This is a genomic window from Streptomyces sp. NPDC029956, assembly GCF_055574655.1.
This window is the reverse complement of record NZ_JBVHZJ010000010.1, coordinates 1-110,342: the sequence shown is the minus strand read 5'-3', so window position 1 is coordinate 110,342 and position 110,342 is coordinate 1. Positions and strand designations below refer to the sequence as shown.

At 71.7% G+C, this 110,342-nt stretch carries 109 protein-coding genes, 1 tRNA gene and 1 pseudogene (1 of these 111 running past the window's edge); 56 read left to right on the top strand and 55 right to left on the bottom strand.

Features of this window, described 5'->3' with window-relative positions; all coding sequences use genetic code 11:
• The 3 genes from ACZ4XX_RS10835 to ACZ4XX_RS10825 form a co-directional block, all read right to left on the bottom strand.
• Positions 1 to 826 carry the 5' portion of a prenyltransferase/squalene oxidase repeat-containing protein gene (locus ACZ4XX_RS10835; protein ID WP_468507594.1) on the bottom strand. The gene continues 260 nt to the left of window position 1, outside the view, so 826 of the gene's 1,086 nt are visible here — the first part of the coding sequence; it begins with the start codon at positions 824 to 826; its stop codon lies beyond the left edge, outside the window.
• Entirely contained in the window at positions 823 to 1,557 is a 735-nt protein-coding gene (locus tag ACZ4XX_RS10830; protein ID WP_386475272.1) for a class I SAM-dependent methyltransferase, read from the bottom strand. The genes ACZ4XX_RS10835 and ACZ4XX_RS10830 overlap by 4 nt, the downstream gene beginning before the upstream one ends.
• A 73-nt stretch (positions 1,558 to 1,630) precedes the next feature.
• Complete coding sequence (locus ACZ4XX_RS10825) at positions 1,631 to 2,974, bottom strand: glycosyltransferase family 4 protein (RefSeq protein WP_468507593.1); 1,344 nt, start codon at positions 2,972 to 2,974, stop codon at positions 1,631 to 1,633.
• 227 nt (positions 2,975 to 3,201) lie between these two features.
• Here ACZ4XX_RS10825 and ACZ4XX_RS10820 point away from each other — a divergent pair, with 227 nt between their 5' ends.
• Positions 3,202 to 3,831: a TetR family transcriptional regulator gene (locus ACZ4XX_RS10820; RefSeq protein WP_037639037.1), complete on the top strand. Its 630-nt coding sequence runs from the start codon at positions 3,202 to 3,204 to the stop codon at positions 3,829 to 3,831.
• 226 nt (positions 3,832 to 4,057) lie between these two features.
• Here ACZ4XX_RS10820 and ACZ4XX_RS10815 read toward each other — a convergent pair whose 3' ends face one another.
• The 4 genes from ACZ4XX_RS10815 to ACZ4XX_RS10800 all read right to left on the bottom strand — a co-directional run bounded on the left by ACZ4XX_RS10815 (position 4,058) and on the right by ACZ4XX_RS10800 (position 7,112).
• The gene (locus tag ACZ4XX_RS10815) at positions 4,058 to 4,585 is read right to left on the bottom strand and encodes a hypothetical protein (RefSeq protein WP_468507592.1); all 528 of its coding nucleotides are present in this window, start codon (positions 4,583 to 4,585) and stop codon (positions 4,058 to 4,060) included.
• Between the two features lie 99 nt (positions 4,586 to 4,684).
• Entirely contained in the window at positions 4,685 to 5,272 is a 588-nt protein-coding gene (locus tag ACZ4XX_RS10810; RefSeq protein ID WP_468507591.1) for a hypothetical protein, read from the bottom strand.
• A 143-nt stretch (positions 5,273 to 5,415) separates the two neighbouring features.
• On the bottom strand, positions 5,416 to 5,649 hold the full coding sequence (locus ACZ4XX_RS10805) for a ferredoxin (RefSeq protein ID WP_468507679.1): 234 nt from the start codon (positions 5,647 to 5,649) through the stop codon (positions 5,416 to 5,418).
• The gene (locus tag ACZ4XX_RS10800; RefSeq protein WP_468507590.1) at positions 5,649 to 7,112 is read right to left on the bottom strand and encodes an aldehyde dehydrogenase; all 1,464 of its coding nucleotides are present in this window, start codon (positions 7,110 to 7,112) and stop codon (positions 5,649 to 5,651) included. Before ACZ4XX_RS10800 ends, ACZ4XX_RS10805 begins: the two co-directional genes overlap by 1 nt.
• Before the next feature lie 283 nt (positions 7,113 to 7,395).
• Between ACZ4XX_RS10800 and ACZ4XX_RS10795 the strand changes: the two genes are divergently transcribed.
• From ACZ4XX_RS10795 to ACZ4XX_RS10760, 8 genes are all read left to right on the top strand, one after another.
• Positions 7,396 to 8,259 (top strand): FG-GAP repeat domain-containing protein, encoded by an 864-nt coding sequence (locus tag ACZ4XX_RS10795; protein WP_468507589.1) that lies wholly within the window; start codon positions 7,396 to 7,398, stop codon positions 8,257 to 8,259.
• 290 nt (positions 8,260 to 8,549) lie between these two features.
• Entirely contained in the window at positions 8,550 to 9,587 is a 1,038-nt protein-coding gene (locus ACZ4XX_RS10790) for an MBL fold metallo-hydrolase (RefSeq protein ID WP_468507678.1), read from the top strand.
• A gap of 246 nt (positions 9,588 to 9,833) precedes the next feature.
• Positions 9,834 to 11,090: a prenyltransferase/squalene oxidase repeat-containing protein gene (locus ACZ4XX_RS10785; protein ID WP_468507588.1), complete on the top strand. Its 1,257-nt coding sequence runs from the start codon at positions 9,834 to 9,836 to the stop codon at positions 11,088 to 11,090.
• A 101-nt stretch (positions 11,091 to 11,191) separates the two neighbouring features.
• Positions 11,192 to 11,821, top strand: coding sequence for an SCO2322 family protein (locus ACZ4XX_RS10780; RefSeq protein WP_468507587.1), 630 nt, complete (start codon positions 11,192 to 11,194; stop codon positions 11,819 to 11,821).
• A 7-nt stretch (positions 11,822 to 11,828) separates the two neighbouring features.
• Positions 11,829 to 12,965, top strand: coding sequence for an energy-coupling factor transporter transmembrane component T (locus tag ACZ4XX_RS10775; protein ID WP_468507586.1), 1,137 nt, complete (start codon positions 11,829 to 11,831; stop codon positions 12,963 to 12,965).
• On the top strand, positions 12,962 to 14,743 hold the full coding sequence (locus ACZ4XX_RS10770; protein ID WP_468507585.1) for an ABC transporter ATP-binding protein: 1,782 nt from the start codon (positions 12,962 to 12,964) through the stop codon (positions 14,741 to 14,743). The genes ACZ4XX_RS10775 and ACZ4XX_RS10770 overlap by 4 nt, the downstream gene beginning before the upstream one ends.
• A complete protein-coding gene (locus tag ACZ4XX_RS10765; RefSeq protein WP_468507584.1) occupies positions 14,740 to 15,612 on the top strand; it encodes an ECF transporter S component in 873 nt (290 codons plus the stop codon). The genes ACZ4XX_RS10770 and ACZ4XX_RS10765 overlap by 4 nt, the downstream gene beginning before the upstream one ends.
• A 285-nt stretch (positions 15,613 to 15,897) precedes the next feature.
• Positions 15,898 to 16,299, top strand: coding sequence for an aggregation-promoting factor C-terminal-like domain-containing protein (locus ACZ4XX_RS10760; RefSeq protein ID WP_468507583.1), 402 nt, complete (start codon positions 15,898 to 15,900; stop codon positions 16,297 to 16,299).
• Between the two features lie 173 nt (positions 16,300 to 16,472).
• Here ACZ4XX_RS10760 and ACZ4XX_RS10755 read toward each other — a convergent pair whose 3' ends face one another.
• Positions 16,473 to 17,651, bottom strand: coding sequence for a steroid 3-ketoacyl-CoA thiolase (locus ACZ4XX_RS10755; protein ID WP_468507582.1), 1,179 nt, complete (start codon positions 17,649 to 17,651; stop codon positions 16,473 to 16,475).
• Between the two features lie 251 nt (positions 17,652 to 17,902).
• Between ACZ4XX_RS10755 and ACZ4XX_RS10750 the strand changes: the two genes are divergently transcribed.
• The 3 genes from ACZ4XX_RS10750 (at position 17,903) to ACZ4XX_RS10740 (ending at position 21,093) form a co-directional block, all read left to right on the top strand.
• Positions 17,903 to 19,150 (top strand): cytochrome P450, encoded by a 1,248-nt coding sequence (locus tag ACZ4XX_RS10750; protein ID WP_468507581.1) that lies wholly within the window; start codon positions 17,903 to 17,905, stop codon positions 19,148 to 19,150.
• Between the two features lie 183 nt (positions 19,151 to 19,333).
• A complete protein-coding gene (locus ACZ4XX_RS10745; RefSeq protein WP_468507580.1) occupies positions 19,334 to 20,428 on the top strand; it encodes a DUF2330 domain-containing protein in 1,095 nt (364 codons plus the stop codon).
• Positions 20,425 to 21,093, top strand: coding sequence for an O-methyltransferase (locus tag ACZ4XX_RS10740; protein WP_468507579.1), 669 nt, complete (start codon positions 20,425 to 20,427; stop codon positions 21,091 to 21,093). The genes ACZ4XX_RS10745 and ACZ4XX_RS10740 overlap by 4 nt, the downstream gene beginning before the upstream one ends.
• 79 nt (positions 21,094 to 21,172) lie before the next feature.
• Here the strand turns inward: ACZ4XX_RS10740 and ACZ4XX_RS10735 are convergent, their stop codons facing one another.
• Both ACZ4XX_RS10735 and ACZ4XX_RS10730 read right to left on the bottom strand, forming a co-directional pair.
• Entirely contained in the window at positions 21,173 to 22,045 is an 873-nt protein-coding gene (locus ACZ4XX_RS10735) for an alpha/beta hydrolase (protein ID WP_468507578.1), read from the bottom strand.
• Positions 22,046 to 22,219: 174 nt separating this feature from the next.
• Complete coding sequence (locus ACZ4XX_RS10730) at positions 22,220 to 23,401, bottom strand: serpin family protein (RefSeq protein ID WP_468507577.1); 1,182 nt, start codon at positions 23,399 to 23,401, stop codon at positions 22,220 to 22,222.
• 12 nt (positions 23,402 to 23,413) lie between these two features.
• On the opposite strand from ACZ4XX_RS10730, the gene ACZ4XX_RS10725 reads away from it, so the two are divergent.
• Entirely contained in the window at positions 23,414 to 23,746 is a 333-nt protein-coding gene (locus tag ACZ4XX_RS10725; protein ID WP_468507576.1) for an antibiotic biosynthesis monooxygenase family protein, read from the top strand.
• 60 nt (positions 23,747 to 23,806) lie between these two features.
• Entirely contained in the window at positions 23,807 to 24,292 is a 486-nt protein-coding gene (locus ACZ4XX_RS10720; RefSeq protein WP_468507575.1) for a GNAT family N-acetyltransferase, read from the top strand.
• Between the two features lie 32 nt (positions 24,293 to 24,324).
• On the opposite strand, the gene ACZ4XX_RS10715 is transcribed toward ACZ4XX_RS10720, so the two are convergent.
• Together ACZ4XX_RS10715 and ACZ4XX_RS10710 are read right to left on the bottom strand one after the other, a co-directional pair.
• On the bottom strand, positions 24,325 to 24,996 hold the full coding sequence (locus ACZ4XX_RS10715; protein ID WP_468507574.1) for a hypothetical protein: 672 nt from the start codon (positions 24,994 to 24,996) through the stop codon (positions 24,325 to 24,327).
• Between the two features lie 264 nt (positions 24,997 to 25,260).
• A complete protein-coding gene (locus ACZ4XX_RS10710) occupies positions 25,261 to 27,330 on the bottom strand; it encodes an MFS transporter (RefSeq protein WP_468507573.1) in 2,070 nt (689 codons plus the stop codon).
• Positions 27,331 to 28,179: 849 nt separating this feature from the next.
• On the opposite strand from ACZ4XX_RS10710, the gene ACZ4XX_RS10705 reads away from it, so the two are divergent.
• The 5 genes from ACZ4XX_RS10705 (at position 28,180) to ACZ4XX_RS10685 (ending at position 32,568) form a co-directional block, all read left to right on the top strand.
• Complete coding sequence (locus ACZ4XX_RS10705) at positions 28,180 to 28,914, top strand: peptidoglycan-binding domain-containing protein (RefSeq protein ID WP_468507572.1); 735 nt, start codon at positions 28,180 to 28,182, stop codon at positions 28,912 to 28,914.
• A 155-nt stretch (positions 28,915 to 29,069) separates the two neighbouring features.
• Positions 29,070 to 29,738 (top strand): HAD-IA family hydrolase, encoded by a 669-nt coding sequence (locus ACZ4XX_RS10700; RefSeq protein ID WP_468507571.1) that lies wholly within the window; start codon positions 29,070 to 29,072, stop codon positions 29,736 to 29,738.
• A gap of 479 nt (positions 29,739 to 30,217) precedes the next feature.
• Positions 30,218 to 30,868: an HNH endonuclease family protein gene (locus tag ACZ4XX_RS10695; protein WP_468507570.1), complete on the top strand. Its 651-nt coding sequence runs from the start codon at positions 30,218 to 30,220 to the stop codon at positions 30,866 to 30,868.
• A gap of 185 nt (positions 30,869 to 31,053) precedes the next feature.
• Positions 31,054 to 31,605 (top strand): DoxX family protein, encoded by a 552-nt coding sequence (locus tag ACZ4XX_RS10690; protein WP_468507569.1) that lies wholly within the window; start codon positions 31,054 to 31,056, stop codon positions 31,603 to 31,605.
• Between the two features lie 333 nt (positions 31,606 to 31,938).
• Positions 31,939 to 32,568 (top strand): DedA family protein, encoded by a 630-nt coding sequence (locus ACZ4XX_RS10685; protein ID WP_374115485.1) that lies wholly within the window; start codon positions 31,939 to 31,941, stop codon positions 32,566 to 32,568.
• On the opposite strand, the gene ACZ4XX_RS10680 is transcribed toward ACZ4XX_RS10685, so the two are convergent.
• Both ACZ4XX_RS10680 and ACZ4XX_RS10675 read right to left on the bottom strand, forming a co-directional pair.
• A complete protein-coding gene (locus ACZ4XX_RS10680; RefSeq protein WP_468507568.1) occupies positions 32,528 to 32,824 on the bottom strand; it encodes a DUF2277 domain-containing protein in 297 nt (98 codons plus the stop codon). The two genes, ACZ4XX_RS10685 and ACZ4XX_RS10680, sit on opposite strands and share 41 nt — an antisense overlap.
• 151 nt (positions 32,825 to 32,975) lie before the next feature.
• Complete coding sequence (locus tag ACZ4XX_RS10675; RefSeq protein WP_468507567.1) at positions 32,976 to 33,269, bottom strand: hypothetical protein; 294 nt, start codon at positions 33,267 to 33,269, stop codon at positions 32,976 to 32,978.
• 187 nt (positions 33,270 to 33,456) lie between these two features.
• Here ACZ4XX_RS10675 and ACZ4XX_RS10670 point away from each other — a divergent pair, with 187 nt between their 5' ends.
• Positions 33,457 to 34,215 (top strand): GntR family transcriptional regulator, encoded by a 759-nt coding sequence (locus ACZ4XX_RS10670; protein ID WP_468507566.1) that lies wholly within the window; start codon positions 33,457 to 33,459, stop codon positions 34,213 to 34,215.
• Here the strand turns inward: ACZ4XX_RS10670 and ACZ4XX_RS10665 are convergent.
• Complete coding sequence (locus tag ACZ4XX_RS10665) at positions 34,157 to 34,963, bottom strand: MBL fold metallo-hydrolase (protein ID WP_468507565.1); 807 nt, start codon at positions 34,961 to 34,963, stop codon at positions 34,157 to 34,159. The two genes, ACZ4XX_RS10670 and ACZ4XX_RS10665, sit on opposite strands and share 59 nt — an antisense overlap.
• A gap of 126 nt (positions 34,964 to 35,089) precedes the next feature.
• Here ACZ4XX_RS10665 and ACZ4XX_RS10660 point away from each other — a divergent pair, with 126 nt between their 5' ends.
• Positions 35,090 to 35,539 (top strand): lamin tail domain-containing protein, encoded by a 450-nt coding sequence (locus ACZ4XX_RS10660; protein WP_468507564.1) that lies wholly within the window; start codon positions 35,090 to 35,092, stop codon positions 35,537 to 35,539.
• A gap of 260 nt (positions 35,540 to 35,799) precedes the next feature.
• Here ACZ4XX_RS10660 and ACZ4XX_RS10655 read toward each other — a convergent pair whose 3' ends face one another.
• Positions 35,800 to 36,360 (bottom strand): DUF4231 domain-containing protein, encoded by a 561-nt coding sequence (locus tag ACZ4XX_RS10655; RefSeq protein WP_468507563.1) that lies wholly within the window; start codon positions 36,358 to 36,360, stop codon positions 35,800 to 35,802.
• A gap of 145 nt (positions 36,361 to 36,505) precedes the next feature.
• Here ACZ4XX_RS10655 and ACZ4XX_RS10650 point away from each other — a divergent pair, with 145 nt between their 5' ends.
• Complete coding sequence (locus ACZ4XX_RS10650) at positions 36,506 to 36,706, top strand: hypothetical protein (RefSeq protein ID WP_468507562.1); 201 nt, start codon at positions 36,506 to 36,508, stop codon at positions 36,704 to 36,706.
• 139 nt (positions 36,707 to 36,845) lie between these two features.
• On the opposite strand, the gene ACZ4XX_RS10645 is transcribed toward ACZ4XX_RS10650, so the two are convergent.
• A complete protein-coding gene (locus ACZ4XX_RS10645; protein ID WP_468507561.1) occupies positions 36,846 to 37,406 on the bottom strand; it encodes a flavoprotein in 561 nt (186 codons plus the stop codon).
• Between the two features lie 132 nt (positions 37,407 to 37,538).
• Between ACZ4XX_RS10645 and ACZ4XX_RS10640 the strand changes: the two genes are divergently transcribed.
• Entirely contained in the window at positions 37,539 to 37,844 is a 306-nt protein-coding gene (locus ACZ4XX_RS10640) for a hypothetical protein (RefSeq protein WP_468507560.1), read from the top strand.
• Here ACZ4XX_RS10640 and ACZ4XX_RS10635 read toward each other — a convergent pair.
• From ACZ4XX_RS10635 to ACZ4XX_RS10625, 3 genes are all read right to left on the bottom strand, one after another.
• Positions 37,798 to 38,316, bottom strand: coding sequence for a hypothetical protein (locus tag ACZ4XX_RS10635; RefSeq protein WP_468507559.1), 519 nt, complete (start codon positions 38,314 to 38,316; stop codon positions 37,798 to 37,800). The genes ACZ4XX_RS10640 and ACZ4XX_RS10635 overlap by 47 nt on opposite strands.
• Positions 38,317 to 38,676: 360 nt before the next feature.
• Positions 38,677 to 39,354, bottom strand: a complete 678-nt coding sequence (locus ACZ4XX_RS10630) for a PASTA domain-containing protein (RefSeq protein WP_468507558.1) — start codon at positions 39,352 to 39,354, stop codon at positions 38,677 to 38,679.
• A gap of 492 nt (positions 39,355 to 39,846) precedes the next feature.
• Positions 39,847 to 40,026, bottom strand: coding sequence for a hypothetical protein (locus ACZ4XX_RS10625; RefSeq protein ID WP_468507557.1), 180 nt, complete (start codon positions 40,024 to 40,026; stop codon positions 39,847 to 39,849).
• Positions 40,027 to 40,628: 602 nt separating this feature from the next.
• Here ACZ4XX_RS10625 and ACZ4XX_RS10620 point away from each other — a divergent pair.
• The 3 genes from ACZ4XX_RS10620 to ACZ4XX_RS10610 all read left to right on the top strand — a co-directional run bounded on the left by ACZ4XX_RS10620 (position 40,629) and on the right by ACZ4XX_RS10610 (position 43,537).
• Positions 40,629 to 40,808 carry a hypothetical protein gene (locus ACZ4XX_RS10620; protein ID WP_468507556.1) on the top strand — a complete coding sequence of 60 codons (180 nt, stop codon included), beginning with the start codon at positions 40,629 to 40,631 and terminating at the stop codon, positions 40,806 to 40,808.
• A 335-nt stretch (positions 40,809 to 41,143) separates the two neighbouring features.
• Positions 41,144 to 42,913, top strand: coding sequence for a phosphorothioated DNA-binding restriction endonuclease family protein (locus ACZ4XX_RS10615; RefSeq protein ID WP_468507555.1), 1,770 nt, complete (start codon positions 41,144 to 41,146; stop codon positions 42,911 to 42,913).
• Positions 42,914 to 43,069: 156 nt separating this feature from the next.
• Positions 43,070 to 43,537: a DUF4240 domain-containing protein gene (locus ACZ4XX_RS10610; protein ID WP_468507677.1), complete on the top strand. Its 468-nt coding sequence runs from the start codon at positions 43,070 to 43,072 to the stop codon at positions 43,535 to 43,537.
• Positions 43,538 to 43,543: 6 nt separating this feature from the next.
• Here the strand turns inward: ACZ4XX_RS10610 and ACZ4XX_RS10605 are convergent, their stop codons facing one another.
• The 5 genes from ACZ4XX_RS10605 to ACZ4XX_RS10585 all read right to left on the bottom strand — a co-directional run bounded on the left by ACZ4XX_RS10605 (position 43,544) and on the right by ACZ4XX_RS10585 (position 46,757).
• Positions 43,544 to 44,221 (bottom strand): GntR family transcriptional regulator, encoded by a 678-nt coding sequence (locus ACZ4XX_RS10605; protein WP_468507676.1) that lies wholly within the window; start codon positions 44,219 to 44,221, stop codon positions 43,544 to 43,546.
• Between the two features lie 62 nt (positions 44,222 to 44,283).
• Entirely contained in the window at positions 44,284 to 44,532 is a 249-nt protein-coding gene (locus ACZ4XX_RS10600; protein WP_468507554.1) for a DUF7660 family protein, read from the bottom strand.
• An 81-nt stretch (positions 44,533 to 44,613) separates the two neighbouring features.
• A complete protein-coding gene (locus ACZ4XX_RS10595; RefSeq protein ID WP_468507553.1) occupies positions 44,614 to 44,922 on the bottom strand; it encodes an Imm32 family immunity protein in 309 nt (102 codons plus the stop codon).
• Positions 44,923 to 45,096: 174 nt separating this feature from the next.
• Positions 45,097 to 45,621, bottom strand: coding sequence for a HEPN domain-containing protein (locus tag ACZ4XX_RS10590; protein ID WP_468507552.1), 525 nt, complete (start codon positions 45,619 to 45,621; stop codon positions 45,097 to 45,099).
• Complete coding sequence (locus tag ACZ4XX_RS10585; protein ID WP_468507551.1) at positions 45,618 to 46,757, bottom strand: GmrSD restriction endonuclease domain-containing protein; 1,140 nt, start codon at positions 46,755 to 46,757, stop codon at positions 45,618 to 45,620. The genes ACZ4XX_RS10590 and ACZ4XX_RS10585 overlap by 4 nt, the downstream gene beginning before the upstream one ends.
• 30 nt (positions 46,758 to 46,787) lie before the next feature.
• Here ACZ4XX_RS10585 and ACZ4XX_RS10580 point away from each other — a divergent pair, with 30 nt between their 5' ends.
• A complete protein-coding gene (locus ACZ4XX_RS10580; protein WP_468507675.1) occupies positions 46,788 to 47,930 on the top strand; it encodes a tyrosine-type recombinase/integrase in 1,143 nt (380 codons plus the stop codon).
• 62 nt (positions 47,931 to 47,992) lie between these two features.
• On the opposite strand, the gene ACZ4XX_RS10575 is transcribed toward ACZ4XX_RS10580, so the two are convergent.
• A tRNA-Val gene (locus ACZ4XX_RS10575) sits at positions 47,993 to 48,067 on the bottom strand.
• A 177-nt stretch (positions 48,068 to 48,244) separates the two neighbouring features.
• On the opposite strand from ACZ4XX_RS10575, the gene ACZ4XX_RS10570 reads away from it, so the two are divergent.
• The 3 genes from ACZ4XX_RS10570 to ACZ4XX_RS10560 all read left to right on the top strand — a co-directional run bounded on the left by ACZ4XX_RS10570 (position 48,245) and on the right by ACZ4XX_RS10560 (position 50,886).
• On the top strand, positions 48,245 to 49,015 hold the full coding sequence (locus ACZ4XX_RS10570) for a DUF4097 family beta strand repeat-containing protein (RefSeq protein WP_468507550.1): 771 nt from the start codon (positions 48,245 to 48,247) through the stop codon (positions 49,013 to 49,015).
• Positions 49,016 to 49,236: 221 nt separating this feature from the next.
• The gene (locus ACZ4XX_RS10565; protein ID WP_468507674.1) at positions 49,237 to 50,508 is read left to right on the top strand and encodes a hypothetical protein; all 1,272 of its coding nucleotides are present in this window, start codon (positions 49,237 to 49,239) and stop codon (positions 50,506 to 50,508) included.
• Between the two features lie 159 nt (positions 50,509 to 50,667).
• Positions 50,668 to 50,886: an FmdB family zinc ribbon protein gene (locus tag ACZ4XX_RS10560; protein ID WP_229314900.1), complete on the top strand. Its 219-nt coding sequence runs from the start codon at positions 50,668 to 50,670 to the stop codon at positions 50,884 to 50,886.
• A gap of 10 nt (positions 50,887 to 50,896) precedes the next feature.
• Here the strand turns inward: ACZ4XX_RS10560 and ACZ4XX_RS10555 are convergent, their stop codons facing one another.
• The 3 genes from ACZ4XX_RS10555 to ACZ4XX_RS10545 all read right to left on the bottom strand — a co-directional run bounded on the left by ACZ4XX_RS10555 (position 50,897) and on the right by ACZ4XX_RS10545 (position 55,905).
• On the bottom strand, positions 50,897 to 51,694 hold the full coding sequence (locus ACZ4XX_RS10555) for an HAD family hydrolase (RefSeq protein WP_468507673.1): 798 nt from the start codon (positions 51,692 to 51,694) through the stop codon (positions 50,897 to 50,899).
• 248 nt (positions 51,695 to 51,942) lie between these two features.
• Entirely contained in the window at positions 51,943 to 54,681 is a 2,739-nt protein-coding gene (locus tag ACZ4XX_RS10550; RefSeq protein WP_468507549.1) for a phosphoribosyltransferase, read from the bottom strand.
• 18 nt (positions 54,682 to 54,699) lie between these two features.
• Entirely contained in the window at positions 54,700 to 55,905 is a 1,206-nt protein-coding gene (locus ACZ4XX_RS10545) for an HpcH/HpaI aldolase/citrate lyase family protein (protein WP_468507548.1), read from the bottom strand.
• Between the two features lie 177 nt (positions 55,906 to 56,082).
• On the opposite strand from ACZ4XX_RS10545, the gene ACZ4XX_RS10540 reads away from it, so the two are divergent.
• A complete protein-coding gene (locus ACZ4XX_RS10540; RefSeq protein ID WP_468507672.1) occupies positions 56,083 to 57,027 on the top strand; it encodes a TerD family protein in 945 nt (314 codons plus the stop codon).
• A 93-nt stretch (positions 57,028 to 57,120) separates the two neighbouring features.
• Here ACZ4XX_RS10540 and ACZ4XX_RS10535 read toward each other — a convergent pair whose 3' ends face one another.
• From ACZ4XX_RS10535 to ACZ4XX_RS10510, 6 genes are all read right to left on the bottom strand, one after another.
• Positions 57,121 to 57,861, bottom strand: a complete 741-nt coding sequence (locus ACZ4XX_RS10535) for a TerD family protein (RefSeq protein WP_209494706.1) — start codon at positions 57,859 to 57,861, stop codon at positions 57,121 to 57,123.
• 133 nt (positions 57,862 to 57,994) lie between these two features.
• Positions 57,995 to 59,143, bottom strand: coding sequence for a DUF475 domain-containing protein (locus ACZ4XX_RS10530; protein WP_468507547.1), 1,149 nt, complete (start codon positions 59,141 to 59,143; stop codon positions 57,995 to 57,997).
• 28 nt (positions 59,144 to 59,171) lie between these two features.
• Positions 59,172 to 59,747, bottom strand: coding sequence for a TerD family protein (locus tag ACZ4XX_RS10525; protein ID WP_468507546.1), 576 nt, complete (start codon positions 59,745 to 59,747; stop codon positions 59,172 to 59,174).
• 82 nt (positions 59,748 to 59,829) lie between these two features.
• Positions 59,830 to 60,405: a TerD family protein gene (locus tag ACZ4XX_RS10520; protein WP_015033386.1), complete on the bottom strand. Its 576-nt coding sequence runs from the start codon at positions 60,403 to 60,405 to the stop codon at positions 59,830 to 59,832.
• 219 nt (positions 60,406 to 60,624) lie between these two features.
• Entirely contained in the window at positions 60,625 to 61,083 is a 459-nt protein-coding gene (locus tag ACZ4XX_RS10515; RefSeq protein ID WP_468507545.1) for a peroxiredoxin, read from the bottom strand.
• A gap of 163 nt (positions 61,084 to 61,246) precedes the next feature.
• Positions 61,247 to 61,669, bottom strand: a complete 423-nt coding sequence (locus ACZ4XX_RS10510) for a DUF3052 domain-containing protein (RefSeq protein ID WP_266891447.1) — start codon at positions 61,667 to 61,669, stop codon at positions 61,247 to 61,249.
• Positions 61,670 to 62,087: 418 nt separating this feature from the next.
• Here ACZ4XX_RS10510 and aceE point away from each other — a divergent pair, with 418 nt between their 5' ends.
• On the top strand, positions 62,088 to 64,820 hold the full coding sequence (aceE, locus tag ACZ4XX_RS10505; protein ID WP_468507544.1) for a pyruvate dehydrogenase (acetyl-transferring), homodimeric type: 2,733 nt from the start codon (positions 62,088 to 62,090) through the stop codon (positions 64,818 to 64,820).
• Between the two features lie 101 nt (positions 64,821 to 64,921).
• A complete protein-coding gene (locus tag ACZ4XX_RS10500) occupies positions 64,922 to 65,689 on the top strand; it encodes a potassium channel family protein (protein ID WP_468507543.1) in 768 nt (255 codons plus the stop codon).
• Here ACZ4XX_RS10500 and ACZ4XX_RS10495 read toward each other — a convergent pair.
• On the bottom strand, positions 65,670 to 66,044 hold the full coding sequence (locus ACZ4XX_RS10495) for a peptidase inhibitor family I36 protein (protein ID WP_468507542.1): 375 nt from the start codon (positions 66,042 to 66,044) through the stop codon (positions 65,670 to 65,672). The genes ACZ4XX_RS10500 and ACZ4XX_RS10495 overlap by 20 nt on opposite strands.
• 192 nt (positions 66,045 to 66,236) lie before the next feature.
• Positions 66,237 to 67,859 (bottom strand): MFS transporter, encoded by a 1,623-nt coding sequence (locus tag ACZ4XX_RS10490; RefSeq protein ID WP_468507541.1) that lies wholly within the window; start codon positions 67,857 to 67,859, stop codon positions 66,237 to 66,239.
• A 117-nt stretch (positions 67,860 to 67,976) separates the two neighbouring features.
• Here ACZ4XX_RS10490 and ACZ4XX_RS10485 point away from each other — a divergent pair, with 117 nt between their 5' ends.
• From ACZ4XX_RS10485 to ACZ4XX_RS10455, 7 genes are all read left to right on the top strand, one after another.
• Positions 67,977 to 68,612 (top strand): TetR/AcrR family transcriptional regulator, encoded by a 636-nt coding sequence (locus ACZ4XX_RS10485; RefSeq protein WP_468507540.1) that lies wholly within the window; start codon positions 67,977 to 67,979, stop codon positions 68,610 to 68,612.
• 57 nt (positions 68,613 to 68,669) lie between these two features.
• Complete coding sequence (locus ACZ4XX_RS10480) at positions 68,670 to 69,884, top strand: alpha/beta hydrolase (RefSeq protein ID WP_468507539.1); 1,215 nt, start codon at positions 68,670 to 68,672, stop codon at positions 69,882 to 69,884.
• Positions 69,885 to 69,958: 74 nt separating this feature from the next.
• The gene (locus tag ACZ4XX_RS10475) at positions 69,959 to 70,846 is read left to right on the top strand and encodes a DUF4429 domain-containing protein (protein ID WP_468507538.1); all 888 of its coding nucleotides are present in this window, start codon (positions 69,959 to 69,961) and stop codon (positions 70,844 to 70,846) included.
• Positions 70,847 to 71,053: 207 nt separating this feature from the next.
• Positions 71,054 to 72,493, top strand: a complete 1,440-nt coding sequence (locus ACZ4XX_RS10470; protein ID WP_468507537.1) for a sensor histidine kinase — start codon at positions 71,054 to 71,056, stop codon at positions 72,491 to 72,493.
• A complete protein-coding gene (locus ACZ4XX_RS10465) occupies positions 72,490 to 73,170 on the top strand; it encodes a response regulator (RefSeq protein ID WP_468507536.1) in 681 nt (226 codons plus the stop codon). The genes ACZ4XX_RS10470 and ACZ4XX_RS10465 overlap by 4 nt, the downstream gene beginning before the upstream one ends.
• A 181-nt stretch (positions 73,171 to 73,351) precedes the next feature.
• Positions 73,352 to 74,332: an alpha/beta hydrolase gene (locus ACZ4XX_RS10460; protein WP_468507535.1), complete on the top strand. Its 981-nt coding sequence runs from the start codon at positions 73,352 to 73,354 to the stop codon at positions 74,330 to 74,332.
• Positions 74,329 to 75,534: an acyltransferase family protein gene (locus ACZ4XX_RS10455; protein ID WP_468507534.1), complete on the top strand. Its 1,206-nt coding sequence runs from the start codon at positions 74,329 to 74,331 to the stop codon at positions 75,532 to 75,534. The genes ACZ4XX_RS10460 and ACZ4XX_RS10455 overlap by 4 nt, the downstream gene beginning before the upstream one ends.
• Positions 75,535 to 75,557: 23 nt before the next feature.
• Here ACZ4XX_RS10455 and ACZ4XX_RS10450 read toward each other — a convergent pair whose 3' ends face one another.
• On the bottom strand, positions 75,558 to 76,583 hold the full coding sequence (locus ACZ4XX_RS10450) for an aldo/keto reductase (RefSeq protein ID WP_468507533.1): 1,026 nt from the start codon (positions 76,581 to 76,583) through the stop codon (positions 75,558 to 75,560).
• Positions 76,580 to 77,029, bottom strand: coding sequence for a MerR family transcriptional regulator (locus tag ACZ4XX_RS10445; protein ID WP_468507532.1), 450 nt, complete (start codon positions 77,027 to 77,029; stop codon positions 76,580 to 76,582). Before ACZ4XX_RS10445 ends, ACZ4XX_RS10450 begins: the two co-directional genes overlap by 4 nt.
• 52 nt (positions 77,030 to 77,081) lie before the next feature.
• On the opposite strand from ACZ4XX_RS10445, the gene ACZ4XX_RS10440 reads away from it, so the two are divergent.
• Positions 77,082 to 77,912, top strand: coding sequence for a serine hydrolase domain-containing protein (locus ACZ4XX_RS10440; RefSeq protein WP_468507531.1), 831 nt, complete (start codon positions 77,082 to 77,084; stop codon positions 77,910 to 77,912).
• Between the two features lie 23 nt (positions 77,913 to 77,935).
• Here ACZ4XX_RS10440 and ACZ4XX_RS10435 read toward each other — a convergent pair whose 3' ends face one another.
• The 5 genes from ACZ4XX_RS10435 to ACZ4XX_RS10415 are packed head-to-tail and all read right to left on the bottom strand — an operon-like array spanning position 77,936 to position 83,753.
• Positions 77,936 to 78,625, bottom strand: coding sequence for a hypothetical protein (locus ACZ4XX_RS10435; RefSeq protein ID WP_468507530.1), 690 nt, complete (start codon positions 78,623 to 78,625; stop codon positions 77,936 to 77,938).
• Positions 78,622 to 80,172 (bottom strand): ATP-binding protein, encoded by a 1,551-nt coding sequence (locus tag ACZ4XX_RS10430; RefSeq protein ID WP_468507529.1) that lies wholly within the window; start codon positions 80,170 to 80,172, stop codon positions 78,622 to 78,624. The genes ACZ4XX_RS10435 and ACZ4XX_RS10430 overlap by 4 nt, the downstream gene beginning before the upstream one ends.
• A complete protein-coding gene (locus ACZ4XX_RS10425) occupies positions 80,169 to 80,861 on the bottom strand; it encodes a response regulator transcription factor (protein WP_030321847.1) in 693 nt (230 codons plus the stop codon). Before ACZ4XX_RS10425 ends, ACZ4XX_RS10430 begins: the two co-directional genes overlap by 4 nt.
• 46 nt (positions 80,862 to 80,907) lie before the next feature.
• Positions 80,908 to 82,581 (bottom strand): murein biosynthesis integral membrane protein MurJ, encoded by a 1,674-nt coding sequence (gene murJ, locus ACZ4XX_RS10420; protein WP_468507528.1) that lies wholly within the window; start codon positions 82,579 to 82,581, stop codon positions 80,908 to 80,910.
• Positions 82,578 to 83,753, bottom strand: a complete 1,176-nt coding sequence (locus tag ACZ4XX_RS10415) for a lipid II:glycine glycyltransferase FemX (protein ID WP_468507527.1) — start codon at positions 83,751 to 83,753, stop codon at positions 82,578 to 82,580. Before ACZ4XX_RS10415 ends, murJ begins: the two co-directional genes overlap by 4 nt.
• Before the next feature lie 207 nt (positions 83,754 to 83,960).
• Here ACZ4XX_RS10415 and ACZ4XX_RS10410 point away from each other — a divergent pair, with 207 nt between their 5' ends.
• Positions 83,961 to 85,136 (top strand): L,D-transpeptidase family protein, encoded by a 1,176-nt coding sequence (locus ACZ4XX_RS10410; RefSeq protein WP_468507526.1) that lies wholly within the window; start codon positions 83,961 to 83,963, stop codon positions 85,134 to 85,136.
• Between the two features lie 19 nt (positions 85,137 to 85,155).
• Here the strand turns inward: ACZ4XX_RS10410 and ACZ4XX_RS10405 are convergent, their stop codons facing one another.
• Complete coding sequence (locus ACZ4XX_RS10405; RefSeq protein WP_468507525.1) at positions 85,156 to 85,824, bottom strand: pirin family protein; 669 nt, start codon at positions 85,822 to 85,824, stop codon at positions 85,156 to 85,158.
• Between the two features lie 153 nt (positions 85,825 to 85,977).
• On the opposite strand from ACZ4XX_RS10405, the gene ACZ4XX_RS10400 reads away from it, so the two are divergent.
• The 5 genes from ACZ4XX_RS10400 to fabF all read left to right on the top strand — a co-directional run bounded on the left by ACZ4XX_RS10400 (position 85,978) and on the right by fabF (position 90,887).
• Positions 85,978 to 87,159: a PucR family transcriptional regulator gene (locus tag ACZ4XX_RS10400; protein WP_073917732.1), complete on the top strand. Its 1,182-nt coding sequence runs from the start codon at positions 85,978 to 85,980 to the stop codon at positions 87,157 to 87,159.
• An 89-nt stretch (positions 87,160 to 87,248) separates the two neighbouring features.
• Positions 87,249 to 88,190 carry an ACP S-malonyltransferase gene (locus tag ACZ4XX_RS10395; RefSeq protein ID WP_468507524.1) on the top strand — a complete coding sequence of 314 codons (942 nt, stop codon included), beginning with the start codon at positions 87,249 to 87,251 and terminating at the stop codon, positions 88,188 to 88,190.
• Between the two features lie 18 nt (positions 88,191 to 88,208).
• The gene (locus ACZ4XX_RS10390; RefSeq protein WP_468507523.1) at positions 88,209 to 89,240 is read left to right on the top strand and encodes a beta-ketoacyl-ACP synthase 3; all 1,032 of its coding nucleotides are present in this window, start codon (positions 88,209 to 88,211) and stop codon (positions 89,238 to 89,240) included.
• A gap of 56 nt (positions 89,241 to 89,296) precedes the next feature.
• A complete protein-coding gene (locus ACZ4XX_RS10385) occupies positions 89,297 to 89,545 on the top strand; it encodes an acyl carrier protein (RefSeq protein ID WP_015033413.1) in 249 nt (82 codons plus the stop codon).
• A 79-nt stretch (positions 89,546 to 89,624) separates the two neighbouring features.
• On the top strand, positions 89,625 to 90,887 hold the full coding sequence (fabF, locus tag ACZ4XX_RS10380) for a beta-ketoacyl-ACP synthase II (protein ID WP_468507522.1): 1,263 nt from the start codon (positions 89,625 to 89,627) through the stop codon (positions 90,885 to 90,887).
• A 219-nt stretch (positions 90,888 to 91,106) separates the two neighbouring features.
• On the opposite strand, the gene ACZ4XX_RS10375 is transcribed toward fabF, so the two are convergent.
• On the bottom strand, positions 91,107 to 91,601 hold the full coding sequence (locus ACZ4XX_RS10375; protein ID WP_030321864.1) for a DUF3145 domain-containing protein: 495 nt from the start codon (positions 91,599 to 91,601) through the stop codon (positions 91,107 to 91,109).
• Between the two features lie 259 nt (positions 91,602 to 91,860).
• On the opposite strand from ACZ4XX_RS10375, the gene ACZ4XX_RS10370 reads away from it, so the two are divergent.
• On the top strand, positions 91,861 to 92,766 hold the full coding sequence (locus ACZ4XX_RS10370) for an SGNH/GDSL hydrolase family protein (RefSeq protein WP_468507521.1): 906 nt from the start codon (positions 91,861 to 91,863) through the stop codon (positions 92,764 to 92,766).
• 57 nt (positions 92,767 to 92,823) lie between these two features.
• On the opposite strand, the gene ACZ4XX_RS10365 is transcribed toward ACZ4XX_RS10370, so the two are convergent.
• Positions 92,824 to 95,322 carry a glycoside hydrolase family 3 protein gene (locus ACZ4XX_RS10365; protein WP_468507520.1) on the bottom strand — a complete coding sequence of 833 codons (2,499 nt, stop codon included), beginning with the start codon at positions 95,320 to 95,322 and terminating at the stop codon, positions 92,824 to 92,826.
• Positions 95,323 to 95,471: 149 nt separating this feature from the next.
• Here ACZ4XX_RS10365 and ACZ4XX_RS10360 point away from each other — a divergent pair, with 149 nt between their 5' ends.
• Complete coding sequence (locus ACZ4XX_RS10360; RefSeq protein ID WP_468507519.1) at positions 95,472 to 96,068, top strand: TetR/AcrR family transcriptional regulator; 597 nt, start codon at positions 95,472 to 95,474, stop codon at positions 96,066 to 96,068.
• A gap of 170 nt (positions 96,069 to 96,238) precedes the next feature.
• Here the strand turns inward: ACZ4XX_RS10360 and ACZ4XX_RS10355 are convergent, their stop codons facing one another.
• The gene (locus ACZ4XX_RS10355; RefSeq protein WP_468507518.1) at positions 96,239 to 97,045 is read right to left on the bottom strand and encodes an NAD(P)-dependent oxidoreductase; all 807 of its coding nucleotides are present in this window, start codon (positions 97,043 to 97,045) and stop codon (positions 96,239 to 96,241) included.
• 58 nt (positions 97,046 to 97,103) lie between these two features.
• On the opposite strand from ACZ4XX_RS10355, the gene ACZ4XX_RS10350 reads away from it, so the two are divergent.
• Together ACZ4XX_RS10350 and ACZ4XX_RS10345 are read left to right on the top strand one after the other, a co-directional pair.
• Positions 97,104 to 98,033 carry a LysR family transcriptional regulator gene (locus tag ACZ4XX_RS10350; RefSeq protein WP_468507517.1) on the top strand — a complete coding sequence of 310 codons (930 nt, stop codon included), beginning with the start codon at positions 97,104 to 97,106 and terminating at the stop codon, positions 98,031 to 98,033.
• A 7-nt stretch (positions 98,034 to 98,040) separates the two neighbouring features.
• Entirely contained in the window at positions 98,041 to 98,754 is a 714-nt protein-coding gene (locus ACZ4XX_RS10345; protein WP_468507516.1) for a carbon-nitrogen hydrolase family protein, read from the top strand.
• Positions 98,755 to 98,864: 110 nt separating this feature from the next.
• Here ACZ4XX_RS10345 and ACZ4XX_RS10340 read toward each other — a convergent pair whose 3' ends face one another.
• On the bottom strand, positions 98,865 to 101,051 hold the full coding sequence (locus ACZ4XX_RS10340; RefSeq protein WP_468507515.1) for a M4 family metallopeptidase: 2,187 nt from the start codon (positions 101,049 to 101,051) through the stop codon (positions 98,865 to 98,867).
• A 146-nt stretch (positions 101,052 to 101,197) separates the two neighbouring features.
• Here ACZ4XX_RS10340 and ACZ4XX_RS10335 point away from each other — a divergent pair, with 146 nt between their 5' ends.
• Positions 101,198 to 102,160 (top strand): LysR family transcriptional regulator, encoded by a 963-nt coding sequence (locus ACZ4XX_RS10335; RefSeq protein WP_468507514.1) that lies wholly within the window; start codon positions 101,198 to 101,200, stop codon positions 102,158 to 102,160.
• 33 nt (positions 102,161 to 102,193) lie between these two features.
• On the opposite strand, the gene ACZ4XX_RS10330 is transcribed toward ACZ4XX_RS10335, so the two are convergent.
• The 4 genes from ACZ4XX_RS10330 to ACZ4XX_RS10315 all read right to left on the bottom strand — a co-directional run bounded on the left by ACZ4XX_RS10330 (position 102,194) and on the right by ACZ4XX_RS10315 (position 105,546).
• Positions 102,194 to 103,018 (bottom strand): pectate lyase, encoded by an 825-nt coding sequence (locus ACZ4XX_RS10330; RefSeq protein ID WP_468507513.1) that lies wholly within the window; start codon positions 103,016 to 103,018, stop codon positions 102,194 to 102,196.
• 13 nt (positions 103,019 to 103,031) lie between these two features.
• The gene (locus ACZ4XX_RS10325) at positions 103,032 to 103,871 is read right to left on the bottom strand and encodes an EI24 domain-containing protein (RefSeq protein ID WP_468507512.1); all 840 of its coding nucleotides are present in this window, start codon (positions 103,869 to 103,871) and stop codon (positions 103,032 to 103,034) included.
• A gap of 168 nt (positions 103,872 to 104,039) precedes the next feature.
• Positions 104,040 to 104,462 carry an organic hydroperoxide resistance protein gene (locus ACZ4XX_RS10320; protein WP_468507511.1) on the bottom strand — a complete coding sequence of 141 codons (423 nt, stop codon included), beginning with the start codon at positions 104,460 to 104,462 and terminating at the stop codon, positions 104,040 to 104,042.
• A 64-nt stretch (positions 104,463 to 104,526) separates the two neighbouring features.
• On the bottom strand, positions 104,527 to 105,546 hold the full coding sequence (locus tag ACZ4XX_RS10315) for an NADP-dependent oxidoreductase (protein ID WP_468507510.1): 1,020 nt from the start codon (positions 105,544 to 105,546) through the stop codon (positions 104,527 to 104,529).
• A gap of 115 nt (positions 105,547 to 105,661) precedes the next feature.
• Between ACZ4XX_RS10315 and ACZ4XX_RS10310 the strand changes: the two genes are divergently transcribed.
• Entirely contained in the window at positions 105,662 to 106,099 is a 438-nt protein-coding gene (locus ACZ4XX_RS10310; RefSeq protein ID WP_468507509.1) for a MarR family winged helix-turn-helix transcriptional regulator, read from the top strand.
• 38 nt (positions 106,100 to 106,137) lie between these two features.
• On the opposite strand, the gene ACZ4XX_RS10305 is transcribed toward ACZ4XX_RS10310, so the two are convergent.
• A complete protein-coding gene (locus tag ACZ4XX_RS10305) occupies positions 106,138 to 106,545 on the bottom strand; it encodes a MerR family transcriptional regulator (protein WP_468507508.1) in 408 nt (135 codons plus the stop codon).
• A 71-nt stretch (positions 106,546 to 106,616) separates the two neighbouring features.
• Here ACZ4XX_RS10305 and ACZ4XX_RS10300 point away from each other — a divergent pair, with 71 nt between their 5' ends.
• On the top strand, positions 106,617 to 107,525 hold the full coding sequence (locus tag ACZ4XX_RS10300; RefSeq protein WP_468507507.1) for an NAD(P)-dependent oxidoreductase: 909 nt from the start codon (positions 106,617 to 106,619) through the stop codon (positions 107,523 to 107,525).
• Between the two features lie 63 nt (positions 107,526 to 107,588).
• Here the strand turns inward: ACZ4XX_RS10300 and ACZ4XX_RS10295 are convergent, their stop codons facing one another.
• Positions 107,589 to 108,704 carry an SCO2400 family protein gene (locus ACZ4XX_RS10295; protein ID WP_468507506.1) on the bottom strand — a complete coding sequence of 372 codons (1,116 nt, stop codon included), beginning with the start codon at positions 108,702 to 108,704 and terminating at the stop codon, positions 107,589 to 107,591.
• A gap of 253 nt (positions 108,705 to 108,957) precedes the next feature.
• Between ACZ4XX_RS10295 and mreB the strand changes: the two genes are divergently transcribed.
• The gene (gene mreB, locus ACZ4XX_RS10290) at positions 108,958 to 110,019 is read left to right on the top strand and encodes a rod shape-determining protein MreB (protein ID WP_468507505.1); all 1,062 of its coding nucleotides are present in this window, start codon (positions 108,958 to 108,960) and stop codon (positions 110,017 to 110,019) included.
• Between the two features lie 53 nt (positions 110,020 to 110,072).
• Positions 110,073 to 110,342, top strand: a pseudogene (locus ACZ4XX_RS10285) (histidine kinase); the annotation flags it as partial.

The window sequence follows — 110,342 nt, the reverse complement described above, 5'->3', positions numbered from 1 at the left end:
AGAGGGCGAGGGCGAGTTCGCAGCTCTCGCCGCCGGTCACCCACGGGTTGGGGATCACACAGCGCACACCCAGGCCGGGCACGACGAACGTGTCCCAGTCGGCCTCGATCCGGGCCTTGGCCTGGGAGCCCGTGACCGCGCCGCCGAGGACCGGGTAGTACCAGTCCATCGAGTAGCGCGACTTGTCGAGGAAGCGCTCGGGGTGGCGGCGGATCGCATGACCGAGCGCCCCGGTCGCCAACTCCCAGTCCGGCTGGGGCTCTTCACGGGTCTCGGCGATCGCGAGGGCGCAGCGGAGCGCCTGGTGGATCGACGAACTTCCGGTGAGGAGGGCGTCGTTCACGGGTGTGCCGTCGGCCTCGCGCTTCCAGCCGATCTGCCCACCGGGCTGCTGGAGTCCGAGGACGAACTCGACGGCCGCGTAGACGGCGGGCCACATCCGGTCGAGGAAGGCGTCGTCGCCGGTCGCGAGGTAGTGGTGCCAGACGCCGACCGCTATGTAGGCGACGAAGTTGGACTCCCGGCTGCGGTCGGTGACCTGGTCGGGCTCGCCGTCGTGGTACGCCGCGAACCAGGAGCCGTCGCTGTTCTGGTGCCGGGCGAGCCACTCGTAGGCGCGGGCGGCGGCGACGTGCTCACCGGCCGCGTCCAGCGCCATGGCGGCCTCGGTGTGGTCCCACGGGTCGAGGTGGTGGCCCCGGAACCAGGGCAGGGCGCCGTCCTCGCGCTGCACGGCGAGTATCCCGGTGACGGTCTCGGCGGCCTGCTCGGCGGTGAGCACCCCGGGCAGGACGAGATGCTCCGCGATCCGCTCGGGTGAGGTCACTGGGAGTCGGCCTTGGGCAGGTGGGGCTTGGTCGCGTACGCCACGAAGCTCTTGCCGACGACCGGGTTGAGCAGCTGCTCGGCGACCCGGGTCAGGGCGGGCTTCTTCATGATGTCCCAGACCAGGAGCTTGTGGTACGCGCGGACCGGCAGCGCCTTGTCGTTGTCGACGCCGAAGGCGCACTTCAGCCACCAGTACGGCGAGTGGAGCGCGTGCGCGTGGTGGGTGCCGTACGGCTTGAGCCCGGCCTGCCGGATCTTGCCGAGGAGTTCGTCGGCCTTGTAGATGCGGATGTGGCCGCCCTCGACCTCGTGGTACGCGTCGGAGAGGGTCCAGCAGATCTTCTCGGGGCCGTACCGCGGGACGGTGATCGCGATCCGCCCGCCGGGCTTGAGGACGCGGACCATCTCGGCGAGCACGCCCTTGTCGTCGGGGATGTGCTCCATGACCTCGGAGATGATGACGACGTCGAAGGACTCGTCGGGGAACGGCAGGTTGAGCGCGTCCCCCTCCATCGCGGTGGCGGTCGCGCCCGCGGGGGCCTCGCCGGCCTCCTTCATGGCCGCGAACCACTTGGCGACCTCGCGGATCTCCTCGGCGTTCTGGTCGAGGGCCACGACCTGCGCACCGCGCCGGTAGCACTCGAAGGCGTGCCGGCCCGCACCGCAGCCCAGATCGAGCACACGGTCGCCGGGGGCGAGCGGGAAGCGGGTGAAGTCGACGGTCAGCACGAGGTCCTGCTTTCGCGGTTGAAGAGTCGTTGTGGGGCGGAACCGGGCTGCGCCCGGCGACGGCGGCGGGGTGTCACCGGCGGGCTCCGGCTCCCTGACGGGCGACCGCCTCGCGGTACAGCTCGGCGGTGCCCTGGGCAGCCTTCGCCCAGGTGAACCGGGACAGGACCCGTTCCCGCCCGGCCGCACCGAGCCGCATCCGCAGCTCCGCGTCCTCCAGCACCCGTCCGAGCGCAGCGGCCAGCGCCCCCGCGTCCCCCGGCGGCACCGCCAGACACGTCTCGCCGTCGGACCCGGCCACCTCGGGGATCGCACCGCCCGTCGTCGCGACCAGCGCCGTCCCCGTCGCCATCGCCTCGGCCGCGGGCAGCGAGAACCCCTCGTACAGCGACGGCACGCAGGAGACCTGCGCGGACCGCACCAGGTCGACGAGCTCCGCGTCGCTGATGCCCTTCACGAACTCGACGGCCCCGGCCAGCCCGTACCGCTCGATGGCCGCGGCGACCGGGCCGTCCTCGGCGCGCTTGCCGACGACGACGAGGTGCGCGTCCGGGTTCTCGGTGCGGAGCTTGGCGAGCGCTTCGATGAGGTGGACGAGGCCCTTGAGCGGGACGTCGGCGCTCGAGGTGGTGACGATCCGGCCGGGGACCTCGGCGACGGCCGGGTCGGGCGACCACAGGTCGGTGTCGGCGCCGATGTGGACGACCCGGATGCGGTCGTCGCGTACGCCGAGGTGCTGGACGATCTCCTGCCGGGACGTGCCGGAGACGGTGAGCACGGACGGCAGCCGGCGGGCGACGCGCTTCTGCATGCGGGTGAAGGCGTACCAGCGGCGGACGGAGGCGCGGCGCTTCCAGTCGGCCGCGGCGTCGAGTTCGAGCTGCCGGTCGACGGTGATGGGGTGGTGGATCGTGGTGACGAGCGGGGCGCCGATCGCGCGCGGGCCGCCGAGGAGCCCGTACCCGAGCGTCTGGTTGTCGTGGACGACGTCGAAGTCCCCGCGCCGGGCGGCGAGCATGCGCCGGGCCCGCAGGGAGAAGGTGAGCGGCTCGGGAAAGCCGCCCGTCCACATGGTGGCGACCTCGAGGCCGTCGATCCAGTCGCGGTACTCGTCGCGCTTCGGGGTGCGGAACGGGTCCGGCGAGCGGTACAGGTCCAGGCTGGCGAGCTCGGTGAGCGTGAGCCCCGCCAGGTCTGCGCCGTCGACGACCTCGTCGAGGACGGGGTACGGCTGCGAGCCGATGACCTCGACGCTGTGGCCGAGGCGGGCGAGCTCGCGGGAGAGGTGCCGGACGTAGACGCCCTGACCGCCGCAGAAGGGGTTTCCCTTGTACGTGAGGAGAGCGATCCGCAACGGTCTGTCACCGGCTGCGGTGACGCCCTGTCGGGGGCTTGCCTCTATGGCCTCAGCGGTCATGCGCGACCCCCTTCGAGCGTGGTTTCGCCGGAGCGTAACCGCTCGCGCTAATCTAGAACAAGTTACAGACTTGATCGTTCTTGATCTTCTGGCCTGATCTTCTTGATCCTTCAAGGAGGACAGAATCTACCGGCAGGTAGCTCTGTGGTGAGAGCCGGAACAGGTGATTCGCGCCACGGCGCCCGCACCGCCATACTGTCGCTCCCCACCGCACGGAACGGGACCTCATGACCGCAGACATCAGAGCGGACCACAGACCCGCGGCGCCACCCCTCACGGAGCGCCAGGAGGCACGCCGCCGCCGCATCCTGAACGCCAGCGCCCAACTCGCGGCGCGGGGCGGCTTCGACGCCGTGCAGATGCGGGAGGTCGCGGAGGCGGCCGGGGTGGCCCTGGGGACGCTGTACCGCTACTTCCCCTCCAAGATCCACCTGCTGGTCGCGACGATGCAGGACCAGCTCCAGCACATGCACACCACCCTGCGGAAGCGGCCGCCGGCGGGCGCCGATCCGGCGGAGCGGGTCGCGGAGACGCTGATGCGGGCCTTCCGCGCGCTCCAGCGCGAGCCGCAGCTCGCCGACGCGATGGTGCGCGCGCTGACCTTCGCGGACCGCGGGGTGAGCCCCGAGGTCGACACGGTCTCGCGGCTGACGACGGCGATCATCCTGGACGCGATGGGCACGGAACACCCGACCCCGGAGCAGCTCTCGGCGGTCCGGGTGATCGAGCACACCTGGCACTCGGCGCTGATCACCTGGCTGTCGGGGCGCGCCTCGATCGCACAGGTGAAGATCGACATCGAGACGGTCTGCCGACTGATCGACCTGACGGCGCCGGAGGCGGCGGCGCGCCGCTGACAGGACGCCCGCGCACGCGCCCCGGCGGCTGACGGGGCACACACGCCCGCGCCGGACGGCTGACGGGACGCCCGCGCACGCGCCGCCGGAACGCCTACGGGTCGCACGCACCCGCGCACCCGGCGGCTGACGTGCCGGAGGCGCGGGCGGTGTCGGTGTCGGCCTCAGCGTCGGCATCGGTGTCGGCGTCGGCGTCGGCGTCGGTCCCGGTCCCGGTCCCGGTGGATCAGGACGAAGGCGTGACCTTGTTGGCGTCCGCGAGCACCGGCGCGCACTCCGGGCTGCCGTCGACGGCCACGAACATCACCAGCTTCAGCGGGCCGGCGGAGTGGTTGCTGGCCTGGAGCTGCCAGCTGCTCTTCTTCAGGGACTTGATCACGGAACCGCCCTGCTCGGTCTTCCGCTCCTCGTTCCAGCCGCCCTTGGTCAGGGTCGCGACCGTGTCCGCGTAGGACTTCGCCGGGTCCTCGGCCTTCGCGCCGTCGGCCGTCCAGCTGACCATGCAGTCCTTGGCCTCGGCCGGAATCTGCTCGCCCGAGCCGTCCTGCGTGAAGCCGGCCGCCGTCGCCGCGTCGGTGAGCTCCTTGGTGACGGCGGCCCCGGTGAGCCGCTCGCCGCCCGAACCGCCGGAGCCGCCCGTCGAGGACGAACCGGCCGAGGACGAGCCGCCCTTGTCCGTCCCGCCCTCGCTTCCGCAACCGGCGACCAGCAGCACCACTCCGGCGGCCGCGGCCACCCACTTCGCCTTGCGCACAGCACTCCCAAATACGCACGTACGACGGCCTCTTGCCCCCGTTTCCAAGGGCATAGTTTTGCACGTGGGAACGGCCGGCGTACGCAAGGACGCCTTTCGTCAGCCCTGTTCGGAGTCCTCCCCGAACAGGGACTTCCTCTCCTGCTCGGTGAACCGGTTCATGCACGCGGTCTCCGTCGCCTGCAGCGAGATCATCTCCATCGTCAGCGACTGCTGCGCGCCGGTGTGCCGGGCGTACATCACCCAGCCCCGCTTCCTGAGCGTGATCTGGAGCATGGTGCCGCCCTTGTCGTCGAGCTTCTCCACCTGGCGCTCGCCCTGGACCCAGTCCTCGGCGACGAGAGCGGTGACCGCCTTCTCGAGGCCGGCCCGCGATCCGTCGACGGGCGGACCGACGTACTGCCACGCGGCGGTACAGGCGGCGGCGCGCTCCTGGAGCCGCTCCCGCTCCGTGGACGGCGTGGGGCGCGGCGTGGAGTCCGTGGGGGTCGCCCCGCCGACGCCCGGCAGGTCGGACTTCGGCAGCCCCGACTTCCCGACGGCGGCGACGATCTCGGCGTGCGCGGTCTCACGACCGAAGGCGGAGGCCCCTCCCCCGGCGCCCGTGCCGGTCCCGCATCCCGTCGCGAAGGCCACCACCGCCGTCGCTCCCGCGACCGCCGCCCACCATCTGCCCCGACCCTGCATGAGTGCCCCGCTCCCTGCGCGTACGTACATGTGCCGGGGGAGTCTCACACACGCGGTACGCGCAGGTCACGGCCGTTCCGGCGGTCGAGAGCCGGGCCCGGGGCCGGGGGCCGGGCGCCGGCCACCGGAGTCCTCCCGGCCCGCTACTCCTCCGGCGGGAAGACCGGCTCCCCGCCGTCCGCGAGAGTGATCATGATGGCCTCCACCGGGCACCCCTCGGCCGCCGCGAGCAGTCTCTCGCCCGCGTCCGACTCGGGCTCCCGTGCGTGCGACTGCCGGGCGGTGTCGAGGCGGAAGCCTTCCGGGGCGTGGTTCACGCACATGCCGGAGCCGATGCAGACGCTCCGGTCGACCTCGACGTGCCAGCGGTCTCCCATCACGCGCCGCCCGCGTACCCGGCCGGCAGGTGGATCATCTTGTGCTCCAGGTACTCGCCGAAGCCCTCGGGCCCGAACTCCCTTCCCAGACCGGAGTTCTTGTAGCCGCCGAAGGGGCCGAGCATGTCCAGACTGAAGGTGTTGACGTTGAAGGTGCCGGTGCGGACGCCGCGGGCGAAGTCGATGCCGTGCTCCACGTCCCCGGTCCAGACGCTGCCGCTGAGCCCGAAGTCGGAGTCGTTCGCGAGGCGCATGGCCTCGGCCTCGTCCCCGTACGGCAGGAGGCAGATGACGGGGCCGAAGATCTCCTCGCGGGCGATCCGCATGGAGTTGTCGACTCCGCCGAAGAGCGTCGGCTCGACGTACCAGCCGCGGTCGAGCCCGGCCGGGCGGCCGCCGCCGGAGAGGACCTTGGCGCCCTCCTCCTGGCCGATGCGGATGTAGTCGAGGGAGCGCTGCTGCTGCCGACGGGCGACCAGCGGGCCGACCTGGGTGGCCGGGTCGAGCGGGTCCCCGACGACGAGCGCGCCGGCCGCGGCGGCGAAGGCCTCGGCGATCTCCTCGTACCGGGAGCGGGGGACGAGGATCCGGGTCTGGGCCACGCACGCCTGGCCGTTGTTCATCCAGGCGGCCGGGACGATCCCGGCGACGGCGGTCGCGAGGTCGGCGTCGGGCAGGATCACGGCGGCCGACTTCCCGCCGAGTTCGAGGGTGACGCGGGTGAGGTTGCGGGCGGCGACCTCCATGACCCGCCTGCCGGCGGTGACCGAACCGGTGAAGGAGACCTTGTCGATGCCGGGGTGGCCGACGAGGTACTCGCTGACCTCGCGGTCGGCGGGCAGGATGCTGAGCACGCCCTCGGGAAGCCCGGCCTCGGTGGCGATGTCGGCGAGGATGTACGAGTCGAGCGGCGACTCGGGCGAGGGCTTGAGGACCACCGTGCAGCCGGCGAGCAGCGCGGGACCCAGCTTGGCCGCGGCGGTGAACTGCGGCACGTTCCACGGGACGACGGCCGCGACCACACCGACCGGCTCGCGGCGGACGAGCAGCGGGCCGAGGACGCCACCGCGCCGCTCCTCGTACGTGAAGTCGCGGGCGACGGTGATCGCCGCGTCCCAGACCATCATCGCGCCGAGCGCCTGGGCGAGGACGGACCAGGAGTACGGGGAGCCGTTCTGCGCGCTGATGGAGCGGGCGATCTCCTCGTGGCGTACCGCGATCGCGTCCTTGATGCGGCTGACGACGGCGATCCGCTCCTCCACCGTCATCCGGGGCCAGGGCCCTTCGTCGAAGGCCCGGCGGGCGGCCGCCACGGCCCGGTCGACATCGGCGGTGGAGGCGTGCGGGACGCGCCCGATGACCTCTTCGGTGTGCGGGGAGACGACCTCGATGACGTCCTCACCGAGCGGGTCGGTCAACTCCCCGCCGATGAACAGCTTTCCGTGCTCCACAAGCTCGGTCATGACCGCCGCCTTCATGAGGAGTTGACTTCCCTGACGATGCCTCAGAACTGATACCAGTTCTAGTTATAGGGAGCAATGGCCCGGACAGAACGGGGCCCCACCAGCCGTATTGCGGCCGTTGGGGCCCTGGTCATGCGACCCGGGCCGCCTCGGGGCCGTCAGCCGTTCCGGAGGATGACCTGACGGTCGGGATGAGAGAAAGAGCGCGTGGTTTCGGACAACCCTGGGGGGCTCTCGCCGGTCGGAAGGGTGACAACGAAACAGACGCAGGGGGAACCCGATCATGTTCGAACGACACAGGCCCTGGCTGAGGACGGCGCTCGCAGCCACCGCCGTCGCGATGGCCACCGCCACCGGCTCGGCCTCCGCCGTCGCCGCTCCGGAGGCGGGACCGGTGGCACCACCCTCCTTCCAGCTGTACGGCGTCGAGAAGCAGACCCACTGGCTGTGGAACTGGTACTACCGGGGCCCGCTCCTCTACACGGACGGGCCCGACGGGCTCGACCACTCGGACCTCGCCGACATCATCCCCGTCTCCAACCCCACCGAAGACGGGTACGGCTACGGCGAGTGGACCCTCTACAAGAACGGCCGGCTGGACTTCGACGGCTGGATCGACGGCGAGTACCGCTGGCCGGAGAACGTCGGCCGGGGCTGGGACATCTACCGCACGGTCCTCTCGCCCGGCACTCTCGGCGGGGCCAAGGAGGCCGACCTGCTCGGCGTCGACAAGGCCGGTGTGCTGTGGAGCTACCTGGGCTACCCGGACGGCCGCCTCACCACCCGCATGCGGGTCGGCGGCGGCTGGGGCCAGTACACCGAGCTGGCCGGCCAGGGCGATCTGACCGGCGACGGGAGGGCCGACATCACCGCCCGCGACAAGGCCGGCGTCCTCTGGCTCTACAAGGGCACGGGCGACTACAAGGCGCCGTTCGCGGGCCGAACGAAGATCGGCGGCGGGTGGAACGCCTACGACCGGCTGCTGGCCGTCGGCGACGACGACGTCGACGGCAAGGCGGACCTGCTGGCCCGGAAGACGACGGGCGAGCTGGTCCGATACCCGGGCACGGGCAACGCGGCGCGGCCGTTCACGGCGCCGGTGCGGATCCCGGGAGGGAGCCACATGAAGGACTTCATCCTCTTCTAGAAGTACGCCACTTCGCGCGAGGCGGCCCCGTTCCCGGCATCTCGGGTCCGGGGCCTCCCTCTGCCGGGGCCGCCCGCACTCACCGGCCGGAGACGACCGATCACGACAGCCCGATCACAGGTCGGCCGCACACCGAAGGCAACTCGATACAAGCCACCCTGACGGTTCGTCAGTTCTCGTTATAGTGGGCCATGGTCGAGCACGCTCCGTACCGTCGCGGCAAGCTTCAGCACCGCGCCGTGGAGAACTTCCGCACCACCGTGGAGAGATGAGGATCCATGCAGGAACCCATGCCCCAGGTGACCGAGCACGGCGGAGGCGTCTGGTCGCTCCGGGTGCCCATCCCCGACAATCCGCTCGGGCACACCCTGGTCCACGTGCTCGACACCGACCGCGGGCCCGTTCTCGTCGACACCGGCTGGGACGATCCGGCCTCCTGGACCGAACTCACCGGCGGACTCGCCGCCCTGGACATCGACGTGTCGGAGATCCACGGCGTCGTCATCACCCATCACCACCCCGACCACCACGGCCTCTCCGGCAAGGTCCGCGAGGCGTCCGGCGCCTGGATCGCCATGCACGCCGCCGACACCGACGTCGTACGCCGCACCCGGGCGGCCGAACCGGGCACCTGGCTCGACTACCTCGCCCGCAAACTCGCCGCCGTCGGCGCCCCCGAGGACCACCTCGTCCCGCTGCGGGCCGCCCGCACCTCCGGCCGGATGCGCACCCTGCCCGGTGGGCGCTCCGCCCTCCCCGACCGGGAGATCGTCCCCGGCGAACTCCTCGACCTCCCCGGACGGCGACTGCGCGCGATCTGGACCCCCGGCCACACCCCCGGCCACGTCTGCCTCCACCTGGAGGAGGAGCACCCCTCCCGGCTGCCCGGCCACGGCCGGCTCTTCTCCGGCGACCACCTGCTGCCCGGGATCACCCCGCACATCGGACTGTACGAGGACCCCGACGACGCCACCGCCACCGATCCCCTCGGCGACTACCTCGACTCCCTCGAACGCATCGGCCGCCTCGGCGTCGCCGAGGTCCTCCCCGCCCACCAGCACGCCTTCACCGACGCCGCCGGCCGGGTCCGCGAGCTCCTCGACCACCACGAGGAACGGCTCACCGGACTCCTCGGCCTGCTGGCCACCCCGCTCACCCCCTGGCAGCTCGCCGAGCAGATGGAGTGGAACCGCCCCTGGGACCAGATCCCCCACGGCTCCCGCAACATCGCCGTCAGCGAGGCCGAGGCGCACCTGCGCCGCCTGGTGAAACTCGGCCGCGCGGAGGCGGTGCAGGGGACGGAACCCGTGGAGTACGTCGCGGTGTGAGGCGCCTCGCACCCGCCGGGCCACAGGCATACGGGCCGGTAGAGTGGGCGGGTCGTCATCATGCCCGTACGGGGGGAAGCCGGTGGGACTCCGGCACTGACCCGCAACCGTGAGCGACTCCCCGTACCGGGAGTCTCGAGTCGGAATGCCCCGTCCGGGACGTGACCGCCGGCACCGTCGAGGAATACGGAGCCGGAGCCTGGTGCCCCTGAGGCGTGCCGGTGCCCGGCCGCAGGAGAGGGCCCCATGAACACCGTCCGCCGCGGCGCCACCGCGCTCGCAGCCGCCACCGTCCTGCTCGGCACCGGAGCGGCAGGGGTGGCGGGAGCCGTCACCGCCGCACCCTCCCCCACGCCCTCCGCCGTCACGGTCCCGGACGGCCTGTACGGCACGACCGACCCGACGTACGACGGTGTCTGGCGTCAGTCGCTCGCTTTCCTGGCCCAGCGCGCCACCGGCTTCCAGCCCTCCGACAAGGCCGTGGGGTGGCTGCTCGGCCAGCAGTGCGCGGACGGCTCGTTCGGCGCGTACCGGGCCGACGCCGGCACGCCCTGCGACGCGAAGACCATGCGGGACACCAACGCCACCGCGATCGCCGTGCAGGGGCTCCGCGCGGTCCGGAAGCAGTCGGCCTCCCCGGAGACGATCGACAAGGCGGTCAAGGCGGGCTCCGACTGGCTGCGCACCGTGCAGAACAAGGACGGCGGCTGGGGCTACAGCCCCGGCGGCGCCAGCGACGCCAACTCCACCTCGGTCGTCGTCGGCGCGCTCGCCTCGACGGGCGTGCGGCCCGGCTCGTTCACCTCCGCCGAGGGCCGTACGCCCTACGACGCGCTCCTCTCCCTCGCGCTGCCCTGCTCGGACAAGGAGGGCCCGGGGGCCTTCGCGTACCAGCCCGACAAGGCCGGCAAGCTCCTCGCGAACGCCGACGCCACCGCCGCGGCCACCCTCGCGGGCCTCGGCAAGAGCGTCGTCGCCACCAAGGCCTCGCCCGAGCAGCCGCCGGTCTGCAACGACCTGTCGAAGCCGACGGTCGAGCGCGCCGCGCTCAACGGTGCCTCCTACCTGGCGAAGGCCCTCGCGAAGACCGGTCACCTGACCCTGCCGCCGATGCCGGGCGCCACCGACACCACCGAGCAGCCCGACGTCGGCAACACCGCCGACGCCGTCGTCGCGCTCGCCGCGTCCGGCGCCTCGAAGGAGGCGAAGCCCGCCGTGGAGTGGCTGGAGAAGAACTCCGCCGCCTGGGCGAAGAAGGGCGGCCCGGCCGCGTACGCGCAGCTGATCCTGGCCGCGCGGGCGACGGAGACGGACCCGCGCGAGTTCGGTTCGGCGGACCTGGTGGAGCAGCTCAACGCCACCGGCCCGGCGCCGAAGACGCCGGACACCTCGGCCTCCTCCACGAGCGACGACGAGGGCGGCTTCGACATCTGGTGGATCATCGGCATCGGCATGGTCGTCGGCGTCGGCATCGGCTTCCTCGTGAGCGGCCGCAAGAAGTGACCGCCGCGCGAGGGAACGGTGCGCGAGGAGACGGTGCGCGAAGGCGTGGCACCCGCGCCGCGGGAGCCGCGGCCGGGGCGCTGCTGACGCTCACCGCGGTCGTGGCCGCGGCGGCTCCGGCGCAGGCAGCCGGCTACCGCTACTGGTCGTTCTGGGAGAGCGACGGCGGCAAGGCCTGGTCGTACGCCACGCAGGGTCCGGCGACCGCACGCCCCGCCGACGGCGACACGATCGGCTTCCGCTTCGCGATCAGCAACGGCACGAACGACACCTCCAAGCCCTCCGTCGCCCCCGACTTCGCGGGGATCTGCGGGGACGTGGAGAAGAAGGACGGCACGAAGCGGGTCGCGGTCGTCGTCGACTTCGGCGGCCCGGCGGACGCGCCGCCCGGCGAGGCCCCGCCGGAGAAGGCGGTCGAGGTGGGCTGTGCGCAGGTCCGCGAGGACGCGACGGGCGCGGAGGCGCTCGCCGTGGTGGCGAAGCCGCTGCGGTACGACGGCGCGGCCATGCTGTGCGGGATCGCCGGCTACCCGGCGCGGGGCTGCGGCGAGCCGGTCGCGGAGACCGGCGGGGCCGGGGAGGCCGGGAAGACCCCGGTGTCGGCCGCGCCGAGCGCGTCGGCGGCCGTCGGCGAGGACGGCGGGGGCCCGTCCTTCGGCGTGCTCGCCGGCGGGGCGGCGGTCCTGGCCCTGGGCGGGGCGGCGATCTGGAAGGCCCGCCGCCGCGGATGAGCCCGGTATGAAGGTCCCCGACGTCCTCCGTGCCCCGGAGGCGAGCCGGTCCAACGCCCTGCACGCCGGAGCGTGGTGGGTGTGGGCGCTCGGTCTGGCCGTCGCCGCCTCCCGCACGACGAACCCCTTCCTCCTCGGCCTCCTCGTAGGGGTCGCGGGCTACGTCGTGGCGGCCCGGCGTACGGACGCGCCCTGGGCGCGCTCGTACGGCGCGTTCGTGAAGCTCGGCCTGTTCGTCGTCTTCCTGCGGGTCGTCTTCTCGCTGCTGCTCGGCTCCCCGATCCCGGGGACGCACCTCATGTTCACGCTGCCCGAGGTACCGCTGCCCGAGTGGGCGCAGGGGGTACGGATCGGCGGGCGGGTGACGGCCGAGCAGCTGGTGTTCGCGCTGTACGACGGCGCGAAGCTGGCGACCCTGCTGATCTGCGTGGGTGCGGCGAACTCGCTCGCCAACCCGGCACGGCTGCTCAAGTCGCTGCCGGGCGCGCTGTACGAGGCCGGGGTCGCCGTCGTCGTGGCGATGACCTTCGCGCCGAACATGGTCGCGGACGTGGTGCGGCTGCGTACCGCCCGACGGCTGCGCGGCCGCCCCACGGGCGGGGTGCGGGCGGTGCTCCAGATCGGGCTGCCGGTCCTGGAGGGAGCCCTGGAACGGTCGGTCGCGGTCGCGGCGTCGATGGACGCGCGCGGGTACGGCAGGACGGCGCAGGTCCCGGCCTCGGTACGCCGCACCACGAACGTCCTGACCCTGGGCGGACTGCTCGGAATCTGCGCCGGTTCGTACGGGCTCCTCGCGGCGGAGGGCGCGGGATACGGGCTGCCGCTGCTCGGCGGCGGCCTGGTCGCGGCCATGGCGGGGCTGCGGCTCGGCGGACGCCGGACGGTCCGCACCCGGTACCGGCCGGACCGCTGGGGGGTGCGGTCCTGGCTGGTCGCGGGGTCCGGGGTGGCGGTGGCGGTCCTGATGATCTGGGCGAACACGTACGCGCCGGAGGCGCTGCACCCCGGGGTCGTTCCGCTGGAGGCCCCGGAGCTGCCGCTCTGGCCTGCGCTGTCGGTCCTGGTGGGCCTGGTGCCGGCGTTCGTGGCCCCCGTACCCGCAACCGCCCCCGCAACAGCTCCCGCTTCGAAGGAGAAGGCGTGATCCGCTTCGAGAACGTCTCGGTGACCTACGAGAAGGATGCCGAGCCGACCCTGCGGGACGTGAACCTGACCGTCCCCGAGGGCGAGCTCGTCCTGCTCGTCGGGCCCTCGGGCGTCGGCAAGTCGACCCTCCTCGGCGCGGTCTCCGGCCTCGTCCCCCACTTCACCGGCGGCACCCTGACCGGCCGGGTCACGGTCGACGGCCGGGACACCCGCACGCATCCGCCGCGTGAGCTGGCGGACCTGGTGGGCGCGGTCGGCCAGGACCCGTCCGCGCACTTCGTCACCGACACGGTCGAGGACGAGCTGGCGTACGGCATGGAATCGCTGGGTCTCGCGCCGGGCGTCATGCGGCGCCGGGTCGAGGAGACCCTGGACCTGCTCGGCCTCGCGGAACTCCGCGACCGCCCGATCGCGACGCTCTCCGGGGGCCAGCGCCAGCGGGTCGCGATCGGCTCGGTCCTGACCCCGCACCCGAAGGTCCTGGTCCTGGACGAGCCGACGTCGGCGCTGGACCCGTCGGCGGCGGAGGACGTCCTGGCGGTGCTGCAACGGCTGGTGCACGACCTGGGCACGACGGTGCTGCTCGCGGAGCACCGTCTGGAGCGGGTGGTGCAGTACGCGGACCAGGTGCTGATGCTGCCGGAGGGTGTGATGGGCGCCCCCGCCGAGATCATGGCCGTCTCACCGGTGCATCCGCCGGTGGTGGGGCTGGGGAGGCTGGCGGGCTGGGATCCGTTGCCGCTGACGGTGCGGGACGCGCGGCGCCGGGCCGGGGAGCTGAAGGCCCGGCTGGAGGGGCGGGTCCCTGCGGGGCTCGTTCCCCACGATCCGGCCCCGGCGGCGTTCGAGGCTCCGGCTTCGGCGGCGTTCGAGGCCCCGAATCCGGCGGCGTTCGAAGCTCCCGCCGCTTCGGTCTTCGAGACGCAGGGGCCCCAGGGCGGCGCCTCCGGTTCCGGGAAGGGACGGGGTGGGGGCATCCGCCTCTTCAGGCGGCGCCGCACCGAGCCCGCGGCAGCCCCGGCCCCCGGCCCCCTCGTCCGGACCGAAGGCCTCGGCGTCCGCCGCGGCCGCGTCGAGGCGCTCCGTCGCATCGACCTCCAGGTCCGGGCGGGCGAGACCCTCGCCCTGATGGGCCGCAACGGCGCCGGCAAGTCCACCCTCCTCGCCACTCTCGTCGGCATGATCGCCCCGACCTCCGGCACCGTCCGCGTCGCGGGCCGGGTCCCGCACACCACCGGCCCCCGCGAGCTGATCCGCCAGGTCGGCCTGGTGCCGCAGGAGCCGAGGGACCTGCTGTACGCGGACACCGTCGCCGCCGAGTGCGCGGCGGCCGACGGGGACGCGGGTACCGCGCCCGGGACCTGCCGGGCGCTGGTGTCCGAGCTGCTGCCTGGCGTCGCGGACGACACCCACCCCCGGGACCTGTCGGAGGGGCAGCGGCTGGCACTCGCGCTCGCCGTCGTCCTGACCGGGCGCCCGCCCCTGCTGCTCCTGGACGAGCCGACCCGCGGCCTGGACTACGCGGCGAAGGCCCGTCTGGTCGCCCATCTCCGTACCCTCGCCGCCGAGGGGCACGCGATCGTGCTCGCGACGCACGACGTGGAGCTGGCGGCCGAGCTGGCGCACCGGGTGGTGATCATCGCCGACGGCGAGGTGGTGGCGGACGGGCCGACGGCCGAGGTGGTCGTCTCCTCTCCCGCGTTCTCGCCGCAGGTGGCGAAGATCCTCGCCCCGCGGCCGTGGCTCACGGTCGAGCAGGTGGAGGCGGCCCTGTGAGCAGGCCCCCGGTCCGCGCGATCCGTCTGGGACCCCGCTCCGTCACCGCCCTCGCCCTCGTCTCCCTCATCGGGCTGTTCGCCTTCTGCTGGCCCCTCTTCGCGGACGCCGGCTCCGCCGTGACCTCGCACGCCGGGGACGCGCCGTGGCTGTTCGCGGCGCTGCTGCCGCTCCTCGTCGCGGTGGTCGTGGCGACGATCGCGGACTGCGGGATGGACGCGAAGGCGGTGGCGATGCTGGGCGTGCTGGCCGCCGTCGGCGCGGCCCTGCGGCCGCTGGGCGCGGGGACGGCCGGTCTGGAGCCGATGTTCTTCCTGATGGTGCTGAGCGGCCGGGTTCTCGGGCCGGGCTTCGGTTTCGTCCTCGGCGCGGTGACGATGTTCGCGTCGGCCCTGCTCACGGGGGGGGTGGGGCCCTGGATGCCGTTCCAGATGCTGTCGATGGGCTGGTTCACGATGGGCGCCGGTCTGCTGCCGGGGCCGGGCGGGCTGCGGGGCCGCGGTGAGCTGCTGATGCTCTCGGCGTACGGGTTCGTGGCGGCGTTCGCGTACGGCACGATCATGAATCTGCAGGGCTGGGTGCTGCTCCAGGGCCTGAGCAGCGGGATCTCGTTCCAGCCGGGCGCCCCGCTCGACGAGAACCTGGTCCGTTTCCTCGCCTATGTCACCGCCACCTCCCTCGGCTGGGACCTGGGGCGGGCCGTTCTCACCGTCGTCCTCACGCTCACCATCGGCGGCACGCTCCTGAAGGCGCTGCGGCGGGCGACCCGGCGGGCGAACTTCGAGGCCCAGGTCACATTCGAGGGCCCCGGGAAGCCCTCCCCGGGTGAGCCGCCCCACAGGACCTACGTCACGTACGAGCCGGAATAGTAGTCGGGCGGTACCCGCACAAACCACCCACAGCAGGGCATGACCTGCGGAAACGTCTCACACTCACACCCCGGGACCTTCCTCCGACGTCCGAACCTTCGTCGTACAGGGGGTCATTGCGTCGGCGTTCCAGCCCTGCTTGTCTGGTGGACGTCGCCAGGCAGCCGGTGCTCACCACAGCGCCTCGGACGGCCGGTTCCCCCAGTTCCCGGGTTCCCCGGGCCCTGGTTCCGGCTTGCCGAAATCGCCTGACGCAGCCCTTGTTCCCGAAGTTAGGCAGAAACCTTGATCCGCTCGATCGCCACTCGTGTCGTCGCCCGCAAGAAGACCTTCGCCGCCTCCGCAGCCGTGCTGCTGGGTGCGTCGGGTGCGGTGCTCGGCACGACGGGCTCGGCCTCGGCCGCCAGCCCGCAGGAGCTCGCCCGCGACATCGTCCCCGCCTCCCAGTACGCGTCGTTCAGCAAGATCGTCGAGCACGAGTCGCACTGGAACCACAAGGCGACCAACTCCTCCAGCGGCGCCTACGGCCTCGTCCAGGCCCTCCCGGCCTCGAAGATGTCCTCGGCCGGTTCCGACTGGAAGACGAACCCCGCCACCCAGATCAAGTGGGGTCTCAACTACATGAACGAGCGCTACGGCTCCCCGAACGCCGCTTGGGCGTTCTGGCAGGCCAACGGCTGGTACTAAGAGTCACCGCCGCACAGCGCCCACCCGCAAGGCCCCGCCTCCCGTCAGGGAGGGCGGGGCCTGCGGCGTTTCCGGCCGCGCCAGGGAGTGGCGGGGAGCGCCTGGGAGCGGCGGCGGGGCCTCGGTCGTCCCGCGTGCGTGTTCCCGCACCCGCCGCGGAGCCCTTCGGGCGCCTACAGCCGCTGGATGATCGTCCCGGTAGCCACCGCCCCGCCCGCACACATGGTGATCAGCGCAAACTCCTTGTCACTGCGCTCCAGCTCGTGCAGTGCGGTGGCGATCAGCCGCGCCCCGGTCGCCCCGACGGGGTGGCCGAGGGCGATGGCGCCGCCGTTGACGTTGACCTTGGCGAGACCGTCCAGGTCCCGGTCGAATTCCTGCGCCCAGCTCAGCACCACCGAGGCGAAGGCCTCGTTGATCTCGACGAGGTCGATGTCCCGGAGCGACATCCCGGCCTTGCCCAGGACGGCGCGCGTCGCGTCGATCGGACCGTCGAGGTGGAAGTGCGGGTCGGCGCCGACCAGGGCCTGGGCGACGATCCGGGCCCGGGGCTTCAGCTTGAGGGCGCGGGCCATCCGCTTGGAGGCCCACATGATCGCGGCGGCGCCGTCGGAGATCTGGGAGGAGTTCCCGGCGGTGTGGACGGCGGTCGGCATGACGGGCTTGAGGCGGGCGAGGCCCTCCATGGTGGTGTCGCGCAGGCCCTCGTCGCGGTCGACGAGCCGCCACATGCCCTGCCCGGCGGCCTGCTCCTCCTCGGTGGTGGGGACCTGGACGGCGAAGGTCTCCCGCTTGAAGCGCTCCTCCGCCCAGGCGTTCGCGGCGCGCTCCTGGGAGAGCAGGCCGAGGGAGTCGACGCGTTCGCGGGTGAGGCCGCGGTGGCGGGCGATGCGCTCGGCGGCCTCGAACTGGTTGGGCAGGTCGACGTTCCACTCGTCGGGGAAGGGCTTGCCGGGGCCGTGCTTGGACCCGGAGCCGAGCGGAACGCGGGACATGGCCTCGACACCACAGCTGATCCCGATGTCGATGACGCCGGCCGCGACCATGTTGGCGACCATGTGGCTCGCCTGCTGCGAGGAGCCGCACTGGCAGTCGACGGTGGTGGCGGCCGTCTCGTAGGGAAGGCCCATGGTGAGCCAGGCCGTGCGGGCCGGGTTCATGGACTGTTCGCCGGCGTGGGTGACCGTACCTCCGACGATCTGCTCGACGCAGTCGGCGTGGATGCCGGTGCGTCCGAGGAGTTCGCGGTAGGTCTCGCCCAGGAGGTAGGCGGGGTGGAGGTTGGCGAGCGCGCCTCCGCGCTTGCCGATGGGGGTGCGTACGGCTTCGACGATGACGGGTTCCGCGGCCATGGGCTCGTCCTCTCCTCGACCGGACGGGGCGTCCCGGCAGCCCGTCGGTCGGCGTCACGGGGGAACTAGTACGCGTTCTAGTTCTGAGTGCAGTCTTATGACTGCTACCGCGGGTACGCAAGGGTCCGGGAGGCAACACTTCCCGTTCTGGCCCTTGCTACTTGTAGAACTCGTTACTAACTTTCCCGGCAACTCCTGACGGCCCATCAGATCCCCTCATCAGAATCCCTCAGATGTGGAGTGTGTTGCCGATGCCCTGTCCCCACCTTCCCGAGGGGTTCGACGCCACCGACCCCGATCTGCTCCGCGACCGCGTCCCCTTCCCGGAGTTCGCCCGCATGCGGCAGACCGCACCCGTCTGGTGGTGCCCCCAGCCGCCCGGCATCACGGGCTTCGCGGACGGCGGGTACTGGGCCGTCACGCGCCACGCGGACGTCAAGTACGTCTCCACGCATCCCGAGCTGTTCTCCTCGAACGAGAACACGGCCGTCATCCGCTTCAACGAGCACATCACCCGGGACCAGATCGAGGTCCAGAAGCTGATCATGCTCAACATGGACCCGCCCGAGCACACCCGGGTCCGCCAGATCGTCCAGCGCGGCTTCACCCCACGGGCCATCCGGAACCTGGAGACCGCCCTGCGCGACCGCGCCCACGCCATCGTCGACGAGGCCAAGCGCGCCGCGGACGCCGACGGCACCTTCGACTTCGTCACCCGCGTCGCCGTCGAACTCCCCCTCCAGGCCATCGCCGAACTCATCGGAGTCCCCCAGGAGGACCGTTCCCGGATCTTCGACTGGTCGAACAAGATGGTCGCGTACGACGACCCCGAGTACGCCATCACCGAGGAGATCGGCGCCGAGGCCGCCATGGAACTCATCGGCTACTCGATGAACATGGCCGCCGCCCGCAAGGAATGCCCGGCCGCCGACATCGTCAGCCAGCTGGTCGCCGCCGAGGGCCAGGGCAACCTCTCCTCCGACGAGTTCGGCTTCTTCGTGCTCCTGCTCGCCGTCGCCGGCAACGAGACCACCCGCAACGCCATCAGCCACGGCATGCACGCCTTCCTCACCCACCCCGATCAGTGGGAACTCTTCAAACGGGAACGACCGGCGACCGCCGCCGAGGAGATCGTCCGCTGGGCGACCCCCGTCGTCTCCTTCCAGCGGACCGCCACCCAGGACACCGAGCTCGGCGGGCAGAAGATCGCCAAGGGCGACCGCGTCGGCCTCTTCTACTCCTCCGCCAACAACGACCCCGAGGTCTTCACCGACCCCGAGCGCTTCGACATCACCCGCGACCCGAACCCCCACCTCGGCTTCGGCGGCGGCGGGCCCCACTTCTGCCTGGGCAAGTCCCTCGCCATCAAGGAGATCGAGCTGATCTTCAACGCGGTCGCGGACGCCCTGCCCGACCTGACCCTCGCCGGCGAACCGCGCCGACTGCGGGCCGCCTGGCTGAACGGGGTGAAGGAACTCCGGGTCCGCGCCGGGGGCTGAACGTACGCGGCGGGGCGGGACGGAGCCGGAACGGCACCTCACGGGGACGGAGCCGGAACCAGACCTCGCGGACGGAGCCGGAACGGCACCTCACGGGCCGGGCCGGATCCGGACCCCGCGAACGAAACCGGAACCGGACCTCGTGGACGGAACCGGCGGGTCACCCGGCACGTCCCACCCCGCATGCGGGGGACACACCGAATTCTCACCACCATCGTCGCGCTGCTCGCGCTCCAGCTCGGCTCGCTCGTCGCACCGGCGTACGCCTGCGGCTGCGGCGCCATGATCCCGACCAAGGACCAGCGCATCGGCGTCGACCGCGAGGAGTCGGCCGTCCGCTGGGACGGCCGGACCGAGACCGTCGTCATGCGCTTCAACGTCCACGGCGACGCCGAACACTCCGCCTGGATCATGCCCGTGCCGAGCCGCGCCGGCGTCACCCTCGGCGACCCCGAGCTCTTCGACGCCCTCGACCGGCTCACCGAGCCCGAGCAGCGCGACCGCTTCCACTTCTGGCCGCGCGAGGGCGACTGGCCGTTCGACCTCGACCACGGGGACGGCGCCGGGGCTCCGGCACCCGGCGCGGGCGGTGTCGGCGTCGTCGGCCGCGAACGGCTCGGCCCCTTCGACGTCGCCCGGCTGACCGCCACCGACCCGGACGCCCTCGGCGACTGGCTGCGGACCAACGGCTTCGAGCTGCCCGAACGGCTGACCGGCGCCCTCCAGCCGTACGTGGAACGACGGTGGGAGTACGTCGCCGTCCGCCTCGCGCCGCAGCAGAAGGACGCCGTCCTCCAGGGCGAGCTGACCCCGCTGCGCATCACCTTCGCCTCACCCGAACTCGTCTACCCCATGCGCCTTTCGCGGCTCGCGAAGACCTCCCAGAGCCTCGGCCTCTACGTCCTCGCCGAGCACCGGATGGAACCCCGCTCCCCCATCGGCGGCGACACCCCCGAGGTGACCTTCGCCGGCCGGATCGAACCCGAGGGCCCCGTCGCCGCACTCGCCGGGGAGCGACCGGTCCGGCTCACCGTCCTGGAGCAGGAGTTCCCCCACCCGGAGCGGATCGACGACGACCACCACCTGCGGGCCGTCGCCGACACCCCGTACCGCCGGGTCGAGTACACCGACCGGCTCCTCACCGTGGGCGGCGGAATCCCCGTGTGGCTGCTGACGGCCGGCGGCGGTCTGCTCCTCGCCGCCCTCGCGACGCTCCTGGTCGTACGGGCGGCAAGGCGCCGCCCGGCGACCGGCCCCGGTGTACGTTCGGCCGCATGACGAACCCTCAGTGGAACGCAGTCGACGCCTACTTCACCGAGACGATCGCCCCCGCCGACGAGGCGCTGACCGCCGCGCTCAGCGCCTCCGCGGCAGCCGGGCTGCCCGAGATCGCCGTCGCCCCCAACCAGGGCAAGCTCCTCCACCTGCTCGCACAGATGCAGGGCGCCCGGAGCATCCTGGAGATCGGCACCCTCGGCGGCTACAGCACGATCTGGCTGGCCCGCGCCCTGCCCGCCGACGGCCGGCTCCTCACCCTCGAATACGACCCGGCCCACGCGGACGTCGCACGCGCCAACCTCGCCCACGCCGGCCTGGACAAGGTCGTCGAGGTCCGAACGGGCGCGGCCCTGGACAGCCTGCCGCAGCTGGAGGCGGAGGGCGCCGGCCCGTTCGACCTGGTCTTCATCGACGCCGACAAGGTCAACAACCCGCGCTACGTGGAGTGGGCCCTGAAGCTCTCCCGGCCCGGCACGGTGATCGTCGTCGACAACGTGGTACGGGGCGGCAGGATCACCACCCCCGACCCGGACGACCCGGCGATCACCGGCACCCGCGAGCTCTTCGACCTCGTCGCCGCCGAACCCCGCCTGGACGCGACGGCGATCCAGACGGTCGGCACCAAGGGCTACGACGGCCTGCTGCTCGCCCGCGTCGTCCGTTAGGCCCTGCCGTTTCCGGACCGGGCCCCGGCGGGTGTCCCCCTTCCCACGGCACGACAGGAAGGGGAACACCCGGAGCACGTCAGACGAGGCCCGCGAGCAGTTCCGCGAAGAGCGCGGGCCGACTGAAGTAGCCGACGTGCGAGGCGTCCAGGGTGCGCACGTCGAAGGGGTTGTCCGGAGTCAGCTCGTCGGCCTTGCGGATCATGTAATCCTGCACCGCCGGCGTGACGCTCGCGTCCTGGGAGAGCCGGACATAGGTGTGCGGGACCCGGCCCCAGCGCTCCGCCGTGACCAGCGCCCCGGGCTCCAGCACCCCGTGGTTCTCGTCCGGGTCCAGTGTGTCGAGCAGCGCTCCGAACGTGTGGTCGGTGGCGTCGGCCATGACGGCGGCCTTCAGCTCGGCGAACACGGCGGGATCGGCGTGCGCCGCCCGCCAGTTCAGCCGCACCACCCCCGGATCGGCGGACGCGCCCGTGAGCGGCACGGCGATCCGCGCCACCGCCGCGTCCAGCAGGTTCTCGTCGGTCACGTCCCAGGCCCCGGTGAGCATCGCCGGATCGGCGAGGCAGAACGCGGAGAGGTAGACCAGCCGGTCCACCAGCTCCGGCACGGCGTCGGCGACCGCACCGATCGTCAGACCGCCGAGACTGTTGCCGACCAGCACGACCGGCCCCAGCGGGGCCAGCCGCCGCAGGACGTCCGTCACGTGCCGCACGTTGTCCCGCAGCGTGACGCCGCTCATCGGGGACGGGGCCGCGGTCAGCGCCGTCAGGTCCTGGGGCTGCCGGTAGTAGGCGGCGGGGCCTTCTGCCCGGTCCCCGTGTCCGGGCAGATCGACGGCGTACGAACGGTGTCCGAGCAGCGCCAGCTCGTTCTGCAGCGGGCCCCAGGCCCGTGCGTTGCTGGAGCCGCCGTGGACGCATACGAAAGTGGGGCGCGAGTGTGCGCGCATGGTGGGATTCCTCGTCATCAGGAGGCGAACGGTGGACGCGGGTCCGAGCGCCGGGCATCGCCCGGCACCGCGGTCAGCACCCCGAACGGGTACGGATCGCCTGCCAGTTGTGGATGACGGAACACATACGAGCGACCCTAACAGAACGGAGCGTCTCGCGACCCGGCGATGACGCTACGGCGCTCCGGAGCCGGCCCCGCCCGGTGCGCTCCGCCGCCAGCCCGCGAAGAGCGGCAGCTCGCCGGACGCGTCGAGGACGACCACGCCGAAGGGGCGGTCGAAGGCGATGCGCTCCACGGCCTGCCGACGGGGCGGCGCCGCGCTCCGGGTCATCGCCACCTGCGTCACGGCGGCCGCCTCGACCCCCTCCTCCGCGACCTCGACGAGCACCTCCTGCACCACCTTGGAGATGAAGAGGCCGACCGGGGACAGGCCCGGGAAGTCGGCACCGGGCCGCAACGCCCGGCTGACGCCGAGCGCCGCCAGATGGGCGTCCGCCTCGGTCTTCGTACGGAGGGTGAACCGCGGCAGCGTGAGGTCGGCCGCGTCCGCGGCGAGCGGCCTCCGCGCCTCGGGCCCCGCCCAGGCGGCGGGCAGCACGTCGGCCGGTCCGGCGCCGGACCGGCCGAGAACGAACCGCACCCGGGCGGCCGCCTCGTCACCCGCGCACGGCAGCTCGACGACGGTGACCCCGTCCACGGACCAGACCCAGGAGGCGGGGATCCGCCGCCGCATGGTCGGTACGGGCCGGGTGACCCCGCAGCCGTCGGTGAAGGGCTCGTCACGGGTGAGGTGCGCGGGGAAGGCGGTCAGCCAGGAGGCCTTCAGGGCGAGGGCGTTGACGAGGACCAGGTCCTCGGAGCCGTCGAGCCCGAGCGGCAGCCCGGCGATCCGGCCACCGGTCGCCTCCCGCACCCAGGCGTCGAGTTCGTCCTGGGCGACGGCGGGAGTCTCGCCCAGGGACACGTCGTCCGTGGCCCCGAACACCTCGTCGGGCAGCTCGAACCAGGCCGGCGCCCCCCGCAGCACCCCGAACTCCACATCCGGCAGACCACGCCGGAACGCGTCGAGCACCGCCACCCTGCTCCACACGCCGGTGGCCGACGCGACCCCGTCCGTCACCGCGAGCCGCCGCCCGACGACGGCCACCGCCTCGGCGGCCGCCTCCCCTTCGACCCCGAGCAGCCCCCGCAGCTCCTCGGCCGTCCGCCCACGCGCCCCGGAGGCCGCGGCGGCAAGAGCGAGCCACAGCCCCACCGGGGAACACACGAAGTCGCCCTCCCCCAGACAGGTCGACCAACGGGCCGCCAGGGCCCGCACCGCGTCCGCCTCGAAGGCGATGGGACCGGGAGTCATATCCTGCCTTTCATGAGCATCGTGAAGATCAACGTCCTGGCCGTACCGGCCGAGCAGCGTGAGGTTCTGGAGCAGCGGTTCGCCTCCCGGGCCGGGGCCGTGGAGGGGTCCGACGGTTTCGAGTGGTTCGAGCTGCTGCGCCCCGTCGAGGGCACCGACCAGTACCTGGTGTACACGCGCTGGCGCAGTGAGGAGGACTTCCAGGCCTGGATGAACGGTTCCATGAAGGCCGCGCACGGGGGCGGCGGCGCGGGGGGTGCCGAGGGCGAGCGGCCCAGGCCCGCCGCGTCCGGCTCCACCCTCTGGTCCTTCGAGGTCGTCCAGCAGGCGTCCCCGAAGAGCTGACCCTCCCGGCCGGGCGTCCGGGGAAAACCGGGCTGCGTCCCAGGTCGTGCGCGCCGCACAATGGCGCGCATGACCTGGAACCTCGCCGCCGAGCGCGTCGACACCGCGGACGCCACCGCCCTGCGCCGCGACTACTACGACGATGTCGCGAGCCGCTACTGGAAGCGCCCCGCGACGCGGGCGGAGATCGACGAGGGCCTGACCAACGACGGGGTCGAGCTGCTGACCCCGCCGACCGGGCAGTTCCTGGTCGCGCGGTACGAGGGCAGGCCCGCCGGGTGCGGCGGGGTGCTCCTCCTCGACGAGGACCGGGCGGAACTCACCCGCGTCTTCCTGCGTCACGCCTTCCGCGGCCTGGGCGGCGCGGGCGCGCTCCTGGGGAACCTGGAGGACGCGGCCCGAGGGCTCGGCGCCCGCAGGATGGTCCTGAACACGCGCCTGGACCTGGTCGAGGCGCGCGCCCTGTACTCCCGGCACGGGTACGACGAGATCCCGGCCTACTGCGCGGGCCCGTACATGGACATCTGGTACGGCAAGGATCTCTGACCGGCCCGCCGAGGAGGCCGGCGGGACTCCGGTCAGCGGCTCCAGACGACGACGTCGAACACGGCGCGCGTGTCGGAGGCGAGACCGGCCAGTTCCCTGACGGTCAGGCGGGCGAGGCGGCCGTCGTTCGTCGCGGCGCAGACGACCATGCCGGTCCTGAGCTCCGTCTCGGTCGAGGTGCCCAGGGTGTCGATGTCCCGTGCGCAGTCCTCGTACGAGGGCGTCTTGTTCGTCGAGTCCTTCCAGAGCAGCGCCTTGACCTCGTCCCCGGGCCGCAGCATGTGGCCGCCGAAGGGGTAGACGGAGAAGTCGTTCTGCTCGCGGATCTCGGACTCCACGGGAGGTGCGGAGTCCAGGTCCTTGTCTTCCGTGTACGTGATCACCAGGGGTCCCTGCCACGCGACCGTGCCGGCCGGCTTCGCGGGCGGGGCCGGGGAGGTCGGTGTCGCCGGGGGTGCCGACGCCTCCTGGCTCGTCGTGGCCTCCGGACTCCGCGAGGAGTCCGCGGGGGCGTCGTCGCCGCTCCCGGTCTCCGCTCCGGAGGGGGTGGCCGGGCCCGACACCGGGGTCTGTGCCTGCGGCGGCGCGGAGTCGCCGTCGTTGTCGGCGCTCACCAGGTACGTCCCGACGACGCCGATCACCGCGGCCACCAGTGTGGCTCCCGCACCGATCCAGGCGCCCCGGTGCGAGGGCGTACGCGTCACGACGATCGGCGCCGGGGCACCGTGTCCACCGCCGTGCCCGCCGCCGTAACCGTCTCCGTACCCGCCTCCGTACCCGCCTCCGTGACCGTCGTGTCCGCCGTTCGCCGGTCCGGCCGGCGGATGTCCCGGCGGCGCGGGCCAACCCTGGCCCTGGCGTGGTTGTTCGCTGTTCATCCTGCCCGCTCCCCCTGTGATGTGATCTTGAAGGGGCCAGCGTACTGAGGGGTTCTGAGTGACGGTCATACAGGGCGTGGGGAGGCACACTTACCCGTGGTGGTCGCGGGGCGGGTCGGGGTCGTGCGAGCGCTCCGCGTCCGAGCCGCTCAGCTCGGCCGTCAGTTCCTCCACGAGTTTCACCAGGTCGGTGGGCCGGTCCGGGCCCCACCAGTCGCCGAGCAGTTCGGCCAGCGACTCCTCGCGGGCCGCGTCGAGCCGGGTCGCGGCCTGGACGCCTTCCTCGGTGAGCATCAGCTGGAGTCCCTCACGGGTGACCAGACGCCGTTCCTCCACCTGCCGGGAGGCCTCCGTGATCACCTGCAGCGGCACGGGTACGTGCTCGGCGAGCCGTGCGGGTTCGACGGTGCCGTGGCGGCGGATGCGGAGCAGCAGCCAGCTCGCGGCGGGCTGCAGATCGAGCCCCGCGCGGGAGGTGATCTTCCCGTAGATCGCCCTGCGGCCCCCGCGGGAGCCGAGGACGGACAGGGCGCGGGCGCATTCGTCGTACGAGGAGCGCTCGACGGGGTCGGAGGCGAGCGTCTGGCTGGTGTCGGGCGCGGTGACCGAGGCCCGCAGCTTGTCCTCCTTGAGGAACCAGGCGACGACGAAGGCGACCAGGACGACGGGCGCCGCGTACAGGAAGACGTCGGTGATGGACGTGGCGTACGCGTGCAGGACGTCGGGGCGCAGGTCGGCCGGGAGTGCGGCGACGGTGCGCGGGTCGGCGGCGACCTGCTCGGGGCCGATGCCGGGCGGAAGGTCCTGTCCGGAGGCGGTGGCGGCGGCGAACACGTCGTCGAGTGTGCGGGTGAGCCGGCTGGTGAAGACGGTGCCGAAGACGGCGACGCCGAAGGAGGCGCCGATGGACCGGAAGAAGGTGGCGCCGGAGGTGGCGACGCCGAGGTCCTCGTACGGGACGGCGTTCTGCACGATCAGGACGAGGACCTGCATGACCAGGCCGAGTCCGACGCCGAAGACGAAGAAGCAGACGCTCATCTCCCCGGTGGTGCTGGTCTCCGTCAGCCCGTGGAGCAGGAGCAGTCCGAGGCAGGTGACGGCGGTGCCGGCGATCGGGAAGACCTTCCAGCGGCCCGTGCGGGAGACGATCTGGCCGGTGACCGTCGAGGTGATCAGGATGGCGGCGACCATCGGCAGCATGTGCACGCCGGACATGGTCGGGGTGACGCCCTGCACGACCTGGAGGAAGGTCGGGAGATAGGTCATCGCGCCGAACATCGCGAAGCCGATGACGAAGCTGATGACCGCGACCAGGCTGAACGTCCGGATCCTGAAGAGCTTGAGCGGAATCACGGGTTCGGCCGCCCGCAGCTCGACCCGGACGAACCAGACGAGGAGTACGGCTCCGAGGACGGCGAGGCCGATGATCTGCGCCGAACCCCAGGCCCAGGTGGTGCCGCCGAGGGAGGCGACGAGGACCAGACAGGTGGCGACCGAGGCGATGAGGAAGGTGCCCAGGTAGTCGATGGTGTGCCGGGTGGAGCGCACCGGGACGTGCAGGACGGCGGCGATCACGAAGAGGGCGACGATGCCGATCGGCAGGTTGATGTAGAAGACCCAGCGCCAGGAGAGCTGCTGGGTGAAGACCCCGCCGAGCAGCGGACCGAGGACGCTGGTGGTGGCGAAGACGGCGCCGAAGAGCCCCTGGTACCTGCCGCGCTCCCGTGGCGGCACCAGGTCGCCGACGATCGCCATCGACAGCACGATGAGACCGCCGCCGCCGAGGCCCTGGATCGCGCGGAAGCCGATGAGCTGCGGCATGTTCTGGGCGATGCCGCAGAGCGCGGAGCCGATGAGGAAGAGGACGATCGCGGCCTGGAAGAGTTTCTTTCGCCCGTACTGGTCGCCGAGCTTGCCCCACAGCGGGGTGGCCGCCGTGGACGCCAGCATGTAGGCGGTGACCACCCAGGACAGGTGCTCCATGCCGCCGAGCTCGCTGACGATGGTCGGCAGCGCGGTGGAGACGATGGTCTGGTCGAGGGCGGCCAGCAGCATGCCGAGGAGCAGCGCGCCGATCGCGACGAGGACGGTGCGGCGGCTCCGCTCCTCCCCGGGCGCGGGGGCGCCACCGAGACCGGAGGGGCTGACTTCCTGGGCCATGGGCGTCTCCTCGGGGCGTCGCGTCGGGCGTCCCGCCGGACGGCCCATGGGACGGCTCCTCCATCCTGGTCCGAATGTCCGGATATGGCCTGCGGAGGGTGCGGTGGTTCACCCGTCCGTTCGCCCACCCGCTCACCTGGCTGTTCACCTGGCTGTTCGCATGCCCATCCGCCTGCCTGTTCGCCCGCCCATTCGCCTGCCCGTTCGTCACGGGGGAGGGGGTGGGCTGCATAATCGCCAGCAGTTGTCTCGGGGAGGGGACCCATCATGACCGGACATGTCTGTCCTGAATGCGGTGTACAGAGACCTGGCTGCGCCTGCGCCCAGGCCGAACTGGCGGCGGCCGAGGACTTCGATCCGCTCCGGATCAGGCCGTACGTGACGCTGGACGCGCCGAAGGAAAGCGGCGCGGGGACCGGGCCGGGGGCCACGGCAGGGTCGGGGGGCGCGGGGTCGGGACCGGCGGGGTCGGGGTCGGGACCGGCGGCGGGGTCGGGGGGCGCGGGGTCGGGGGGCCTTGGCGCGTACGACTCCGGTCCGCACGGTTCCGGGGCGTACGGGGCCGATGGGTACGGGGCTGATGCGTACGGCTCCGGTGCGCACGGCTCCGGCTCGAACGGCCCCGGTACGTACGTCTCGGACGCGGAGGACCCTCCGACGGCGCCGCTGGCGGCGATCCGGCCGGACGGGGGGCCGGGCGGAGCGTCGGGCGGAGGCGTCGGCAGAGGCGCCCCCGGGGGCACCACCGGGGCCGCCTCGGGGGACGTCGGCGGCGACAGGTACGAGCCGTACGGCAGCACCGCGGGCTTTCCGGCCCAGCCCCACCCCGGGGGCGACCCCTCCGAGACCATGCCGCTGCTGCTGCGCGGCGTGGGCGACATACCCCCGCCGCCCGGCCACGGGCACGGACGGGGGGACGAGCGGGGGCGCGGGCGCCGGCGCGGTGCGCTGGTCGCTGCGGTGACCGCCGTCGCCGTGGCGGGCACCGCGGCCCTCGCGGCCGCCGTGCTGGGCGGCGGGGAGGAGCCGAACGACCGGGCGGCCGTACCGGACGTGACCACGAGCGCGTCGCTGAACCTCGGGGTGTCGGAGGCGCCGTCCCCCTCCCCCTCGTCGCAGAGCCCGGAGCCGACGTCCTCGTCCCCGACTCCGCGCGAGACGTCCGCGTCCGCGTCACCGTCGTCCACATCGCCCTCACCGACCCCCACGAGCGCGTCGCCGAGCGCCTCCGTGACCACGGGCGGCGCGGCGGCACCCCCGTCGGCCTCTTCGTCGTCGGCGCCGACCGACGCCCCACCGGCGACTCCGCAGGACACGACGACACCTCCGGCCGTGGCGCCCGGGGAGGGCGAGGAGGAGGTCGGGACCCTGAGCCTGGGCTCCTCCGGCCACGAGGTGCGGGAACTCCAGCGACGGCTGACCGCGGTGTGGGTCTACGACGGCCGCATCAACGGGCGGTACGACGAGGAGGTCCGCGACGCCGTGGCCCGCTACCAGTCGTGGCGGTACATCCCGGGCGACCCGGAGGGCGTCTACGGCCCCGAGACGCGCCGGATCCTGGAGGAGAACACCCCCGACATCTGAGCCGCGGACGGTCCGGCCCGGGTCCCGGCATGCGGACCGGTTGGCCAAGACGCCTCCCGGTTTTGTATCGTAGAAGAACAAAGTGGCCCCGCCCGCATTCCCTGACCGGTGGGCGGGACCGCTTCGTTCTCCGCACCACCCCCTCTGGAGACCCGATGCCCGCCACCACCCCGGCAACGCTCACCGCCCGCGCCCTCCTCCTCGACATGGACGGCACCCTCGTCAACTCGGACGCCGTCGTCGAGCGCTGCTGGCGACGCTGGGCGGAGCGGCAGGGCCTCGACGGGGACGCCGTGCTCAAGGTGGTCCACGGCCGCCAGGGGTACGCGACCATGGCCGTCCTCCTCCCGGACCGCCCGATGGCCGAGAACCACGCCGACAACCGCGTCATGCTCGCCGAGGAGACCGCGGACCTCGCCGGGGTCGTGCCCGTCCCCGGCGCCCCCGCCTTCATGGCCGCGCTCGCACGGCTGCCGCACGCCCTGGTGACCTCGGCGGACGAGGCTCTCGCGCAGGCCCGGATGGGCGCCGCCGCGCTTCCGATGCCGGAGACCCGGGTCACCGCCGAGCACGTCGGCGCGAGCAAGCCGGACCCCGAGGGCTTCCTGAAGGGCGCGGCCGAGCTGGGCTTCGACCCGGCGGAGTGCATCGTCTTCGAGGACTCGGAGGCCGGCATCCAGGCGGGCCGCGCGGCCGGCATGCGGATCGTGGGCGTCGGCCCGCGCGCGGCGGCCTTCGCGCCGGACGTGCACATCGCCGACCTCACCCGTCTGCGGGTCGAGCCCGCGGCCGACGGTTCGATCACGCTGACCGTACTTCCGTAGCACCCCGGGCACTTCCGGCGCCACGCCCCTCCGGTGACGCCTCCCTCTGACGCCACGCAACTCCGGTGACGCGCTCCCCCGGCGCCACGCCCCTCCGGTGACGCCTCCCTCTGACGCCACGCAACTCCGGTGACGCGCTCCTCCAGGGCCACCGGCAGAAACACCGACAGCACCATCACTAACACCCCCAGACGGGGATGCACGACGGGACGAGACCCCGGGCCGGAAGCGGCCCGGGGTCTCGTCGTACCCCCGCACGCGCCCACCGACGGCCGCTCCCGCCCCACCTCCGCCACTCCCGGCGGAATCTGTCGCTCCATCAGGACGTGCCGCACCCCTTGATGTGACGTGCCCATGTCGCCACTCTGTTACCTGGCGCACCCCCCATCGAAACCTCGCGCCGCCACGATGACCGGGCCATCGCCCGGCACCCACGGGGACGGCACCCGCCAAGGTCCCCCCACCTCAAGGGAGTTCCCATGCCCGTCGGTAACGTCTACGCGCGTCGACTCGCCGTGCTCGCCACCTCCGCCGCCCTCACCGTCACCGGCCTCCTCGCCACGGCCCCGGCCACCCAGGCCGCGATGCCCACCCCGGTCAGCGCCGCCACCGCCCGCACGTACCTGGCCGCCCTCACCGTGAAGGCGGAAGGTTCCTCCTCCGGCTACAGCCGGGACCTCTTCCCCCACTGGATCACCCAGTCCGGCGCCTGCAACACCCGCGAGACCGTCCTCAAGCGCGACGGCGTGAACGTCGTCACGGACTCCAGCTGTGCCGCGACCAGCGGCAGTTGGTACTCGCAGTACGACGGCGCCACCTGGACCGTCGCCTCCGACCTCGACATCGACCACATGGTTCCGCTCGCCGAGGCCTGGCGCTCGGGCGCCAACGCGTGGACGACCTCGCAGCGCCAGTCCTTCGCGAACGACCTGACCCGGCCGCAGCTGATAGCCGTCACGGACAACGTCAACCAGTCGAAGGGCGACCAGGACCCGGCGGAGTGGCTGCCCTCGCGGACCGCGTACCGCTGCACGTACGCCCGCGCGTGGGTGCACGTGAAGTACTACTGGAACCTCAGCGTCGACTCCGCCGAGAAGAGCGCCCTCCAGTCCGTGCTCAACGGCTGCTGAGGAAGCCACTACTGACTCTGCATCAACAGCAGCCACCGGGAAGTGAACCTGACCACACACTTCCCGGTGGCCTGATGTTGAACTTGCAAGCACTAGTGAGGGGTGCCTAACCTGACGGCCTCATCGGTTTCCGTCCCCACTCCCCGTCCACCCCACGGACGGGGCCAGGCCGAAGGAGTCCCCCCATGAACACCCCGAACAACCACAAGAATCAGCAGACTCAGCAGAGCCAGCAGAACGTGAAGGGCCCGGGCGGCGCGAGCACGCTCGCGGGCCGCCTCGACCAGTCGCAGCCGTACGCGCTGGGCCTCTTCCGCATCGTCGTCGGCCTGCTCTTCGCCTGCCATGGCGCCGCCTCGCTCTTCGGCGTCCTCGGCGGCGCGATGGGCGGCGGGACGGTCCCGGCCGGCACCTGGCCGGGCTGGTACGCCGCCGTCATCCAGCTCGGCGCGGGCGGCCTGGTGGTGCTCGGCCTGGGCACCCGGAGCGCCGCGTTCCTCGCCTCGGGCTCGATGGCGTACGCGTACTTCAAGGTCCACCAGCCGGAGTCCCTCTTCCCGCTGCAGAACGGCGGCGAGACCGCGGCCCTGTTCTGCTGGGCCTTCGTGCTGCTGGTGTTCACCGGCCCGGGCGCGCTGGCTCTCGACGGCCTCTTCCGCGGCCGGGTGGGCGCGGGTGCCACGGAGCGCGGGACGCGCGAGGAGCGCGAGGAGCAGGCCGCCCCGGTCACGGCCTGAGGCAGGACGCCGACGGCGACCTGAGACACGTCGGCCCGGCGGCCTGAGGCAGCCCGACCCGGCAGGCTGAGGTCTGAGGCAGCCCGACCCGGCAGGCTGAGGTCCGGGAGCCCCGTACCGGAGCCCCGTATCGAAGCCCCGTACCCGAGTCGCATACAGGAAAGGGCCGGACCACGCAGCACGCGTTCCGGCCCTTTCTCCTGCCCCTCCGGCCCGGAACCGGCCCCTCGCTCCGGGCACGTTCCCGCAAAGTCGCACACGTTCGCTCGGGTCCCGCGGAGCCCGGCACCCACCCGGCGGGCGGCCCCCCGCCCCCGCGTAGGCTCTGCCCCTGTGAATCTGCTCGACAGCCTTGGCTCGCTGCGGTCGCTCACCGCCGGTCCATGGATCTACCCGGTGGTGGCGACGTCGATCCTGCTCGACGTCTTCCTGCCCGTGCTGCCGAGCGGCTTCCTGGTGATCACCGCCGCCACGGCGGCGGCATCGGCCACCGCGGCCACCCCCGACGTGCCCTCCCTGCTCCCCCTGCTGCTCTGCGCGGCCACGGCCTCGGTGCTCGGCGACTTCCTGGCGTACCGGCTGGCGCTCAGGGGTGGCGCCAGGCTCGACCGGACGATCGCCCGGTCCCGGCGCCTGTCCATGGCGCAGGAACGTCTCGGCACCGCGCTGGCCAGGGGCGGCGGGCTGCTCGTCGTCCTCGCGCGCTTCGCACCGGCGGGCCGCTCGGTGGTCTCGCTGGGCGCGGGCGCGGCGAAGCGTCGCGTGGAGGAGTTCCTGCCGTGGTCGGCCCTGGCGGGCGTGACCTGGGCCTCGTACAGCGTGGGGCTCGGCTGGCTGGGTGGGCAGTGGCTGGGCGCGACGTGGTTCAGCGCGGGAGTGTCGACCCTCGCGCTGTTCCTGGCGGGCGGGCTCGCCGCCTACCTCATACGGCGTCCGGCTGAGGCTCCCGCGCCTGCCTCCTGACGGCGGGCTGCGCCGAAGGCGTCGGGTGCGCGTGATGCGCGTGGTGCGCTCCGCGTACCTCCAGGCCGTCGAGGAGTCTCGCGGTCGCGTCGGCGATCTCGTCCACGGCCCGCTCGAAGACCTCGCGGTTGTGGGCGGCGGGGGCGCGGAACCCGGAGACCTTGCGGACGTACTGCAGGGCGGCGGCGCGGATGTCGTCCTCGGTCGCCTCCTCGGGCAGCGCGGGCGGTCGGAGAGTCTTGATGCTGCGGCACATGCCTCCAGTGTGGCGCGCCCCACTGACAACCGCCGAGAGGGAAGAGCGGGGCCTCGGCCCCCGGGGCTCGGCCCCGCCTCCTGGACCTCAGGCCCCGGCCCCCGGGCCGCCGGTCGGGGGACCGTCGGCCGGGGGCCGGTGACGCGCAACCTCAGGACAGCCCCCGCCGGCTCCGCGCGTTGATCTCGGCGGCCCGGGCGCGCAGCTCGCGCAGCGGCGTGGCCGGCTGTACGTCGGCGGGCTCGGCCTCCCACTCGGCGCCGCCGTGGACGGGCCGGATCAAACAGCGTCCGGAGGGACTCCCGGAGGGACTTCCGGAGAGGCTCCCAGACGGACTTCCGGAGAGGCTTCCGGAGGGACTTCCGGAGGCGCTCCCGACGTAGAAGCCGACCCGCCCGGTGGCGGCGTCACGGACGAGGTCACCGACCTCGGGCAGTGGCTGCACGCGTCCCCTCCGTCCCGATCCCTGAAGCCTGGGGAGAACCAGAGAAGCCCTCCGCCCCCTCCCTGTCAACGTATCTCTAGAGATGTCCCCCGATGGATGGATCGGCCGGGCGGGGCGGCGTACACGTGTGCACCCTGGCCTCGGGGCGCGCCGTAGGGTGTCCGCAGATGAAGGGAGTGGTCCACCCGTGACTGACCAGGACAGCGCTCGTCGGCCCAAGTACCAGCGCATCGCCGACGAGTTGAGAACCGCGATCCAGTCGGGCGCGTTCGCGCCGGGTGACCGGCTCCCCGGTGAGAACGACCTCATGACGACCTACGCCGTGGCCCGGATGACGGCCCGGCAGGCCCTCTCCGTGCTGCGCACCGAGGGTCTCGCCGAGGCCCGCAAGGGCGCCGGGGTCTTCGTCCGGGTCTTCCGTCCGCTGCGCCGCCGGGGCATCCCGCGCCTGTCCGGCGAACAGTGGGGAAACGGGCGTTCGGTCTGGTCGGCGGACGTGGAGAACCGGGATCTGGTCGTCGACCAGATCGAGGTGGCCGAGACGGAGGCGGGGGCGCGGGTCGCGGGGGCGCTGAACCTGACGCCGGGCGCGCCCGTGTGCGTACGCAGCCGCCGTTTCGTCCTCGACGCCAAGCCCGTACTGCTGTCGGTCTCGTACCTGTCCGCGGAGTTGGTGCGCGGGACGGCGATCGCCGAGCCGGACACGGGGCCGGGCGGGACCTATGCCCGGCTGACGGAGCTGGGCCACCGGCCGGTGCGGTTCCGCGAGGAGATCCGCTGTCGGATGCCGACGGCGGACGAGTCGGACCGGCTGGCCCTGGAGTTGGGGACGCCCGTGGTCCTCATCGGCCGTACGGCGTTCACGGGGCCGGGGATGGCGGTGGAGCTCAACGAGATGACGCTGGACTCGTCGTCGTACGTCCTGGAGTACGACTTCGACGCGTGACGTCGAACCGGAGCCCGGGATCGGCGTGGGCGATGGCGCCCGCGTACGACCCGGCGGCCCGTGCGACGGCCTCCCCGGGCGGCAGCGCCGACCCCACATGGGTCAGGACGAGCCGCCCGGCACCGGCCGCGGCAGCGGTCGCGCCGGCCTGGGCCGCGGAGTGGTGTCCGGGGGTCTCCCCGTCCGCTTCGCACACGAACAGGTCGCAGTCGCGGGCGAGTTCGACGAGGGAGGGGCAGGGCTCACAGTCTCCGGAGTAGACGAGCGAACGGCCGTCCTCGTCCTCCACGCGCAGCGCGAAGGCGGGAAGGCCGTGCTCGACGGCGCGGGAGGTCAGGGTGAGTCCGCCGACGCGGGCGACGTGCCCGTCGTGCAGCTCCTGAACGGCGAACGCCTTCTCGACGGGGCTGCGTTCGGGGCCGTTGGTCAGGAACCCGGCGAGCCGGTCGGCGATCCCGACGGGGCCGAGGAGGGGCACGGGCAGGGCCGTTCCGAGTCCCGCGTAGAGCAAGGCGTAGTAGAAGGTGAGCAGGTCGGCGGAGTGGTCGGCGTGCAGGTGGGAGATCCACACCGCGTCGACGTCCCCGAGGGCCACGTACCGCTGGAGCTCGGCGAGGGTGCCGCTGCCGGCATCGACCCAGACGCGCGCCCCGCCGCCCTCGACGAGATAGCCCGAGCAGGCGTTGCCGGGCCGGGGGTAGGGGGTGGCGGAGCCGAGCACGGTGACTCGCAGGGACCTGTCGAACATGGACCAAGACTAAATTACCGCTGCGCCCACTCGCATGAAGTTGTGCGGATGAGGTGAAGAGCGTGCGTATTCTGTGTGCTCGTCGGGTCCCATCGGCGGGCTCCCGGCAGAAACTGAGGGACATTCATGCTTCGCGCACGCACGTTCGCGGCCGTGACCGCGGCCGCGGCCTCCGGCATCCTGCTGCTGCCCACGCAGGCACAGGCCGCCGGATCGGTCCACCTGTACAAGATCTACTACGACAGCCCGGGCTCGGACCGCGGCGGCAACACGAGCCTCAACGGCGAGTACGTGCAGATACGCAACACGACCGGCGCGGCGGTCAACCTGCGCGGCTGGACGCTGACGGACGCGGCGAACCACAAGTACACCTTCGGCAACCTCGTCCTCGGCAAGGGCAAGATCGTGACGGTCCGCACGGGCCGCGGCACGAACTCGTCCGCGAACGTCTACCAGAACCGCGGTTGGTACGTCTGGAACAACGACCGCGACACCGCGACGCTGAAGAAGTCGAACGGCGCGCGGATCGACACGTGCTCGTACAACTCGACGCGGGTCGACTACAAGTGGTGCTGACCCACCACGAGGGCTGATCACCACAAGGGCTGATCACCATGCCGGCGGTGCCGGCCACCACGGGGGTCGAGCACCACGCCGACGGCGCCGACCCACCACGAGGTTCGAGCACCACGCCGGACGGCCCCCTAGGACGGAGGACGGCCCCGGGAAACCCCCCGGGGCCGTCCGCGCACCCGCCTCTCCCCGGCGGTCGCCCACTTCTCCCGGGCCGCCGCCTGCTCCTCCCCCGCCGTCGCTCACTCCTCCCCCACCGTCGTCTACTTCTCCCCCGCCGCCGGCCCGGCCCCTGCCCCCGCCTCGGACTCCCGGGCGGCCGGAATCCCGTGCTGCTGGACGTCGGAGTTCACCTGCCCGCCGAGGGTCATGACGTTGAGGGTCGCGGAGTTCTCGTTGGCGATGGCCTTCTCGACCCGGGCGACGAGCGTGGAGAACGCCTCCCGCTTCGGCAGGTTGTGGTACGGCCCGACCTTGGTCTCGAAGTAGACCCGCTCGTGCCCGAGGAGCTGCTCGGTGGACCGGTAGTTCTTCCACTGCTCGCGGTACCGGTAGACGCTCTCCAGCGACACGGCGGCGACCACCACGACGCTCAGCACGGTGGCGGTGACCCGCGCGAAGGCCAGATCCAGATTCACGAACACGGGCACGAGCGCGCCACCGACGACGGAGACGGTCCGCATCCGCAGATGCATCGCCTTCATCCGGGTCGCCTTGGCGTCGTACCAGCCCTGGTACTGACAGAGCCTCGTCTCGATGTACCGCTGCGGCGTCATCTCGCCGCCCTGCGCCCCGGGTCCGGGCGCGTCCCCCACCTCAGCCATGCGGCGAGTACACCGGCCCTGCCAGGTCCCCGTCAACTCTTCACCCATTCCCCCACAGCCCCCCGCAAGGTAGGTTCAACCACCGTCGACGCGCCGTCGACCAACCTTCAACTCGCCTTCACTCACGAAAACTTCAGGGGGCCCCGTGCAGCCGCAGTCCCACCTCGCCCACCCGACGACCGCCACCAAGGCCGTCATCGCCCTCGTCGCCCTCGCCGCGGCCGCGCTGGCCACCCTGGCGGCCCACACGACCGCCGACACCACCTCGGCCAGCAACCGCGAGACGGGCACGGTGAAGGTGGAGGCCAGTGCGGGCGACAAGAAGGTCGAAGTCATCAAGGCCTGACGCCCGCCACCCCACCGCCCGGCCCGGAACAGGACTCACGGCACGAAGAGGCCCCTCGCCCCGACGGGCGAGGGGCCTTCTCCCTCAGACGGGCTCGGACGGTCTACGGGTCTTCGCGCCTCCGAGCCGGATCGGCTCGTCACTCATGCCGATCGCCGCGCGCCGGATCGTACGACCCGGCACCGACGGCTGCGAGCGCCACACCCCACGGGTAGGCGACCGGGGCGCCGGACTCGTGCGGCACGAAGCCGCCCTCCCCGTAGAGGACGGTGACGCCGGCCCCGCGGAGCGTCTCCACCGACCGCTCGAACGCGGGGTGCTGCACGTACGCCGAGTTCACACACGGCATCGTCACGAGGGGAATCCGCTTCCCGATGCCCTCGGCCGCCACGCCGACGACGAACTTGTCCGTGATCCCGAGCGCCCACTGATTGATCGTGTTGAACGTGGCGGGCGCCAGCAGGACGGCGTCCGCCGCGGGCCACACATCGGGCTGGCCGGGCAGCTTGTAGTCCCAGCGGACGGGATGGCCCGTGAGAGCCGCGAGGCCGTCGAGGGAGTCACCGAGCCAGCGCGCAGCGGTGGGAGTGAGGCCGAGACAGACGTCCCAGCCGTCGGCCTGTGCGTCCTCGATGACGTGGGCGATGTCGAAGACGGGCAAGGCCGCGGAGCTGAACAGGTACAAGGTCCGAGTGCGCATGCACCCATCCGATCACACACGACCGCGCGCGCCCGGGGCGGTGCCGGGGGCATGCTCAGCACCCGCTCGGCCGAACGACATCCGAGCCGAGACACACGGGCGGATCGCGGGCGCCACGGCTACCGTGCGGGCATGAAGCGCGGCCGGAAGCACTGGCGGGACGGGTTCGGCACACCGAGGACGTTCGTCCTGTACCGCACGCCCGATGTGTGGCGCTACGCCATGTACTTCTCCGGCGCCGTCGTCGACGGCTGCCTCCCCCGGCCCGGCGCCGACAGCGACCCGGCCGAGGCCCGGACGGCCTCACACGACAAGGCAGAGCAGCTGGCCGGCCGACCACTGGCGATCTCGCGGGAGGCGAGCGACGAACCAGGTTGGTGGACGGGAACCATCACGCCCGAACCCGCGGGCCTGACAGTCGACTCCACTGCGGGTTGACGGGCGCCGCGGCAGCAGACGTTCCCGCCGAGGACGCGGTCAACAACGCTGCCGCCGCTCGTAGATCGTGTTCCCACGCCGGGAGTTCGTCCGGTCCGATCCATTCGCTGTACTCCGCTGCGACGGAGAGGAACCGCGTCTCGTCCTGGGTGCGAGCCGCGACGGTCATCGAAAGCCGGTCGCCCACTTCCTGGGGACTGAGCCCACCTCGCACGAGACCGACTGCGAGGCTCACGAGAAGACGTCGGCCGGCCGTCTCCTCGTCAGGAAGAGGCACGCCGAGTTCACTCAGGGCCTGGACGTAGAGCTCGCGGATCTCGGTCGCATCGCTCTGCCGCGGCAGGCCGGCCAGCTCACGCAGGGAAGGAGAGTCGTGCCCGTCGACGAGCGCGTGGGCAGCGAGCATCGGAAGCTCCTCGGAGTGGAGCACCTCAGCCACGTACCGCCACGCACTGTCCTGCAACCGGTCCATGACGGCCATCGTGGAGGGCGCGAGCCGTCGTGGCCAGCAGATTTCCGTTCGGTCCGGACGCATCAGCGGCTTCCCTCCCCGCCGGTGTGCGGTGGCGGGCGAGACCCGACCCCTCCCGCACCCGGGAACCGGCGGACGGCGATCGTGACGTCCGCTCCACGGCGCCGGACTCACCACGCCGTCGGCGATTCGGTACGTGACCCAGCGCGCCGGCTGGGCGTCTCGGAGCCCCAGGCCGAGCCCGGGGTGTCCCCCCTACCCGCACTGCCTGAGCCTGACGCGCCTGACGCGCCTGACGCGACGAAGCGGGCCCCTTCCGCCAACGGCTGAAGCGGGCCGCTTCGTCATGCCGAGCAGACCCTACGGGCAGTCCTCGTCGAACTTGACGACCGTGAATGCGACCGGCTGTCCGTTGAGCGCGGCGCCAGGCGAGGGAGTCTGGCCGCACACCTGCCAGTTGGACTCCATCAGAACCATTCGGCCGTCCGCCGTGGCGTCGGTCGCGGTGATGGACGTGCTCGAGTCGAGGGCGGCCCGAGCAGCCTTCATCGACTTCCCGGTGAAGTCCGGCATCTTCCCTCCCGCAGCGGAGGGCGCCTCACCTTCCTTCGCAGGGCACGTCTCCTCCAGCTTCACCGCTCCGAAGTCGAGAGTGGTGCTGGTGGCCGTCGTCGCGCCGGCCGGGACGCTCTGGTTGCAGACCTTCCAGTTCCGGTCGAGGGCCTGCATGCGGCCGCGGCCGAGCGCGTCATGGGAGGTGAGTCCGTAGAAGCCCCGCTCCTGCGCCGCGTCCTGGGCGGACTGCAGGCCCATGCCGACGAAGTTCGGCACGGTGGCCTTCTCGGCCTTGGCCGGCTTGCTGGTCGTCGGAGGGACCGTAGTCGGAGCGGGCGTTGTCGGAGCGGGCGTTGTCGGAGCCGCGGGTGACGTTGGCGGGGTGCCAGTGGCGGGGGCCTTGGCGTCGTCGGCCGGCTGGCAGGCGACGGCGCCGCCCAGCATGACGCAGAGCAGGACGGTAGAGGTGATGCGGGTACGCACGGGTTCCCCCCGAATGGTGCTGGTACAGGCCGGTCACGGTAGAGCATGGTGAACAATGCGTGAATGATGTTCACCGGTCCGTGACCTTCACTGCGGAATCACTGACACCGCAGCCATTTCCCGCCACACCTCTACCCCATGGCCGGATTCGGGTGCATGCTGTCGGCACGGCCTCCCCGCCACCCCCGTCGGGGGATCCGCCACGGCCCCGCCCGCTGCTGCGGCAGGCGGGGCCGCGCGCTGCTGTTCACGCCGCCTCGTACCGGTGGGCCCGGGCGCTACGGGTAGCGACCGGCGGGCGGCCTGTTCGCGGAATCCGCCGAGCTCGGGGTCGATCCAGCGCTCGGTCTGTGCTCCCGGCATCGTGGGCAGCCAGGGCCGTCCAGCAGAGCTGCCCGGCAAGAACCAGTCGACCCTCAGCCGATCGCTCCACACCCGGCCGGTCAGCAGCTTCCCCATGCCGACCACCGGCCCGGTGGCGCGCCCCCGGCCCTAAGCAGCAAGCTCCTGCTCGGCGCCCGTCGCCTCGGCCCACGCCGCCACGAGTACCTGATAGATCCGCTGCTCGTCGGACGTCAGCGAGCGGTGCTGCTCGCCGGCGCGGACCCACAGGGTGCGGATGGCGTCGTTCAGGGCCTCGGGGCTCGGTGTCTCTCCGTGTCGATCGGGCATGCGTCCAAGGCTAGGCCCGGGGGCTGACAAAGCAGGCACCATTCGAGCGTGCGTTCCGCCACGCTCCCGGGCCGGAGAATCGCGCCCTCGCCGGGGGCGCACAGGGGAAACCAGAAGACCCAGACCGAGCAATGCTCTGACCTGGGCCTTCTTTGACCTTTGGCAAGGTCGACGCGGTGGGCGCGGACGGTTTCGAACCGCCGACATCTGCTTTCTAAGCCTGGCGCCACGCGTGGATACGTCCTCGCTGGTCGTCGCGCGTGCCAGGCAACGAGTCTCTCGACGGGCGTTTGCCCCGCGAGGGGCTCCGAGTGTCCGTGGTTGACCGCTCGATCTGGCACAGATCTGGCACGAGAGCGCGCCGCGGCCAGGGGGGGGCAGTCGTGCCGCAAAGCTGGTACGCGGATGCCAGGGCCGAGGTCGGTAGAAGCCGCCAACAACTGGGCTGCCGCTTGTAGCTCGCGTTCCCATGCCGGGAGATCGTCCGGTTCCATCCATTCGCTGTACTCCGCTGCAACAGAGAGGAACTGCATCTCCTCCTGGGTGCGTGCTGTGACGGTCATCGAAAGGCCGTCGCCCACTTCCTTGGGGATCAGCGCGCCTTGCACGAGACCGAACGCGAGGCTCACGAGGAGACGTCGGCCAGCCGTCTCCTCGTCAGGAAGAGGCACATCGAGCTCACTCAGCGCCTGGAGGTACAGCTCGCGGACCTCGGTCGCATCGCTCCGGCTCGGCAGGCCGGCCAGCTCACGCAGGGCAGGAGAGTCGCGCCCGTCAACTAGCGCGTGCGCAGCGATCAACGGGAGATCCTCAGGGCGGAGCACCTCCGCCACGTACTGCCAAGCACTGTCCTGCAACCGGTCCACGACGGCCATCGTGGAGGGTGTGAGGCGTTTTGGCCAGCAGATTGCCATTGGTTCGGAGGCCTCAGCGACTTGCCTGCACACGGCTCCGGAGGCCCCATGCGGCTCGCCTGCCTCCGCTGGTCACACGGTCGCCTGCCCCCGCCCGGCAACCGCCGTCCACAAATAGTTCACGCCTGAAAGGAGCAAGGGCTCCCCCGCCTGGCAAGATCAGGAAAGCAGGATGGTGCAGCAGGGGAGGCCCAGTGGGAAGCTTGCGTGTCGGTGACGTGTTTCGGTCGGCCCAGAACAGAGACCCGTCGGTAAGGCGCATCGATGGCTACCCGAATATCCATCACGTCACAGCTTCCACGGTCCTCGCCCAGATCCAGCTCAGCAAGGGAATCAACCCGATCGCCAAGGCCAAGGCTGTCGGCGGGCGGCGCCGCCCAGCCATCCTGATCCGTTCCAGCCCGTGGAAGGCTGGTACCGCTGAGACACCTTGGCACGACGTGTTCGACCTGGACAACGGCCACGTGCGCTACTTCGGCGACCACAGGGTGGATCACACAGTGCCAGTGGGAACGACCCAAGGCAACGCAGTGCTGTTGGAGGCACTGGGGGACCATCAGGCAACTACCTCGGAAGAGCGTGCACTGGCCGCACCTATGCTGCTCTTCGCGGCGGTATCCCGGAACGGAACGCCGAAGGGATACGTCGAGTTCTGCGGCGTGGCGGTCATCGAAGATGCCGAGCAGATCGATCAGGAGGCGGAGGGAAGGCCCTTCCCCAACTACCGCTATGACCTCTCCGTCCTGGACCTGACCGCAGAAGACAATCAGGTCGATTGGGCTTGGATCGAGGACCGCGGAAGCCCAGGGTTGTCGGCTACAGATGCGCTCACGCGCGCTCCTCGCTCCTGGCGTCAGTGGGTCGAGCAGGGGCATGCCGCCTTGCCGATGTTGCGACGGCAGACCACGCGCGGGGCCAGTAACTCAGGCTGGCACTCGGAGGACGACGACCGCGGCTCCATGACCCTATTTCCCGTCCCCCGCCGACCGGACGACTCAGCTTCAGCCCCTTCTGCGCCAACCGGGTCGCTGGAGAATATGACGGTCAGCGAGCTCATGGACAGGTTGAGAAGCCTCAAAGTCCACCAGAGGAACGGCCAGCAGAGCAGGCACAAGCCACTTGCCTTGCTGTGGGGCATCTCCCGCGTGGCTACGGGAAAGCCTTCCTTTGCACCATGGCGCCAGTTCCGCGATGAGGTGGGAGGGCTGTTGGCCGAGTTCGGCCTTCCAGACTCTTCTGTGACCCCTGAGTATCCGTTCTGGCACCTGCGGACGAGCCAACTGTGGGATGTGCATGGTGTGCCAGCCGAGCAGGCCACCAAGGTGCATGCGGCAACGTTCGACAGGTTGAACCCCGAGGGAGGAATAGTCGGGCGGGCCGAGCGGCTGCTGAGCGATCTGTGCGTGCGGTCGGAAGCGATCGCCGTGCTGCGGGAGACTTACCTTGCCGACATAGACCAGCACGCCCTGATGCAACGGCTGGGATTGGCCGGCTACGAGAGGGCCAGCGGCGTCGGCGACTTCACAGAAGACCAGGGGACGGAAGCCAGTCCCGCCGCACGGCGTACGGTCGCCGCATCTCGTATCGTCCGCGACGCCGATTTGGCGGCCAAGGCGAAGAAGCTGCACGCCGACCGATGTCAGGTCTGCGGCCTACAGTTGCCCACGCGGTTCGGCACCTACAGCGAAGCCGCCCACATCCGCGGCCTGGGCCGTCCCCATAACGGTCCCGACGAGTTGCCAAACCTACTGGTGCTGTGCCCGAACCATCATGTCCAGTTCGACACATTGGCGATCTACGTCGACCCGGACGGCATCGTTCGCATGACTGCCGACGGCAGCCGCATAGGCGAGCTCCGGCCGCATCCCGCTCACCAGATCAACGCGGCACACCTTCGCTACCACCGCGCACTGTGCGGCAGGGACACGACTGGCCAACGCCTCGCTCCGCTCGATCGAGAACCGTCACCATAGGTGTGACCACCGCTTTAGGAGTTCGGTTGTGGGGTCCTGGCCGGGGGCGGGGCGCTGCTGACGGTTGCTGCGGTTGGCCGGGTGCGACCGCCCCGTCCGCCGTCGTTGATGTCAGCCGTGGATGTCAGACCGGCCTGACATCCTGCGCCCGTGAGAATGACATGGGCCGACTTCTGGGCACTGATAGCCACCCTGAACGGCGAAGCGACTGAAGAGAGCTGCCAGCGCCTCGCCGAGGAGCTGAGCCGCCGTCCCGTCTCCGACATCGTCGGCTTCGCGGAACGGCATGCCGAGGCGCTCTACCGCCTGGATCAGGAAAAGTTCGGCACTCTGCCGGTGGTCGACCTGACGGCCCGGTTCGGCAGCCCGTTCCCGCAATCATCCGACGTGTTCCTGTACGCGCGTTGCGCTGTGGTGGCCGCGGGTCAGGCCGTGTGGGAGAGCGTCTTCTTCGACGCCGACAAGTTCACGCCGTACACCTCAAGCGAGCGGGACGGCGAATGGCTGCTGTACGTGCCGGACACGGCGTACGAGCTGGCCACCGGCGAGGAGTGGGACCGCTCGACCCGGTACTGCGTCGAGAGCTACTCCAACCGGGACGGTTGGCCAGACCTGCGGGACTGAGTCGAGCTACCGCTTGATCGGGATCTCGTAGACGATCTCGCAGTGGGCGGCGGGCACGATGATGTCGGCCGTCTCGACGGGACGGCCCTCGTCGCTGTAGTACGTCCGCCGGATGTGCGGGACGAGTGCGGCCTTCTGGATCCCGAGGAGTGACGCCTCTTCGGCGGTGGCCTGCCGCGGTTCGGGCTGCTCGACGGCGTGGCCGACCGTGACGCCGATCTCGGCCATGCGGTTCACGACGCCGGCGCCAGCGTGCGGCCCGCCCTCGGGAAGGACGACGAGGGTCCCGCCGGTGAGGTCGTACGGCTCCCAGCTCGTTGACAGCTGCACGGGCCGTCCGTCGGCGAGGAACTCGTACACGGTCCGGACGCACAGCTCACCCTCACCGATCCCAAGCCGCGCAGCAATCTCCGCCGGCGCGGGCACCTTGGCATCGGTCCGGCTCTCCCAGCCGCCGTTTCGCCCCACGGCCCTCATGTCGGCCCGGAACGGCGACCCGTCAGGCTGCTCGCGCGCCGCGGATCGAACCATCCGCACCCGCTGCCGGGGCTCGGCCACGTAGGTCCCGGACCCGGCTCGCCCCTCCAGCACACCCTGCGAGATCAACAGCTCCTGGGCGCGGCGAACGACGTTCTCGCCTACCCCGCACTCCTGGCCGATCTGGGCCCGAAAATGAAAGAGCAGCCCCGGATCTCATGCGGGGCTGCTCTGCTTGGGTTGGTGCCCTGACCGTGTGAGACCTGTGACTACTCGTACGTGGTCGCCGCTTGGAGAGCTTGAGCGAAGACGCGCCAGTCACCATTGGTCGGCAGCTCGCGGCCGGTGTTGCGGTACCAACCGTCCGCGTCGTCAACCCATGCGGCCAATGCCTCCAGGAACCCAGCAAGGTCCACGTTGTCCCATGACTCGCCGCCGTCGACATAGCTGCGGTGCAGAGAGCGGACGAAGGACGCCAGATCCTCTCTGCTGACGACGTGATCAGGAGAAGTGGTCATGCGCGGCACCCTACTTGGCATGCCGCATCCCGCCCTAGGGCGATCACCTCCACCCACCAAGGGGCTTACGCGCTGAAGGCGCTACTCCTGGTCGCTCCGCTCCAGCACCAAGCCGACGGAGCCGTCCTCCAGCCCGTTTCTGTCTTCGAGGTGGAGGTGCGCTCCGTCGGAGATACCGTCGCCGGCCAGTACGAGCAGGTGCCCAGCCAGCGTCCTGAGGCCTGCGGCATTCGCCTCGATGACAACCTCGCCCCCAAGGTTCCGAACCTCGATCCGTGAGTCCGCGTCCCACGTAAAAATGAGTGCGGCACCATCCGTCACCGTGACGTGAGTGCTCTCGATTGGGCCATGGACGGGTCCGGAAGTCATGGTGACCAGGATGCCGCTCACGACACACGGCTCCGGAGGCCCCGTGCGCCTGAGGCGTCTGCACAGGTCAGCGGCCTACGAGCGCGTGGCCAAGCCTCGTCAGTCCACGAGTAGGCCGCACGTCCTCGCTCATACCTCGACGCTAGGTGTCATGGCGCGTTCCGCAAGTCGGCGGCGAATCAAAGGGGGTTCAGCTTACTGGCGGGTGCCATTGGAGTTAACCTCGCCAAATCGCAGCATTAGCCAGTCGACTATCAATTCGGCTAGCTCGAAATATTCCCACGCCTGTTGCCTTGACATGCCCTGATGCTTTCCATGAGCTACGTCATTGCGAATTCCGATGAGTGCATTAAGGCTAGCCCGCCTCTCCTCCCTGGAAAGCATTTCTTCGAGTTCGACACCCCAAGTTTGATTGAATCTCTTCACGAGTTTCACGAGAGCGTCTGAACTCAAGTTCGGCATTCGGTCAAGCCACGAGTGGGCGAAGGACTGGACCTCCCCCCAAGCGTTTCGCGAGCAATAGTCGCGCAGAATGACCTGAGTCGCCTGTTCCAAGAATCCTGAAACTCGTACGCACAGGTACCTGCCCAGATCGCTGGCGATTTCAAAGTCGTCAATATTTCGGGGGTCTGCGCGGATGTATAGATCTTCGACGGATTTCTTAAGCCTGTCCACTTGGACGCGGGCCGCAGTGGAATGGGAAGCTTTCTTTCGCGTCATTGGATCTTCCCGAAGGCCTCTTTCGCCAGGGAGAGGCGTCGCGAAACCCGGTCCTCGTCGGCGGTGGCTCGAGCGATGGCGCTGGTGAAATCGGGATTGGCGAGGAGCTCTGCGCGAACCTGGATCAGGCGATCCGTATCGCGGATGGGGCCACGCTTCAAACGGTGGGTAAGGCCTACCAGCATCGCGTCTGCGAATGCGGCGTTAACTTGACTCTCGGCCCGCAAGGCCTTCCTCCCCAGCGCTGCACTTGCCACGTCGCAAGTCGCATGAAACGTCCTGCGAAGGTCTTCCCTGGAAAGCCCCTCCAAGTCGCGATGAGCGGAAAGGAACTCATTAAGGAAGACTTTAAGTGGTCGCCTGTAATTGTCTTCTTCCTCCAGGAAAGCCAAGAACCGTAGGATTAGCTCCTGATCTTTAAGCCTTTCGGAGGTCGGGCCATAGATATCACGCCAACCTGGATAGCTGTTCAGCTCCCTCAAGAGCTCTACCAGCTCCCCATGAAAAAGGGCCACGCGAATCTCTTGCGGGTAGAGATTCGTTCCGCCGGTGTTCAACCTCTCGAACAGGGAATAGACACTCTCATCCCCCCCGAGGCCGCGATTGTACTTTACAACAGTAGCGTGAATGAAGGTGTTATCCAAAAGCCTCCTCTGTTCATCGTCCAACGTTCCGTAAGTGAGGCCCTTGAATTCTTGACTGACGTTGTCTAGGCGAAAGGATTCCCCCCTTACATACTCGCCACTAAAGAACTTCTGGAGCGTCCTCAAGCGTTGCTGACCGTCCAGTACCAGGAGTTGTTTGTTTGACTGCTGAACGAGAAAAATTCCCGGAACGGGGAAGCCGAGAAGGAGCGATTCGATAAATCGATCCATCTGAGTCTTCTTCCATACGAACTTTCTCTGGAATCCAGAAAGGTCAGACTCAGAGTCAGCCACAGGGTCGAAGTTCGGGACGACAATGTCCTTCTGGTTCAGTCGGCGAACCAGACCGTGGACGTCGAAGTCCGTACCGAAGTACGAGAGGGGCTCGAGATCTGGAATCGCGGTGTCTCGCTCCTCCTCGTCCTGTGCCTCCTCGATCGACAACTCGAGCTGTTCGGTGACTCGGTCCGGGCCTACCTCGTCCGCCGGCATGGTGCCTCCTTCGCCTCGTGGAACCGCCCCATCTCGGATCGTTGGACGCCTCCGAGTGGCAACTTACCTGTCAGGGACGGAGGTCGGGTTGCCTATGCCGAGGTCAGCGGAGCGACCTCGGCTGGCACTCGGAAAAGGAAGACGGTGTACGGGGCCACGTGGGAGGAGTGCGACGCCAAGCGGCAGGAACTCGTCCTGCGGGACCGCCAGGGCATCCCGACCCCGACCCGCTCGGCCAGGCTCTCCGAGTGGCTGCGGTACTGGCTGGAGCAGTTCGTCAAGGACGATCGTAAGAGGACGACGTACGCCAAGTACGAGACCCACGTCCGCCTTTACCTGATCCCCAACATCGGGACCAAGCGTCTGGAGAACCTGGGGGCGGCCGACGTACGCCGAATGCTCGCCGCCGTCTCGGCCAAGGCGTCGCCGGCCACGGCCAAGGAGTCGCACCGAGTCCTGCGCAGCGCGCTCAGCGCCGCCTGCCGGGAGGAACTGATCAGCCGGAACGTGGTCAAGCTCGTACCGGCCCCGCGGGTGGAGCAGCGGGAGCTGAAGCCGTGGGACCTGGAGCAGACGACGACCTTCCTGGAGGCAGCGAGGGGGGATGCGCTGTACGCAGCGTTCGTCCTGGCCGTGGCCCTCGGGCTGCGCCGCGGGGAGGTGCTCGGGCTGCGCTGGTCGGACATCGACCTGGACCGTCGGACCCTCACCGTGCGGAACCAGATCCAGCGGGTGCAGAAGGAGCTGTACGCGGACTCCACGAAGAACCGCCGGAGCCGCGTCATCCCTCTCCCCCTCATGTGCGTGCCGCCGCTTCGCTGGCAACGTCTCCGGCAGGCCGCGCGACGGGGTGTGGCGGGGCAGGACTGGCAGGACAGTGACTACGTCTTCACGACGCGTACCGGTCGCACGGTCGAGCCGATGAACCTGAGCCGTTCGTTCCAGCGCATTGCGGCAGGGGCAGGGCTCCCCCGGATCCGGCTGCACGACGCCCGGCACGGGTGCGCGACGCTCCTGTTCGCCGCAGGAGTACCGGCGCGGGTCGTGATGGAGATCCTGGGGCACTCGCAGATCGCCGTCACGATGAACATCTACACGCACGTCTCCGACGAGCGTCGGAGGGAGGCGATGGGGCACATGGACCGGCTGCTCCGCCGGCGCCGTCCCGAGTGAGACTGCCGTCAGCCTGTACCGTCAAAGGCCCCCGCAGCGATGTGCTGCGGGGGCCTTTGTGCTGGTGGGCGCGGACGGTTTCGAACCGCCGACATCTGCTTTGTAAGAGCAGCGCTCTACCCCTGAGCTACGCACCCGTGGAAGAGGCAACAGCCTACATGGCGCATGGGTGGGTGCTGCAAACCGATACCTGTCGGTGGGGGGATAGCCCCACCCCCGGGACGGTGGGTCGCCGGATCGTGACGGCGGGTGGTGGGGTCGTACGGTCTGGGGACTGTCCGCGTTTCTGGGTTTCTTGTGGGGGTCTCGGCGTCATGGCTGCTGTCCGTCGTCCGTTCCGGGTCTTGCTCGCCTCCGGTGGAGTGCTGGTCGCCTCTCTCGCGCTCGCCGGGTGCGGCTCGACCGATGTCGAGGGGGCGCCCGTGGAGCGGAAGACGTTCGCCTTCGGCGGCAGCGCGCTCACCGTCGACTCCGACGACTCCGAGCTCGTCATCACCCCCGCCGACATCGACGACGTGCGCGTCGAGCGTCAGGTCGACGGGTGGGTGTTCATGGGGTCGGGGCCCGAGCCCGAGTGGAAGCTCGTCGACGGGAAGCTGACCCTGCGGGTCAACTGCGACGGCGTCTCCTCCAACTGTGACGCCGTCCACCGGATCCAGGTCCCCCGCGACGTCGCCGTCACCGTCGACAACGACAACGGGCGCATCACCGCCGACGGCTTCGCCACCCCCATGAAGGTGCGCTCCGACAACGGGGACGTGCGTGTGCGCAAGGCCGGCGGAGCGCTGGACCTGGGCACCGACAACGGCGACGTCACCGTCGAGCCCGGTGCCACCGCCCCCGAGGTCCTCGCCCGGTCCGACAACGGCGACGTACGCATCGCCCTCGGTTCCGTCCCCCGCCGCGTCGACGTCGTCACCGACAACGGCGACGTCCACGTCTCCGTGCCCGCCGCCGAGTACGAGGTGACCGGCGCCAGCGACAACGGCGACGTCCGGATCGACGTCCCCCGCCGCGACGAGAGCGAGCACTCCGTGAGCGTCCGCAGTGACAACGGTGACGTCTCCGTCCTCACGGCGAACTGACCGGCCCGTGTGTTCGTCCTTACCGGGTGGGAGAATGAACCGGACCGGGCACGGCGGACACAGCACGGGAGAGGTACGTGGCGGCGAGCGACGCGAGGGGGGCGAGCGGCGTCCGGCGTCGTGACGCGCCAAGCCGGGGGCAGACCCGATCCGACAACGGCCCGGGGCCGGGGATTTCCGGGCTCCGGCTCGCCCTCGCCCTTCCGCTGCTCGTCGGCGCGATGCTGCCGCACGCCTTCGCCGGCGGCGGCACCCGCCGCTGGTTCGGCGGCCGCGGTGAGAGCCAGCGCGCCGAGGCCCAGGCCGCGAAGGACGCTGCCGCCTCCGCCTTCTACGAGCTCGACACCGCCCAGCGCGGGCTCCGCATCTCCATCGAGACCATCACCGCCGTCGACAGCTCCCCCGAGACGCGCCGCGCCGTCGAGGGCTTCGAGGCCCTCGGGCGCCGTATCGACGAGGTCAGCCACACCTACATCAGCGCCGTCGACGCCCACGACCTCGACCGCGACGAGCTCGACGCCGCGACCGCCGGCCGGGCCCGCGCCGAACTGACCCGCGCCAAGGACGAGCTGGACCGTGTGAAGGGCGAGCTCGACCGGTTCGAAGCGGGGCTCGCCCCGCTGCTCGGGCAGGCCGAGACCCAGCTCGCCCGCCTCGCCCCCGCCGTCGAGCGGGCCCGGCAGGCCCTGCGCGGCGCGAGCGGCGCCCTCGACTCCGTACGGGAGAGCGGGCTGCGCGCCGACGACCTCGCGGCCCGGCTCGCCGCCCTCGGGCCCGAACTCACCCGGCTCAACGAGGGCGCCGGCCGCCACGGCGTCCCCGAGACCCTCCAGCGCGCCGACAAGGTGCTGCGCGACGCCGAGGCCGTACGGGCCGAGGCCGAGCGGCTCCCCGAACGGGCCGCCGAGATCGACCGGCGCCTCGTCTCCCTCCGTACCCGCACCGAAGCCCTCACCACGCGCACCGGTGGCGTCGAGCCGATCCTCTCCGAGCTGCGGCGGCGCTTCACCGCGCCCTGCTGGCAGGACCTCCAGCACGTCCCCGAGCAGGCCGCCGCCACGCTCCGGCAGGCCGAGGAGCGGCTCGCCGAAGCCGGACGGGCGCGCGCCGAGCAGCGCTGGCCGGACGCGACCTCGCTGCTCTCCACCCTCCGCGCGCTGCTCGACTCCACCGACGAGGCCGTCTCCGCCGCCGGCGACCGGCTGCGCCGCCTCGACGCCGTCGCCAAGGACCCCAAGGCGGAGATCGACCGCGCCCGGTTCGCGGTACGCGACGCCCAGCGCCTCGCGATGGCCGGGCGCAACACCCCCGACCCGCGCCACGCCCGCCCCCTCGACGAGGCCGTCGCCCGGATCGACCGGGCCGTCGACACCCTGGAGGGCCGCCACCCGGACTACTGGCACTTCCTGACCGAACTGGAGGCCGTACGGGCCACGGCCGCGCACGTCGTCGGCCAGATCAGGGAGGAACGGGGCGCCGCCACCGGGCACTAGCCGGGGTCCGGGGGAGGGCTGCTGTCAGGCGGGCCCCCGGTTCGGGACCGGGGCTGCCTGGCGGGGCCGACGCTTCGAAGCCGGCGGTTCAGGGCCGTCGGCTCATGGTCGTGCCCCGTGTTCGTGTTCCTGTCCGCTCGCAGGCTCTAGCCTGTTCCCATGCCTCGTTACGAATTCCGCTGCCGGACCTGCGGCGACACCTTTGAGCTCAGCCGGCCCATGGCCGAATCCTCCGACCCGGCCTCCTGCCCCGCCGGGCACGACGACACCGTGAAGCTGCTCTCGGCCGTGGCCGTCGGCGGTTCCGCCTCCGCCGCCCCCGCGCCGAGCGGCGGCGGAGGTGGCGGAGGCTGCTGCGGCGGCGGTTGCTGCAGCTGATCCCGGTCGGCTAGACGACGGCCGCCGCCCTGAAGCGGCGCAGGATCTCCTCCCCCGCCGCGACCCCGCGTTCCGCGAGGACGTCGAGGTGGGGGGCCGTCCAGTCGCTGTCGGCGAGTTCGCCGTGGCCCGGGCGCCACGCCCGGTCCGCGGCGAGCAGCAGGTCCGCGTCGAGCAGTGAATCGCCCGCCGCCAGGGTGAGCGAGGCGCCGGTGCGGCGGGCGACCTCGCGGACGGCCGCGCTCTTCGTGAGCGGCTTCGGTACGGCGTACACCTTGCGGCCCTGGAGCGAGACCGTCCAGCCGCGCTCCCCCGCCCAGGCGCCGAAGCGCTCCAGCCAGTCCTCGGGCAGCCGTTCCCGTTCGACGACCAGGTAGGCGAACAGGTCCTCGGCGACGCGGTGCTTGCGTACCCAGGACAGGTCCGTGGTGGCCGTGAGGTAGGCCCGGACCTCGGAGAGCGGCGCGCACTCCTCGGCGAGCCTGCCCAGCACGGAGGCGTGCCAGTCGGCGTCGGTGACGCCGTCGACGAGGATGTGTCCGCCGTTGGCGCAGATCGCGTACTTCGGTGCGCTGCCCGGGAGTTGGATGCGCTGGTACTGCTTGCGCGTCCGGGTGGTGGTGGGGACGAAGACGGCTTCGTCGGTCAGTCGTTCCAGGAGCTCCGCCGCCTGCTCGGTCATGTACGAGAGCGGCTTGGACTCGTGGACCTCGACGCACAGCAGCCGGGGCGCCTGGGCGTCGGGCATGCCGAGGGCGAGGGCCGCGGACGAGTAGATGAGGGTGCGGTCGAGGTCGCTCGCGACCAGGACGGGGGCGGTACCCGCGGTCGGGACTTCGACCGGGACCGGAGTCGGGGTCGGGGCCTGGGCCGGAATCGGGGCCTTCGTCGTCGTCGTCACGCTCGTGGTCGTACCCGTCGTGTCCGTCGCACTACCCCTCGTGGCCGTCGCGTTCGTCACATCCCTCGCGTCCCGCGCGTCCCCCGCGTCCCTCGCGTCCGTCCTACCGGCGGTCGCGCTCGCCGCACCCGCCGCGCTCGTCCCGCTCTCCGTACTCACTGGGACACCACCGCCCTGCCGTCGGCGCCTGTCGCACCCCTCGTGTACTGAGGGTGTATCAGGCCGACGCAGCTGTACGGGAGTTCGTCGACCACCTCGACCGGTACGCCGCGCTGCTCGGCGAGCAGCCTGACGTGCGCGAGGTCGGCTTCGGCGCCCCGCTTGGCGAGGATCTTCCAGGGGACGCGGCGGAGCAGGACGCGGGTGGTCTCGCCGACACCCGGCTTGACCAGGTTGACGTCGTGGATGCCGTACTCCTCGCTGATCCGCTCCACGGCGGCCCAGCCCTCCCAGGTCGGGGTGCGGTCGGCGGCCAGCAGTTCCTTCACGTCGGCGTCGACGGCCGCTCCGACCTCGTCGAAGCGGGCGGCGACGGCGTCGAGGAAGGCGCGGGAGACATCCGCACCGGCCAGCTCGCGGTAGAACTTCCCGCCGTGGAAGTCGTTCGGTCCGACCAGGTCGGCGCGGAGCACCGTACGGGAGATCAGGCCGGAGACCGTGGAGTTGAGGCAGGCGGAGGGTATGAGGAAGTCCTCGCGCGTGCCGTACGTACGGACGCAGGAGCCGGGGTCGGCGAGCACCGCGATCTCCGGGTCGAAGCCGGTGACGCCTTCGGCGGCCTCGAACTCCTTGACCGCGTCCGCGAGTTCACGGGTGATGGCGCCCTTGCCTGTCCAGCCGTCGACGAACACGACGTCGGCCGGGTCGTGGTGGGCGGCGAGCCAGCGCAGCGCGTTGGCGTCGATGCCGCGGCCGCGCACGATGGAGACGGCGTAGTGGGGCAGGTCCAGGCCGTGGCGGGCCTGCGCCCAGCGGCGCATGAGGACGCCCACGGGGGTGCCGGCGCGGGCGAGCGAGACGAGGACAGGACGGTGCCCGGGCCGCTCGCGCTCCGCGAGGACGGTCTCCGTGACGGTGCCGACCGCGCGGGCGATGCGGGCCGCCGAGGTCTCCAGGGCGGCGTGGAACAGCTCCTGGTAACGGTCGCTCGGCTGGTACTCGACGGGGAGCGACTCGGCGTAGTGCGCACCGCCGCTCTGGATGGCTTCCTCGCGTTCCTCGGTGGGCGCCTCGAGCTCGACGTCCGAGAGGTCCTGGAGCAGCCAGCCGACCTCCTCGGGTGCGTACGAGGAGAAGGCGGGGCCGCGGAGGGGCTCGGGCAGCATGGAGCTCCTTTCGGGAGCTTCGGTGGCTTCGGTGGCTTCGGTGACCTCGGCGACCTCTGGTGTGGCGTCGTACGGAACGTACGGCGAGGCCGCGGGCGTGTACGAGGGGACGACGGCGAGCACGACGCGCGGGATGTGCGCGGCGAGCCGGGCGAGCAGGCCGTCCGGGGCGTGCAGGGCCGGGGTGTCGGCGGTGGAGTCGACGACGAGGACGACGGCGTCGAAGCCGGCGCCGGCCACGTTGTAGGCGTAGCGCTCGCCGGGGCCGTCGGCGGGGTCGTCGTGGGCGGGGAAGACGAGCCGGGTGCGGATCGCGTAGCCGGGGTCGTCGACGGCGAGGACGGGCGAGCGGGTGGTGGTGGAGTAGCGGACGTCGTGCCCGGCGTCCTCCAGCGCGGTGCCGAGGCGCAGGGGCGCGTACATCAGCTCCTCGAATCCGAGGACGAGGACGCGGGGCCCTGCGGGCGGCGTGGCGGGGGTGGCGGTCCGTCCGTCCGCGGCCCCACCGAGCGCTTCCTCGGCGGTCGGGCCGGGACGCTCCCCGGCGGACGAGCCGTGCTGCGCCGCCTCGAAGGACGGGACTCGCAGCGCCTCATCGGCCGGACAGGGACGCTCCTCGGCGGTCGGGCCGGGACGCTCCCCGGCGGACGGCACTCGCAGCGCCTCGTCGGCCGGTCCTCGCAGCGCCTCGGTGATCCGGCACGCCATCGCGGGCAGCGCCGCCTCCAGGCGGGCGCGCTGGTCGGGTGTGAAGCCGTGCCGCCCGCCGTCGGGGAGCCCCTCCGGCCAGTCCAGCGCCACGTGCACGTGCACGGGCCCGCGTGGGGCCGCGGCGGAGCCGGGAGCGGGCTCCGTGCCCGGCTCGTACGCCCGCTCGTGTTCCGCCACCAGCGCCTGGCCCTTCTCCAGGACCCCCTCCGGGAGGCGTACGGTGCCGGCCGCGCCGGATATCAGGTCGACGCGGGCGCCTATCTCCGCCGCGAAGGCGTCCAGGCGGCCGAGGTCGGCGGCCGAGCGCATGTCGACGAGGGCGACGACGACGTACCGGTCGCGCGGGTAGCGCTCGTGCAGGGCCCGCACGGTGTTGAGGACCGTGTTGCCGGTGGAGAACTCGTCGTCGACGAGGACCAGCGGGCCGTCGCCCGCCAGCAGCTTGGGGTCCTCGGGCAGCAGCAGGTGCGAGGTGGCGTGCGAGTGGGACTCCTCGAAACCGCCCGCGCGGGCGACTCCGGCGACCGGCCGCCGGGTGGAGTGGAGGTACGGGGCGAGCCCGAGGCCGTCGGCGACGGCGTGGCCCAGCGCGGTGGCCGTCTCGGCGTATCCGAGGACGACCGAGCGCGCGGCCTCCTCGTCACCGAGGAGCGCGCGGACGCGCCGGCCGAGGTCGAGGCCGGATCCGTAGACCACGGACGGCCGCTGCGGCACGTGCTTGCCGAGCACACTGGAGACCAGCAGATGAGCACGCTTGGGGTTGCGACGCAGAGCGAGGCCCAACAGGGCCGGTAGCGCCTCGTCGCCGATCAGTTCGACGCCCAGTCGCTCCGCGACCCACGTTCCGGTCCACACCACGTCGTCGACGTCCCTTCGTCAGCCGGCAAGTCCGGCGGTGAGCAGATCCACGAAGCCGACGTCCTCCTTGGCGACGCCGAAGAGCTCGGCGCGCAGGAGGGTGCGTTCGGCCCACGCGCGATGCGGCTTCACTTCGTTCATCTTGTTCGTGTAGGCGGAGCGGAGGACTCCGCCGCCGCCCTGTTCGGGCCGCAGGATGTCCTGGGCGTCGCTCCACTCCTCGTGGCTGACCACGGAGAGCGCGTGCACCGGCACCACATGGGTGGGGTGGATGCAGGTCTTGCCGAGCAGCCCGTTGGCGCGGTCGAGTTCGATCTCGCGCAGCAGGCCGTCGAGGTCGTGTTCGATGAGGGCCGTGCGCAGGTCCTCGGCGCGGCCTTCGAGGAAGGGGCTGCGGCGCAGCTGGGGCTTGAACATGCGCTCGCCGGGCCGGAAGTACTCCCAGACGGGTCCGGTGACGGTGAAGCCGGTGCCGTCGGAGCGGCCGAGGACGTTGACGACGTCGGCGATGACGTTCGCGACGATCTTGACGTCATAGGCGGTCATGTCGGGCGAGCGGCGCAGCCCGTAGGCGGAGCAGAAGTCGGTGACGCCGAGGCGCAGGGCGAGGACCCGGTCGCGGTACTTGTCGGTGATCGAGGCGATGCCGGCCAGGGTCTCGGCCCGGGTCTCCAGGTGGAGGAGCTCGGGGGACTCCAGGACGGGCATGGCGAAAAGACGCCGTCCGCTCGTCCGCTCGGCCAGGGCGAGCGCTTCGAGGAAGGCCTGCCCGCGTGCTTCGGTGAACTTGGGCAGTACGAATCCGGACAGCAGGCGGACCGTTTCTCCAAGCCGGGCGACGAGGTCGGTGATCTGGCGCGGATCGCGGACCCGGATGAAGAGCAGGGGCAGATCCGCGGCCGTGTCCGTGGCGGTGTCGGCGTCCGTCACGGTCCCGGCGGCACGATCGGCGAGGTCGGCGAACTGGCGTACGAGGTTGTCCTCGCCTGCCTCGACATCGGCGTCGCTGATGGAATCCTCCAGGCAGAGCACCATGGAGACCACTCCACGGGCCGCCTGCTTGCGCACGTCGTCGGCGAGCCGGGGCCGGGTGGCCGGGCTGTAGAGCGTGGCCCCCAGGGCCACGGCGAGCGTGCGCGCGGGCGAATCTGCCGTGAACACGGCCGGTTCCCGCAGGAAAAGACCGGCCCTCGTCGCGGACGGAACGTGCCCGAAATGACGCATATACGTCCCCCGTCTACCTCTCTGGAACCTGACGACATGTGGCCGGTAATAGTACGTAGGTGCGGGTGTCCACAGTTCCCTTCGAGCATGAAATCCAGGTAACTCGCCGGCGTCCGCCACGCCGTCCCGCGACAGGTGACGCCCCCGCGTTGTCCGCGGGTCTGCCGGGAGGGCAGGATTACGGTCATGACGCACGCGATGCTGAAGGGCTCCAACGTCCCTCTCGACACCGCGGCCGTACGGGCCGTGCTCCGCTGGACCCCGGGCTCCGGGGTCCCCGACGTGGATGCCTCGGCCCTGCTCCTGGGGCCCTCCGGCCGGGTGCGGTCCGACGAGGACTTCGTCTTCTACAACCAGCCGCGCCACCCTTCGGGCCTGGTGCGACGGCTGCCGAAGAAGCGTGACTCCAAGGGTCTCACGGACACCGTGGAAGCCGACCTCGGAAGCCTCGATCCCTCCGTCGACCGGGTGGTGATCGCGGCCTCCTCCGACGGCGGCACCTTCCGCTCGGTCTCCGACCTGCGGATCCTGCTGTACGACGCGACGGCGGGGCCCGAGGCCGAGGCGCTGGCCCTGTTCTCCGTGACGGCGGAGACGGGCGAGGAGACGGCCGTCATCTGCGGTGAGCTGTACCGCCGCGGGGACGGCTGGAAGTTCCGTGCCGTGGGTCAGGGCTATCCGACGGGCCTGGTCGGCCTCGCCACCGATTTCGGCATCTCGGTCGACGAGGACGCGCAGGAGGCGGCGCAGGAGGCAGCCCAGGCGGCCCAGAACGCCCAGAACGGCCCTCAGGGGGCCCAGGGCGGCTTCCGCGAGGTCCCGGGAGGTCAGGGCTCCCCCGGCGGGGCCCAGGAGGCCACGGCGGCCTCCGTCGCCTCTCCCGGCGTCGGCGACCCGGATCTCGACCTGACCGTGGTCCACACGCCGGTACCCGTGCCCCCGCAGCCGACCGTGCCGCCGCCCATGCCCGACCGGGCGCCCGCCTACGGCTACCCCCAGCAGCCGGCGAACGCCGCCCCGGCCCCCGCGTACGGCTATCCGCAGCCGGTCACCGCCCCCGAGCAGAACCCGGCACCGGAGTTCCGGATGCCGCCGATGGGTCCCCAGTTCGTCCGGTCCTGAGGGGCCCGGCGGCCCTGAGGGGCCCGGCAGCCCCGAGAGACCCGGCGGTCCCTCGGGGCGGTCCGGGGGCGGACCCGCGGACGAGGGCAACGGCTACGCCTTGGTCTTGTAGCCGCGCCCCCACTGGAGACCCCAGCCGTACAGCCGGTCCAGTTCGGCCTGGAAGCCGTACACGAACCGCACCTCGCGGCGGACCGTCAGCTCGCCCTTGGCGTTCTCCACGGAGAAGACCGCGCAGGAGCGGGCCTGCGGGGCACGCTCGTCGAGCTCGATCTCGATCCGGGGGCCGTTGCTCGGATAGAGCGTGATCTTGGCGTGCGTACGGTCGAAGGCCGGCGTCTGGTCGTAGATGTACACGAAGAACAGCAGGCGCTTGATCTCGTCCTTGTGGTCCAGATTGACGAAGATCGTCTCCCCGGAGGAGCCGCCGAAGCGGTCGTCGCCGCTGAGCTTCACGTACGGCGCGCCGTTCAGGTCCCCGAAGAAGCCGCCGAGCGGCTGCACCACGCCCTTGCTGCCGTCGGCGAGCTCGTAGAGACAGCCCAGGTCCAGGTCGACGTTGACCATGCCCTGGGTGTGCGCCTGCACGACCTCGGGCTTGAAGAGCTGGGACGGGTTGCGGAGCAGCCGGCCGCTCTGCCGGGAGCGTCCTTCGAGGTCGGAGGTCCGCATCCGCCAGGAGAGGTTCACCCGGAGGTTGCCGGTGGCGGCACCCTGTTTGGTGAGCGAGACGGACGGGCGCCGTTTCGTCAGGTCGATCGTGTTCGACGCGGCGCTGCCCGAGTCGAACTGCGACGCCGCCCGCCCCGGAAAAAGGTTGTCCCAGAAGGCCATGCCGCCTTCACCCCCCACTGATCGCCGGCCCCACTGTTCGCCGGCACCGCTGATCACCGACACCGCACATGCCTGCGGGGCGGCCGGGTGCACCGACCGCCCCGCAGTGAAGCGTTCCTCATTGCCGGGGGTGTCACACCCCGGACGTCACCTCGGTCTTGTCCCCCGCGGGACCCGACCCGCCCTCGGCCGCCGCGAGCGCCTTGTTGCGCCGTACGGAGGACCAGAAGGACCAGGCGATGAGGGCGACACCGATGAGACCGGTGATGACCTCGGGGATCTGGTAGCGGATGGACACCATGAGGATCAGGGCCAGCGCGCCGATCGCGTAGTGCGCGCCGTGCTCCAGGTAGACGTAGTCGTCGAGGGTGCCCTGGCGGACCAGGTAGACCGTCAGCGAACGGACGTACATGGCGCCGACGCCGAGGCCGAGCGCCATCAGGACGATGTCGTTGGTGATGGCGAAGGCGCCGATGACACCGTCGAACGAGAAGGACGCGTCCAGGACCTCGAGGTAGAGGAACATGAAGAACGCGGCCTTGCCGGCCAGCTGCACGACGCCGACCTTCTTGCCGCTGCGCTTGGCCTCCTCCTCGGCCTCGTGCTCGCGCTCCTCCTCCTCTTCGAGCTTGTTCTCGAAGAAGCCGGAGAGACCGCCGACGACGAGGTAGGTGATGAGGCCGAAGACGCCGGAGAGCAGAACGGTCGACGCCGCGTCGATGTGCGTTCCGCCGTGCTGGTGGGCCTGGGTCGCGAAGGTCATGGCGCTGATCGCCAGGACGACCAGGGCGATGCAGACCGACAGCATGTCGACCTTGCCGAGCTTGGCCAGCGGGCGCTCCAGCCAGCCGAGCCACTTGATGTCACGGTCCTCGAAGATGAAGTCGAGGAAGATCATCAGCAGGAACATCCCGCCGAAGGCCGCGATCGACGGGTGGGCGTCGGTGACGAGCTGCTCGTAGCGCTCGGCGTCGTTGAGCGCGAGATCGACGGCCTCGATGGGGCCGATCTTGGCACTGATCGCCACGATCACGACGGGGAAGACCAGCCGCATGCCGAAGACGGCGATGAGCACACCGATGGTGAGGAAGATCTTCTGCCAGAAGGCATTCATCTTCTTCAGGATTCCGGCGTTGACCACTGCATTGTCGAAGGACAGCGAGATCTCGAGGACACACAGGATCGCGACGATCCCGAACGCCTCCCACCCCCCGTAGAGCACCGCTGCGACCAGGCCGAGCGCCGTGATGGCGAACGACCAGCCGAAGGTTTTCAGAACCACTGTTTGCCCCATCGTGAATTACATGGCTTTACGAAACGTTGACCCCGAAGTCTAGAGCGATGCCCCTGAGCCCGGACGCGTACCCCTGACCGACCGCACGGAACTTCCATTCGCTGTTGTAGCGGTAGAGCTCACCGAAGATCATCGCGGTCTCCGTGGAGGCGTCCTCGGAGAGGTCGTATCGCGCGAGTTCCTGGCCGTCCATCTGGTTCACGACGCGGATGAAGGCGTTGCTGACCTGGCCGAAACTCTGGCCCCGGTTGTCTGCGTCATGGATCGACACCGGGAAGACGATCTTGTCGCAGTGGGCCGGCACCTTGGAGAGGTCCACGATCAGGGACTCGTCGTCCCCGTCGCCCTCTCCGGTGAGGTTGTCGCCGGTGTGCTCGACCGAGCCCTCGGGGCTGCGCAGCTGGTTGTAGAACACGAAGTACTCGTCCCCGAGCACCCGTCCGGCCTGACACAGCAGCGCGCTGGCGTCGAGGTCGAAGGGGGCTCCGGTGGTGGAGCGCGCGTCCCAGCCGAGCCCGACGAGGACCTGGGTGAGGTTGGGTGCGGCCTTGGAGAGGGAGACGTTGCCTCCCTTGGCGAGCGTGACGCCCATGATTCGTTTCCTCCCCGGTGGTGATGAGGCACGTCCGGCGCCGCACGGGATGTGCGGCGCCGGACGGTTCGAACGGTTCGGCTCAGACGTTGACGCCGAAGTCCTGCGCGATACCGCGCAGGCCCGAGGCGTAACCCTGGCCGACGGCGCGGAACTTCCACTCGTCGCCGTTGCGGTACAGCTCGCCGAAGACCATGGCGGTCTCGGTCGAGGCGTCCTCGGAGAGGTCGTACCGGGCGATCTCGGCGCCGCCGGCCTGGTTCACGACGCGGATGAACGCGTTGCGCACCTGGCCGAAGGACTGCTGGCGGTTCTCGGCGTCGTAGATCGACACCGGGAAGACGATCTTGGCTACGTCGGCCGGCACCGTGGCCAGGCTGACCTTGACCTGCTCGTCGTCACCCTCGCCCTCACCGGTGAGGTTGTCACCGGTGTGCTCGACGGAGCCGTCGGCGCTCTTCAGGTTGTTGAAGAACACGAAGTCCTGGTCGTTGCGGACCTTGCCCTCCGCGCTCACCAGGATGGCGCTGGCGTCGAGGTCGAAGTCCGTACCGGTGGTGGTGCGGACGTCCCAGCCCAGACCGACGGTCACAGCGGTGAGGCCAGGGGCCTCCTTGGTCAGCGAGACGTTGCCGCCCTTGCTGAGGCTGACTCCCACGAGTCCCTCCATGTGGTTTCCAGGGGCAGCGCCCCCAGTCGTGCGTTGGCATCGGATCAACGAGTGGATCCTAGTGACGGGTTCCCGCTCGAAACAGTCGATTCGCCCGGTCAATCCAGGTGTCGGGCCCCGGAAGGCTCCCGGGCCGCACCGCGGACCGGTCCCGGCTCGCGCCGCGGGCCGGTCCCGGCTCGCGCCGCGGGCCGGGACCGGCGGAGGTCAGATCACCTCGAGGGCCTTGACGTACTCGCCGAGGTCGCGCGCGTCCGGCAGGGCGTTCACGACGGTCCAGCGGACGACACCCGCCTTGTCGATGATGAAGGTGCCGCGCACCGCGCAGCCCTTCTCCTCGTCGAACACACCGTAGGCACGGGAGGCCTCGCCGTGCTTCCAGAAGTCGGAGAGCAGCGGGTACTCGAGGGATTCCTGCTCGGCGAAGACGCGCAGCGTGTGGATGGAGTCGTTGGAGACGGCGAGGAGCTGGGTGTCGTCGTTGACGAACGTCGCGAGGTTGTCGCGCAGCTCGCCGAGCTCCCCCGCGCAGACGCCGGTGAAGGCGAAGGGGTAGAAGAGCAGCACCACGTTCTTCTCGCCGCGGAAGTCGGAGAGCCGGACGGTGCGCCCGTGGTTGTCCTTGAGCGCGAAATCCGGGGCCTCGGTGCCGACCTCGATCGCCATCGCGTACGCATCCCTTCGGCGGGGCCCTGACCTTGGGCCGAATCGGTGAACCCCACCCTACGGCCTGTCCGCGCGAGCCCTCGCGAGGCCGGGCGGTCCGGCGGGCCCGCGCGCACGAAAGCCCCCGCCGGGGGACCGGCGGAGGCTTCTCGCAGCGTGGTGATCAGCGCTTGGGGGCGGTCAGGCGGGTGCCCGTCCAGTCCTTGGCGACGCTGATGCTCTTGGTCTGGGAGAGACCAGCTGTCTGCGCGGCATCGTTGATGTCGCTCGGCTCGATGTAGCCGTCGCGGCCGGTCTTCGGCGTCAGCAGCCAGATGGTGCCGCCGTCCTCCAGAAGACCGATGGCGTCCACCAGGGCGTCGGTGAGATCGCCGTCCTCGTCGCGGAACCAGAGGACCACGGCGTCAGCGACGTCGTCGTACTCCTCGTCCACGAGCTCGGCCCCGATGATGGACTCGATGCCTTCACGGAGATCGTGGTCGACGTCGTCGTCGTAGCCGATCTCCTGGACCACCTGTCCGGGCTCGAACCCCAGCCTGACGGCCGGGTTGGTCCGCTCCTCCGCGTGGTCCGCGGTCGCGCTCACGGCTTGCCTCCTGCTCATTCGGTAAATGCTTGGGCCGCACGTATGCGCGCGGCGCTGGCCGTAGTCCACACGTGCCGGGGTGGATCGCGCAAGTACCCGGCCGTGGAGACCGCCGAAACGGTGACGTTTGGGGCCGTCTCGCCGCAACTTCCGGCACTGCGGGGACCCCGCTCCGTGATCAGGCACACACGATTCATCCCGGTTTGAGGACTTCTGAGGTTTCAGTCTGCCGAACGCCCGGACGAAACGCATGCGCAGGTTGAGCGTAAGGTTGCGATTTGACCGCACCCAGACACGTGGAGGACACCGCTGGGGGTTACCCCTCGGTAAATGTGACGTCTGGCGCACACGGGGTACACGATGGACATCCCGACCACTTCGTGGCGTCGTGGGCACCACCGAACAGCGAAGGAAGAGCGTGGCTCCCGGATCCGATCGCAACCCGATCATCATTGGCGGCCTTCCCAGCCAGGTCCCGGATTTCGACCCGGAAGAGACCCAGGAATGGCTCGACTCCCTCGACGCGGCCGTGGACGAGCGGGGCCGTGAACGGGCCCGCTACCTCATGCTCCGACTGATCGAGCGGGCCCGCGAGAAGCGCGTGGCCGTGCCCGAGATGCGCAGCACGGACTACGTCAACACGATCGCGACCAGGGACGAGCCCTTCTTCCCCGGCAACGAGGAGATCGAGCGCAAGGTCCTCAACGCCACCCGGTGGAACGCGGCCGTCATGGTGTCGCGCGCCCAGCGTCCGGGGATCGGCGTCGGCGGCCACATCGCGACCTTCGCCTCCTCGGCCTCGCTGTACGACGTCGGCTTCAACCACTTCTTCCGCGGCAAGGACGAGGGCGACGGCGGCGACCAGATCTTCTTCCAGGGGCACGCCTCCCCCGGCATCTACGCCCGCGCGTACCTCCTGGACCGGCTGAACGACACTCAGCTCGACGGCTTCCGCCAGGAGAGGTCGAAGTTCCCGAACGGGCTCTCGTCGTACCCGCACCCGCGGCTGATGCCGGACTTCTGGGAGTTCCCCACCGTGTCGATGGGCCTCGGCCCGCTCGGCGCGATCTACCAGGCCCGGATGAACCGGTACATGGAGGCGCGCGGGATCGCCGACACCTCCTCGTCGCACGTCTGGGCCTTCCTCGGCGACGGCGAGATGGACGAGGTCGAGTCGCTCGGCCAGTTGTCCATCGCCGCACGTGAGGGCCTGGACAACCTCACCTTCGTCGTCAACTGCAACCTCCAGCGCCTCGACGGCCCGGTCCGGGGCAACGGCAAGATCATCCAGGAGCTGGAGTCGATCTTCCGGGGCAACGGCTGGAACGTCATCAAGCTGATCTGGGACCGCTCCTGGGACCCGCTGCTCGCGCAGGACCGCGACGGCATCCTGGTCAACAGGCTGAACACCACCCCGGACGGCCAGTTCCAGACGTACGCCACGGAGACCGGCGGCTACATCCGCGACCACTTCTTCGGCGACGACCACCGGCTGCGGGCGATGGTCGAGGGCATGAGCGACCAGCAGGTGCTGCACCTGGGCCGCGGCGGTCACGACCACAAGAAGATCTACGCGGCCTACGCGGCGGCGAAGGCGCACGCCGGCCAGCCGACGGTGATCCTCGCCCAGACCGTCAAGGGCTGGACGCTGGGCCCGAACTTCGAGGGCCGCAACGCGACCCACCAGATGAAGAAGCTGACGGTCGACGACCTGAAGCGCTTCCGCGACCGGCTGCACATCCCGGTGACCGACCGGCAGTTGGAGGACGGCCTGCCGCCGTACTACCACCCGGGCCGGAACTCCGAGGAGATCCAGTACATGCACGACCGCCGCAAGGCTCTGGGCGGGTACGTCCCCACCCGGGTCGTGCGGGCGAAGCCGCTGGTCCTCCCCGACGACAAGACCTACGCGGCCGCCAGGAAGGGCTCGGGGCAGCAGTCGATCGCCACCACGATGGCCTTCGTCCGCATCCTGAAGGACCTCATGCGGGACAAGGAGATCGGCAAGCGCTTCGTGCTGATCGCCCCCGACGAGTACCGCACGTTCGGCATGGACGCGTTCTTCCCGAGCGCCAAGATCTACAACCCGCTGGGCCAGCAGTACGAGGCGGTGGACCGCGAACTCCTGCTCGCCTACAAGGAGTCGCCGACCGGCCAGATGCTGCACGACGGCATCTCCGAGGCCGGCTGCACGGCCTCACTGATCGCGGCCGGTTCGGCGTACGCCACGCACGGCGAGCCGCTGATCCCGGTGTACGTCTTCTACTCGATGTTCGGTTTCCAGCGGACCGGCGACCAGTTCTGGCAGATGGCCGACCAGCTGGCCCGCGGCTTCGTGCTCGGCGCCACCGCCGGCCGGACGACCCTGACCGGCGAGGGCCTCCAGCACGCGGACGGCCACTCCCACCTGCTGGCCTCGACCAACCCGGCCTGTATCGCCTACGACCCGGCGTACGGATTCGAGATCGCGCACATCGTCAAGGACGGTCTGCGCCGCATGTACGGCTCCGAGGCCGAGGACGTCTTCTACTACCTGACCGTCTACAACGAGCCGATCCAGCACCCGGCCGAGCCGGCGGACGTGGACGTCGAGGGCATCCTCCAGGGCATCCACCGCTTCAAGCCGGCCGAGGCGGGCACCATCCCGGCGCAGATCATGGCCTCCGGTGTCGCCGTGCCATGGGCGATCGAGGCGCAGCGAATCCTCGCCGAGGAGTGGAACGTCCGGGCCGACGTCTGGTCCGCGACCTCCTGGACCGAGCTGCGCCGCGAGGCCGTGGCCGTCGAGGAGCACAATCTGCTCCACCCGGACGAGGAGCAGCGCGTCCCGTACGTGACGCGGAAGCTCCAGGGCTCCGAGGGTCCGTTCGTGGCGGTCTCGGACTGGATGAGGGCGGTGCCGGACCAGATCTCCCGCTGGGTGCCGGGACCGTACGGCTCGCTGGGCGCGGACGGCTTCGGCTTCGCGGACACGCGCGGCGCGGCCCGTCGCTACTTCCACATCGATGCCCCGTCGATCGTGCTGGCCGTGCTGACCGAGCTGGCCCGCGAGGGCAAGGTCGAGCGCTCGGCCCTGAAGCAGGCGGTGGACCGCTACCAGCTGCTCGACGTGTCGGCCGCCGATCCGGGCGCCGCGGGCGGCGACGCCTGATCCGGTAACCCTCGGGCGGTTCTCCGGTAGCACAGCGCACCTGGTGAGGGGCGGTGGGACCTCGGTCTCGCCGCCCTTCGGCGTTCTCTACGATTCCCCGCATGAGGGATCGCTGGGAAGAACGCACACAGGCACCGCTGCTCGTGCTGGCTGTGGCGTTCGGCGTCGCCTACGCCGTGCCGATCGTGGCTCCCGACGCCGCGCCCTGGGTGCACCGGCTGTGCACCCATGTCGAGTGGGCGGTCTGGGCTGCCTTCGCCCTCGACTATCTGGTCCGGCTGGTCCTCGCCCCGGCCCGCTGGGCCTTCGTCCGCTCCCACCCCCTCGATCTGCTCGCGGTCCTGCTGCCGATGGTGCAGCCGCTGCGGCTGCTGCGGGTCGTCTCCACCCTCCTCCTGGTGGGCCGGCGGGCCCGGATGGCTCCTCAGATAACGCTCACCACCTATGTGGCGGGCGCGGTCGTCGGACTGATGATGTTCGGCTCGCTGGCCGTGCTGCACGTCGAGCGGGACGCCCCCCACGGCAACATCAAGACACTCGGGGACGCGGTCTGGTGGTCGTTCACCACGATGACCACGGTCGGCTACGGCGACCACGCCCCCACCACGGGTCTCGGGCGGGTCCTCGCGGTGGGCCTGATGCTCTCGGGCATCGCCCTGCTCGGTGTCGTCACCGCGAACATCGCGGCCTGGTTCATCTCCCGCTTCGACCGCGACGACGCGGTGGAGCGCCGCCAGACCGAGCTGTTGGAGGCTCTGACCCTGGAGGTCCGCGAACTGCGCGCGGAGGTCGCCCGGCTGTCGGCTCCGGCCGGGGCTCCCGGACCGGAGCCCCGGGACGTCCCGGCGCCTACCGCTCCCAGATCTTGAACGCTCTGACCTCGTAGGGCGTCTGCGGCACCCAGGTCCCGCGCCCCGGGTAGGTCTCGAACTCCCCCGCCTCCGCGCACTCGGCGGACTGGTACGTGGTGACCGGCCGTCCCGTGCGGTTGGCGAGGGACTGGGCCGAGGTGCCCGGCGGCAGCGCGATGCAGCTCTCGATGTCGGTCGTCGCGAGCTCGTGGCTCTGCGCCCTGCCCTTGAAGTCGGGCTTGGGCCAGAGACAGAGCCGCCCCGGCCCGCAGGCCCCCAGAGCGGTCCCGGACGGCGCGGCCGCCGCCGGGACGGCGAGGAAGGCGGTCAGGACGGCCGCGACGGCCAGTGCGGTCTTCGTATACACGTACATGCTGATGAACCCCCGTTTGGTGACTCTCTGTAATCAAAAGCATGGCGGAGGTCACCCGCAGACGGAAGAGGGGCCGCCCCCGTTCACGCGAACGGGTGACGGCCCCCTACGGGAACCCTGCGGACAGGCGGACAGGCCCCTGCGGGCAGGCCCCCACGGACGGGAAGCCCGCGGACGGGAAGCCCGCCGACGTCAGATGTGACCGCCCATGCCGCCCGCCTCCGCGTTCTCGCCGCGCTTGGTGAGCGTGGCGACGAGGGCCGCGACGACGGCGACGACACCGGCGACGGTGAAGGCCAGGCCCATGCCGTCGAGGAAGGTGTCGTGGATGACGCCGGTGATCTGCTGGAGGAGATCGGGGGTCATCCCCGGCGCCTGCGCCAGCTCCGGCGGGGCCATGCCGAACTCGGCGGCCTGCTCGAGCTGCGGGTTGACCGGGGCCGGGATGCCGGCGTCCTTCCAGTTGCCCTCGAAGGCCCCGGCGACCTTGGAGGACATGACGGCGCCGAGCACCGCCGTACCGAGCGCGCCACCGACCTGCATGGCGGCCTGCTGGAGACCGCCGGCCACGCCGGAGAGCTCCAGCGGCGCGTTGCCGACGATGACCTCGGTCGCACCGACCATGACGGGGGCGAGCCCGAGGCCGAGCAGGGCGAACCAGAGGGACATGACGAAGGTGCCGGTGCCGGCGGAGAGCGTGATCATGCCGAACATCGCGACGGCCGTGCAGACCATGCCGCCGACCAGCGGGACCCGCGGGCCGAACCTGGTGATCAGCGCGCCCGCGAGCGGCGAGGAGACGATCATCATCGCGGTCAGCGGCAGCAGGTGCAGACCGCTGTCGACCGGGCTGAGGCCCTTCACACCCTGGAGGTAGAAGGTCACGAAGAACAGGCCGCCCATGAAGGCGAAGGCCATCAGGACCATCAGCACCACACCGGCCGAGAGCGGCACGGAACGGAACATGGCCAGCGGGATGAGCGGCTCCTTGACCTTGGTCTCCCAGAAGGCGAAGACCGCGAAGAGCAGCACCGCGCCGAGCAGACCGCCCCAGGTCTTGCCGCTCGACCAGCCCCAGGACTCGCCGGCCTTGATGAGGCTCCAGACGAGGGAGGCCATGGCGCCGGAGAGCAGCAGGATGCCGAGGACGTCGAAGGAGCGCGGCGCGTTCTCCGCGCGGTGGTCCTTGAGGATGACCAGGCCGAGGACGAGCGCGACGATGCCGACCGGCACGTTGATGAAGAAGACGGACTGCCAGCTGACGTGCTCGACGAGCAGGCCGCCGACGATCGGGCCGCCCGCGGTGGACGCGCCGATGACCATGCCCCAGATGCCGATGGCCATGTTCAGCTTCTCGGCGGGGAAGGTCGCGCGCAGCAGGCCGAGCGCGGCCGGCATGAGCAGGGCCCCGAAGAGGCCCTGGAGGATGCGGAAGGCGATCACGGCCCCGATGGAGTCGGAGAGGCCGATGGCGCCGGAGGCGAGGGCGAAGCCGGCGATGCCGATGAGGAAGGTCTGCCGGTGGCCGAAGCGGTCACCGAGCTTGCCGGCGGTGATCAGGGCGACGGCCAGCGCGAGCAGATAGCCGTTGGTGATCCACTGGACCTGGGCGAGGGAGGCGCCGAGGTCGGTCTTGATGGCGGGGTTGGCGATGGCGACGATCGTGCCGTCGAGCGCGACCATCATCACGCCGACCGCGACGCCGAACAGCGTCAACCACGGATGGCCACGCAGTCCCTTCGCCGGGGCCGGTGCGGGTTCCCGGGCGTCCCCCTGACCCTGCGGGGCCTTTTCCACGGTGGTCTGACTAGTCATGCGAACGAGGCTAGTGACAGTGACTGACAATTGACAAAGCGATTCACGCGCCGGTAACTGTCACGTAGCTCACAGGTACGCTGAGCTGGACGAAATGCGGGAAAAGAGGACCCTGACGTGACCTTGCCCGGTCTGCGCGAGCGGAAGAAGCAACGTACGCGCGAGGCGCTGATCAAGGTGGCCCTCGAGCTCTTCACCGCGCACGGCTACGAGCGGACGACCGTCGACGAGATCGTCGACACCGTCGAGGTCTCCCAGCGCACCTTCTTCCGCTACTTCTCCTCCAAGGAGGAGGTCGCCTTCGCCGTCCAGCAGATGGTGGAGGAGCGCTTCGTCGAGGCGCTCCGGCGGCGGCCCCCCGGCGAGGGACCCTTCGACGCGCTGCGCAACGCCGTGCTCTCCGGCTGGGACACCATCGGCGACGCCATCACCGAGGTGGTGCCGCTGGAGCTGTACCTGCGCACCTTCCAGATGATCGAGTCGACGCCCGCGCTGCTCGCCGTCCATCTGCGCCGCTCCACCGAGATGGAGGAGACCCTCGCCGGGATCATCGCCGAACGGGAGGGCCTCGACGTCGACGCGGACCCGCGCCCGCGGATCGCGGTGGCGGCCTTCAGCGGTGTGATGCGTGTAACAGGACAGATGTGGGGCCGGGGTACGGACCAGAGCCTGGAGGCCATCCGGGCCCTCACCGAGCGGTATCTGGACCATCTGGCACCGGCCCTCGCACCCCGCTGGCGCGACCAGGCGTAGCGCCGGGCCGTCCGGGGAAGCCGGGTCGTTCACCCACGACCCGTAGGGTGGCCGCCCGTGACCCCCGTCGAAGCCGACTCCCCCACGCTCGTCGTCCTGCGCGCCCTGCTCGCGCTCGCCGTCGTGTTCGTGCTGCTCACGACCACGGGCTGGACGACGATCAAGCACCGTCCGGTGCCCGGTCCGTCCCGCGAGGCCGCGCTCTCCGCCTGGGCGCGCGACCGGATCGACCACCGCCCCCTGCCCGGACCGAACACCGCCGCCGACGGCATAGCCGCGTTCTTCGCCCGGCTCGGCCCCGCGCGCGCGGCCGGGCTCGCCGAACGGCATCCACTCGTCGTCGGCAATCTCGACGGCGCCCCGGTCGCCCTGCGCTACCGCGCCAACCGGGTCACCCTCGGCCGCGCGCTCACCGCCGAACGGGACAGGGTCCACGACGCCCGGCTCTCCGCCGAGGGACGGCACGAGGCGCAGCGCCGCCTCGACCGCTTCGTCTCGCTGATGCGGCCCGGCCGGCAGATCCTCGCCTTCGACCCGACCGGTACGGGGCGGACGGCCGAGGTCCTCGGGGACCTGGCGCGGGCCCGGCGCGTCTCGGTGATCGTGCCCGGCGTCGACACCAACCTCCTCACGTTCCAGAAGACCCACCGCCGGTACGGGGCTCCCGCCGGCATGGCGCAGGCCCTCTACCGGGCCGAGCGACAGGCCTCCCCCGGCACCAGGGTGGCCGTGATCGCCTGGGCCGACTACACCGCGCCCGTCGGGGTCGGCATCGACGCCATGACCGGCCGCCTCGCGGAGGGAGGCGCCGCGCGGCTCGTCCGGCTGACCGAGGCACTGCCCGGCGACGCGCGCGTGGCGCTGTTCTGCCACAGCTACGGCTCCGTGCTCTGCGGGGTCGCCGCGCCCCGGCTGCCCGCCCGGGTGACGGACGTGGCCGTGGCCGGAAGCCCCGGGATGCGGGTCGAGCGGGCGACGGAACTCCGTACCCCCGCGCGCGTGTGGGCCATGCGGGACGCCGACGACTGGATCGCGGACGTGCCGCACCTGGAGGTCGGCGGGGTCGGGCACGGAGCCGATCCGGTGGCCCCGGAGTTCGGCGCCCGGCTGCTCTCGGCCCGCGGCGCCATCGGCCACAGCGGCTATTTCGAGCCCGGCACCGAGAGCCTCGGCAACTTCGCCGCGATAGGGGTCGGCTCTTACGGAGAGCTGGTCTGCGCACGTGCCGACAGCGCTTGCCACGGGGGAATATCCGGCACGGAAGGGCCCTGACGCGCGTAGATCACGTAATTTCGGGACCTTTCACGGGGGCGACGCACGGGCACGCGCCGCTTACGATGAGGCGTATGGGTGATGTGCTGGCCGGAATTCATGCCACCTGGGAGTTCGAGAGTGACGCCCTCGTCATCCGCTTCGACCGGGGGAACCGTGCGCCGAGGCTCTTCGGCGTGCTGCGCGAAAGACGTGTACCGCACGAGGCGCTGGCGTCCGTGACGCTCGCGCCCGGCAAGCGGGGCACCGTCGTGCTGCACGCCGTGCCGAGACCGGGCGCCGATCCGCTGATGGAGGCGGCCGCGGGGCAACTCCCGGAGAACTGCGACCCGTACCGCCTGGTGCTGCCGGCGGACCGGGAGACGCTCGCCGAGTACTACCGGGACGAGCTGCGGGCCGTGATCGGGCCCGGGACGGCGGGGTGGGCGTACGCCGACGACCCCTCGGACGGGGGCGACGTGACGCCCGCCGACCGTTTCCTCGTGGCACCGCCGCAGGGGCCGCAGTCCTTCAAGGCGTACGACGGCAAGGCGAGCTTCGACGGGCAGTCGGAGGTCTCGTTCCGCTGGTCCTGGACGGGAGCGTCCTCCGAGAAGTGGAAGGCGGGTGACCAGTTCTTCCACGTGCGGGATCTCTGCGGGGTCGAATGGCGCTCGCCGGACGTCCTGGACGGGCATCTGCGGCTGGTTCCCCGGGGCGGCGAACCCCGCGCGCCCCAGCCGGACCGTGACCCCGCCTCCGTCGTGTTCGGCCTCGGATACGGGCCGGTGCACCTGTCCCTCCCCTTCGCGGCGGCGGTCCTCGCGGCGATCAGGACCTCGGACCGCGTCCCGGCCCGCACGGCCGCCGCTCCCGGGGCCGTCGCTGAAAGGATTCGGCACCTGGGTGAACTGCACCAGGCGGGACTGGTGACGGACGAGGAGTTCTCCGCGAAGAAGGCGGAACTCCTCGCGGAGCTGTGATCCCCCGGCTCCGGTGACACACGACACGCACCGCAGGCACTGCAAGCACCACACGCACCACGGGCCCTGCGAGCACCGCGCACACCACGCGTACGGCAGACCCCCGCGCGCGTCGCGGACCCCCGGTGTCATACCCCGGTATCAGGACAGAGCCCGGTCCCCGGTATGACGTCGGGGGCCGGGCCCGCTGCCTACCCTGAGCTGGTCATGGCTACCGAACCGCGGCACGAGCCGCCCACCCCCACCCTGCGGCAGCTCAGCACCCGGACACGCGAGATGTTCCAGGGGCTCGGGACCGCGCTCACCACGCCCACCACGCCCGGCGCGCCCCTCCTCGCCGACGCAGCCTCGCGGTGGGTGCGCCTGCTGCCGTACGCCGTCGCCCTCGCGTTCGTCGCCTCGCTGCTCCCCACCACGATCCACCTCCTCGCCGGGGACTACGGCGTCAACGGCGCGCTGGCCGGGGCCATCGGCACCGCCCAGACCGCGCCGCTGCTGCTCGCCGTCGCCCGTCCGCTCCAGGCCTGGTGGATCATCTTCGCCGCCGATGTGCTCGGTGCGGTCGCGCTGCTCGCCGCCGACGGACCGCGCGCCGAGCTCTGGCCCTGGACCCCGCCGATCGTCGTCGGCTACTGCGCGCTGATGATCGCGCTGGGCCTGCGCGAGTCCCGCCGGGCGCTGTTCGGGGTGTGGCTGGCGACCGGCGTGGCCGGGTACGTCCTGGAGGTCTTCCGGCCGGCCGGGTACACCAGCCTCCACACCCTGCTCGTCGTCCTCAGCGGGGTGCTGCTCCTGCTCACCTCGGCGGTACGCGCGCGGGGCGACGCCCAGCGGCGGCTCGTCGAGCAGGAGACCATCAGCGAGGCCGAGCGGGCCCGCCGGACGCTCCTGGAGGAGCGGGCCAGGATCGCGCGCGAGCTGCACGACGTGGTGGCGCACCACATGTCGGTGATCACCGTGCAGGCCGACTCCGCCCCGTACCGCATCCCGGACCTCCCGGACGCGGCGCGTGAGGAGTTCACCTCGATCGCGTCGAGCGCGCGCGAGTCACTGGCCGAAATGCGACGGCTGCTGTCCGTGCTGCGCAGTGACGGCAGCGAGGGCGAGCGGGCCCCGCAGCCGGGCCTCGACCGGGTCCAGCAGCTCGTCGAGGCGACCGTACGGGCCGGGGTGCCGGCCGAGCTGCGGCTCGCCGCCGACCTCGGTGACGTACCGCAGGCGGTGGACCTGTCGGCGTACCGGATCGTCCAGGAGGCCCTCGCCAACATCGTGCGGCACGCACCGGGCGCGTCGACCCGGGTGTCGATCCGGGCGGACGGCGGATCGCTGACGGTCCTCGTCGTCAACGGGCCCTCGACGGAGGCGGGTTCCGCGGTGGAACGCGGCGCGTCCGGCACCGGGCACGGACTCGTCGGCATGCGGGAACGCGTACGGTTGACGGGCGGCTCGCTCGACACCGGGCCGCTGCCGGACGGCGGCTTCCGGGTCGCCGCGCGGCTGCCGCTGACCCCGGAAACGGACCCGGCCCCCGCCGTGGCGACGTCCCCGGCCCGGAACCCGGCCCTGGACCCGGCGCCGGCCACGCCCCCGGCCTCCCCCTCACCCCCGACCTCGACCCCGCCCTCGACCGCCAAGGACTCCGAGTGACCATCCGCGTGATCATCGTCGACGACCAGGCCATGGTGCGGGCCGGATTCGCCGCGCTGCTCGCCGCACAGCCCGACATCGACGTCGTGGGCGAGGCCCCGGACGGGCGGCAGGGCATCGACGTGGCGCGCTCGACGCACCCGGACGTGGTCCTCATGGACGTCCGGATGCCGGAGCTGGACGGCCTGGCAGCCGCCCGGGAGATCCTCCACCCGCCGACCGGGGTCACCCACCGGCCGAAGGTCCTCATGCTGACCACCTTCGACGTGGACGACTACGTGTACGAGGCGCTGCGCGCCGGCGCGTCCGGCTTCCTCCTGAAGGACGCGCCGCCGGCGGACCTGATCGCGGCGGTACGGGTGGTGGCGGCGGGCGAGGCCCTGCTCGCCCCGTCCGTGACCCGCCGGCTCATCGCCGACTTCGCCGCCTCCCGGCCCGCGCCGCGCAAGGACACCACGGCGCTGCGGCTGAACGGGCTCACCCCGCGCGAGACCGAGGTCCTCGAACTCATCGCCCGGGGCCTGTCCAACCAGGAGATCGCGGACCGGCTCGTCCTCGCCGAGCAGACGGTGAAGACCCACATCGGCCGGGTCCTGGCCAAGCTGGACCTGCGCGACCGGGCGCAGGCGGTGGTCTTCGCGTACGAGTCGGGGCTCGTGACTCCTGGCGCGTCCTGACGCCCCGGTAGCTGTCCCCCGGGGGAAAACCCCACCCCCCACCTGGTGTTGCCTGCTCCTCCACCCCCTACCCCGGTATCAACCGGGAGTTGGCTCCCCGGTGTGACGTGCCGTCACCCGTCGTCTTCCTACCTTCCTCTCGCCAGCGAACGAGCGAGTACCGGAGAGGGAGGGCGACCCCATGCGCCGTATTTCGAGGACCCTGATCACCGCGGCCCTGGTGACCGCCGTGGTCGGCGGGACGGCCGGCTGGGCGTCGGGGGACAGCCAGGAGGCCGTCACCGGGGCGCCGGTCGGGACGGCGGAGTGGCGGGCCGCCGGACTGCCGGACCCGGAGCGGATGGACCCGGCGGAGGTGGCGCGGTTCTTCGCCGTCCTGAGCCCCGTACGGCAGCGGGAGCTGGCCCGGACGCATCCGTCGGTCGTCGGGAACCTCGACGGGGCGCCGCTGGAACTGCGGTACGAGGCCAACGCCCGCACCACGCAAGGGGCGTTCGGCGGGGCGCGGGTCCTCGCACACGACACGCGCGGCCGGGGTCAGGTGGCGCTGGTGTACGGGGATCTGGCGCGGGCCGAGCACGTCGCGGTGATCGTGCCCGGCTCGGACATCGACGCGGGCCACGTGCGACCGCTCACCGACATGGCGGCCTCACTGCGGCAGACCGCCGGCGGGGACACGGCGGTCGTCGCCTGGGCCGGGTACACCACCCCGGTCGGCGTCGGTCTGGACGCGGCCACCGGCCGGCTCGCCGAGGCCGGGGCGGACCGGCTCACCCGCTTCGTGCACGGCCTCGCGGCGGTCGGGGCGCCCGAGCCGTCCCTGTTCTGCCACAGCTACGGCTCCGTGGTCTGCGGCCTCGCCGCCCGCGACCTGAAGGCCAAGGACCTGGTGGTCTTCGGCTCCCCCGGGATGCGCGCCGAAAACGTGGACGAGCTCGGCACCTCCGCCCGCGTCTGGGCGGCGAAGGATCCGACCGACTGGATCGACCGGATCCCGAACGTGGAGGTCGGGGACCTCGGCCACGGCGCCGACCCCGCCGACCCGGCCTTCGGGGCGCGCCGGATCGCGGCCGACGACGCGACCGGCCACGGCGGCTACTTCGCGCCGGGCACCTCCTCCCTCCGTACGTTCGCCGCGATCGCCGAGGGAGGCGTCCGATGAGTACGCTGACGGCGACCGTCCGGAAGATCGAGTCGGGCACCCCGGCCCACCGCGACCGGGCGATCGACGGGCTGCGCGCCCTGGCCCTGCTGGCCGTGCCCATCGGGCACTGGCTGCTGGGCGGCTTCACGCTCTCCTCCGACGGGGCCATCCACAACGCCAGCCCGCTGGGTACGTTCGCGGGGCTCGCGCCGGTCAGCTGGGTCCTGCAGATGCTGGGGATCTTCTTCCTGGTCGGCGGTTACGCCTCCGTCCTGTCGTACCGGCGCAGGAAGGGCTCCACGCGCGCGTGGCTCGGTGGCCGGCTCGCGCGGCTCGGCCGCCCGGTCCTCGGTGTCACCGCCGTCTGGGCGGCGCTCATGCCCGTGCTGCACTACGGGTTCGACGTGCCGGTGGACACCCTGCGGACCGCGTCCACGCTGGTGATCCAGCCGCTGTGGTTCGTCGGGGTGTACACGGTGGTCACCGCGCTCACCCCGCTGTGCGTCCGGGCGGCCCGCCGCGTCGGGGTGTGGGCCGCGGCGCCGCTGCTCGCCTCGGTGGCCGTCGTCGACTTCCTGCGGTACGGCCCGTACGCCGACGCCGTACCGTCCTGGCTCAGCCTCCTCAACATCCTGCCCGGCTGGCTCTTCGCGTATCAGCTCGGCGTCTCCTGGGGCGAGGGCCGGGTCACCCGGCGGCACGCCCGGTGGCTGCTGGTCGGCGGGGCCGCGCTCTTCGCCGCCCTCCTGCTGGTCTTCGGCTACCCGGCCTCCATGGTCGGCGTCCCCGGCGAGACCCGCACCAACTCCCACCCGCCGTCGCTGCTCGTCCTCGCCCTCGCGGCCACGCAGAGCGGCGCCGCGATCCTGCTCAGGGACCGGCTCGGCAGGCTCCTGAAGCGGCCCGCGCTGTGGGCGCCGGTCGTGGTCGTCAACCTGTCGGCGATGACGATCCTGTGCTGGCACCAGACGGCGATGCTCACCGCGGCGATCCCCGCCTCGTACCTCGGGGAGGTCCCGGGTCTGGTCGGCGCACCGGACTCGGCCGGCTGGATCCTGGCCCGGCTGGCGTGGATGCCGGTCTTCGCCGGACTGCTCGTCCTGATCGGGCGGTACGCGCGGGGGTTCGAGTCGCCGTGGGCCGGGACCGGCCCGGGCCGGCGCATCCTCGCGGGGCTGCTCGCGGCGGGATTCGCGGTCTTCGCCCTGGGGCTCGCGTGAGGGGCGTCGCGGCGCGGGGCGCGTCAGGCCTCCCGGCTCACGGCCGTGAAGCGCATGTCCTGGTAGCGGTCGCCCGCCACCAGACCGGCGATGGGTTCGAGTGCGGCGAGTTCGTCCGCGGTGAGGGTGATCCGGGTGGCGGCGGCGTTCTCCTGCAGGCGGGAGCGCTTGCGGGTGCCGGGGATCGGGACGACCGTCAGTCCGTGCACGGAGGCCCGCTGCTGCACCCAGGCGAGGGCGATCTGCGCCGGGGTCGCGCCGTGCGCGGCGGCGATCTCGCGGACCGGGTCGAGCAGGGCGGCGTTGCGCTCCGCGTTCTCGCCGGTGAACCGGGGCTGGTGCCGGCGGAAGTCGCCGCCCGCCAGGTCCTTGGCGGCGTCGGCGAACGATCCGGTGAGGAAGCCGCGGCCGAGCGGCGAGTACGGCACGACGGTGACGCCGAGTTCGGCGGCGGTGCCGACGGCGCTGCGCTCCACGTCCCGGGAGAAGAGCGACCACTCCGACTGGAGGGCGGCGATGGGGTGGACGGCGTGGGCCTCGCGCAGTTCGGGCCCGGTGACCTCGCTGAGGCCGAGGTGCTTGACCTTGCCCTCCCGGACGAGTTCGGCCATCGTGCCGACGGACTCGGCGAGCGGGACCTCCGGGTCGCGGCGGTGCATGTAGTAGAGGTCGATGGTCTCGATGCCGAGGCGGCTCAGGCTGCCCTCGACGGCGGCCCTGATGTACGCGGGGTCGTTGCGGATCCCCCGGTAGGAGGGGTCGTCGGCGCGCCGCTCCAGGGCGAACTTGGTGGCGAGGGTGACCTCGTCGCGGTGGGCGGCGAGGAACGGGGCGAGGAACCGCTCGTTGGCGCCGCTTCCGTAGGCGTCGGCGGTGTCGATCAGGGTGACGCCGGCCTCCAGGGCCGCGTCGAGGGTGTCGCGGGCGGCGGCCTCGTCGGTGTCGCCGTAGAACTCGCTGATGCCCATGGCGCCGAAGCCCTGGACGCCGATCGCGGGTCCGTCCTGGCCGCCGAGCCGTACGGTGTCGATCCTGGTCACGTCGGTCATGAAGTCGTTCCTCCGCATGGGGTCGCGTAATGGCCGATCTTGATGTCGAGCACGGCGAGCGTGTCCTGGAGTTCGGTGATCCGGGAGAGCACGTCACGCCTGGTGGTCTCCAGGAGTTCCCGGCGTTCGTCGCGGGTGTGGTCTCCCTGGCGGACGAGCTCCGCGTACCGGACCATGTCGGCGACCGGCATCCCGGTCAGCCGCAGCTTGCCGACGAAGGCGAGCCAGCCCAGGTCCCGCTCGGTGAATCGGCGCTGGCCGGTGTGCGAGCGGTCCACGTGCGACATGAGTCCGATCCGCTCGTACCAGCGCAGCGTGTGGGCCGACAGCCCGGTCAGGGCCGCGACCTCGCTGATCGTGTAGTGCGCCCGGGGGATCCGGGTGTCGCTCGTGCCTGTGCTCGTACTCGTGCCTGCGGTCGTGCCCGTGCTCGCCATCACGCTCATGACCCCCACGCTAAAACGTTGGAGTGCACTCCAAGCAAGTAGGCTCGGCCCCATGCAGAGCAGCGTGCCGAGCCTGGCGTCGATCGAGAACTGGCCCGTCCCCACCGCGGCGGCCGCCGTGGTCCGCGCGGACGGCACCCTGGCCGGGTCGTACGGCCCCACCGGGCAGCGCTTCCCCCTCGCCTCCGTCACCAAGCCGCTCGCGGCGTACGCCGTCCTCGTCGCGTACGAGGAGGGGGCGGTCGACCTCGACGAGCCGGCCGGGCCCGAGGGCGCGACCGTGCGTCATCTCCTCGCCCACACCTCGGGGCTCGCGTTCGACGAGAACCGGGTCATGGCCGCGCCGGGCACCCGCCGGATCTACTCCAACAGCGGCTTCGAGGCGCTCGGCGACCACCTCGCCAAGGCGACCGACATCCCGTTCGCCGAGTACCTGCACCAGGCGGTCCTGGAGCCGTTGGGCATGGCGTCGACGACCCTCGAGGGCTCGCCCGCGAAGGACGGCGTGTCGACCGTGGACGACCTGGTGCGGTTCGCCGCCGAGGTGCAGGCGCCGCGGCTGCTCGACCCGCGCACGGTCCTGGACACGATGAGCGTCGCGTACCCCGGTCTGACCGGCATCCTGCCCGGTTACGGCCACCAGCGGCCCAACGACTGGGGCCTCGGCTTCGAGATCCGTGACGGCAAGTCCCCGCACTGGACGGGCGCCACGTCCTCGCCGCGTACCTTCGGGCACTTCGGGCAGTCCGGCACGTTCCTGTGGATCGACCCGGACGCGCGTGCCGCGTGCGTGGCGCTGACCGACCGGCCCTTCGGGGCGTGGGCGGTCGAGGCCTGGCCGCCGTTCACCGACGCGGTCCTCGCCGACCTGCGGACGGCCTGAGCGACTGCCGGCCGAGGACGCGGCTATCCGTCGCAGCGGGCGGTGGGCAGGATTCCGTCCGGGCCGCTGAGCGACACCTCGACCAGGCCGTCCGGGTCCTCCGCGTAGGCGGTCGTGCAGACCAGCTGGCGGACGCCCGCCTCCGACAGCTTCTTGACGGGGAACGGCGTCCGGACCCAGACGATGCGCCGCCCGGGGTTCCCCGGCGCGGCGTTCCCCTTCGAGGCCTGCAGCACGGTCGGGGTCTTCCCCTTCGCCTCGGGCAGGACGGTGGTGATGCCCACCGCCCTCTCGTTCTCCCGCGGGCCCGCGGCGAGCATGGCGAGGATCTTGTCGGTGACGATCCCGCCGCGGACCAGGTCATCGCGGGATATCTCGTAGTCGGGGCCGAAGACGTCGGAAGGGACGTGTTCCCCCGAGCCCTCCGACGAGGAGGTGATCTCGGGGAACGGCGGGCTGATGTCGCGGGCCACCGGCATCGACCGGCCGTCGGGGCCGACGAAGTAGAGCACGATCCGTTCCCCGAGGGTCGGCGGCCCGACGTGGAGCGTCGCGGCCCCGCCCGCCTCGACGACGTCGGTCTTCTGTATGCCGCAGCCGGCCAGCGCGGGGGGCGACAGCAGGGCGAGCAGAGCGACGGCGGCCGCTCCGCGGCGCTTCGCGGCCCCTCCCGCCCGGTGGCGGTGTCCGGCAGCGGGCCCCCGGCTGTTCACAGCGGCATCCGTACCGTGAAGACCGCCCCGCCCTCGGGGTCGTTGGCGGCCGTGACCGTGCCTCCGTGGAGCCGTACGTTCTCCAGGGTGATCGCGAGGCCGAGACCGCTGCCCGCCGAGCGGGTGCGGGCCTGGTCCGCCTTGTAGAAGCGGTCGAACACGTGCGGCAGGACGTCCGGGTGGATGCCGGGACCCCGGTCGGCGACCTCCGTCACCAGCTGGTCCCCCTCGGCCCACAGCCGGACCGTCACCGGCGCCCCGCCGTGCCGCAGGGCGTTCCCGACGAGGTTGGCGACGACGACGTCGAAGCGGCGCGGGTCGAGCCGGGCCCTGATCCCCTCCGTGAGGTACGGGACGAGCTGCACGGGATCGGTCCAGTACCGGTGCTGGAGGGTCTTGCGGACGCAGTCGGCGGCGTCGACCTCGTCGGTGTGCAGCTCGGCGGCGCGGGCGTCGAAGCGGGAGATCTCCATGAGGTCTTCGACGAGCACGGCGAGCTTCCCGGTTTCGGCGCTGATCAGGCGGACGGCGCGGGCGGTGTCGCTGTCGAGGCTCCCGGCGTCCTCGTCGAGGACCTCCGTGACGGCGAGCATCCCGGCGAGCGGGGTGCGGAGTTCGTGCGACACGTCGGAGGCGAAGCGGCGGGCCCGGGCCTCGGCGTTGCGGAGTTCCGCGACGGAACGTTCCAGCTCGGCGGCGGACTCGTTGAACGTCCGCGCGAGATCGGCGAGTTCGTCGCTGCCCTTGGCGTGGATACGGGTGTCGAGCCGGCCGCGGCCCATGCTGTGGGCCGCGTGGCGGAGCTCCCGTACGGGCCGGAGCACGCCGCGCGCGGCGATCAGGGCGGGGATCAGGGCGACGGCGAGCGCGGGCAGGGCGCCGTCACGGGCGGCCGTGACCATCGCCTCGATGTTGGCCTCCTCCTCGGCGAGTTCCATGACGGCGTAGAACACGAGACCGGTGCGCTGGGGAGGGCCGTCGGCCGAGCGGGCCAGGAAGACGGCGGGAACGGCGATCGTGAGGTACGGGGTGCCGTTCTTGACCACCCGCTGGAAGCTGCCGTGCGGGATTGCCTTGTCGTCGGCGGCGCGGGCCCGCAGCTCCGGCGTGATGACGGAGGAGGTGGGCCGGTCGGTGGAGGACACGCGGAGGGTGCCGTACTCGGCGTAGACGCGCCAGGCGCGGGGCTTGCCCTGGCCGGCGACCAGCATGAGCGAGCTCCGCAGGGTGTCCGCGTTCACGGGCAGTTCGGTGCCGAGGGAGTCGATCTGCTCGCGGAAGGCGGAGACGGCGGTGTCCTGGGTCTGTTCCAGGATGGCGTTGCGGGCGGCCCGGTAGGTGAGCGCGGCGGTGGTGCCGCAGCCGACGGCGGCGACGAGCAGGAACGCGAGGACGAGCCGGGTGCGGAGCCCGAAGGGGTGCGGCCGCAGCCGCGGGCTCCGGCCCTCGCGTCGGGACGCGCGCCCGCGCCCCTTCCCCCCGTGTCCGTCGTGGCCGCCGGGCCCCTCGTGCCCGGTGTCCTCGTCCGGGGTGACGCAGGCCTTCACTGCGGACCCAGCGGACCGAAGCGGTAGCCGAAGCCGCGCAGGGTCTGGATGTAGCGGGGGTCGCCCGGGGTGTCCTCGATCTTGTTCCGCAGCCGGCGGACGCAGGCGTCGACCAGCCGGGCGTCCCCGTGGTAGCTGTGCTCCCAGACGTGTTCGAGGAGCTGCTGACGGCTGAAGACCTGCTCGGGCGCGGCCGTGAGATGGAGCAGCAGCTTCAGCTCGGACGGGGCGAGGGCGATCCGCTCGCCCGCCTTGGCGACGGTGAGACCGGCCCGGTCGATGGCCAGTTCCCCGTGGAACTCGACGGCGGCGCGGCCGCCTGCCGGCTCCTCGATGCGGCGCAGCACGGCCCGTATCCGCGCCTCGATGACCTCGGTACGGGCGGGCTTGACGATGTAGTCGTCGGCGCCGGCCTCCAGGCCGATGACGACGTCGAAGTCGTCCCCGCGGGCGGTCAGCATGATGATCGGCAGCTGGCTGCTCTCGCGGACCCGGCGGCAGACCTGGACGCCGTTGATGCCGGGCAGCATGAGGTCGAGCAGCAGCAGATCCGGCCGGAACTCCGCGAGCGCGTCGAGCCCGGCCTCCCCGGTGGCGGCGGTGCGCACCTCGTGCCCGCGGCGCCGGAGCCCGAGCTCGACGCCTTCGCGGACGGAGGGGTCGTCTTCTATCAGGAGCACGCGGGGCATCTGTGAAGTATCCAAGGTCGAAGGGTCCCTCCTGTCGGAGGGGGGATCAGGTGCGGTGGGCGAGGCCGCGCAGCCGGCCGCTCCCGGCCCCGATGAGGGCCTGGACCTCGGTGAGCCGGAGGGGACGGGCGAGGACGGCGAAGACGGTGAGGACGGTCAGCGCTCCGGCGACCCCGGAGGGTACGGCCCCGGCCGGGCCGGTGAGGTCGGTGATGAGGAGGCCGTATCCGGCGGCGGGCACGGCGGCGAACAGCAGCCGTGCGAGCGCGGGGGCGGAACCGCCGGAGGCCGGACCGTCCGCGTCCCCGGTGGCCGGGGTGTTCGGGCCGCTCCCCGTGAGCCGCTTCCTCAGCACGTACGCCGTGAGGCCCCAGCCCGCCCAGAGCGCGAGCGTGTACCCGGCGGCCATGCCGGCGACGGCCCACCGGGTGGGCAGGTAGAGGTGGGCGGCGAACGACAGCCCCGCGTTGAGCCCGGCGATCACCAGGTTGAGGAGGAACGGGGTACGGGTGTCCCGCAGCGCGTAGAAGGCGCGGTTGCACACGTACTGACCGGAGAGGGCGACGAGGCCGGGCGCGAAGGCCATCAGGATCCACGACATCGCGCGGATGTCGTCGCCGCTGGTCGCCCCGTACCGGAAGACGACCGTCATCAGCGGGACGGCGAGCGCGAGGAGGGCGCAGGCCGCGGGGACGACGGCGGCCTGACTGGTCCGCAGGGCGTACGAGACGTCCCGGCGGACCCCCGCGAGGTCGCCGTCGGCGGCGGCGGCGCTCATCCGCGGCAGCAGCGCGGTGACGAGGGAGACCGTGATGATGCCGTGCGGGACGGACCACAGCAGATAGGCGTTGTTGTACGCGGCGAGGCCGCCGCCGCTGACGGTGCCGCCCGCGGAGGTCGCGAGCAGGGTGGTCACCCAGTACGCGCCCTGGTTGGTGAGGACGAGCAGGACCAGCCAGCCGGCCGAGCGCAGCGGGGTGGCGAGGCCGCTGCCGCGCCAGTCGAAGCGGGGCCGCCAGCGGAAGCGGGCGGCGCGCAGCGAGGGCACGAGGGCGAGCGCCTGGAGCACGATGCCGGCGGTGGTGCCCCAGCCGAGCAGGGCGGTCTCCCCGGGGGTGAGGGCGCCGCCGTCGCCGACCACGAGGAACAGGGCGAAGACGGAGACGACGACCACGTTGTTGAGGACCGGGGTCCACATCATGGCGCCGAAGCGGCCCCTCGCGTTCAGGACCTGTCCGAGCAGGGTGAAGAGGCCGAGGAAGAAGATCTGCGGCAGGCACGCGCGCGCGAAGGCGAGGGTCATCTCCCGCTGTTCGCCGGTGTAGTCGGTGTACGTGTCGACGATCAGGGGCGCGGCGAACACCGCGCCGGCCGTGAGGGCGACGAGGGCGAGCGCGCAGAGGGTGAGCAGCCGGTCGGTGTAGGCGACGCCGCCGTCCTCGTGCTCCTTGGCGGCCTTGACAAGTTCGGGGACGAAGACGGCGTTGAGGGCGCCGCCGAGGAGGAGCGTGTAGATGATGGTGGGGACGGTGTTGCCGACCGCGTAGCCGTCGGCGACGGCGGCCGCGCCGAGCGCCGCGGCGACGACGGAGGCGCGGACGAAGCCGGTGGCCCGGGAGACCAGCGACCCCGCGGCCATGAGCGCGCCGCTGCGCAGCGCGGACGGCTTGGCCTTCGCCCGGCCCCTGCCGGGCCTTTCGGCGGTGAGCGTGGCCGTCATCGGCGGGCCAGATACGCCTGGAAGGCGCGGAACAGCGCGTGGTTGGTCGTGCCCTGCATCGGTGTCTCCCACTCCCCCAGCGTCTCGACGACCTGTCCGCCCGTACCGAGCTTCCAGCGGAGCAGCCCGTGGGCGCGGTCGCCCGGGTCGAGGGTGGAGGGTACCCCGCGCAGGTCGTAGACGGCGGCGCCGAGGGCGTGGGCGTCGAGCATCATGCGCCACTGGAGGGCGTTGGAGGGCCGGACCTCGCGGCGGTGGTCGGCGGAGGCGCCGGTCTGGTACCAGACGCGTCCGCCGACGGTGACCATGGTGTGGGCGGCGAGGATCTCGCCCTCGTGGCGGGCGAGGTAGAGCTTCATCCGGCCGGGGTGTTCGGCGTTGAGGACGGCGTACTGGCGCTCGTAGTAGGCGAGGGAGCGGCCGAGCCGGAAGCCGTCGCGCTCCTCGGTGATGCGGAGCAGCCGGTAGAACTCGGGGAGGTCGGCGGCGGATCCGACGGTGATCTCGACTCCGGACTTGCGGGCCTTGCGGACGTTGCGGCGCCATTCCTGGTTGAGGCCGGTCCACAGGTCGTCGGGGGTGCGCCCGGTGAGCGGCACCTGGAAGACGTGCCGGGGCTGGGCGTCGGCGCCGTCCTCGGACTCGCCGCCGCAGCGGCGCCAGCCCCGCGCGCGGAGCCGTTCGGCGACGGCGGTCCCCAACGGGTCGACCTCGTCGGCGAGGACGTCGGAGAGCCGGCGGCCGGGCCCGGTGGCGGCCTTGACGGTGGCGGCGTTCCACCGTCGGAAGGCGGGTCCGGGGCCTATGCGTACGGCGAAGGCGCCGCAGGAGCGGAGATGGCCGAGGAGCGGGGCGAGCCAGCTGTCGATGTCGGCGTCGGCCCAGTCGGCGACGGGGCCTTCCGGCAGGTAGGCGAAGTACTTGCGGGTGCCGGGGAAGGGCCGCAGGAGGACGAGGGCGACGCCGGTCAGTCCACCGGACTCCGGCCCCCAGCCGACCAGTTGGTGCTGCCAGCCGTCCTTCACCTGGGCCCAGGCGGGGACTTGGAGGAAGCTGGCCCCGTCCGCACCGGTGCGGGACGCGAGGAAGGCACGGTAGACCTCGGGGGTCACTTGGCCGAGCCGCAGGGCGCGGCGCTCGGTGGGTGCGGCCGTCACGAGCAGGGCTGACACAACGGGAGCCTCCTTGTTCCGCCCCTCGGTGGTGGGGCGCACAGCAGGCTCACAGCCGAATTCGACGGAGTCGCGCGTCGAATGTGACCGGACGATGACCGTTCTGCCGCAGCCCCTGTCATACGGGCCGCGGGCCCCCGTGCGGCGCGGGGAGCGACCTACAGTCCGAAACATCCCACTCACTCCTCATCACTGCGGAGGTCTCCCGTGCTGCGAATACGCACACCCCGTCCCGTTCTCGCGGCAGTTGCGCTGACCGTCTCCCTGACGGCCTGTACGGCTCAGGCGGCGAGCGGTCCCGACGGGAACGGGGCCCCCGCGGACGCGTCGAAGGCTCCTCCGGCGAAGGTGACGGTCGTGGACCCGGCGGCCGGCGTCCCGGTGACGGTGACCGCGACGGGCGGCACGATCTCCGAGGTGAAGGTCGTGGACGCGGAGGGCGGTTCGCTCGCGGGGCGCGCGGCCGCGGGCGGCACCCGCTGGGTCTCGGACCGCAAGGCGGCGCCGGGCACGAAGTACACCGTGGAGGTCGTCTCGCGGACGGCCGACGGCAAGGAGTCGACCACCCGGTCCTCCTTCGAGACGGCCGAGGCGGACAAGGTCAACAAGCTGACCCTCGCCCCCGGCAAGAACACCACCGTCGGCATCGGCCATCCCGTCTCGATCGTCTTCGACCTGCCGGTGACGAAGAAGGCGGACGTGGAGAAGCAGCTGAAGGTGACCACGTCGAACGCGACCGAGGGTTCCTGGGGCTGGGTCAAGGACTACTCGGGCCGGGACAGGGCGGACTGGCGTCCCCGTACCTACTGGAAGCCCGGTACGAAGGTCACCCTGGAGGCGGATCTGAACGGCACCGACTCGGGCGGCGGCTGGTTCGTGCGGGACTACCGGACCGGCTTCACGATCGGGGCGGCGCAGATCGTCAAGGTCGACCTGGACCGTCACGAGCTGACCCTGGACAAGGACGGGCGCACGGTCCGCACGATCCCGGTCTCCGGCGGCACCCCGGGCGGCGACAAGCGGTCCTGGCGGGGCACGGCCGTGCTGATGTCGAAGGAGGGCACCATCAACATGAACTCGGAGACCGTCGGACTCGGGGACGCGTACGACAAGGACGTCGACTACTCGATGCGGCTGACCTGGTCGGGCATGTACGCGCACGCGGCCCCGTGGAACGCGGCGTACTTCGGCAACGCCAACAAGAGCTCGGGCTGCATCGGCATGAGCGACGCGAACGCCGCGTCCTTCTACGGCGCGGTGAACGTCGGCGACCCCTTCGAGATCACCGGCAAGGACACCAAGGGCACGGTCGACGAGGGCAACGGCTACGGGGCGTGGAACCTGAGCTGGGAGCAGTGGAGGAAGAAGAGCGCGCTCGCCTGAAGGAGCGGCCTCGGGCCGTTCAGCCGAGGGCCTTGCGCCAGTCCCGCATCTCCCAGATCAGGACCTCCGCATCGGTCGTGGCGACGAGGGTGCGCCCCCGGGCGTCGGTGATGCGGGCGGCGTCCCCGGGGTGCAGCGGCTCCTCGTCGAGCCCGACCGTTCCGCGTACGACATGGAGGTACGCGAAGTCGGCGGCCGGTACGGCGACGCTCCCGCCCGCCGCCGGACGGTGGACGTGCAGCCGCGCGTCCGCCGCCGGGAGGTCGTACGGCTCCGCGAGCCCGCGCACCACCTCGTAGGCGGGCTCCCCGCCCGGCGACAGCGGCGCGAGCCACATCTGCACGAAGACGAGCGGTACGTCGGCGTCGTTGCGCTCGACGTGCCGGACTCCCCCGGCGGAGCTCAGCCGCTGGAGGTCGCCGGGGCGGACGACCGTGGTGTGGCCGGCCGTGTCGTGGTGGGTGAGCTCCCCCTCGACGACCCAGGTGACGATCTCGGTGTGGCTGTGCGGATGCTCGTCGAAGCCCGCGCCGGGCGCGAGCCGCTCCTCGTTGCAGGCGAGCACGGCGCCGAAGCGGAGGTTGTCGGGGTCGTAGTGCGGTCCGAAGGACAGGGCGTGTCGGGTCTCGATCCCGGCGGCCGGGTCGCCCCCGGGGTACCGCTCCCCCGCGCGCTGGATGCGTATCACGGGTCCTACGGTAGTGCGGCCGCCCGGGGGCGTACCCGGGTCGCGCGGCGAGGCGCCCCCGGGGGTTCCGGCGGGACCGGGCCGTCGGCCCCGCCGGAGGCGAACCCGCCCCGACCCCGCACACTGCCGTCCCGATAAGGCAGTCTTGTCCCCGTGCCAGAACCCACGAACGCCCCTCACCCGCACGCCGCGACCCTGAAGCGCCTCGAACAGTCCTCCGGGCGGCTCGCCGCCAACGCCATTGCCCGCATGGACGAGACGCTGCCGTGGTACCGGGCGATGCCGCCAGAGAACCGGTCGTGGATCGGTCTGGTCGCCCAGGCCGGTATCGCCGCGTTCACCGAGTGGTTCCGGCACCCGGAGACCCCGCAGGCCATCTCGACGGACGTCTTCGGCACCGCGCCCCGCGAGCTGACCCGCGCGATCACCCTGCGCCAGACCGTCGAGATGGTGCGGACCACCATCGAGGTCATGGAGACGGCGATCGAGGAGGTCGCCGCCCCCGGCGACGAGTCCATCCTCCGCGAGGCGCTCCTCGTCTACGCCCGGGAGATCGCCTTCGCGACCGCCCAGGTGTACGCGCAGGCCGCCGAGGCCCGGGGCGCCTGGGACGCGCGCCTGGAATCGCTCGTGGTCAACGCGGTGCTCTCCGGCGAGGCCGACGAGGGCGCGGTCTCGCGTGCCGCGGCGCTCGGCTGGAACTCCCCGGACCATGTGTGCGTGATCCTCGGCACGGCCCCCGACGGCGACAGCGAGCTGACCGTGGAGGCGATCCGCCGCGCGGCCCGGCACGCCAAGCTCCAGGTCCTCACCGGTGTCCTGGGGAACCGGCTGGTCGTGATCGCCGGCGGCAACGACAATCCGCTGGCCGTGGCGAAGGCCCTGATCGGCCCGTACGCCGCGGGCCCCGTCGTCGCGGGCCCCGTCGTCCCCGACCTGCTGGCCGCCACGCGCTCCGCGCAGGCCGCCGCGGCGGGCCTGAAGGCCTGCTCGGCCTGGCAGGACGCTCCCCGCCCGGTCCTCGCGGACGATCTTCTGCCGGAGCGCGCCATCGCCTCCGACCCTTCGGCGCGCGAGCAGCTGGTGGAGGAGATCTACAGACCGCTGGAGGAAGCGGGCTCGGCGCTCCTTGAAACTCTCAGTGTCTATCTGGAGCAGGCCAGCAGCCTGGAAGGCGCGGCCCGCATGTTGTTCGTCCACCCCAACACCGTGCGCTACCGGCTTCGACGTGTGACCGACGTCACCGGCTGGTCACCCTCCGATGTCCGTTCCGCGTTCACGCTGCGGATCGCGCTCATTCTCGGACGCTTGGCCGACGGAGATCCGCAGTCCTAGACTTTTGTCGAACACCAACAATTCCCCCGACGGTTCTTCGTCCCTGTCCCCACGGGCGCTCGGAGCCGTCCGCAAGAGAGAGTGTGAGGGTGCTCGTACTCGTCGCTCCCGGCCAAGGCGCCCAGACGCCCGGCTTCCTGACTCCCTGGCTCGAACTCCCCGGCGCCGCCGACCGCATCGCGGCCTGGTCGGACGCCATCGGGCTCGACCTCGCCCACTACGGCACGAAGGCGGACGCGGACGAGATCCGTGACACCGCCGTGGCCCAGCCGCTCCTCGTCGCCGCCGGCCTGCTGTCCGCGGCCGCCCTCGGTGACGGGTCCTCCGCCGCGAAGGCGGCGGGCGTGGCCGGCGTCGTCGCCGGTCACAGCGTCGGCGAGTTCACCGCCGCCGCGCTCGCGGGCGTCCTCGACGACACCGCCGCGCTGCGTCTCGTACGGACCCGTGGGCTCGCGATGGCCGAGGCCGCCGCGATCACCGAGACCGGCATGTCCGCGCTGCTCGGCGGTGACCCCGAGGTGACCGTCCCGCACCTGGAGAAGCTCGGTCTGACCGCGGCCAACGTGAACGGCGCGGGCCAGATCGTGGCCGCCGGCACCATGGAGCAGCTGGCCGCCCTGGAGGCCGACAAGCCCGAGGGTGTCCGCCGGGTCGTCGCGCTCAAGGTCGCCGGTGCCTTCCACACGCATCACATGGCCCCGGCCGTGGCGAAGCTGGAGGCGGCGGCGAAGGAGCTGTCCCCGGCCGTCCCGACCACCCGCTACGTCTCGAACAAGGACGGGCAGGTCGTCACCGACGGCGCCGAGGTCGTGGCCCGCCTGGTCGGCCAGGTCGCGAACCCGGTCCGCTGGGACCTGTGCATGGAGACCTTCCAGGCGCTCGGAGCGACCGCGCTGATCGAGGTGTGCCCCGGCGGCACCCTGACCGGCATCGCGAAGCGCGCCCTGCCGGGCGTGTCCACGGTGGCGCTCAAGACTCCCGACGACCTCGACGCGGCCCGTACGCTCATCGCTGAGCACGCGGCCGTCTGACAAGGAGTGTCGAGAAGCATGTCGAAGATCAAGCCCAGCAAGGGCGCCCCGTACGCACGGATCCTCGGTGTCGGCGGCTACCGCCCCACCCGGGTCGTGCCGAACGAGGTGATCCTCGAGAAGATCGACTCGTCCGACGAGTGGATCCGCTCGCGCTCCGGTATCACCACCCGCCACTGGGCCTCTCCCGAGGAGACCGTCGCCGCCATGTCGGTGGAGGCCTCGGGCAAGGCCATCGCCGACGCCGGGATCAACCCCGAGCAGATCGGCGCCGTGATCGTCTCCACGGTCTCGCACTTCAAGCAGACCCCGGCCGTCGCCACCGAGATCGCCGACAAGATCGGCGCCGGCAAGCCGGCCGCGTTCGACATCTCCGCCGGCTGCGCGGGCTTCGGCTACGGCCTGACGCTCGCCAAGGGCATGATCGTCGAGGGTTCCGCGGAGTACGTGCTCGTCATCGGTGTCGAGCGGCTCAGCGACCTGACGGATCTGGAGGACCGCGCGACGGCCTTCCTGTTCGGCGACGGCGCCGGTGCCGTGGTCGTCGGTCCCTCGGACGAGCCGCACATCGGCCCCACCGTCTGGGGTTCCGAGGGCGACAAGTCCGAGACGATCAAGCAGACCGTGCCGTGGAACGACTTCCACGCCGGCGACGTCACGAAGCTGCCGCTCAACGAGCAGGGCGAGATCAAGTTCCCCGCCATCACGCAGGAGGGTCAGGCGGTCTTCCGCTGGGCCGTCTTCGAGATGGCGAAGGTCGCCCAGCAGGCCCTGGACGCCGCCGGTATCTCGGCGGACGATCTGGACGTCTTCATCCCGCACCAGGCGAACATGCGGATCATCGACTCGATGGTGAAGACGCTGAAGCTCCCGGAGCACGTCACGGTCGCCCGTGACGTCGAGACCACCGGCAACACGTCCGCGGCCTCGATTCCGCTCGCCATGGAACGACTCCTGGCGACCGGCAAGGCGAAGAGCGGCGACACGGCGCTCATCATCGGCTTCGGGGCGGGTCTCGTCTTCGCCGCGACGGTCGTTACCCTCCCCTAGGCACTCCGGTTCTTCCGGAAGCCTTTTCACAAGTAATCACAAGAAGGAGCGCCACCATGGCCGCCACCCAGGACCAGATCGTCGAAGGCCTCGCCGAGATCGTCAACGAGATCGCCGGCATCCCGGTCGAGGACGTCCAGCTGGACAAGTCCTTCACCGACGACCTGGACGTCGACTCGCTCTCCATGGTCGAGGTCGTCGTCGCCGCCGAAGAGCGCTTCGACGTCAAGATCCCGGACGAGGACGTCAAGAACCTCAAGACGGTTGGCGACGCTGCCGACTACATCCTGAAGCACCAGGCCTGATTCGGCCCTCGCTGACTCGGTCCGCCACCCGGCGGTGGCGCCGTATTCCGACCATCACACACATGGAGAACGAATTCCTGTGAGCTCGACCAATCGCACCGTGGTCGTCACCGGTATCGGCGCAACCACACCGCTGGGTGGCGACTCCGCGTCGACCTGGGAAGGTCTTCTCGCGGGGCGCTCCGGCGTCCGGCCCCTGGAGGGCGAGCGCTTCGCCGAACTGCCCGTGCAGATCGCCGCGACCGCCGCCGTCGACCCCGGTGACGTCCTGCCCCGCCCGCTCGCCCGCAAGCTGGACCGCTCGGCGCAGTTCGCGCTGATCGCGGCCCGTGAGGCCTGGGCCGACGCGGGCTACACCGCCCCCGCCGGCGAGGACGCGTCCATCGCGCCCGAGCGGCTCGGGTCGGTCATCGCCTCCGGCATCGGTGGCGTAACGACTCTGCTCGACCAGTACGACGTGCTGAAGGAGAAGGGCGTTCGCCGCGTCTCCCCGCACACCGTGCCCATGCTCATGCCGAACAGCCCCTCCGCGAACGTGGGCCTGGAGGTGAACGCCCGGGCGGGCGTCCACACCCCGGTCTCCGCGTGTGCGTCGGGTGCCGAGGCGATCGGCTACGCCGTCGAGATGATCCGTACCGGCCGTGCCGACGTGGTCGTCGCCGGCGGTACCGAGGCCGCGATCCACCCGCTGCCGATCGCCGCCTTCGCCAACATGATGGCGATGTCCAAGAGCAACGACGAGCCGACCAAGGCCTCGCGTCCCTACGACACCGGCCGTGACGGCTTCGTGCTCGGCGAGGGCGCGGGCGTCGTGATCCTGGAGTCCGAGGAGCACGCGAAGGCCCGTGGCGCCCGCGTCTACTGCGAGGTCCTGGGTCAGGGCCTGTCGGCCGACAGCCACCACATCGCGCAGCCCGAGCCGACCGGCCGGGGCATCGCCGCCGCGATGCAGAACCTGCTCGACGCGACGGACCTCAAGCCGTCCGAGGTCGTCCACCTCAACGCCCACGCCACGTCGACGCCGCAGGGTGACGTCGCCGAGATCAAGGCGCTGCGGAAGGTCCTGGGCGACGACCTGGACCACGTCGCGATCTCCGCGACGAAGTCGATGACCGGCCACCTCCTCGGCGGCGCGGGCGGCATCGAGACCGTCGCGACGGTCCTGGCCCTCCACCACCGTCTGGCCCCGCCGACGATCAACATCGACGAGCTGGACCCGGCGGTCGACGCGGACATCGTCCGCGACGAGCCCCGCGAGCTCCCGCAGGGCACGATCGCCGCGATCAACAACTCGTTCGGCTTCGGCGGCCACAACGTGGTGCTGGCGTTCCGCACGGTCTGAACGCACGTCTGACGTACGACGGAGGCCCACCCCTTCCCGGGGGTGGGCCTCCGTCGTGTTCCTGTGGTTCGGCGCAGGGCGATGGAGGGAGAGACGGTTCCTCCGGTCCGCAGGTCCGATCACCCGGCCCGCCCGCCCGTGGCGGGGTCGAGGAGCTCTCCCGCCCGGCGCGCCCCCTGCGCACCCGGGCGGAATCCACCGCTCGCCGGTGACGGGCGGTCAGACGACTTGATGCAGCCAGCGGACGGGGGCTCCTTCGCCCGCGTACCGGAAGGGCTCCAGTTCGTCGTCCCAGGGCTTGCCGAGGAGGCGGGCGATCTCGGCCTCCAGCTGCGTCTCGCCCTGCGCGGAGCGCGCGAGCGCCGCCCTCAGCCGGTCCTCGGGGACCAGGATGTCCCCGTGCATGCCGGTGACGGCATGGAAGATGCCGAGGTCGGGGGTGGCGCTGTAGCGCTCGCCCTCGGCGGTGGGGCAGGGCTCCGCGGTGACCTCGAAGCGGAGCATCTGCCAGCCTCGCAGCGCGGAGGCGAGTTCGGAGGCGGTGCCGGTACGGCCCTGCCAGGAGAACTCGGCTCTCCAGGTGCCGGGGGAAGCCGGCTGGCGGATCCAGTCGAGCTGGACCCTCGCACCGAGGACACCCGCGACCGCCCATTCGACGTGCGGGCACAGCGCGCGCGGTGCGGAGTGAACGTACAGGACTCCACGTGTCGTCACCGGGACCTCCAGTGTGGGACGAGGTTCGCCTTTCCCAGCGGCCTCAGTAAACAGCATCAGGAGCAAAAGGTCACAAACCTTTAAAAAAGGGACAGGATGTGACGTGATGTAATTTACCGGAGCCGGTCGGCAAAGGCGCCTCTGGTTCGACGGGGGAAAAGCTACCGTGCCGCACCGTCATCGGTGTGACGTACGGTCGGTCCGGGGGCGGGTGAACACGAAGCTTTCACCCGCCAGGACGCCGAAGGAGGGGCCGGGGATGCGCGGCCGACGCAGGATTCGTACCGCTGTCGCCCTCGCGACGGCGGCGCTGCTGTGCGCGGGAGGGCTGTCCGGCTGCACCGCCGGGGAGCCCGCGGCGAAGGCCCCGGAGGCGAGAGCCACGGCGAAGGCGGCCCCTGAACCGGCCTCGAAGCCGACCTCGTTGTGGGATGCCTCCCCCGCCTCCGTCGCCGCCGTCGGCGACTCCGTCACCCGCGCCTTCGACGCCTGCACGATCCTCGCGGACTGCCCCGAGTCGTCCTGGGCGACGGGCACGGACACCGCCGTGAACAGCCTCGCGCTGCGCCTGCTCGGCCCGGAGAAGGTCGCCACCCGCAGCTGGAACCTGGCGAGGACCGGGGCGCGGATGGCGGAGCTTCCGGAGCAGATGGCCGTGGCCGCCGCCGAACGGCCCGAGCTGGTCACGGTGATGATGGGCGCCAACGACGCCTGCCGGGCCACCCCGGAGCTGATGACCCCGGTCGCCGACTTCCGGACGCACTTCGAGACGGCGCTCGCCCGGCTGCGGAAGGGCGCGCCGAAGGCGCAGGTGTACGTGGCGAGCGTGCCGTCCCTGATGCATCTGTGGTCGACGGGGCGGCTGAGCCCGAGGGGGCTCGAGGTGTGGAAGCTGGGGATCTGCGGCGCGATGCTGGCGGACGCGGAGGACCTGGGGGCCGCGGCGGAGCGGCGGCGCGCCGAGGTGCAGGACCGGGTGGTGGCGTACAACCGGGTGCTCTCGGAGGTGTGCGCGAAGGACGAGCGCTGCCGGTACGACGGCGGGGCGGTCTTCGGGTTCCGTTTCGACAGCGGGCAGTTGAGCTCCTGGGACTTCTTCCACCCGAGCAGGGACGGGCAGGCGCGGCTCGCGGAGCTGGCGTACCGGCGGATCACGAAGGAGTGAGGACCCCGGGGCGGTTGTCAGGTGCCGCCCCGGGGCCGGTCATGAGGGTCGCCGCCGTCAGATCTCGACCGTGGTGGTCAGGCGGGCGTCCGTGAGGGAGTGCGCCGCCAGGACCTCGTAGGTTCCGGCGACGAGGGTCCAGCCGTTCTTCTCCTCGTCCCAGATCTCGAAGGCGCGGCGGGGCAGCGCGATCGTGGTCCCGACGGTCTCGCCGGGGCCCGCCTCGACGTTCGCGAAGCCGGCCAGCCAGCGGGCGGGGCGCTCCACGGAGTCGTCCACGGGCGCCAGGTAGACCTGGACGACCTCGCGGCCGGCGCGGTCGCCGGTGTTGGTGAGCCGGACGGTCACGGCGCCGGGGGCGGCCGTCAGGGCGTCGTACGACCAGGTCGTGTAGCCGAGGCCGTGGCCGAAGGCGTACGCGGGGACGGCGCCGGCCTTGTCCCAGGCGCGGTAGCCGATGAACACGCCCTCGGCGTAGTCGAGTTCTCCCTCGGTGGGAGTGGTCTCGGTCACGGGGACGTCGGCGAGGGCGACGGGCCAGGTGGTGGGGAGGCGGCCGCCGGGCTCCTCGACGCCGGTGAGGACGTCGGCGAGGGCGGCGCCGCCCTCCTGGCCGGGGAACCAGCTGAGCAGGACCGCGGCCACGTCCTCGCGCCAGGGCAGTTCGACCGGGGAGCCGGCGTTGACCACGACGACGGTGTTCGGGTTGGCGGCGGCGACGGCCCGTACGAGGTCGTCCTGGCGGCCGGGGAGGGCGAGGTCCTTGCGGTCGAAGCCCTCGGACTCGACGCGCTCGGTGGTGGCGACGACCACGACGGCGGTGTCGGCGGCGCGGGCCGCCGCGACGGCCTCGGCGATCAGTTCGTCGGGGTCACGGCGCGGACCGAGGTGGACGAAGGAGAACATGACGGCCGGCAGCGGGGCCGCGAACTCCTTGTCGAGGGTGTGGAGCAGGGACACCTCGACGGTCTCGCCCGCGGTGAGCGCGACCTTGGCGCGCTCGACCGGGGAGCCGAAGAACGCCTCGAAGGGGTCGGTCTCGGGGCCCATGGCCTGCACGCCCTCGTAGACGGTCTCGCCGCCGATGGTGAGGGTGTACGCGCCGAGGCCGCGGGTGCCGAAGGAGTGCTCGCCGGACTCGCGCGGGGTGAAGGTGCCGACGACCTCGATGGAGGCGAGGGCCTCGTGGGTGACGCCGGCCGGGAGGTCGTCGCCGATCCACTGGACCTGGCCGTTGGGCAGGGAGCCCTCGCCGAGCACGGCGCCGGAGGCGTCGCGGCAGCGGGCGCGGAGGGTGAACCCCTGATCGGCGGGGGTGAGTTCGTCGCTGGGGTCGGCGCCGACGGTGAAGGTGAGCGCGCCCCCTTCGGGACCGTCCGCGAGGGCGGCGGTGAGGCCGGCGAGCGGGGAGACCACGTGCTCGGGGAAGACCTGGGCGGAACCGCCGCCGAGGACGCGGGCGTCGCGTGCGGCGGCGCCGGAGAGGGCGACGGTCGCTCCGGCCGCCAGGGGCAGCGCGCCGTTCTCGTTGCGGACGAGGACGAAGCCGCGGCGGGCGACCTCGCGGGCGAGCGCGTCGCCGTCGAGGGCGACCGGGGGTTCGGTGACGGCAGGCGGGGCGCCTTCGAGGGCGCCGACGCGGGCGGCGAGCCGCAGGACGTTGCGCACGGCCGCGTCGACCGTGGACTCCTCGACCTCGCCGGCGCGGACGGCGTCGGCGAGCGCCTCGCCGTAGACGGTCCGCGGGCCGGGCATGGCGACGTCGAGGCCGCCCTCGATGTCGCCGGTGGTGGAGCGGGCGGCCATCCAGTCGGAGACGTTGCAGCCGTCGAAGCCCCACTCGCCGCGCAGGACCTCGTTCACGAGGTGGCGGTTCTCGGTCATGGTCACGCCGTTGACCCGGTTGTAGGCGGTCATGATGCCCCAGGGGTGGGCGTTCTCGACGATGGCCTCGAAGGGGGCGAGGTAGAGCTCACGGAGGGGGCGCGGGGCGATCCGGTTGTCGACGGTGAAGCGGTCGGTCTCGGCGTCGTTGGCGACGAAGTGCTTGACGGTGGTGCCGACGCCGCCGTCCTGGACGCCCTGGACGTAGCCGGTGCCGACGGCCCCGGTGAGGAAGGGGTCCTCGCTGTAGGCCTCGAAGTGACGGCCGCCGAGCGGGGTGCGGTGCAGGTTGACCGTGGGTGCGAGCAGGACGTGGACGCCCTTGCGGCGGGCCTCCTGGGCGAGGAGGCGGCCGGCGCGGCGGGCGAGGGCGGGGTCCCAGGCGGCGGCGAGCGCGGTCGGGGACGGCAGGGCGACGGACGGGTCGTCGGCGGTCCAGCGGACGCCGCGGACACCGATGGGGCCGTCGGACATGACCAGGGACTTCAGGCCGATCTCCGGCAGGGCGGGCAGGGACCACATGTCCTGGCCGCCGAGCAGCCGGGTCTTGGTGTCCAGGTCGAGCTTGGCGAGCGCCGCCTCGACGGCCTCCTCGCGAGCCGTGTCGGCCGCGCTGTCCGCCGCCGTGCCCGCCACCGCGTGAACCGCCGTGTCCGCGCTGGTCTCCGTCATGGCCGTACCTCCTCATTGACGTACCGATGACCCCGATGACGCCATCGTGCACCCACGTACCTGTAGATCGGTAGGTGATGTTACGTCTTCGTTATCCTAGGGAGGGGGTACGGTCCTGTCGGAACGACGAGCGGAGAGGGGCCACGGCGATGGCACGGGCCAGGAGCGAGGAGCGGCGGGCGGACATCCTGCGCGCCGCCCTCGAAGTGATCGCCGAGCGCGGCTACCGGGGCGCCACCCTCGGCTCCGTCGCCGAGCGCGTCGGGCTCACCCAGCAGGGGCTCCTGCACTACTTCCCGACGAAGGAGGCGCTGCTCGTCGCCGTCCTGGAGGAGCGCGACCGCTGGGACACCAGCGGCGGCCGGGACCGCGAGGGCTGGCGGCTCGACCTCCTCGAATCACTCGTCGAGTACAACGCGATGCGGCCCGGCATCGTGCAGACCTTCTCCGCGCTGCTCGGCGAGAGCGTCACGGACGAGCACCCGGCACGGACCTTCTTCACCGAGCGGTACGCCCTGGTGCGGGCGAACATGGCGCAGGTGCTCCGCCTGGAGTTCGGCGACCGGCTGCCGAGCGGGCTGAGCCCGGAGCGCGCGGCGCCGCTCCTGACGGCGGTGATGGACGGGCTCCAGTACCAGTGGCTCCTGGACCCGACCTCGGTGGACATGCCGGCCGCCTTCCGCGACTTCCTGCACCTGCTGCACGGCGGCCGGGACGGGAACCCGCCGCCCGGAGACCGGACCTAGGCCCTGTCGTCAAACTCCCGCCTGTCCCGCGACGCCATGCACGCGCTCTCGCCGCACCGGGCGCAAGCCCGAGTACTCCAGTACGAGGACTTGTGCCCGGCGCGCCGAGAGCACGCACCTGACGCCGCGGGGCCGCCCTCCGGGCGACGACGGGAGTGTGACGACAGGGCCTAGCGGGCGAGGGCCGCCAGGTCCTCGTTCCGCAGCGAAGCGTCCCCGGTCAGTACCGCGTGGACGGCCTCCAGGACCGGGAGTTCCGTCACCGCGGTCGCCAGGGCGACGTCCTTCGCTGCGAGGGCGATCGGGAAGTACGAGCCGGTGGCGGTGGCTCGGCCGACGGCTCCCGCCAGCGGGCCCTCGGCGAGGGTCCGCAGCGCCAGCTCCCGGGGCAGGCCGAGCGAGCCGGCGAGCGCCAGGGCCTCGGCGACCAGGGCGACACCGCCGATGGCGGCGTTGATGAGGACCAGCTTGAGGGCGGCACCGGCACCGGGGCCGCCGCACGGGGTGACCGTACCCAGACGGTCGAGGACGGCGGCGACGGGAGCGGTGTCGCCACCCGCGAGGATCAGCAGCTCGCCCGCGGCGGCCCGGTCCACGCTGCCCATGACGGGCGCGTCGATCAGGCTGACCCCGTCGGGGAGCCGGGCGGCGAGGCCGCGGACGGCGTCGGGGCCGATGGTCGAGGTGTCGATCCAGTGGGTGCCCGGGCGCAGCGCCGGGACGACGGCGTCGGCGACGGCGAGGGCGGCGGCCGGGTCCGCCAGCATGGTGATGACGACGTCGGCCTCCCGGACGGCCTCGGCGGCGCTCGCGGCGCGGACGGCGCCGTCGGCGACCAGCGCGTCGGCCTTGCCGGCCGTGCGGTTCCAGACGGTCAACGGGTGTCCCGCGTCGAGGAGTCGGCGGGCCATCGGGAGGCCCATGGAACCGAGGCCGATGAAGGCGATCTTCTGTCGCGTGCTGTCCGTGGCGTTCATGAGGACGACGCTAGGGACCTCTCCCCCATGCGACAAGCGAATGTCTAGCATGGCAGCCATGCCGCATGGTCATGTCCTGTACGAGGTCTTCCTCGCCGTCGCCCGCGAGGGGTCGTTCACCGCCGCCGCCCGCACCCTCGGGTACACCCAGTCCGCCGTCTCGCGCCAGGTCCAGGCCCTGGAGGACGAGACGGGCTCGGTGCTGTTCGAGCGGCTCCCGCGCGGGGTCCGCCCGACCGAGGCGGGCCGGGTGCTGCTGCCGCACGCCGAGGCCGTACGGGACCGGCTGCTCGCGGCCCGGGCCGACCTCGACGCGTTGCGCACCCTGGAGGGCGGGCTGCTCCGGCTCGGGTCGTTCTCCAGCGCCAACGCGGCGCTCGTCCCCCGTACCCAGGCCGTGTTCCGCACCCGGCATCCGGGGGTGACCGTCACCCGCACCGAAGGCCCGTCCGTGAAGCATCTGGGGCAGCTCGCCGCCGGGGAACAGGACCTCGCGGTGGTCGCGCCGGCCCCGGCCGCTCCCCCGCCGGAGGGCGTCGTGCTCCATCACCTCCTGGACGAGCCGATGCTGGTGGCCCTGGAGCGGGGCCATCCGTGCGCGGGCCGGCGGGCGGTGCGGCTGGCGGAGCTGGCCGACGAGGAGTGGATCGTCGGCGCCGAGCGGCTGGAGGACACGCTGTTCCGTCCGGCCGTCGCCGCCGGGTTCCGGCCGCGTACCGGACTCCTCGCACACGACTGGATCGCCAAGCTCGGCGCGGTGGCCGCCGGTCTCGGCATCACGCTCGTCCCGGCGCTCGCGGCGGCGTCCGTCCCGCGGGAGGTCGCGCTCGTCACGATCCACCCGGACGACGTCCCGTACCGCCGGGTCTGCGCGGCGACCCCGCCGACGCCGACGGCCGCGGCCACCGCCTTCCTGGGGCTGCTGCGGGAGACGGCGGAGGCGATGCGCAGGTCCCGGGGGTTCCCGGGCGCAGGGCGGGCGGGATGATGGGGGCATGTTCGTCGCAGCCACCCAGTTCGCCCCGGTCGCCGGGGACATCGCAGCCAACGTCGAGACGGTCGCCGGCCTGGTCCGGGCCGCCGGTGCCGCGGGCGCCCGTGTGGTCGTCTTCGCCGAGCTCTGCCTCAGCGGATACGAGCCGACCCTGATCCGGGACACCCCCGGCCTGGTCCTCACCGAGGACGACCCCCGCCTGGAACCCGTACGGGAGGCCTGCCGCGCCGTGTCGGCGGCGGCCGTCGTCAACGGACCGGTGCGGACGGCGGACGGCCGGCCCGCGGTCACGACGCTGGTCATCGGCCCGGAGGGCGAGCTCCTCGCCCGGTACGACAAGCAGCACCTGTACGGGATCGAGCAGGAGGTCTTCGCGCCGGGCACGACCGACGGACGGTTCACGCTCGACGGGGTCCGGTTCGCGACGGCCACCTGCTACGACAACCGCTTCCCCGAGCTGGCCGAGCGCGCCGCCGCCGACGACTGCACGGTGTATCTGGCGAGTTCGGTGCTCTCCGCGGACAACGACTCGTTCGAGACGGTGTATCCGGTACGGGCCCGGGACTTCGGCCTGCACGTGGTGCTCGGCAATGTCCTCGGGGCCAACGAGGACGGCGTGGGCGGCGGCGCCGCCGGCGTCTGGGGTCCGGACGGCGGACGGATCGCGGACGCGGGCCCGGAGAAGGAGGGGTTCGTGCTCGCCGGGATCGGCTGACCGGCGGACCCGGCTCACGGAGAGAGCCGGGCGGCCGTGGGACGTTCGGCCGCCCGGCTCCGGACCGCCGTCACGGAACCCCCTGGTCCGTGACGGCGCCCCGCCCCCCGTTACGGGGCGCTCAGGCCCAGCGTGTACGCGCCGGAGCCGCTGTACGCGTGGACGATGTAGCGGTAGTAACCGGCGGTGCCGTAGTAGCTGGTGTCCTCGTCGGCCGACGCGGTGCCGCCGACGGCGACGTCGACCCAGCCCGCGCCGTTCCACTTCTGCAGGTAGAGGTCGTAGTCCTTGCCGGCCGGGCCGCGCAGGCAGCCCACGTGGGTGCCGGAGGTCGCCGAGTAGTAGTACGAGCCGTCGGGCTGGACGGCGGTCTGGCCGGAGGACAGGCTGCCCTGGTAGCTGTGCTCGGTGCTGTCGCAGCCGGTGGGCGGGGTCGTGGTGCCGACCGACAGCTGGTAGGTGACGGTGTGGGTGGCGGAGCCCGTACCGGTGACGGTGATCGGGTAGGTGCCGTTGGCCGTGCCCGCGGCGACCTGGACGGTCATCGTGGACGAGTTGCCCGAGGTCACCGAGCTGGGGCTGAAGGAGACGGTGACACCGCTCGGGGCGCCGCTCGCGGAGAGCTGGACGGTCTGCGCGCTGCCGCCGGTGGTGCTGGTGTTCACCGTGGAGGTGACGGAGGCACCGGCCTGCACCGAGCCCGAGGACGGGTTCAGGGCCAGCGAGAAGTCCGGGGTGGTGGTGCCGCCGCAGTCGGTCTCACCGGACTGGGCGGGGACGCCGACCGCGTTCCAGGCCGCCTTCACCGCGTTGCACTCGACGCTGCCGTAGGTGTTCTTGGCGCTGGTCAGGGTCGCCCTGCGGGCGGCGAGGTGGTTCCAGGAGGAGGTCTTCATGAGCAGGGCGCCCATGAAGACCTTGCCGGCCTTCTGGATGCCGATGCCGGTCACGGAGGACGGACCGCCGGAACATATGGGGCTGTTGGGCTTGCCGCCGCCCGGGTTGGAGCCCTCGGCGAGCAGGTAGAACCAGTGGTTCTGCGGTCCGGCCGCCGCGTGCACCTCGGTGCCCGAGTTCAGCTGCGGGTAGCAGTTGGGGTCGTTGCCGACGAGCGAGGGGTTGTACATGTTCCGGATCGGCTTGCCGTCGCCGAAGAAGTTGACCTTCTCGCCGACCGTGTAGTCCGGGGTGTCGTTCGGGTTGTTGGCGTAGTGCTCGGTGAGCGCGCCGAAGATGTCGCCGGTGGACTCGTTGAGCCCGCCGTTCTCGTTGGAGGAGCCGGCGCTGCCCGGGGTCCGGTCGAAGATCTCGTGGCCGTACTCGTGCGCCACGACGTCGATGCCGGTGAGCTGGTTCGAGCCGGTCTGGGCCCGCCCGTACGTCGTCTTCGTGCCGTCGTAGTACGCGTTGACCTCGGAGAGTCCGGCGCGGGCCGGGACCATGCCGCCCTGGCCGTTCTGGCCGTTGTAGCCGAACCACTCCTTGAGCATGGAGTGTTCCTTCTGCGCCGCGTACATGATGTCGACGCAGGCGGTCACGAGGTCGTTGGCGCCGTTGTTGCCCCAGGGCGAGGAGCCCGTGTACGCGCTGCCGTTCTGGCCGCCGCACTTGAAGCCGCCGCGGCTGGTGTCGGTCATGGAGCTGGCGGCGGTGTCGACGGTGACGTTGCCGTTGTGGTAGCCGCGGCCGTCGGCGTGCAGGATCTTGTCGGTGGCCCGGGCGACGGAGCCGGTACGGGCGTCGACGTAGGTGTCGAGGGAGCTCGGGGCGTCCTGCGCGGTCCGGCCGATGACGAGGGTGTGCCAGGTCAGCACGGCCTTGCCGCCCTTGAGGAGCACGGTCAGCTCGGGGGCGCTCGCGCTCTCCACCGAGGCCAGCTGCTTGCGGGCGGTGGCGAGGGCCGCGGCGGCGGTCACCTTCGCCTTCGTGGAGACCTTGATGGCGGGCGCCGGGGCGCCGGTGACCTCGCGGACCTTGCCGGAGCTGTCGGAGACGACGACCGCGTCGCCGCCGACGACCGGGAGGCCGCGGTAGGTGCGCTCGTACGAGGCGTAGTACAGGCCGTTCGTCCAGGGGGTGACGGACGTCCGGACGAGGTCCTCGTCGGCGCCGTGCCGGAGCTCGTCGAGGCCGCTGGCCGCGGCGCCGTCGGCGGCGGCGAGCGCGAGGGACCGGCCGTGGCCCGGGGGTACGGGCTGCGCCTTCGGGGCCGCGGTGGCGGTGCCGGCGAGGGCGGTCGCGAGGCTCGCCGAGAGCGCCAGGGCGGCCACGGCCGCCGTGATTCTGCTGGGGTGCAACGTCTGCTCCGATCGGGGTGGGATCGTGGTGGGGGAGACGGATCGTCGCGCCGAGTATGGGCGTGGACATGACTGGTTAGGGACATCTCATCCGGCATAAGACGCGGGTTATGGTGCGGCCGCGCGGTGCTGCGTACGCTGCTGAAATGCAGCTGGAGTTGAGGCATCTCGAGGCCGTCTGCCGGATAGCGGAAGCGGGCAGTCTGGGACGCGCGGCCGGTCGGCTCGGGGTCTCCCAGCCGGCGCTCTCCGCGCAGCTCCGGCGCATCGAGCGGGTCGCGGGCGGGGAGCTCTTCCTGCGCGGCCGCAACGGTGTGGAGCCCACCCCGCTGGGCGAGTTCGTCCTCTCCAAGGCGCGGCTCGTCCTCGGCGAGATGGACGCGCTCGCCGCCGGGGCACGGGCCGTCGCCCCCGGCACCCCGCTGCGGCTCGGCTGCATCCTGCTCGTCCTGGTCGACGGGCTGCTCGGGCAGCTGGAGCGGGTGATGGTCGGCCAGGACATCGCGGTGACCGTGGAGCACTCGGCGACCACCCTGACCCGGCAGCTCGGCGCGGGCCGGTACGACGCCGTGCTCTACGGGGAGGTCAACGACCACGAGGTCGCCCTGCCCGAGGGCACCACGGCCAGGACCCTGGTCCCCAAGGAGCCGTTCTGCGTGCGCCTCTCGGCCGCGCATCCGCTGGCCGGGAAGGAGCGGATCGCGCTGGCCGAGCTGGCCGGCGAGTCCTGGATGACGCTGGTGGAGGACGACGACGGCGGGCCCGAGGCGCTGGTCGCCGCCTGTGCGAAGGCCGGGTTCACCCCCTCACTGCGGCACCGGGTCGCCGACCGGAAGATGCACTACGACCTGATCGCCTCCGGCCGGGCGATCTCCATGAGCCAGCCGACGGCCCCGTACGCGGAGGGCACGGTCCTGCGGCCGCTGGAGGGCGACCCGGTCCTGGGCCGGATCCGGCTGGGCTGGAACAGGGCGGCGGTCCCCGCCCGGCAGGCGGAGCTGCTGTACCGGGCGGCGGTCCACGCCTATCTGGCGAACGTCGGCAACAACGCCTTCTACCGCGAGTGGTGGGACGCCCGGCCGGAACTGCACCCGGTCCTCGACGCCTGAGACGACGCCGGGGACCGGGTGCGCGTGTGCGGCCTAGTCGTACGAGAGGTCTCCGGCGGAGTAGCGGCACGTGGTGCCGTCCGGACCGGTGCCGATCTCCTTGGGCTCCTTGCCGGTGTTGTTGCCGGTGAAGCGGGTGCACGGCTTGATCTTCTTCTTGGTGTCGCCGTGGATCCGGACGTTCCGCAGGCTGGCGGTGTCGCCGTAGTTGGCGTTGACGCCGACGATCGACTTGCCGGGCGTGGTGATGTCGACGTCGTTGATCAGGATCGTGCGCGCGTACTGCTTCTTGCAGTTGCCGCAGGAGCGGACGAGCTTGCCGAAGTCGGAGACCTGGAACCTGTTCACGACCAGCTTGCCCGCGCCGTTGAACTGGAAGACCTTGTCGGACGCGCTCTTCGCGCCGCCGCCCTGGACCGCGTACACCGAGGACGCCGAGGTGCCCTTGAAGGTGGCGGCGTCCTCGCCGACGTTCTCCCACCAGACGTTCTGCAGGGTGCAGCTGCCGAGGCAGTGGACCCCGTCGGCGGCCGGGGAGCCGATGATCACGTTCTTGAGCACGGCGCCGTCCGCGAGGACGAAGAGCGGCTGCTGGCTCTCGTCCTGGCCGTCCGAGCCGAGTTCACCGGTGCCGTAGAAGCGCTGGAGCTTGCCGTCGTAGGTGCCGGAGACCGGGAGGGACGCGGGGACCGGCTTACCGCCCTTGGCCTGGGGCCAGGCGGGCAGGGCGCTCGCAGCGCCCGCCGGGGCGAGCAGGGTCGTGGTGACGATCGCCGCCCCGGTGACTCCGAGGGCGCTCAGGCCGCCGATGATCGCCCGTCGACGGCCCGTCTTCCGCTTGTGTGACGCTGAGGTCATGGTGCCTCTTCCTTCAGTGGGGGAGGTGGTGCACCCCCTGGTCGCCACCGGAGGAAGGAAGGTTGCCGCGCGAGTGATCATTTTCCCGGGAGTCCTCGTCCCGGTCGTCGCCGCCGGTCTCGCCGCCGAGCTCGCGGGCCATCAGGGTGGCCCCGGCGACCGCTCCCGGCATCAGGAAGACGGCGACGAAGGGCACGATGAAGGCGAGGGTCAGCGGAACGCCGAAGCCGAGGACGGCCATCCGGCGCCCGCGCAGCAGCTGGAGCCGTTCCTTGAGCTCGACGCCCCGGCGCTGGAACGCGACGGAGGTCAGTTCCTCGGCCAGGAAGAAGCCGGAGACGCAGAAGCCGACGACGGGAACGACGGTCTGGCCGATCACCGGGATGAAGCCGCAGGCGAAGAGCAGGATGCCGTAGAACGCGACCCGCAGCAGGATCCGCAGGCTGTCACGGGCCGAGATCCACAGCTCGCGCCAGAGCGGAAGCCCGGACTCGGGGACCTCGCCGCCCTCGCTGCGGTCGACCTCCTCGGAGAGCGACTCGTAGAAGGGCTGGCCGACGAGCAGGGTCACGGCGGTGAAGGTGATGACGGCGAGGAACAGGCCGAGGGCGACGACCAGGGCGGTCAGGGCGCCACGGAACATCCCGAGCCAGGGAGAGCTCCAGTCGTCGGCGAAGGGCGTCACCCAGGCGGCCAGGTCGTCGGCGCCGTAGCCGAGACCGACGAGCGCGCCCGCGTAGAGGACGAGGGTCACGAGTCCGGGCAGCAGCCCGAAGCCGAACCACCGTCCGTGTCGGCCCACCCACTTCTGGCCCTTTACCAGGTAACCGAAACCCACCCCGAGATCGCGCATGAGGGTCACCCTATCGGGGCCCTCGCGGCGGCCCGCACGCAGCGAGGACCGCACCCCGACGGCGGTCGGGGGCGGTCCTCGGTCTGCGCTCGATCAGTGGCCGACCGAGTGGTCGATCAGCGCTCGATCAGTGTCGATCAGCGGTCGGTCGGCTGGCGATCGGTGGGCTCAGACGGCGAGCTCGACCGTGATGTTGCCGCGGGTCGCCTTGGAGTACGGGCAGACCTGGTGCGCCTTCTCGATCAGGCCCTTCGCCGTCTCGGCGTCCACGTTCGGGATGGCCGCCGAGATCTTGACGATGATGCCGAAGCCGTCGTCGTTCTTGCCGATGCCGACCTCGGCGGTGACCGTCGAGCCGGAGATGTCGGCCTTCTCGTTGCGGGCGACGACGCCGAGCGCGCCCTGGAAGCAGGCGCTGTAGCCCGCCGCGAAGAGCTGCTCGGGGTTGGTGCCCGCGCCGGAGCCGCCCATGGCCTTGGGCGGGTTCACGACGAAGTCGAGCTTGCCGTCGTCGGTGGCGACACGGCCGTCACGCCCGCCCTCGGCGGTGGCGACGGCGGTGTAGAGGACGTCGGAGTGCTGGATCGGCATGCGAGGTACTTCCTTCATGGGTTCGCCGCGACTCGCGCCCACGATCGCGGCGGCTGAGGGAAGACTAACCGGTCACCGAGACGATCATCTTTCCGGTGTTGTCGCCGCGGAGGAGTCCGAGGAAGGCCTCCACGCCGTTCTCGATGCCCTCGACGAAGGTCTCGCGGTGCTTCAGCTCGCCTGCGGCGAGCCAGCCGCCGACCTCCTGGACGAACTGCTGCTGGAGGCCGTAGTGGTCGCCGACGAGGACGCCCTGGAGACGGAGCCGCTTGCCGATGATCATCGCCATGTTGCGCGGTCCTGCGACCGGCTCGGTGTCGTTGTACTGGGCGATCATGCCGCAGATGGTGGCGCGGCCGTGCACGTTGAGCGAGGAGATCGCGGCTTCGAGGTGGTCGCCGCCGACGTTGTCGAAGTAGACGTCGATGCCGTCCGGGGCGGCCTCGCGGAGCTGGTCCTTGACCGGGCCGTTCTTGTAGTTGAAGGCGGCGTCGAAGCCGAGCTCCTCGACGAGGAACTTGACCTTCTCGTCGGAGCCGGCCGAGCCGATCACCCGGGAGGCGCCCTTGAGCCGCGCCATCTGGCCGACCTGGCTGCCGACGGCACCGGCGGCGCCGGAGACGAAGACCGCGTCGCCCTCCTTGAAGGAGGCGACGTCGAAGAGGCCGGCGTAGGCGGTGAGGCCGGTCATGCCGAGGACGCCGAGGTAGGCGGAGAGGGGGGCGAGCGCCGGGTCGACCTTGGTGGCGTGCTGGGCCGGGACGTCGGCGTACTCGCGCCAGCCGAGGCCGTGCAGGACGTGGTCGCCGACGGCGAAGCCCTCGGCGTTCGAGGCGACGACCTCGCCGACCGCGCCGCCGTCCATGGGGTGGTCGAGCTTGAACGGCGGGATGTACGACTTCACGTCGTTCATCCGGCCGCGCATGTACGGGTCGACCGAGAAGTGCAGGTTCCTGACCAGGATCCGGCCCTCGGCGGGCTCGGTGACGGGGGTCTCACGGAGTGCGAAGTCCGCGGGGGTCGGCCAGCCGTGCGGACGGGCGACGAGGTGCCACTCACGGCTGGACGCGGGAAGTACGGACATGAGCACGGCCTCCAGAGAACGTACGAAAAGCTTCAGATCGCAAAAGATTCACTACCTGAAACAACCATGCACCTAGATATTTTATGTTGTCAAGCATCTGGGTAGGATGGAGGGCATGCCCACCCCACGCACGGACCCCCTGACCCTCGAAGTCGTCGAGCTGATCGGCACGGTCGTCGCGCGCTACTACGAGGAGTACGAGCAGGCCGCCGCGCAGCACGCGCTGACCGGCGCACAGGCCCGTGTCCTGGGACTGCTCTCGCTGGATCCGCTGCCGATGCGCCGCATCGCCCAGAAGCTGAAGTGCGAGCCGTCCAACATCACCGGGATCGTGGACCGCCTGGAGGCCCGTGGCCTGGTGGAACGCCGGCCGGACCCGGCGGACCGCCGCGTCAAACTGGCCGTCCCCACGGAGGAGGGCAGCGCGACGGCCCACCGGCTGCGCGAGTCCCTGGACTTCGCGCGGGAGCCGCTCGGCGAGCTGACCGAGGCCGAGCGGACCCTGCTGCGGGACCTGCTGAAGCGCATGCTCGGCGTCCAGCCGGACCTCTAGGCCTCCGCAGGAGAACTCACCCGCTCAGGCCTGACCCCTCAGGCGGGGACGGACTCCCGGTCGGATCCGTCGAAGGGCGGATAGTTCTCGGCACCCGTGCGCTCGGCCGCCTCGATGTAGCCGGCGAGCGCGTCGCGGGACCGGGCCAGCCGCTCCATCTGCTCGTCGATCCGTCCCATCCGCGACCGCATGGCGGCCACCAGCTCGGGGCAGCCGGCCAGCTCCGGAACCTCGCCGACCGCGCACGGCAGCAGGTACGCGATGTCCTCCGAGGAGAGCCCCGCGCCGAGCAGATGCCGGATCTGCCGCACCCTCAGCACGGCGCTCTCGTCGTACTCCCGGTATCCGTTGGCGCCGCGGCCGGCCTCCAGGAGGCCCTGGGCCTCGTAGTAGCGCAGCTGATGGGTGTGGACACCCGTCCGGCGGCTCAACTCCCCGATTCGCACAGCACCATCGGCCTCTCTCGCTCATGCGCTCGCTTGACCTTCACACCGGTATCAACGTTCACGATGCTGCCATGACCGACACCACAGCCGCACCCGTCCACGCATCCGCCACCGCACCCGTGACCGTCATCGGACTCGGCCTCATGGGCCAGGCACTCGCCGGCGCCTTCCTCGGGGCCGGGCACCCCACCACCGTGTGGAACCGTACGGGCTCCAAGGCCGCCGCACTGGTGGCCGATGGCGCGCTCCTGGCGCCCTCGATCGCCGCCGCGCTCGACGCGAGCCCCCTGACGATCGTCTGCCTCACCGACTACGCGGCCGTGCGCGAGCTGCTCGACACGGACGGGGTGAAGCTCGACCGCACGACCCTCGTCAACCTGACCTCGGGCGACTCGGCGCAGGCCCGGGAAACCGCCCGCTGGGCCGAACAGCGCGGCGCCCGCTACCTGGACGGTGCCGTCATGGCCGTCCCGCCGGCGATCGGCACCGCAGAGGCGGTCATCCTGCACAGCGGCCCGAAGGCGGACTTCGACGCCCACAGCCCCACCCTCGAAGCGCTCGGCACCGTCACCCACCTCGGCGAGGACCACGGGCTCGCGTCCCTGTACGACGTGGCCGGCCTCGCCATGATGTGGAGCGTCCTGAACGCCTGGCTCCAGGGCACGGCCATGCTGGGCAGGGCGGGCGTCGACGCGGCCACGTACGCGCCGTTCGCCCGGCAGATCGCCGCCGGAGTCGCCGACTGGCTCCCGGGGTACGCCGAGCAGATCGACGCCGGCTCCTTCCCTGCCGAGGTGTCGGCCCTGGAGACCGACGCGCGGGCGATGGAGCACCTGATCGGGGAGAGCGAGGCACTGGGCGTCAACGCCGAACTCCCGAAGCTGTTCAAGGCCATGGCCGACCGTGCGATCGCCGCCGGCCACGGGGGCGAGCAGTACCCCGTCCTGATCGAGGAGTTCGGCAGGCCCGAGGCCGGCTGACACCGGGCCCGAGACCGGCACCGGCTCACAGCGGCCGTCGGGCCACCGGCGGGCGGCCGCCGCTCAGACGCACCACCAGAGGAAGGGGGTGCACGTCTTGGTCGGGGTCGGGGTCGGCGTGGGGGTGGGCGTGGGGGTCGTGGCCGTGGTCGAAGGGGTCGGGCCGGTGGCGGTGGGCGTGCCGGACGGAGGCGTGTGGGCCTTCGTGGCGGACGGGGTCGCGGTGGGGGTCGCCGCGGGCCGGGTCACCGGGTCGGTGGGCGTCGACGGGTGCTGCGGGGTGTCCCCGTCCCCGCCCCCCGTGCCGGGGCCCGTCCCCGTACCCGAACCCGTGCCGGAGCCCGTACCTGATCCTGTGCCCGATCCGGAACCCGTGCCCGTACCCGCGCTCTTGCTCGAGTCCGCGCTCACCTGGCGGGGGCGGTTCGGCGCGGACGTGACCGGCGACGGGTCGCCGCCGTCCGGGGCGGCGGTGGTCTCGACAGGCTCCGGGGCCAGCGGGGACTCCGTGACGTCGAGTTCCTCCACCGCCGTGGCGGCGCCCGCCCGCTCCGGATCCTCCACGGCAAGCCGGGCCAGGCTCAGCGAACCGGCCGCGATCACCAGACCGAGGGTTCCCACCAGGACCGTACGGCCCCGGCGACTCCGCGCGCGGCGGCCCTTGCGGGCGGCGCGGCCCTGGTCGACGGACCGGCCCTGCGCGGCACCGCGGGCGGCGCGGCGGCCGCCGGGGGCGGGGCGGGGCGGTTCGAGGACGTCGAGTTCGTAGACGTGCTCGGGCGCCGGCGCGTTCTCGTGCCCGGCATCGCGCTCGGAACCGGCGCCGTGTTCGTGCCCGTGCCCGGGCCCGGCACCGGACTCGGACCCGGCACCGTGAGCGGGACCTGAGCCGTACACGGGACCGGCATCGTACGCGGGCCCCGAGCCGTACGCAGGACCGGAGCCGTACGCGGGGCCGGCACCGTACGCGGGCCCCGAGCCGTACGCAGGACCGGAGCCGTACGCGGGGCCGGGCCCGGCAGGCTCCACCGGCGGGGCCGACGGGAACGCCTGGACGGGCTCGGCCGGCCGGCCGGGTATGTGGGGGGTCTCGTACCGCAGTTCCTCGACGGGAGTCCCGCACCCGGCACAGGCGAGGGCCCCGTTGAGATGCCGCCGGCACGCGTGGCAGTAGTCCATGGGGCCCGCAGGCTATGCGGCCGGGTACGGCCACAGGTAGGCACGGAAGTGAGGATTCTGTGAGGAAACCGCAGGTCGTCGGCGGTGCGTCGTGATTCTCCCGCTTCGGTACGTCCTGCCGGGCGCGCCGGAACGGGCCCCGGGCGGCGCAGCCCAGCGCGCGCCGCGCCCCGGACGGCCGGACGATGCCAGGAGGACCGCGTAACGCGAACCCCCCTCGCCCGTGCCAGCACCGCACTCCGGAGGATCCGCCGTGACCGTCAGCCTTGAACAGCTGCGTCGTTGCCATGTCGCCGTCGACCTGGGTGCCGCCCGCACCCGGGTCTTCGTCAAGGGCGCCGGACTCGTCGTCGACGAGCCGAGCGTCGCCGCCGTCAACACCCGTACCGGAGCGCTGATCGCCGTCGGCGCGCTGGCCGAGAAGATGACCGGCCGCACCCCCGACTACATCCGGGTCGTCCGCCCGGTCTCGGGCGGCACGGTCGTCGACATCGAGATGGCGCAGCGCATGCTCCGTCACCTCCTCGGTGAGAAGCTGCGCCGTCAGCTCCGCCGCAAGCCCCGGCTGCGTGCCGCCGCCTGCACCCCGCACGACAGCGACCCGCTCGCCCAGCGCGCCGCCGTGGAGACCCTCGTCGGTCTCGGTGCCCGCCGCGTCGAGCTCGTCGACACGCTGATCGCGGCGGCCGTCGGCTGCGGCCTGCCGGTCGAGCAGCCGACCGCCACCATGATCCTGGTGTGCGGGGCGGCGACCACGCAGGTCGCGGTGCTCTCGCTCGGTTCGATCGTCACGGCGGAGCGGATGCCGGTGGGCGGCGACGCCATCGACCACGCCGTCATCCAGCACCTGCGCCACCACCACGAGCTGATGCTGCCGAGCCAGTCGGTCCGGCCGCTGCAACTCGCCCTCAGCGGGAACGGCCTGACGCCCCACGGTCCGGCCTGGACCGAGATCCACGGCCGTGACGTCGCCACGGGCCTGGCCCGCTCGGTGACCGTCGACACCGCCGCCGTGCGGGACGCCATCCACACCCCGCTGACGGCGGTCCTCGACGGCATCGGGAAGGTTCTGCGGGACTGCCCGCCGGACCTGGTGGCCGACCTCGCGGACCGGGGAATCATGATGGTCGGCGGCAGCGCCCTGCTGCCGGGGCTCGACCAGATGCTGCGCGAGGCGACCGGCATGCCGGTACACATCGCCGAACGGCCCGACGTCTGCGCGGTCCTCGGCCTCGGCGCGATGCTGGAGGGCAAGGTCCAGCCGATGGTTCTCGACCCCCTGTCGGAGCGGAACCCACTGACCGACGAGGACTGACCTCCGGCCGGACACACTCCGCGAAACCGAACGATTCGTACGACAATGAGACCATGACAATCATGGACGAGGACAGGGCCGGGGACACCGACGAGGACGGTCCCCGCCTGCCCATGCTGCTCGAAGCCGTCCTCGGTGTCGGCACGGACCTCGAACTCCGCACCACTCTCCAGCACATCGTGGACTCCGCGACCGAGCTCATCGGGGCCCGCTACGGCGCGCTCGGGGTCGTCGACCCCGCAGGCCGCCGCACCCCCAAGATCCTCACCGCCGGGATGGCGGAAAAGGGGAGGCAAAGTGGCGGGGGGCCCCCCCCCGGCACC

Bases quoted from the DNA above. Each gene is read 5' to 3' on its own strand.
- ACZ4XX_RS10315 (WP_468507510.1), bottom strand. From the start codon at position 105,546: ATGTCCGTACTTCCCGCGTCCAGCCGTGAGTGGCACCTCGTCGCCCGT.
- ACZ4XX_RS10495 (WP_468507542.1), bottom strand. From the start codon at position 66,044: ATGTACGTGTATACGAAGACCGCACTGGCCGTCGCGGCCGTCCTGACC.
- ACZ4XX_RS10500 (WP_468507543.1), top strand. From the start codon at position 64,922: ATGAGGGATCGCTGGGAAGAACGCACACAGGCACCGCTGCTCGTGCTG.
- ACZ4XX_RS10560 (WP_229314900.1), top strand. From the start codon at position 50,668: ATGCCTCGTTACGAATTCCGCTGCCGGACCTGCGGCGACACCTTTGAG.
- ACZ4XX_RS10805 (WP_468507679.1), bottom strand. From the start codon at position 5,649: ATGGGAGACCGCTGGCACGTCGAGGTCGACCGGAGCGTCTGCATCGGC.
- ACZ4XX_RS10445 (WP_468507532.1), bottom strand. From the start codon at position 77,029: ATGAGCGTGATGGCGAGCACGGGCACGACCGCAGGCACGAGTACGAGC.
- ACZ4XX_RS10515 (WP_468507545.1), bottom strand. From the start codon at position 61,083: ATGGCGATCGAGGTCGGCACCGAGGCCCCGGATTTCGCGCTCAAGGAC.
- ACZ4XX_RS10775 (WP_468507586.1), top strand. From the start codon at position 11,829: ATGAAGGTCCCCGACGTCCTCCGTGCCCCGGAGGCGAGCCGGTCCAAC.
- ACZ4XX_RS10795 (WP_468507589.1), top strand. From the start codon at position 7,396: ATGTTCGAACGACACAGGCCCTGGCTGAGGACGGCGCTCGCAGCCACC.
- ACZ4XX_RS10585 (WP_468507551.1), bottom strand. From the start codon at position 46,757: ATGCCGGCGGACGAGGTAGGCCCGGACCGAGTCACCGAACAGCTCGAG.
- ACZ4XX_RS10635 (WP_468507559.1), bottom strand. From the start codon at position 38,316: ATGGACCGGTTGCAGGACAGTGCGTGGCGGTACGTGGCTGAGGTGCTC.
- ACZ4XX_RS10330 (WP_468507513.1), bottom strand. From the start codon at position 103,018: ATGACCTCAGCGTCACACAAGCGGAAGACGGGCCGTCGACGGGCGATC.
- ACZ4XX_RS10785 (WP_468507588.1), top strand. From the start codon at position 9,834: ATGAACACCGTCCGCCGCGGCGCCACCGCGCTCGCAGCCGCCACCGTC.
- ACZ4XX_RS10720 (WP_468507575.1), top strand. From the start codon at position 23,807: ATGGCGCGCATGACCTGGAACCTCGCCGCCGAGCGCGTCGACACCGCG.
- ACZ4XX_RS10625 (WP_468507557.1), bottom strand. From the start codon at position 40,026: ATGCCCGATCGACACGGAGAGACACCGAGCCCCGAGGCCCTGAACGAC.
- ACZ4XX_RS10745 (WP_468507580.1), top strand. From the start codon at position 19,334: ATGCGGGGGACACACCGAATTCTCACCACCATCGTCGCGCTGCTCGCG.
- ACZ4XX_RS10365 (WP_468507520.1), bottom strand. From the start codon at position 95,322: ATGACGGAGACCAGCGCGGACACGGCGGTTCACGCGGTGGCGGGCACG.
- ACZ4XX_RS10300 (WP_468507507.1), top strand. From the start codon at position 106,617: ATGACCGACACCACAGCCGCACCCGTCCACGCATCCGCCACCGCACCC.
- ACZ4XX_RS10755 (WP_468507582.1), bottom strand. From the start codon at position 17,651: ATGGCCGCGGAACCCGTCATCGTCGAAGCCGTACGCACCCCCATCGGC.
- ACZ4XX_RS10735 (WP_468507578.1), bottom strand. From the start codon at position 22,045: ATGCGCGCACACTCGCGCCCCACTTTCGTATGCGTCCACGGCGGCTCC.
- ACZ4XX_RS10470 (WP_468507537.1), top strand. From the start codon at position 71,054: ATGGCTACCGAACCGCGGCACGAGCCGCCCACCCCCACCCTGCGGCAG.
- ACZ4XX_RS10460 (WP_468507535.1), top strand. From the start codon at position 73,352: ATGCGCCGTATTTCGAGGACCCTGATCACCGCGGCCCTGGTGACCGCC.
- ACZ4XX_RS10335 (WP_468507514.1), top strand. From the start codon at position 101,198: ATGCAGCTGGAGTTGAGGCATCTCGAGGCCGTCTGCCGGATAGCGGAA.
- ACZ4XX_RS10590 (WP_468507552.1), bottom strand. From the start codon at position 45,621: ATGACGCGAAAGAAAGCTTCCCATTCCACTGCGGCCCGCGTCCAAGTG.
- ACZ4XX_RS10645 (WP_468507561.1), bottom strand. From the start codon at position 37,406: ATGCGCACTCGGACCTTGTACCTGTTCAGCTCCGCGGCCTTGCCCGTC.
- ACZ4XX_RS10800 (WP_468507590.1), bottom strand. From the start codon at position 7,112: ATGACCGAGCTTGTGGAGCACGGAAAGCTGTTCATCGGCGGGGAGTTG.
- ACZ4XX_RS10710 (WP_468507573.1), bottom strand. From the start codon at position 27,330: ATGGCCCAGGAAGTCAGCCCCTCCGGTCTCGGTGGCGCCCCCGCGCCC.
- ACZ4XX_RS10600 (WP_468507554.1), bottom strand. From the start codon at position 44,532: ATGACCACTTCTCCTGATCACGTCGTCAGCAGAGAGGATCTGGCGTCC.
- ACZ4XX_RS10750 (WP_468507581.1), top strand. From the start codon at position 17,903: ATGCCCTGTCCCCACCTTCCCGAGGGGTTCGACGCCACCGACCCCGAT.
- ACZ4XX_RS10730 (WP_468507577.1), bottom strand. From the start codon at position 23,401: ATGACTCCCGGTCCCATCGCCTTCGAGGCGGACGCGGTGCGGGCCCTG.
- ACZ4XX_RS10820 (WP_037639037.1), top strand. From the start codon at position 3,202: ATGACCGCAGACATCAGAGCGGACCACAGACCCGCGGCGCCACCCCTC.
- ACZ4XX_RS10325 (WP_468507512.1), bottom strand. From the start codon at position 103,871: ATGCGCGATCTCGGGGTGGGTTTCGGTTACCTGGTAAAGGGCCAGAAG.
- ACZ4XX_RS10660 (WP_468507564.1), top strand. From the start codon at position 35,090: ATGCTTCGCGCACGCACGTTCGCGGCCGTGACCGCGGCCGCGGCCTCC.
- ACZ4XX_RS10640 (WP_468507560.1), top strand. From the start codon at position 37,539: ATGAAGCGCGGCCGGAAGCACTGGCGGGACGGGTTCGGCACACCGAGG.
- ACZ4XX_RS10310 (WP_468507509.1), top strand. From the start codon at position 105,662: ATGCCCACCCCACGCACGGACCCCCTGACCCTCGAAGTCGTCGAGCTG.
- ACZ4XX_RS10655 (WP_468507563.1), bottom strand. From the start codon at position 36,360: ATGGCTGAGGTGGGGGACGCGCCCGGACCCGGGGCGCAGGGCGGCGAG.
- murJ (WP_468507528.1), bottom strand. From the start codon at position 82,581: ATGACGGCCACGCTCACCGCCGAAAGGCCCGGCAGGGGCCGGGCGAAG.
- ACZ4XX_RS10790 (WP_468507678.1), top strand. From the start codon at position 8,550: ATGCCCCAGGTGACCGAGCACGGCGGAGGCGTCTGGTCGCTCCGGGTG.
- ACZ4XX_RS10390 (WP_468507523.1), top strand. From the start codon at position 88,209: ATGTCGAAGATCAAGCCCAGCAAGGGCGCCCCGTACGCACGGATCCTC.
- ACZ4XX_RS10535 (WP_209494706.1), bottom strand. From the start codon at position 57,861: ATGGCCTTCTGGGACAACCTTTTTCCGGGGCGGGCGGCGTCGCAGTTC.
- ACZ4XX_RS10565 (WP_468507674.1), top strand. From the start codon at position 49,237: ATGCTGCCGCACGCCTTCGCCGGCGGCGGCACCCGCCGCTGGTTCGGC.
- ACZ4XX_RS10690 (WP_468507569.1), top strand. From the start codon at position 31,054: ATGAACACCCCGAACAACCACAAGAATCAGCAGACTCAGCAGAGCCAG.
- ACZ4XX_RS10295 (WP_468507506.1), bottom strand. From the start codon at position 108,704: ATGGACTACTGCCACGCGTGCCGGCGGCATCTCAACGGGGCCCTCGCC.
- ACZ4XX_RS10680 (WP_468507568.1), bottom strand. From the start codon at position 32,824: ATGTGCCGCAGCATCAAGACTCTCCGACCGCCCGCGCTGCCCGAGGAG.
- ACZ4XX_RS10475 (WP_468507538.1), top strand. From the start codon at position 69,959: ATGGGTGATGTGCTGGCCGGAATTCATGCCACCTGGGAGTTCGAGAGT.
- ACZ4XX_RS10700 (WP_468507571.1), top strand. From the start codon at position 29,070: ATGCCCGCCACCACCCCGGCAACGCTCACCGCCCGCGCCCTCCTCCTC.
- ACZ4XX_RS10345 (WP_468507516.1), top strand. From the start codon at position 98,041: ATGTTCGTCGCAGCCACCCAGTTCGCCCCGGTCGCCGGGGACATCGCA.
- ACZ4XX_RS10695 (WP_468507570.1), top strand. From the start codon at position 30,218: ATGCCCGTCGGTAACGTCTACGCGCGTCGACTCGCCGTGCTCGCCACC.
- ACZ4XX_RS10570 (WP_468507550.1), top strand. From the start codon at position 48,245: ATGGCTGCTGTCCGTCGTCCGTTCCGGGTCTTGCTCGCCTCCGGTGGA.
- ACZ4XX_RS10725 (WP_468507576.1), top strand. From the start codon at position 23,414: ATGAGCATCGTGAAGATCAACGTCCTGGCCGTACCGGCCGAGCAGCGT.
- ACZ4XX_RS10350 (WP_468507517.1), top strand. From the start codon at position 97,104: ATGCCGCATGGTCATGTCCTGTACGAGGTCTTCCTCGCCGTCGCCCGC.
- ACZ4XX_RS10545 (WP_468507548.1), bottom strand. From the start codon at position 55,905: ATGCGTCATTTCGGGCACGTTCCGTCCGCGACGAGGGCCGGTCTTTTC.
- ACZ4XX_RS10810 (WP_468507591.1), bottom strand. From the start codon at position 5,272: ATGCAGGGTCGGGGCAGATGGTGGGCGGCGGTCGCGGGAGCGACGGCG.
- ACZ4XX_RS10355 (WP_468507518.1), bottom strand. From the start codon at position 97,045: ATGAACGCCACGGACAGCACGCGACAGAAGATCGCCTTCATCGGCCTC.
- ACZ4XX_RS10385 (WP_015033413.1), top strand. From the start codon at position 89,297: ATGGCCGCCACCCAGGACCAGATCGTCGAAGGCCTCGCCGAGATCGTC.
- ACZ4XX_RS10455 (WP_468507534.1), top strand. From the start codon at position 74,329: ATGAGTACGCTGACGGCGACCGTCCGGAAGATCGAGTCGGGCACCCCG.
- ACZ4XX_RS10360 (WP_468507519.1), top strand. From the start codon at position 95,472: ATGGCACGGGCCAGGAGCGAGGAGCGGCGGGCGGACATCCTGCGCGCC.
- ACZ4XX_RS10825 (WP_468507593.1), bottom strand. From the start codon at position 2,974: ATGACCGCTGAGGCCATAGAGGCAAGCCCCCGACAGGGCGTCACCGCA.
- ACZ4XX_RS10740 (WP_468507579.1), top strand. From the start codon at position 20,425: ATGACGAACCCTCAGTGGAACGCAGTCGACGCCTACTTCACCGAGACG.
- ACZ4XX_RS10425 (WP_030321847.1), bottom strand. From the start codon at position 80,861: ATGCCCCGCGTGCTCCTGATAGAAGACGACCCCTCCGTCCGCGAAGGC.
- ACZ4XX_RS10370 (WP_468507521.1), top strand. From the start codon at position 91,861: ATGCGCGGCCGACGCAGGATTCGTACCGCTGTCGCCCTCGCGACGGCG.
- ACZ4XX_RS10320 (WP_468507511.1), bottom strand. From the start codon at position 104,462: ATGCCGATCCAGCACTCCGACGTCCTCTACACCGCCGTCGCCACCGCC.
- ACZ4XX_RS10525 (WP_468507546.1), bottom strand. From the start codon at position 59,747: ATGGGCGTCACGCTCGCCAAGGGAGGCAACGTCTCCCTCTCCAAGGCC.
- ACZ4XX_RS10490 (WP_468507541.1), bottom strand. From the start codon at position 67,859: ATGACTAGTCAGACCACCGTGGAAAAGGCCCCGCAGGGTCAGGGGGAC.
- ACZ4XX_RS10665 (WP_468507565.1), bottom strand. From the start codon at position 34,963: ATGTTCGACAGGTCCCTGCGAGTCACCGTGCTCGGCTCCGCCACCCCC.
- ACZ4XX_RS10450 (WP_468507533.1), bottom strand. From the start codon at position 76,583: ATGACCGACGTGACCAGGATCGACACCGTACGGCTCGGCGGCCAGGAC.
- ACZ4XX_RS10440 (WP_468507531.1), top strand. From the start codon at position 77,082: ATGCAGAGCAGCGTGCCGAGCCTGGCGTCGATCGAGAACTGGCCCGTC.
- ACZ4XX_RS10610 (WP_468507677.1), top strand. From the start codon at position 43,070: ATGACATGGGCCGACTTCTGGGCACTGATAGCCACCCTGAACGGCGAA.
- ACZ4XX_RS10705 (WP_468507572.1), top strand. From the start codon at position 28,180: ATGCCGCTGCTGCTGCGCGGCGTGGGCGACATACCCCCGCCGCCCGGC.